Origin of the sequence: Cronobacter sp. JZ38 (assembly GCF_008932145.1) — a bacterium.
Classification (GTDB): Bacteria; Pseudomonadota; Gammaproteobacteria; order Enterobacterales; family Enterobacteriaceae; genus Cronobacter; species Cronobacter muytjensii.
In genome coordinates this window covers 4,012,110-4,123,885 of sequence record NZ_CP017662.1, presented here as the reverse complement: position 1 = coordinate 4,123,885, position 111,776 = coordinate 4,012,110, and the positions used below count along the sequence as shown (strand labels likewise).

At 57.7% G+C, this 111,776-nt stretch carries 117 protein-coding genes, 2 tRNA genes, 1 other RNA gene and 1 pseudogene (1 of these 121 only partly in view); 55 read left to right on the top strand and 66 right to left on the bottom strand.

Features of this window, described 5'->3' with window-relative positions:
* The first annotated feature begins 167 nt into the window (after positions 1-167).
* From elbB to BJP61_RS19470, 5 genes are all read left to right on the top strand, one after another.
* Positions 168-821: an isoprenoid biosynthesis glyoxalase ElbB gene (elbB, locus tag BJP61_RS19490; RefSeq protein ID WP_171999137.1), complete on the top strand. Its 654-nt coding sequence runs from the start codon at positions 168-170 to the stop codon at positions 819-821.
* Positions 818-1,546, top strand: coding sequence for a monofunctional biosynthetic peptidoglycan transglycosylase (mtgA, locus tag BJP61_RS19485; protein ID WP_171999135.1), 729 nt, complete (start codon positions 818-820; stop codon positions 1,544-1,546). The genes elbB and mtgA overlap by 4 nt, the downstream gene beginning before the upstream one ends.
* A gap of 142 nt (positions 1,547-1,688) precedes the next feature.
* Positions 1,689-2,255 carry a hypothetical protein gene (locus BJP61_RS19480; protein ID WP_038865550.1) on the top strand — a complete coding sequence of 189 codons (567 nt, stop codon included), beginning with the start codon at positions 1,689-1,691 and terminating at the stop codon, positions 2,253-2,255.
* Positions 2,256-2,281: 26 nt separating this feature from the next.
* Positions 2,282-2,719 carry a hypothetical protein gene (locus BJP61_RS19475; RefSeq protein WP_171999133.1) on the top strand — a complete coding sequence of 146 codons (438 nt, stop codon included), beginning with the start codon at positions 2,282-2,284 and terminating at the stop codon, positions 2,717-2,719.
* Between the two features lie 303 nt (positions 2,720-3,022).
* Positions 3,023-3,454, top strand: a complete 432-nt coding sequence (locus tag BJP61_RS19470) for a hypothetical protein (protein ID WP_171999131.1) — start codon at positions 3,023-3,025, stop codon at positions 3,452-3,454.
* 60 nt (positions 3,455-3,514) lie between these two features.
* On the opposite strand, the gene npr is transcribed toward BJP61_RS19470, so the two are convergent.
* From npr to BJP61_RS19415, 11 genes are all read right to left on the bottom strand, one after another.
* Positions 3,515-3,787 (bottom strand): PTS phosphocarrier protein NPr, encoded by a 273-nt coding sequence (npr, locus tag BJP61_RS19465; RefSeq protein ID WP_007704900.1) that lies wholly within the window; start codon positions 3,785-3,787, stop codon positions 3,515-3,517.
* Positions 3,784-4,638 carry an RNase adapter RapZ gene (gene rapZ / locus BJP61_RS19460; protein ID WP_004385096.1) on the bottom strand — a complete coding sequence of 285 codons (855 nt, stop codon included), beginning with the start codon at positions 4,636-4,638 and terminating at the stop codon, positions 3,784-3,786. Before rapZ ends, npr begins: the two co-directional genes overlap by 4 nt.
* Positions 4,639-4,702: 64 nt before the next feature.
* A complete protein-coding gene (ptsN, locus tag BJP61_RS19455) occupies positions 4,703-5,188 on the bottom strand; it encodes a PTS IIA-like nitrogen regulatory protein PtsN (RefSeq protein WP_007714766.1) in 486 nt (161 codons plus the stop codon).
* 80 nt (positions 5,189-5,268) lie between these two features.
* Complete coding sequence (hpf, locus tag BJP61_RS19450; RefSeq protein WP_007714769.1) at positions 5,269-5,556, bottom strand: ribosome hibernation promoting factor; 288 nt, start codon at positions 5,554-5,556, stop codon at positions 5,269-5,271.
* Positions 5,557-5,578: 22 nt separating this feature from the next.
* Positions 5,579-7,018 (bottom strand): RNA polymerase factor sigma-54, encoded by a 1,440-nt coding sequence (gene rpoN / locus BJP61_RS19445; protein WP_171999129.1) that lies wholly within the window; start codon positions 7,016-7,018, stop codon positions 5,579-5,581.
* A gap of 97 nt (positions 7,019-7,115) precedes the next feature.
* On the bottom strand, positions 7,116-7,841 hold the full coding sequence (gene lptB, locus BJP61_RS19440; protein ID WP_038865534.1) for an LPS export ABC transporter ATP-binding protein: 726 nt from the start codon (positions 7,839-7,841) through the stop codon (positions 7,116-7,118).
* Between the two features lie 6 nt (positions 7,842-7,847).
* Complete coding sequence (gene lptA, locus BJP61_RS19435) at positions 7,848-8,405, bottom strand: lipopolysaccharide ABC transporter substrate-binding protein LptA (RefSeq protein ID WP_038865533.1); 558 nt, start codon at positions 8,403-8,405, stop codon at positions 7,848-7,850.
* Entirely contained in the window at positions 8,374-8,949 is a 576-nt protein-coding gene (gene lptC, locus BJP61_RS19430; RefSeq protein WP_038865530.1) for an LPS export ABC transporter periplasmic protein LptC, read from the bottom strand. Before lptC ends, lptA begins: the two co-directional genes overlap by 32 nt.
* Positions 8,946-9,512 (bottom strand): 3-deoxy-manno-octulosonate-8-phosphatase KdsC, encoded by a 567-nt coding sequence (kdsC, locus tag BJP61_RS19425; RefSeq protein ID WP_038865528.1) that lies wholly within the window; start codon positions 9,510-9,512, stop codon positions 8,946-8,948. The genes lptC and kdsC overlap by 4 nt, the downstream gene beginning before the upstream one ends.
* Positions 9,513-9,527: 15 nt before the next feature.
* Positions 9,528-10,514, bottom strand: coding sequence for an arabinose-5-phosphate isomerase KdsD (kdsD, locus tag BJP61_RS19420; protein ID WP_171999127.1), 987 nt, complete (start codon positions 10,512-10,514; stop codon positions 9,528-9,530).
* Positions 10,515-10,529: 15 nt separating this feature from the next.
* Positions 10,530-11,507, bottom strand: a complete 978-nt coding sequence (locus tag BJP61_RS19415; protein WP_171999125.1) for a calcium/sodium antiporter — start codon at positions 11,505-11,507, stop codon at positions 10,530-10,532.
* A 233-nt stretch (positions 11,508-11,740) separates the two neighbouring features.
* Here BJP61_RS19415 and mlaF point away from each other — a divergent pair, with 233 nt between their 5' ends.
* From mlaF to murA, 7 genes are all read left to right on the top strand, one after another.
* The gene (gene mlaF, locus BJP61_RS19410) at positions 11,741-12,556 is read left to right on the top strand and encodes a phospholipid ABC transporter ATP-binding protein MlaF (RefSeq protein WP_038865524.1); all 816 of its coding nucleotides are present in this window, start codon (positions 11,741-11,743) and stop codon (positions 12,554-12,556) included.
* A 7-nt stretch (positions 12,557-12,563) separates the two neighbouring features.
* Positions 12,564-13,346, top strand: coding sequence for a lipid asymmetry maintenance ABC transporter permease subunit MlaE (gene mlaE, locus BJP61_RS19405; RefSeq protein WP_038865523.1), 783 nt, complete (start codon positions 12,564-12,566; stop codon positions 13,344-13,346).
* A gap of 3 nt (positions 13,347-13,349) precedes the next feature.
* Positions 13,350-13,901, top strand: a complete 552-nt coding sequence (gene mlaD / locus BJP61_RS19400) for an outer membrane lipid asymmetry maintenance protein MlaD (protein WP_171999123.1) — start codon at positions 13,350-13,352, stop codon at positions 13,899-13,901.
* Positions 13,902-13,916: 15 nt separating this feature from the next.
* Entirely contained in the window at positions 13,917-14,546 is a 630-nt protein-coding gene (mlaC, locus tag BJP61_RS19395) for a phospholipid-binding protein MlaC (RefSeq protein ID WP_038865521.1), read from the top strand.
* Complete coding sequence (gene mlaB, locus BJP61_RS19390; protein ID WP_171999121.1) at positions 14,546-14,848, top strand: lipid asymmetry maintenance protein MlaB; 303 nt, start codon at positions 14,546-14,548, stop codon at positions 14,846-14,848. Before mlaC ends, mlaB begins: the two co-directional genes overlap by 1 nt.
* A gap of 124 nt (positions 14,849-14,972) precedes the next feature.
* Positions 14,973-15,230: a BolA family iron metabolism protein IbaG gene (ibaG, locus tag BJP61_RS19385; RefSeq protein ID WP_038865517.1), complete on the top strand. Its 258-nt coding sequence runs from the start codon at positions 14,973-14,975 to the stop codon at positions 15,228-15,230.
* Between the two features lie 52 nt (positions 15,231-15,282).
* On the top strand, positions 15,283-16,542 hold the full coding sequence (murA, locus tag BJP61_RS19380) for a UDP-N-acetylglucosamine 1-carboxyvinyltransferase (RefSeq protein ID WP_038865515.1): 1,260 nt from the start codon (positions 15,283-15,285) through the stop codon (positions 16,540-16,542).
* Positions 16,543-16,695: 153 nt separating this feature from the next.
* Here the strand turns inward: murA and sfsB are convergent, their stop codons facing one another.
* Complete coding sequence (gene sfsB / locus BJP61_RS19375) at positions 16,696-16,959, bottom strand: DNA-binding transcriptional regulator SfsB (RefSeq protein ID WP_007673194.1); 264 nt, start codon at positions 16,957-16,959, stop codon at positions 16,696-16,698.
* A gap of 322 nt (positions 16,960-17,281) precedes the next feature.
* On the bottom strand, positions 17,282-18,253 hold the full coding sequence (gene ispB / locus BJP61_RS19370; protein ID WP_038865513.1) for an octaprenyl diphosphate synthase: 972 nt from the start codon (positions 18,251-18,253) through the stop codon (positions 17,282-17,284).
* Between the two features lie 257 nt (positions 18,254-18,510).
* Here ispB and rplU point away from each other — a divergent pair, with 257 nt between their 5' ends.
* The 4 genes from rplU to cgtA all read left to right on the top strand — a co-directional run bounded on the left by rplU (position 18,511) and on the right by cgtA (position 21,348).
* Positions 18,511-18,822 carry a 50S ribosomal protein L21 gene (gene rplU / locus BJP61_RS19365; protein WP_004385077.1) on the top strand — a complete coding sequence of 104 codons (312 nt, stop codon included), beginning with the start codon at positions 18,511-18,513 and terminating at the stop codon, positions 18,820-18,822.
* A 19-nt stretch (positions 18,823-18,841) separates the two neighbouring features.
* Positions 18,842-19,099 carry a 50S ribosomal protein L27 gene (gene rpmA / locus BJP61_RS19360; RefSeq protein ID WP_004385076.1) on the top strand — a complete coding sequence of 86 codons (258 nt, stop codon included), beginning with the start codon at positions 18,842-18,844 and terminating at the stop codon, positions 19,097-19,099.
* 94 nt (positions 19,100-19,193) lie between these two features.
* The gene (locus tag BJP61_RS19355; protein ID WP_038865511.1) at positions 19,194-20,159 is read left to right on the top strand and encodes a DMT family transporter; all 966 of its coding nucleotides are present in this window, start codon (positions 19,194-19,196) and stop codon (positions 20,157-20,159) included.
* 16 nt (positions 20,160-20,175) lie between these two features.
* Positions 20,176-21,348, top strand: coding sequence for an Obg family GTPase CgtA (cgtA, locus tag BJP61_RS19350; RefSeq protein ID WP_038865509.1), 1,173 nt, complete (start codon positions 20,176-20,178; stop codon positions 21,346-21,348).
* 60 nt (positions 21,349-21,408) lie between these two features.
* Here the strand turns inward: cgtA and pmrB are convergent, their stop codons facing one another.
* Genes pmrB through dacB form a run of 3 tightly spaced genes read right to left on the bottom strand, consistent with a single transcriptional unit; the run spans position 21,409 to position 24,565 of the window.
* A complete protein-coding gene (pmrB, locus tag BJP61_RS19345) occupies positions 21,409-22,470 on the bottom strand; it encodes a two-component system sensor histidine kinase PmrB (RefSeq protein WP_171999119.1) in 1,062 nt (353 codons plus the stop codon).
* The gene (gene pmrA / locus BJP61_RS19340) at positions 22,467-23,129 is read right to left on the bottom strand and encodes a two-component system response regulator PmrA (RefSeq protein WP_161579925.1); all 663 of its coding nucleotides are present in this window, start codon (positions 23,127-23,129) and stop codon (positions 22,467-22,469) included. Before pmrA ends, pmrB begins: the two co-directional genes overlap by 4 nt.
* Before the next feature lie 2 nt (positions 23,130-23,131).
* Positions 23,132-24,565 carry a serine-type D-Ala-D-Ala carboxypeptidase gene (dacB, locus tag BJP61_RS19335; RefSeq protein ID WP_038865503.1) on the bottom strand — a complete coding sequence of 478 codons (1,434 nt, stop codon included), beginning with the start codon at positions 24,563-24,565 and terminating at the stop codon, positions 23,132-23,134.
* Positions 24,566-24,812: 247 nt separating this feature from the next.
* Between dacB and greA the strand changes: the two genes are divergently transcribed.
* Positions 24,813-25,289, top strand: a complete 477-nt coding sequence (gene greA, locus BJP61_RS19330; RefSeq protein WP_038865501.1) for a transcription elongation factor GreA — start codon at positions 24,813-24,815, stop codon at positions 25,287-25,289.
* 220 nt (positions 25,290-25,509) lie between these two features.
* Here the strand turns inward: greA and yhbY are convergent, their stop codons facing one another.
* On the bottom strand, positions 25,510-25,803 hold the full coding sequence (yhbY, locus tag BJP61_RS19325; protein WP_004385067.1) for a ribosome assembly RNA-binding protein YhbY: 294 nt from the start codon (positions 25,801-25,803) through the stop codon (positions 25,510-25,512).
* A 124-nt stretch (positions 25,804-25,927) separates the two neighbouring features.
* On the opposite strand from yhbY, the gene rlmE reads away from it, so the two are divergent.
* The 20 genes and pseudogenes from rlmE to mtr all read left to right on the top strand — a co-directional run bounded on the left by rlmE (position 25,928) and on the right by mtr (position 47,156).
* Positions 25,928-26,557 carry a 23S rRNA (uridine(2552)-2'-O)-methyltransferase RlmE gene (gene rlmE / locus BJP61_RS19320; protein WP_171999117.1) on the top strand — a complete coding sequence of 210 codons (630 nt, stop codon included), beginning with the start codon at positions 25,928-25,930 and terminating at the stop codon, positions 26,555-26,557.
* A gap of 56 nt (positions 26,558-26,613) precedes the next feature.
* Positions 26,614-28,548: an ATP-dependent zinc metalloprotease FtsH gene (gene ftsH, locus BJP61_RS19315; protein ID WP_171999115.1), complete on the top strand. Its 1,935-nt coding sequence runs from the start codon at positions 26,614-26,616 to the stop codon at positions 28,546-28,548.
* Between the two features lie 90 nt (positions 28,549-28,638).
* Positions 28,639-29,487, top strand: a complete 849-nt coding sequence (gene folP, locus BJP61_RS19310) for a dihydropteroate synthase (RefSeq protein WP_038865497.1) — start codon at positions 28,639-28,641, stop codon at positions 29,485-29,487.
* Positions 29,480-30,817, top strand: coding sequence for a phosphoglucosamine mutase (glmM, locus tag BJP61_RS19305; protein WP_075192486.1), 1,338 nt, complete (start codon positions 29,480-29,482; stop codon positions 30,815-30,817). Before folP ends, glmM begins: the two co-directional genes overlap by 8 nt.
* A gap of 223 nt (positions 30,818-31,040) precedes the next feature.
* Positions 31,041-31,373, top strand: coding sequence for a preprotein translocase subunit SecG (secG, locus tag BJP61_RS19300; protein ID WP_004385062.1), 333 nt, complete (start codon positions 31,041-31,043; stop codon positions 31,371-31,373).
* A gap of 42 nt (positions 31,374-31,415) precedes the next feature.
* A tRNA-Leu gene (locus BJP61_RS19295) sits at positions 31,416-31,502 on the top strand.
* 59 nt (positions 31,503-31,561) lie between these two features.
* Positions 31,562-31,638: transfer RNA gene (locus BJP61_RS19290), tRNA-Met, on the top strand.
* Between the two features lie 212 nt (positions 31,639-31,850).
* Positions 31,851-32,303 (top strand): ribosome maturation factor RimP, encoded by a 453-nt coding sequence (gene rimP, locus BJP61_RS19285; RefSeq protein WP_007673151.1) that lies wholly within the window; start codon positions 31,851-31,853, stop codon positions 32,301-32,303.
* 27 nt (positions 32,304-32,330) lie between these two features.
* Entirely contained in the window at positions 32,331-33,818 is a 1,488-nt protein-coding gene (nusA, locus tag BJP61_RS19280; RefSeq protein ID WP_038865493.1) for a transcription termination factor NusA, read from the top strand.
* A 24-nt stretch (positions 33,819-33,842) separates the two neighbouring features.
* Entirely contained in the window at positions 33,843-36,557 is a 2,715-nt protein-coding gene (gene infB / locus BJP61_RS19275; RefSeq protein ID WP_038865491.1) for a translation initiation factor IF-2, read from the top strand.
* Between the two features lie 133 nt (positions 36,558-36,690).
* Positions 36,691-37,092, top strand: a complete 402-nt coding sequence (gene rbfA / locus BJP61_RS19270; RefSeq protein ID WP_075192488.1) for a 30S ribosome-binding factor RbfA — start codon at positions 36,691-36,693, stop codon at positions 37,090-37,092.
* Positions 37,092-38,036, top strand: a complete 945-nt coding sequence (truB, locus tag BJP61_RS19265) for a tRNA pseudouridine(55) synthase TruB (protein WP_171999112.1) — start codon at positions 37,092-37,094, stop codon at positions 38,034-38,036. The genes rbfA and truB overlap by 1 nt, the downstream gene beginning before the upstream one ends.
* 143 nt (positions 38,037-38,179) lie before the next feature.
* Positions 38,180-38,449: a 30S ribosomal protein S15 gene (rpsO, locus tag BJP61_RS19260; protein ID WP_004385056.1), complete on the top strand. Its 270-nt coding sequence runs from the start codon at positions 38,180-38,182 to the stop codon at positions 38,447-38,449.
* A 244-nt stretch (positions 38,450-38,693) separates the two neighbouring features.
* Positions 38,694-40,829: a polyribonucleotide nucleotidyltransferase gene (gene pnp / locus BJP61_RS19255; RefSeq protein WP_038865485.1), complete on the top strand. Its 2,136-nt coding sequence runs from the start codon at positions 38,694-38,696 to the stop codon at positions 40,827-40,829.
* A gap of 116 nt (positions 40,830-40,945) precedes the next feature.
* Positions 40,946-41,829, top strand: a pseudogene (gene nlpI, locus BJP61_RS19250) (lipoprotein NlpI).
* 107 nt (positions 41,830-41,936) lie between these two features.
* Positions 41,937-42,017, top strand: a complete 81-nt coding sequence (gene yrbN / locus BJP61_RS19245) for a protein YrbN (protein ID WP_097563900.1) — start codon at positions 41,937-41,939, stop codon at positions 42,015-42,017.
* Positions 42,010-43,920: a DEAD/DEAH family ATP-dependent RNA helicase gene (locus BJP61_RS19240; protein WP_171999110.1), complete on the top strand. Its 1,911-nt coding sequence runs from the start codon at positions 42,010-42,012 to the stop codon at positions 43,918-43,920. Before yrbN ends, BJP61_RS19240 begins: the two co-directional genes overlap by 8 nt.
* Before the next feature lie 180 nt (positions 43,921-44,100).
* Positions 44,101-44,199 (top strand): tryptophanase leader peptide, encoded by a 99-nt coding sequence (gene tnaC, locus BJP61_RS19235; protein WP_071603743.1) that lies wholly within the window; start codon positions 44,101-44,103, stop codon positions 44,197-44,199.
* Positions 44,200-44,313: 114 nt separating this feature from the next.
* Complete coding sequence (gene tnaA / locus BJP61_RS19230; protein WP_171999108.1) at positions 44,314-45,702, top strand: tryptophanase; 1,389 nt, start codon at positions 44,314-44,316, stop codon at positions 45,700-45,702.
* Between the two features lie 209 nt (positions 45,703-45,911).
* On the top strand, positions 45,912-47,156 hold the full coding sequence (gene mtr, locus BJP61_RS19225; protein WP_038865473.1) for a tryptophan permease: 1,245 nt from the start codon (positions 45,912-45,914) through the stop codon (positions 47,154-47,156).
* A gap of 43 nt (positions 47,157-47,199) precedes the next feature.
* On the opposite strand, the gene BJP61_RS19220 is transcribed toward mtr, so the two are convergent.
* From BJP61_RS19220 to BJP61_RS19210, 3 genes are all read right to left on the bottom strand, one after another.
* Positions 47,200-48,213 (bottom strand): LLM class flavin-dependent oxidoreductase, encoded by a 1,014-nt coding sequence (locus BJP61_RS19220; protein WP_038865470.1) that lies wholly within the window; start codon positions 48,211-48,213, stop codon positions 47,200-47,202.
* Positions 48,214-48,365: 152 nt separating this feature from the next.
* On the bottom strand, positions 48,366-49,244 hold the full coding sequence (locus BJP61_RS19215; RefSeq protein ID WP_171999106.1) for a U32 family peptidase: 879 nt from the start codon (positions 49,242-49,244) through the stop codon (positions 48,366-48,368).
* 10 nt (positions 49,245-49,254) lie between these two features.
* Positions 49,255-50,250: a peptidase U32 family protein gene (locus BJP61_RS19210; protein ID WP_171999104.1), complete on the bottom strand. Its 996-nt coding sequence runs from the start codon at positions 50,248-50,250 to the stop codon at positions 49,255-49,257.
* 246 nt (positions 50,251-50,496) lie between these two features.
* Here BJP61_RS19210 and BJP61_RS19205 point away from each other — a divergent pair, with 246 nt between their 5' ends.
* The gene (locus BJP61_RS19205) at positions 50,497-51,021 is read left to right on the top strand and encodes an SCP2 domain-containing protein (protein ID WP_171999102.1); all 525 of its coding nucleotides are present in this window, start codon (positions 50,497-50,499) and stop codon (positions 51,019-51,021) included.
* Entirely contained in the window at positions 51,015-51,518 is a 504-nt protein-coding gene (locus BJP61_RS19200) for an N-acetyltransferase (RefSeq protein ID WP_038865464.1), read from the top strand. Before BJP61_RS19205 ends, BJP61_RS19200 begins: the two co-directional genes overlap by 7 nt.
* A gap of 2 nt (positions 51,519-51,520) precedes the next feature.
* On the opposite strand, the gene BJP61_RS19195 is transcribed toward BJP61_RS19200, so the two are convergent.
* The gene (locus BJP61_RS19195) at positions 51,521-51,808 is read right to left on the bottom strand and encodes a GIY-YIG nuclease family protein (RefSeq protein WP_038865463.1); all 288 of its coding nucleotides are present in this window, start codon (positions 51,806-51,808) and stop codon (positions 51,521-51,523) included.
* A 65-nt stretch (positions 51,809-51,873) separates the two neighbouring features.
* Between BJP61_RS19195 and BJP61_RS19190 the strand changes: the two genes are divergently transcribed.
* Positions 51,874-52,308: a YhbP family protein gene (locus BJP61_RS19190; protein ID WP_038865462.1), complete on the top strand. Its 435-nt coding sequence runs from the start codon at positions 51,874-51,876 to the stop codon at positions 52,306-52,308.
* On the opposite strand, the gene BJP61_RS19185 is transcribed toward BJP61_RS19190, so the two are convergent.
* Entirely contained in the window at positions 52,288-52,806 is a 519-nt protein-coding gene (locus BJP61_RS19185) for a type 1 glutamine amidotransferase domain-containing protein (RefSeq protein WP_038865461.1), read from the bottom strand. The genes BJP61_RS19190 and BJP61_RS19185 overlap by 21 nt on opposite strands.
* A 144-nt stretch (positions 52,807-52,950) precedes the next feature.
* Between BJP61_RS19185 and BJP61_RS19180 the strand changes: the two genes are divergently transcribed.
* A complete protein-coding gene (locus BJP61_RS19180; protein ID WP_038865458.1) occupies positions 52,951-53,601 on the top strand; it encodes an NAD(P)H-binding protein in 651 nt (216 codons plus the stop codon).
* 76 nt (positions 53,602-53,677) lie between these two features.
* A complete protein-coding gene (locus BJP61_RS19175; protein ID WP_171999100.1) occupies positions 53,678-54,718 on the top strand; it encodes a permease in 1,041 nt (346 codons plus the stop codon).
* Between the two features lie 174 nt (positions 54,719-54,892).
* On the opposite strand, the gene dolP is transcribed toward BJP61_RS19175, so the two are convergent.
* Genes dolP through BJP61_RS19155 form a run of 4 tightly spaced genes read right to left on the bottom strand, consistent with a single transcriptional unit; the run spans position 54,893 to position 58,523 of the window.
* On the bottom strand, positions 54,893-55,468 hold the full coding sequence (gene dolP, locus BJP61_RS19170) for a division/outer membrane stress-associated lipid-binding lipoprotein (RefSeq protein ID WP_007673092.1): 576 nt from the start codon (positions 55,466-55,468) through the stop codon (positions 54,893-54,895).
* A gap of 9 nt (positions 55,469-55,477) precedes the next feature.
* A complete protein-coding gene (diaA, locus tag BJP61_RS19165) occupies positions 55,478-56,068 on the bottom strand; it encodes a DnaA initiator-associating protein DiaA (protein ID WP_007673089.1) in 591 nt (196 codons plus the stop codon).
* 26 nt (positions 56,069-56,094) lie between these two features.
* Positions 56,095-56,490, bottom strand: coding sequence for a YraN family protein (locus BJP61_RS19160; protein ID WP_032966702.1), 396 nt, complete (start codon positions 56,488-56,490; stop codon positions 56,095-56,097).
* Positions 56,448-58,523, bottom strand: a complete 2,076-nt coding sequence (locus BJP61_RS19155; protein WP_171999098.1) for a penicillin-binding protein activator — start codon at positions 58,521-58,523, stop codon at positions 56,448-56,450. The genes BJP61_RS19160 and BJP61_RS19155 overlap by 43 nt, the downstream gene beginning before the upstream one ends.
* Before the next feature lie 62 nt (positions 58,524-58,585).
* On the opposite strand from BJP61_RS19155, the gene rsmI reads away from it, so the two are divergent.
* Positions 58,586-59,446, top strand: a complete 861-nt coding sequence (gene rsmI, locus BJP61_RS19150; protein WP_038865453.1) for a 16S rRNA (cytidine(1402)-2'-O)-methyltransferase — start codon at positions 58,586-58,588, stop codon at positions 59,444-59,446.
* 60 nt (positions 59,447-59,506) lie between these two features.
* Here the strand turns inward: rsmI and BJP61_RS19145 are convergent, their stop codons facing one another.
* From BJP61_RS19145 to BJP61_RS19115, 7 genes are all read right to left on the bottom strand, one after another.
* Positions 59,507-60,280 (bottom strand): DeoR/GlpR family DNA-binding transcription regulator, encoded by a 774-nt coding sequence (locus BJP61_RS19145; RefSeq protein ID WP_038865451.1) that lies wholly within the window; start codon positions 60,278-60,280, stop codon positions 59,507-59,509.
* Positions 60,281-60,390: 110 nt separating this feature from the next.
* A complete protein-coding gene (gene gatD / locus BJP61_RS19140) occupies positions 60,391-61,434 on the bottom strand; it encodes a galactitol-1-phosphate 5-dehydrogenase (protein WP_075192496.1) in 1,044 nt (347 codons plus the stop codon).
* A 42-nt stretch (positions 61,435-61,476) separates the two neighbouring features.
* Positions 61,477-62,850: a PTS galactitol transporter subunit IIC gene (locus BJP61_RS19135; protein ID WP_171999096.1), complete on the bottom strand. Its 1,374-nt coding sequence runs from the start codon at positions 62,848-62,850 to the stop codon at positions 61,477-61,479.
* Positions 62,851-62,854: 4 nt separating this feature from the next.
* Positions 62,855-63,139, bottom strand: a complete 285-nt coding sequence (gene gatB, locus BJP61_RS19130; protein WP_038865445.1) for a PTS galactitol transporter subunit IIB — start codon at positions 63,137-63,139, stop codon at positions 62,855-62,857.
* Positions 63,140-63,165: 26 nt separating this feature from the next.
* On the bottom strand, positions 63,166-63,633 hold the full coding sequence (gatA, locus tag BJP61_RS19125; RefSeq protein ID WP_038865439.1) for a PTS galactitol transporter subunit IIA: 468 nt from the start codon (positions 63,631-63,633) through the stop codon (positions 63,166-63,168).
* A 13-nt stretch (positions 63,634-63,646) separates the two neighbouring features.
* Complete coding sequence (gatZ, locus tag BJP61_RS19120; protein WP_075192498.1) at positions 63,647-64,918, bottom strand: tagatose-bisphosphate aldolase subunit GatZ; 1,272 nt, start codon at positions 64,916-64,918, stop codon at positions 63,647-63,649.
* A gap of 155 nt (positions 64,919-65,073) precedes the next feature.
* Positions 65,074-65,928 (bottom strand): tagatose bisphosphate family class II aldolase, encoded by an 855-nt coding sequence (locus BJP61_RS19115; protein ID WP_171999094.1) that lies wholly within the window; start codon positions 65,926-65,928, stop codon positions 65,074-65,076.
* 193 nt (positions 65,929-66,121) lie between these two features.
* On the opposite strand from BJP61_RS19115, the gene rnpB reads away from it, so the two are divergent.
* An RNA gene (gene rnpB / locus BJP61_RS19110) (RNase P RNA component class A) lies at positions 66,122-66,498 on the top strand.
* A gap of 283 nt (positions 66,499-66,781) precedes the next feature.
* Here rnpB and BJP61_RS19105 read toward each other — a convergent pair.
* The 3 genes from BJP61_RS19105 to BJP61_RS19095 form a co-directional block, all read right to left on the bottom strand.
* Positions 66,782-67,318 carry a fimbrial protein gene (locus BJP61_RS19105; protein WP_255485405.1) on the bottom strand — a complete coding sequence of 179 codons (537 nt, stop codon included), beginning with the start codon at positions 67,316-67,318 and terminating at the stop codon, positions 66,782-66,784.
* A gap of 302 nt (positions 67,319-67,620) precedes the next feature.
* Entirely contained in the window at positions 67,621-67,797 is a 177-nt protein-coding gene (locus BJP61_RS19100) for a hypothetical protein (RefSeq protein WP_165688844.1), read from the bottom strand.
* A gap of 36 nt (positions 67,798-67,833) precedes the next feature.
* Positions 67,834-68,535, bottom strand: a complete 702-nt coding sequence (locus tag BJP61_RS19095) for a pirin family protein (RefSeq protein WP_075192500.1) — start codon at positions 68,533-68,535, stop codon at positions 67,834-67,836.
* Positions 68,536-68,637: 102 nt separating this feature from the next.
* Here BJP61_RS19095 and yhaJ point away from each other — a divergent pair, with 102 nt between their 5' ends.
* Entirely contained in the window at positions 68,638-69,537 is a 900-nt protein-coding gene (gene yhaJ, locus BJP61_RS19090; protein ID WP_004385839.1) for a DNA-binding transcriptional regulator YhaJ, read from the top strand.
* Here yhaJ and BJP61_RS19085 read toward each other — a convergent pair.
* The 16 genes from BJP61_RS19085 to BJP61_RS19010 all read right to left on the bottom strand — a co-directional run bounded on the left by BJP61_RS19085 (position 69,534) and on the right by BJP61_RS19010 (position 83,466).
* Positions 69,534-70,547 carry a LacI family DNA-binding transcriptional regulator gene (locus tag BJP61_RS19085; protein WP_171999374.1) on the bottom strand — a complete coding sequence of 338 codons (1,014 nt, stop codon included), beginning with the start codon at positions 70,545-70,547 and terminating at the stop codon, positions 69,534-69,536. The genes yhaJ and BJP61_RS19085 overlap by 4 nt on opposite strands.
* 28 nt (positions 70,548-70,575) lie before the next feature.
* The gene (locus BJP61_RS19080) at positions 70,576-71,985 is read right to left on the bottom strand and encodes a sucrose-6-phosphate hydrolase (RefSeq protein ID WP_171999092.1); all 1,410 of its coding nucleotides are present in this window, start codon (positions 71,983-71,985) and stop codon (positions 70,576-70,578) included.
* A complete protein-coding gene (locus BJP61_RS19075; RefSeq protein ID WP_038865425.1) occupies positions 71,985-73,355 on the bottom strand; it encodes a sucrose-specific PTS transporter subunit IIBC in 1,371 nt (456 codons plus the stop codon). Before BJP61_RS19075 ends, BJP61_RS19080 begins: the two co-directional genes overlap by 1 nt.
* A gap of 70 nt (positions 73,356-73,425) precedes the next feature.
* Positions 73,426-74,943, bottom strand: a complete 1,518-nt coding sequence (locus BJP61_RS19070) for a carbohydrate porin (RefSeq protein ID WP_038865421.1) — start codon at positions 74,941-74,943, stop codon at positions 73,426-73,428.
* A 166-nt stretch (positions 74,944-75,109) separates the two neighbouring features.
* Positions 75,110-76,033: an aminoimidazole riboside kinase gene (locus tag BJP61_RS19065; protein ID WP_171999090.1), complete on the bottom strand. Its 924-nt coding sequence runs from the start codon at positions 76,031-76,033 to the stop codon at positions 75,110-75,112.
* Positions 76,034-76,165: 132 nt separating this feature from the next.
* A complete protein-coding gene (locus BJP61_RS19060; RefSeq protein ID WP_038865413.1) occupies positions 76,166-76,531 on the bottom strand; it encodes a DUF805 domain-containing protein in 366 nt (121 codons plus the stop codon).
* A 156-nt stretch (positions 76,532-76,687) separates the two neighbouring features.
* Complete coding sequence (locus tag BJP61_RS19055) at positions 76,688-77,674, bottom strand: glutathione S-transferase family protein (RefSeq protein WP_038865408.1); 987 nt, start codon at positions 77,672-77,674, stop codon at positions 76,688-76,690.
* Between the two features lie 74 nt (positions 77,675-77,748).
* Entirely contained in the window at positions 77,749-78,141 is a 393-nt protein-coding gene (locus tag BJP61_RS19050; RefSeq protein ID WP_038865404.1) for a DoxX family protein, read from the bottom strand.
* Positions 78,142-78,353: 212 nt separating this feature from the next.
* The gene (locus tag BJP61_RS19045; RefSeq protein ID WP_038865398.1) at positions 78,354-78,650 is read right to left on the bottom strand and encodes a YqjK-like family protein; all 297 of its coding nucleotides are present in this window, start codon (positions 78,648-78,650) and stop codon (positions 78,354-78,356) included.
* Complete coding sequence (locus tag BJP61_RS19040) at positions 78,647-79,045, bottom strand: phage holin family protein (protein WP_038865394.1); 399 nt, start codon at positions 79,043-79,045, stop codon at positions 78,647-78,649. Before BJP61_RS19040 ends, BJP61_RS19045 begins: the two co-directional genes overlap by 4 nt.
* 2 nt (positions 79,046-79,047) lie before the next feature.
* Entirely contained in the window at positions 79,048-79,350 is a 303-nt protein-coding gene (locus BJP61_RS19035; protein ID WP_038865390.1) for a YqjD family protein, read from the bottom strand.
* 35 nt (positions 79,351-79,385) lie between these two features.
* Entirely contained in the window at positions 79,386-79,754 is a 369-nt protein-coding gene (locus tag BJP61_RS19030; protein ID WP_038865429.1) for a DUF1090 domain-containing protein, read from the bottom strand.
* Between the two features lie 152 nt (positions 79,755-79,906).
* Positions 79,907-80,290 (bottom strand): EnvZ/OmpR regulon moderator MzrA, encoded by a 384-nt coding sequence (gene mzrA, locus BJP61_RS19025; RefSeq protein ID WP_038865386.1) that lies wholly within the window; start codon positions 80,288-80,290, stop codon positions 79,907-79,909.
* A gap of 3 nt (positions 80,291-80,293) precedes the next feature.
* Positions 80,294-80,956 (bottom strand): DedA family general envelope maintenance protein YqjA, encoded by a 663-nt coding sequence (gene yqjA, locus BJP61_RS19020; protein ID WP_038865379.1) that lies wholly within the window; start codon positions 80,954-80,956, stop codon positions 80,294-80,296.
* Between the two features lie 315 nt (positions 80,957-81,271).
* Positions 81,272-82,051, bottom strand: coding sequence for a transcriptional regulator ExuR (gene exuR / locus BJP61_RS19015; RefSeq protein WP_161579906.1), 780 nt, complete (start codon positions 82,049-82,051; stop codon positions 81,272-81,274).
* A 113-nt stretch (positions 82,052-82,164) separates the two neighbouring features.
* Positions 82,165-83,466, bottom strand: coding sequence for an MFS transporter (locus BJP61_RS19010; protein WP_038865377.1), 1,302 nt, complete (start codon positions 83,464-83,466; stop codon positions 82,165-82,167).
* Positions 83,467-83,938: 472 nt separating this feature from the next.
* Between BJP61_RS19010 and uxaC the strand changes: the two genes are divergently transcribed.
* The 3 genes from uxaC to BJP61_RS18995 all read left to right on the top strand — a co-directional run bounded on the left by uxaC (position 83,939) and on the right by BJP61_RS18995 (position 87,475).
* A complete protein-coding gene (gene uxaC / locus BJP61_RS19005) occupies positions 83,939-85,351 on the top strand; it encodes a glucuronate isomerase (RefSeq protein WP_075192508.1) in 1,413 nt (470 codons plus the stop codon).
* 17 nt (positions 85,352-85,368) lie between these two features.
* On the top strand, positions 85,369-86,856 hold the full coding sequence (locus BJP61_RS19000; RefSeq protein WP_075192509.1) for an altronate dehydratase family protein: 1,488 nt from the start codon (positions 85,369-85,371) through the stop codon (positions 86,854-86,856).
* Between the two features lie 76 nt (positions 86,857-86,932).
* Entirely contained in the window at positions 86,933-87,475 is a 543-nt protein-coding gene (locus tag BJP61_RS18995) for a YgjV family protein (RefSeq protein WP_038865374.1), read from the top strand.
* Positions 87,476-87,508: 33 nt separating this feature from the next.
* On the opposite strand, the gene sstT is transcribed toward BJP61_RS18995, so the two are convergent.
* The 5 genes from sstT to BJP61_RS18970 all read right to left on the bottom strand — a co-directional run bounded on the left by sstT (position 87,509) and on the right by BJP61_RS18970 (position 92,623).
* On the bottom strand, positions 87,509-88,756 hold the full coding sequence (gene sstT / locus BJP61_RS18990) for a serine/threonine transporter SstT (protein ID WP_038865372.1): 1,248 nt from the start codon (positions 88,754-88,756) through the stop codon (positions 87,509-87,511).
* A gap of 293 nt (positions 88,757-89,049) precedes the next feature.
* The gene (locus tag BJP61_RS18985) at positions 89,050-90,018 is read right to left on the bottom strand and encodes a TerC family protein (protein WP_038865370.1); all 969 of its coding nucleotides are present in this window, start codon (positions 90,016-90,018) and stop codon (positions 89,050-89,052) included.
* 291 nt (positions 90,019-90,309) lie between these two features.
* A complete protein-coding gene (locus BJP61_RS18980) occupies positions 90,310-91,308 on the bottom strand; it encodes a Gfo/Idh/MocA family oxidoreductase (RefSeq protein ID WP_075192510.1) in 999 nt (332 codons plus the stop codon).
* 83 nt (positions 91,309-91,391) lie between these two features.
* Positions 91,392-91,982 (bottom strand): ElyC/SanA/YdcF family protein, encoded by a 591-nt coding sequence (locus BJP61_RS18975; RefSeq protein ID WP_255485537.1) that lies wholly within the window; start codon positions 91,980-91,982, stop codon positions 91,392-91,394.
* A 128-nt stretch (positions 91,983-92,110) separates the two neighbouring features.
* On the bottom strand, positions 92,111-92,623 hold the full coding sequence (locus tag BJP61_RS18970) for a M48 family metallopeptidase (RefSeq protein WP_038865365.1): 513 nt from the start codon (positions 92,621-92,623) through the stop codon (positions 92,111-92,113).
* A gap of 85 nt (positions 92,624-92,708) precedes the next feature.
* On the opposite strand from BJP61_RS18970, the gene rlmG reads away from it, so the two are divergent.
* A complete protein-coding gene (gene rlmG / locus BJP61_RS18965; protein WP_171999086.1) occupies positions 92,709-93,839 on the top strand; it encodes a 23S rRNA (guanine(1835)-N(2))-methyltransferase RlmG in 1,131 nt (376 codons plus the stop codon).
* A gap of 366 nt (positions 93,840-94,205) precedes the next feature.
* Here the strand turns inward: rlmG and BJP61_RS18960 are convergent, their stop codons facing one another.
* Together BJP61_RS18960 and ygjG are read right to left on the bottom strand one after the other, a co-directional pair.
* Complete coding sequence (locus BJP61_RS18960) at positions 94,206-96,224, bottom strand: NADPH-dependent 2,4-dienoyl-CoA reductase (RefSeq protein WP_171999084.1); 2,019 nt, start codon at positions 96,222-96,224, stop codon at positions 94,206-94,208.
* Positions 96,225-96,401: 177 nt separating this feature from the next.
* Positions 96,402-97,799, bottom strand: coding sequence for a putrescine aminotransferase (gene ygjG, locus BJP61_RS18955; protein WP_071603741.1), 1,398 nt, complete (start codon positions 97,797-97,799; stop codon positions 96,402-96,404).
* A gap of 99 nt (positions 97,800-97,898) precedes the next feature.
* Between ygjG and BJP61_RS18950 the strand changes: the two genes are divergently transcribed.
* The 4 genes from BJP61_RS18950 (at position 97,899) to BJP61_RS18935 (ending at position 102,805) form a co-directional block, all read left to right on the top strand.
* Positions 97,899-98,147, top strand: a complete 249-nt coding sequence (locus tag BJP61_RS18950) for a hypothetical protein (RefSeq protein ID WP_171999082.1) — start codon at positions 97,899-97,901, stop codon at positions 98,145-98,147.
* A gap of 63 nt (positions 98,148-98,210) precedes the next feature.
* The gene (locus tag BJP61_RS18945; protein ID WP_171999080.1) at positions 98,211-99,098 is read left to right on the top strand and encodes a diguanylate cyclase; all 888 of its coding nucleotides are present in this window, start codon (positions 98,211-98,213) and stop codon (positions 99,096-99,098) included.
* Between the two features lie 190 nt (positions 99,099-99,288).
* On the top strand, positions 99,289-100,812 hold the full coding sequence (locus tag BJP61_RS18940) for a PAS domain-containing methyl-accepting chemotaxis protein (RefSeq protein ID WP_161579897.1): 1,524 nt from the start codon (positions 99,289-99,291) through the stop codon (positions 100,810-100,812).
* Between the two features lie 445 nt (positions 100,813-101,257).
* Complete coding sequence (locus BJP61_RS18935) at positions 101,258-102,805, top strand: methyl-accepting chemotaxis protein (protein ID WP_038865350.1); 1,548 nt, start codon at positions 101,258-101,260, stop codon at positions 102,803-102,805.
* Positions 102,806-102,841: 36 nt separating this feature from the next.
* On the opposite strand, the gene BJP61_RS18930 is transcribed toward BJP61_RS18935, so the two are convergent.
* Positions 102,842-103,375, bottom strand: a complete 534-nt coding sequence (locus BJP61_RS18930; protein WP_171999078.1) for a PadR family transcriptional regulator — start codon at positions 103,373-103,375, stop codon at positions 102,842-102,844.
* 239 nt (positions 103,376-103,614) lie between these two features.
* Here BJP61_RS18930 and BJP61_RS18925 point away from each other — a divergent pair, with 239 nt between their 5' ends.
* Positions 103,615-104,379, top strand: a complete 765-nt coding sequence (locus BJP61_RS18925) for a siderophore-interacting protein (protein ID WP_275940622.1) — start codon at positions 103,615-103,617, stop codon at positions 104,377-104,379.
* A 122-nt stretch (positions 104,380-104,501) separates the two neighbouring features.
* Positions 104,502-106,655, top strand: coding sequence for a YgiQ family radical SAM protein (locus tag BJP61_RS18920; RefSeq protein WP_171999074.1), 2,154 nt, complete (start codon positions 104,502-104,504; stop codon positions 106,653-106,655).
* 53 nt (positions 106,656-106,708) lie between these two features.
* On the opposite strand, the gene ridA is transcribed toward BJP61_RS18920, so the two are convergent.
* From ridA to argF, 6 genes are all read right to left on the bottom strand, one after another.
* Positions 106,709-107,095, bottom strand: a complete 387-nt coding sequence (gene ridA / locus BJP61_RS18915; RefSeq protein WP_004388683.1) for a 2-iminobutanoate/2-iminopropanoate deaminase — start codon at positions 107,093-107,095, stop codon at positions 106,709-106,711.
* Positions 107,096-107,168: 73 nt separating this feature from the next.
* Positions 107,169-107,630, bottom strand: a complete 462-nt coding sequence (gene pyrI / locus BJP61_RS18910) for an aspartate carbamoyltransferase regulatory subunit (RefSeq protein WP_038865342.1) — start codon at positions 107,628-107,630, stop codon at positions 107,169-107,171.
* A 10-nt stretch (positions 107,631-107,640) separates the two neighbouring features.
* Entirely contained in the window at positions 107,641-108,576 is a 936-nt protein-coding gene (pyrB, locus tag BJP61_RS18905; RefSeq protein WP_038865340.1) for an aspartate carbamoyltransferase, read from the bottom strand.
* A gap of 254 nt (positions 108,577-108,830) precedes the next feature.
* Positions 108,831-109,310 (bottom strand): ArgR family transcriptional regulator, encoded by a 480-nt coding sequence (locus BJP61_RS18900; protein WP_038865338.1) that lies wholly within the window; start codon positions 109,308-109,310, stop codon positions 108,831-108,833.
* A gap of 169 nt (positions 109,311-109,479) precedes the next feature.
* The gene (locus BJP61_RS18895) at positions 109,480-110,883 is read right to left on the bottom strand and encodes a YfcC family protein (protein WP_171999070.1); all 1,404 of its coding nucleotides are present in this window, start codon (positions 110,881-110,883) and stop codon (positions 109,480-109,482) included.
* 47 nt (positions 110,884-110,930) lie between these two features.
* On the bottom strand, positions 110,931-111,776 hold the 3' portion of the coding sequence (gene argF / locus BJP61_RS18890) for an ornithine carbamoyltransferase (protein ID WP_171999068.1). 159 nt of this gene lie beyond the right edge of the window; 846 of the gene's 1,005 nt are visible here — the last part of the coding sequence; its start codon lies off the right edge, out of view; its stop codon occupies positions 110,931-110,933.

The following is a 111,776-nucleotide window of genomic DNA, read 5'->3' as shown; positions in this document are numbered from 1 at the left end:
TGATGTTGATCTTTTTAACTACGTGGCGCGGCCTGAGTAATCAATGCGCTCGTACATAAGATAGCAAATCTTAAATGATTTGTTATATGAATCAGTAAAATGTGTGAAGCATAGCGTTTAAATAACGTTTTAGTCACATTTTCAACGGTTTAACTTAAGGATAAATCATGAAAAAAATCGGCGTGGTGTTAAGTGGGTGCGGCGTTTATGACGGCTCGGAAATTCATGAGGCGGTAATTACCCTGCTGGCGCTGGCCCGCAACGGCGCGCAGGCGACCTGTTTCGCCCCTGATAAACCACAAGCAGACGTGATTAATCACTTAACGGGCGAACCGACGGGCGAGACGCGCAACGTGCTGGCGGAAGCGGCTCGTATCGCACGCGGCAAAATAGCGCCGCTTGAGCACGCGCGCGCGGAAGACCTCGACGCGCTGGTCGTGCCTGGCGGATTCGGCGCCGCGAAAAACCTGTGCGACTTCGCAACGCGTGGCAGTGAATGCGCGGTCGATCCGGCGCTGCACGCGCTGGCGACGGCCATGCATGCCGCGGGCAAGCCGCTCGGCTTTATCTGCATCGCGCCCGCCATGCTGCCGAAAATTATCGCTGCGCCGCTGCGCCTGACCATCGGCACTGATATCGACACGGCCGAGCTGGTGGAAGAGATGGGCGGCGAGCATGTGCCGTGCCCGGTGGACGATATTGTGGTCGATGAAGAGAACAAGGTTCTGACCACGCCCGCCTATATGCTGGCCGAAAGCATTGACGAGGCGGCGGCAGGGATTGAGAAGCTGGTGGCGCGTCTGGTGGCAATGTGCCCATGAGTAAAGCGCGTGGCTCGCTGTTTGCTCGCCTGCGGCGTCTGCTGCTGCGGGCGTTTCTTATCGTGGCGGGCGTCTGGCTTGCCGGTATTTTGCTGTTTAGCGTTATACCGGTGCCGTTTTCCGCGGTGATGGTCGAGCGGCAGCTCTCCGCCTGGTTTAGCGGCGACTTCAGCTATGTGGCACATTCCGACTGGGTGAGCATGGATGAGATTTCGCCGTGGATGGGGCTTGCGGTGATCGCCGCGGAGGATCAGAAATTCCCGGAGCACTGGGGTTTTGATATGGCCGCTATCCAGAAAGCCGTCTCTCATAACGAGCGCAGCAGCCGTATTCGCGGGGCTTCCACACTGTCGCAGCAAACGGCGAAGAACCTGTTTTTATGGGATGGGCGCAGCTGGCTGCGTAAAGGGCTGGAGGCGGGTTTAACGCTTGGCATCGAAACCGTCTGGAGCAAGCGCCGCATCCTGACGGTGTATCTGAATATCGCAGAGTTCGGCGAAGGCGTGTTTGGCGTGGAAGAGGCGTCGCAGCGCTATTTCAACAAGCCTGCCCGCCGCCTTAGCGCATCGGAAGCAGCATTGCTCGCGGCCGTTTTGCCTAACCCGATACGTTTTAAAGTGAGCGCGCCGTCAGGCTACGTACGTACGCGTCAGCAGTGGATTTTGCGCCAGATGCGCCAGCTTGGCGGGGAGTCCTTTAGTCCGATCCTCATGAACCGCCAGTAGAGACGCCGGATAAGCCGGGCGGAATTAGGGAACGGCCATGGCTATCACAAGCTGGAGCAAACACTTATCGACAATGCCCGCGCCCATCAAGAGGCGCTGGCTACCTGAAATTACCGACTCCAGCAACACCAGGATGCGACCTATGAAGAACATCGCCAATATCACCTTGCACGTCTCCGGCATCGTGCTGTTCGACCCTCTGACGCTGCAGGCTTTCCTGCAACGCGTCGGTTACCAGGGCAGCGATGTGTTCGACCTGTTCATCGACGATCAGGCGATAGGGGCTCAGGCCATCGGCGAAGGGGTAGTCTTCCCCATCTACCAGATACCCGACGACGACTACGCGGTATTTCTTGAGCAAGGCGCCCTGCCACCCGCCGGCGCACAGCGGCATTTCACCTACCAGGGCGCGCCACTGCATATGACCTCGGGTGTGCTCGTTGCGGCGGACCTCGGCGCGCTGATGGACTGGGACGCAGCGTTCTTCTGCAACTACCTGGAGAACTACCCGCTACGGCTGAAGAACAACGACTACCTGGAGGTGGCTCCGGGCCGGTATCTGGTTGCCATCAGCGGATACAGCGCACTGGCAGCGCCCCTGAATCCGTTCGGCTACGGCTTGCGATTGGAGGCGGTGCAGCAATTGCCCCCAGCCCTGCCAGACGAAGACTTCGACTTCTCGCTCGAGCGCGTGATGGGCAATCCGTGAACCGGCGATTGCACGAGGAAATGACCATGCACATCGATGAACTGATTACCCTGGCGCATTACCGCAGCTTTCTCGACAGGCTGGAGCAGCAACTGGGCCAGCCGGTCGGCAGGGTGCCGTTGGAAGAAGGTCTGAGCGACTTCTACGACCACTGCCTGGAACTGGCCGGACTCGACGCCAGTGCGCTGCTGGCCATCACCGAGCAGCAGCGCGAGGCGAGCCTGCGCTACATTGGCGCTAAGCTTGAGATGTTCGCCGAACCCGAAGGCGGCAAGGACAACATCGTCAACGAGCCTCTGCCGTTGACGCTCCCGCTCGGGCACTTGATCGAGTTTGCCCTGCTTGGGCAGGGCGATGGGATTGCCGCCTACCTCAAGCAGCTGCGCATCCCCAGGCCCCAGCAATACGGCAAGCAGATTAGCGCGCTGTTCGCCCAGTTACGCACACACGATCAGCCCACCTGACCCTGGCCAGGCATGGGGGCGTCGAACATGGAACGCTTGAAGTGGGTTGCCGAGAAGGCTTGTGAAGGCTGGCTGCTTGTTCTGCCATTGATATGGGTTTTGTACGAATTTTGAGGGCGGCTTGGGTGAGCTGCCTGTCACTGGAAAACGACCATGAACACTATCAACGGAAGGACGTAATTTATGGCCCTGATCATTGCTCACGAACCCCCCACTGAGTACGCCCCGACAGTCTCTTACAACTATTGCGGCCGCATGCCGTAGAGCGGCCGACACGTCTCGGAATTTTCAGGAAATGAAGTCGTGGAACTACTGCAGTTCTGCGAGCAAGAAGGCCACCGCCAGGGCTTGAATGATGCCCTCTGTGACCGTGTAAGGCAGCGTGAAGATTCACCATTTCACCTCGCGTTCATGGGAGGCTACCCCGAACAGGCCTGGCATGATGCCTGCTGGACAGGCGTTCAACAGAACGAAGACACAGGGCCCGAGGCAATTAACGCAGAGATTCAGGAGACGTTGGCCAACCCTGACACCAGCTTTGGGTTGCGCGATGCATTGACCAGTGTCCTTGAGCGCGACCGTGCAGATGCTGTCAGCGACGCTGACTTTCTCAACGACATTATGATGCGCCAATTCACGCGTACGCACTCAACAATCACTGACATGGACGGTATTCTCGCACGCGAGAATTACCGGCACTGCACCTTCCATAGATGCGGCCAGCTGGTCATATAGCTCGGGCTTAACAGAGCGCGGCGCAATGGCGCAGCACGCGCTGCGCTGAGGGCAGGGCGGTCAGTCTTCGTCAAAGCCGGCGTTGAACAGCGCGATGACGGCCGCCAGCGCTTCTTTTTCCTGCGGGCCGGTGGCTTCTATCTCAATATGGCCGCCCTGGGCGGAATCGAGCATCAGCAGGGCTATCACGCTGCTGGCTTCCGCTTCGGTGCCCGCTTCATTACGCAACAGCACTTCCGCGTCAAAGCTCTGCACCAGTTCAAACAGCTTCATCGCCGGGCGGGCATGCATCCCGAGCTTATTGGTGATTTCGACAGTCTGTTTTACGGTCATGATTTGCGTTTTTCCAGCGTGCGATGGCGGGACTGAACGTTTTTGCCGCGCGAGCGGAAGTAATCCGCCAGCTGTTCGGCGATGTAGACGGAGCGGTGTTTCCCACCGGTACAGCCGATGGCGACAGTCAGGTAGCTGCGGTTGTTGGTTTCCAGCATCGGCAACCAGAGTTCCAGATAGCTGCGCGTCTGGTAGATGAAGTTGTGCACTTCGGTGTGCCGGTCGAGAAACGCCGCGACGGGCTTATCGAGGCCGGTCATCGGGCGCAGTTTCGGGTCCCAGTGCGGGTTTGGCAGAAAACGCACGTCAAAGACGTAATCGGCATCGATCGGAATGCCGTGCTTGAAGCCGAAGGATTCAAACACCATCGTGAGTTCACGCTCGCGCTTGCCAAGCAAGCGGGTGCGCAGCATTTCCGCCAGTTCATGCACCGACATTTCCGAGGTGTCGACAATCAGATCCGCGCGCGATCGCAGCGGCTCCAGCAGATCGTTTTCTTCATCAATGGCGCTTTCGAGCGACAGGTTTTTGCTGGAGAGCGGATGCAGGCGGCGCGTGTCGCTGTAGCGGCGAATCAGCGTGTTGCGATCGGCGTCGAGGAACAGCAGTTGCGGAGAGAACGCGTCCGGCAGGTTATTCATCGCCTGCTCAAACACCTCCGGGGATTCCGGCATATTACGAACGTCGATGCTCACCGCGGCGGATATCTGCCTTTCTGAAAGCGTGCGCGCCAGTTCAGGCAGCAGCACGACAGGCAGGTTATCGACGCAGTAGAACCCCATATCTTCCAGCGCACGCAGGGCGACCGATTTCCCTGACCCTGAACGTCCACTGACGATCATCAGAACCATCTGCTGTTTCTCCACACTTCAGACCGGTTAACCGGCGCCTCCTGGATTGTGCCTTTCAGCACGGTCATTCACTCTCTTCACTGGTTTCAGTGATTATCTGGTAGAGCTCTTCATCGCTTTGCGCGGCACGCAGACGACGGCAAATCGTTTTGTCCGCCAGTCTTTTGGCCACCAGCGACAGCGTATGCAGATGCGTTTTGGTTTGATCCGCCGGCACCAGCAGCGCGAAGAGGAGATCGACAGGCTGGTTATCGATGGCGTCAAAAGCAATCGGCGTTTCGAGCTGGACGAAAACGCCTACGGCGCGCAGCGTATCTTCTTCAAGCTTGCCGTGCGGAATGGCGATGCCGTTGCCGATCCCGGTACTTCCCATCCGCTCACGGGTAAGGATCGCTTCAAACACTACCTGCGGCGGCAGGCTAAGCTGCTTTGCCGCCAGCTCGCTGATAATCTCCAGGGCGCGTTTTTTACTCTGGCAGTGTACGCCGCTGCGGGTGCATTCCTGGTTTAAAACATTGCTCAATGGCAGAGCGGAATCATTATTCATCATAATTTCACCTAAGCGTTCTCTGGTGCGACGACCCGCCAGACGGGCCGGGCCGTCGATGTCCCAGCGAAACGCCCGGACAATTAATGTTGTTTCAGTTTATCTTTGTGTTTAGTGAGCTGCCGCGCCAGTTTATCAATCAAACCGTCGATGGCGGCGTACATATCCTGGCCTTCCGAACTGGCATGCAGCTCCCCGCCGTTCACATGCAGGGTGGCGTCGGCGATTTGCGTCACCTTTTCCACCTTCAGCACAATATAGACCTGATTAATCCTTTCGAAATACTGCTCCAGCTTGGCGAATTTGGTGGTGACAAACTCGCGCAGCGCTTCGGTGATTTCGACGTTATGTCCTGTGATGTTGAGCTGCATAGTGTCTTCCTTATCGGTTGAGTCAGACCAGCTGTTTGCGCTGGTTTGACGGCGGTATGGATAAAGACTCTCGATACTTCGCAACGGTACGGCGGGCCACCATGATCCCCTGCTCTGACAGCATAGACGTCAGTTTGCTGTCGCTTAAGGGTTTCGCGGGGTTTTCCGCTGCAATCAACTTCTTCACCAGCGCGCGAATAGCCGTGGACGAGGCTTCGCCGCCGCCCTCGGTGTTCACGTGGCTTGAGAAGAAATACTTCAATTCGAAAATGCCGCGCGGGCTGTGCAGATATTTTTGGGTAGTAACGCGGGAGATAGTGGACTCATGCATCTCCACCGCCTGGGCGATATCCGCCAGCACCATCGGCTTCATATACTCTTCGCCCTGTTCGAAGAACGCCTGCTGCTGTTCAACGATGCAGCGGCTGACGCGCAGTAGCGTGTCGTTACGGCTTTCCAGGCTTTTAATCAGCCATTTCGCCTCTTGCAGGTTGCTGCGGATGAACTGGTTGTCAGATTCATTACGCCCGCTATTAGACATCGCGGCGTACTGCTGATTGATTTTGAGCCGGGGAATGCTGTCGGAATTGAGTTCCACTACCCAACGGCCATTATGCTTGCGCACCAGCACGTCCGGGATGACATATTCCGGCTCGCCAGTCTGAATCGACTGGCCGGGACGCGGATCGAGCGACTGGATCAGGTTCACCGCTTCTTTCAGCACATCCTCTTTCAGGCGCGTGACGCGCATCAGGCTGCGAAAGTCATGATTGGCTAACAGGTCGAGGTGATCGCTGACTATCTGCCGCGCCTGCGCCAGAAAGGGCGTGCCGGCGCTGAACTGCGAAAGTTGTATCAACAGGCAGTCGCGCAGATCGCGGGCGGCGACGCCGACCGGATCGAAACGCTGCACGCGCTTGAGCACGGCCTCAATCTCTTCGGGGCCGATATCGTCATCGTTGTCGCCCATGCCGTCGAGAATATCCTGCACCGTGACGGTGAGGTAGCCGGTGTCGTCCACCGCGTCGACGATCGCTGTGGCGATCGCGCGGTCGGTATCGGAAAAGGGCGTCAGTTGCACCTGCCACATCAGGTAATCCTGAAGGCTCTGGGTCGTTTCGCCCTGATAGACCGGCAGTTCGTCGTCGATATAGTCGGTGCCCGTTCCTGACGGCGTGCCGGCGGTGTAGATTTCGTCCCAGCTGGCGTCAAGTGGCAGCTCGTCCGGCATCTCTTTTTGCTCCAGCGCTTCGGCGGTATCCAGCCCTTCGCTGTCCTGCGTTTCCTGAGTGGCAATTTCGTCGTGAATGTCGGTTTGCTCAAGCAGGGGATTATTTTCCAGCGCCTGTTGCAACTCCTGCTGGAGCTCCAGCGTGGACAACTGCAACAAGCGAATGGCCTGCTGCAACTGCGGCGTCATGGCGAGCTGTTGGCTAAGCCTTAGTTGCAAACCTTGCTTCATATTCAGAGCAAAAATCCTCAGGTGTAAACGTCAAATAAGACCTGTCGCGGCGGGGCGCGCTGGGTGGCGCGCCGTTTCTGCCTGTTGCTCTACCCTATCAGAGTCTGAACTCTTCCCCAAGATATACGCGTTTAACCTGTTCATCCTGCAGAATATCGTCGGGGGTGCCGTGGGCGATAAGGTGCCCCTGGCTGACGATATAGGCGCGCTCGCACACCGCCAGCGTTTCACGCACGTTATGGTCGGTAATGAGAACGCCAAGGCCGCTGTCGCGCAGATGCTCAATGATACGTTTGATGTCGATAACCGAAATCGGGTCGACGCCCGCAAACGGTTCATCAAGCAGGATGAATTTCGGGTTCGCCGCCAGCGCGCGGGCTATCTCCACGCGACGACGTTCGCCGCCGGAGAGCGACTGACCGAGGCTGTCGCGCAGGTGGTCGATGTGAAACTCTTCCATCAGCTCTTTGGCACGATCTTCGCGCTGCTCGGCGCTGAGATCGTCGCGAATTTGCAGAACGGCCATCAGGTTGTCGTAGACGCTCAGACGGCGGAAAATGGACGCCTCCTGCGGCAGATAACCGATGCCGCGACGCGCGCGGGCGTGCAGCGGCAGCAGGCTGATGTCTTCGTCATCAATAATGATGTTGCCGGCGTCGCGCGGCACAATGCCCACGACCATGTAGAACGTGGTGGTTTTACCCGCGCCGTTCGGGCCCAGCAGGCCGACAATCTCGCCTGAGTTCACCGTCAGGCTGACATCTTCCACTACGCGGCGGCCCTTGTAGGCTTTTGCCAGGTGTTTCGCAATGAGTGTTGCCATAAGGGTTTAGTTGCTCTTGTTCTGATTCGGCGCCTGAGCGGCGTTGTCTTTATTCTGCAGCTGCGACGGCACCAGTACGGTGGTCACGCGTTTGCCTTTCTCGCTGAACGCCTGCATTTTCTGTTCTTTCACGAGATAGGTGATTTTGTCGCCTTTGATATTGCTGTCGAGCTGCTCAAGGTAGGCGTTGCCGGTCAGCACGACGAAATCGTTTTGCAGCTCGTAGTGCATCGTTGAGGCGTGGCCTTTAACCGGTTTGCCGTTGTCCTGCATCTGGTAGAAAGTGGCAGGATTACCGTAACCGTCAATCACCTCTTTGCCTTTCTCACCGCCAGGGCGCGTGACGACGACTTTGTCAGCGTTGATTTTAATTGTGCCCTGCGTCACCACGACATTGCCGGTAAACGTCACCACGTTGCCCTGCATGTCCAGCGACTGCTGGTCAGATTCTATATGGATAGGCTGTTCGGTATCGCCCGTCAGCGCGAACGCCGGGAAGCCTGCCGCCAGCAGCGTACTGGTCAGTACGACATTAAGGCTGAGTTTGTTTATTCTGGATTTCATAGGAGGTTCTAACCTTTTCAATCAGCTCGGCATTTTTGCTGCGAAGGTTCCCGCGCATTTTCAGGCCGCTGGAATTAAAGCTGGTGCCGTAAAGAGTGACAAGCGTATCAGAGGTAACGTCCTGGGTGACCAGGTTGATCTCTGCCTTGTCGGTCGTAATTTTGCGCAACTGCGAATCCGGCGTCAGCGCGTTCACTTCCACATGACCGGTCAGGTAGAGCATTCTGTCATTGGTCAGTTTGGCACGATCCGCTTTGACCGACCAGGTCGGCACTTTGTTGGTATCAAAGGTGGTCATCACCGGCTGTGTAAACCAGGAGACGCCGTCTTCTGAGAAATACTCGACGTGCTGTGCGACTAAGCGATAGTTCAGCGCGCCTTCCGGGCTGTAAACCACCGTGTTTGACTGCTCGCTCTGGTATGTCGGCTCATTGCTGTTTACTGTCAGCGGGCCGCCCTCATCCTGATCGGCGAGGTTAATGCCAATCAGCACCAGCGCGGCCAGCGCCAGCAGGATGATTATCCAGCGTCTGGTCTTACTCATATGGATTGCCCTATGGCCTCATCTAATTTTCCCTGCGCCAGCAGCAGAAGATCGCAGACTTCGCGCACCGCGCCGCGGCCGCCCGGGATATGGGTGACGTAATCGGCCTTCGGCGTCAGCAGCGGATGCGCATCCGCTACCGCCACGCTCAGCCCGACTTGCGCCATCACAGGCCAGTCAATTAAATCATCGCCGACATAAGCGACATTTTCCGGAGCAAGCGCTAGTTTTTCCAGCAGTTGGCGGTAAGCGATGAGCTTATCGGACTGGCCCTGGTAAAGATGCGTAATGCCAAGCGTTTCACAGCGGTCTTCAAGCAATTTCGCTTTGCGCCCGGTGATAATCGCGACCTCAATGCCGGACGTCAGCGCGCAGCGTACGCCGTAACCGTCGCGCACGTTAAAGGCTTTCAGCTCTTCGCCGCTGTTACCCATGTAAATGAGGCCGTCGGACATTACGCCGTCGACATCCAGGATCAGCAGGCGGATTTGCGCCGCCCGCTCAATGATCTGCGCGCTCACCGGCCCATAGCAGGTAGAGATGGCGCCATCAGGGTTACTCATTAAACCTTTCCTTTGTTACACCACGCCTGCGCGCAGCAAATCATGCATATGTATCACACCGCGCAACTGGTCGCCATCAGCCACCATGACGGAAGTAATGTGACGCGTCTGCATCAGGTTAAGCGCATCGACTGCGAGCGTGCCCGGACGCACGCGAATTCCGCCCGGCGTCATCACGTCGACAATCTTCATCTGATGCAGATCGCCGCCCATATCGAAGACGCGGCGCAGGTCGCCGTCGGTAAAAACACCCTCAATTTTCATCAGGTCGTCGCAAATCACCGTCATGCCGAGATTCTTGCGGGTGATTTCCAGCAGCGCATCACGCAGCGACGCCTCTTTGCTGACGTGCGGGATTTCATCGCCGGTGTGCATGATGTCATTGACGCGCAGCAGCAGCTTACGTCCAAGCGCGCCGCCCGGATGGGAGAGCGCAAAATCTTCAGGCGTAAAGCCGCGCGCTTTCAGCAGCGCGACCGCGAGCGCATCGCCCATCACCAGCGTCGCTGTGGTGCTGGTGGTCGGCGCGAGGCCGAGCGGGCAGGCCTCCTGCGGCACTTTCACACACAGGTGGATATCTGCCGCTTTCGCCATCGCGCTCTCCGGGCGGCCCGTCATGCAGATAAGTTGCACCTGCAGGCGTTTGAGCACCGGGATCAGCGCCAGAATTTCGTTGGATTCACCGGAATTGGAAATCGCTATCACGATATCCTGCGCGCTCACCATGCCTAAATCGCCGTGGCTCGCCTCCGCCGGGTGCACAAAGAACGAGGGCGTGCCGGTGCTGGCGAACGTCGCCGCCATTTTTTTACCGATATGGCCCGATTTGCCCATACCCATGACCACGACTTTGCCGCGGCAGTAGAACATGCTTTCGCAGGCGCGTGCAAAATCGGCGTTGATGTACTGATCCAACTGGGCCAGACCTTCGCGTTCAATGGTCAGGACATCCTTCCCTGCCTGTTCAAAGTCAAAACCCGGCGGTAAATCTAGTTGTGACATAAATGCGCTTCCGATTCATCCAACGAGACGCGGCGACGCCCAGAACAGCATCACCATCCAAACGATAAACCCACATAATAATCCGGCGCCGGTTTTTTTACCGAGATACTGCTCAGGGCGCCAGCACAGCACCACGAAAATGACGCTGACCAGCAGCATCACGCCATAATCGCGTGTAAACGCCAGCGAATCGAAACGTCCGGGGGCCAGCAGCGCGGGCAAGCCAGGCACGATCGCCAGATTGTAAACATTCGAGCCGATAATATTGCCGATGGCGATATCGTCTTCGCCCTTGCGCGCCCCGGCAATGGCGGTAGCCAGCTCCGGCAGACTGGTGCCGATAGCGATGGCGGTCATGCCGACGGTCAGTTCGCTGATGGCAAAACCGTGAGCGAGCACCGTGGCGTTATCGACCACCATGCGCGTCGCCATCGGCATAATGATTAGCGCAACGCCTAACCAGAGAAACGCCACCGAGCGACCGCCTTCTCGCGGCAGTTCGGCGAGCTGCTCGCGTGTCAGGCTGTCGTTGCCCTGACGTTCCGCCTGGCGCGCCATGCGGATGATAAACCATAAATACGCGGCGGCGATGAGCAACAGAAAGAGGCCTTCAGCGCGCGCGAGCACGCCATCCCACAGCACCAGCGCGGCCAGCGCGCTGACCAGCAACATGGCGGACAACTCGCGGCGCAGCATGGACGAGTGCGCCGCGAGCGGGCGGAGCAGCGCTGTTAATCCGGCTATCAGCAGAATATTGGTAATATTCGAGCCTATCGCCGTGCCGACAGCGAGACTGGTTTCGCCATGCAGCGCGGCGGCGACGGAGACGATGATTTCGGGCAGGGAGGTGCCAATACCGACCACGGTAATGCCAATCAACAGCGGCGGCACGCCAAGGCTACGGCAGAGAAGCGAGGCGGCGAAAACCAGACGATCGGCGCTGTATACCACCAAAAGCAAACCAATAATCAACAGCGCCGTAGCTAAAAGCATGCAAAGTCCTTTCTTCAGGTATAATCGCCGGTCCACTGTGCCTGAGTCGCTGGCCGCGCATACAGATCGTTAAAGAACGAAGTAAACTCTTAATTTTGACCAGATGCGCGCCAAAAGTAAAACAAATGCCAGCTTTCGCTAACCTCATCCGGGGATATTCTGTAAAAATAGCCCCTTTGCGGTGTCGACTGGCGCCATTATGAACAACTCTGCGAACGATAAAGGATGCGTTGATGAGCCAGATCGGTGACACATTGATTGACGTGCGTGGCGTGAGCTTTACGCGCGGCAACCGATCTATTTTTGACAATATCTCGCTTACCGTTCCGCGCGGTAAAGTGACCGCCATTATGGGGCCGTCGGGGATTGGTAAAACCACGCTGCTGCGCCTGATTGGCGGGCAAATCGCGCCGGACTGCGGCGAAATCCTCTTCGATGGTGAAAACATTCCCGCCATGTCTCGCTCGCGCCTCTATGAAGTGCGCAAACGCATGAGCATGCTGTTTCAGTCCGGTGCGCTGTTTACCGATCTGAACGTATTCGAGAACGTCGCCTATCCGCTGCGTGAACATACCCGTCTGCCGGAACCGCTGCTGCACAGTACCGTGATGATGAAGCTCGAAGCGGTGGGGTTGCGCGGGGCGGCAAAACTCATGCCGTCTGAACTCTCTGGCGGTATGGCCCGCCGCGCGGCGCTGGCGCGCGCGATTGCGCTGGAGCCGGAGCTGATTATGTTTGACGAGCCGTTCGTCGGTCAGGACCCGATTACCATGGGCGTGCTGGTGAAGCTGATTTCCGAGCTGAACAGCGCGCTTGGCGTCACCTGCGTGGTGGTGTCGCATGACGTGCCGGAAGTCCTGAGCATTGCGGATTATGCTTACATCGTCGCCGACAAACGGATTGTCGCGCAGGGCAGCGCGCAGGCGCTGCAAGAGAATACCGATCCGCGCGTGCGTCAGTTCCTCGACGGTATCGCCGACGGGCCGGTGCCTTTCCGCTATCCCGCCGGGGATTATCACCACGATCTGATTTCGCCAACAGGGAGTTAGTCTGCTCATGCTGTTAAATTTACTGGCGTCGATGGGGCAACGCGGACTGAAATTCAGCGCCTCCTTCGGTCGCGCCGGGCTGATGTTATTCAATGCCATCGTCGGCAAGCCGGAGTTTCGCAAACACGGCCCGCTGCTGATGCGCCAGCTCTATCATGTGGGCGTTCTGTCGATGATTATTATCATCGTCTCGGGGCTGTTTATCGGCATGGTGTTAGGGCTGCAGGGCTATCTGGTGTTAACCACCTACAGCGCGGAAACGAGCCTCGGGATGCTGGTGGCGCTGTCGCTGCTGCGCGAACTCGGGCCGGTAGTGGCCGCACTGCTGTTCGCAGGCCGCGCCGGATCGGCCCTGACCGCGGAAATCGGGCTGATGAAAGCGACCGAACAGCTCTCCAGTATGGAGATGATGGCGGTCGACCCGCTGCGCCGCGTGATTTCGCCGCGCTTCTGGGCGGGCGTGATATCGCTGCCGCTGCTGACCATTATTTTCGTGGCGGTGGGCGTCTGGGGCGGTTCGCTGGTGGGCGTCAACTGGAAAGGCATCGATGCTGGCTTCTTCTGGTCCGCCATGCAGGACGCCGTCGACTGGCGTATGGATCTGATTAACTGTTTGATAAAAAGCGTGGTGTTTGCCATTACGGTGACCTGGATTGCGTTGTTTAACGGTTACGACGCGATCCCGACATCGGCGGGAATTAGCCGGGCAACTACACGTACCGTTGTGCACGCTTCGCTGGCCGTGCTCGGCCTTGATTTTGTGCTTACCGCATTGATGTTTGGAAACTAACGCATGCAAACGAAGAAATTTGAGATTTGGGTTGGCGCTTTTATGCTGGTGGCGCTGCTGGCCGCGCTGTTCATCTGTCTGAAAGTGGCGGATGTCACCTCGCTGCGGGCCGAGCCGACATACCGGCTCTATGCCACCTTTGATAATATCGGCGGCCTGAAACCGCGCTCGCCGGTACGCATTGGTGGTGTGGTGATCGGCCGCGTTTCCGACATTACGCTGGATCCGAAAACTTACCTGCCGCGTGTCGCGATGGATATCGAACAGCGCTACGATCATATCCCGGATACCAGCTCGCTGGCGATTCGCACGTCTGGCCTGCTGGGGGAGCAATATCTGGCGCTGAACGTCGGTTTTGAAGATCCTGAGCTGGGAACCACTATCCTTAAGGATGGCGGCACGATTCAGGACACGAAATCCGCCATGGTGCTTGAAGATCTGATTGGCCAGTTCCTCTATAAGAGCAACAGCGGCGACAACCAGAAAGAGGGTGGTGAGCAGGGCTCTGCCGCCGAACCGGATAACGCGACGCCGCCTGCCGGCGCGACGAACTAATCAGGAGAAACGGATATGTTTAAACGTCTTTTAATGGTCGCCATGCTGGTGATTGCGCCGCTCGCTACGGCGGCGGATCAGTCTAACCCGTATAAACTGATGAATGAGGCAGCGAAAAAAACGTTTGATCGCCTGAAAAACGAACAGCCGAAAATCCGCCAGAACCCTAACTACCTGCGCGATATCGTCGATCAGGAACTGTTGCCGTATGTGCAGGTGAAATACGCCGGTGCGCTGGTGCTGGGCCGCTACTATAAAGAAGCGACGCCGGCGCAGCGCGAAGCCTACTTCGCCGCGTTTCGTGAATACCTGAAACAGGCGTACGGCCAGGCGCTGGCGATGTATCACGGGCAGACATACCAGATAGCACCGGAGCAGCCGCTCGGCGATGCGAATATTCTGCCGATTCGCGTGACCATCGTCGACCCGAATGGCCGCCCGCCTGTGCGTCTGGATTTCCAGTGGCGTAAAAACAGCCAGACCGGCAACTGGCAGGCGTATGACATGATCGCCGAAGGCGTGAGCATGATTACGACCAAACAGAACGAGTGGAGCGATCTCCTGCGCCAGAAAGGCATTGATGGCCTGACCGAGCAGCTGAAATCTATCTCTCGTCAGCCGATAACGCTGGATCAGAAGCAGTAATGTCTGCGGAACTGCACTGGGAACGTCATGAGGCGCAGTTGCGCTTACGCGGTACGCTGGATCGCGAAACGCTGACGCCTCTGTGGGAGCAACGGCATCACGCGACCGATGGGCTGCAATGCATCGATCTTAGCGGTCTTATGCGCGTCGATACCGCCGGGCTGGCGCTGCTGGTGCAACTGGTCGCGCTGGCGCAGACCCGCGGGTGTCGTGTGACGCTTGAAGGCATGAGCGATAATCTGACGACGCTTGCGAAACTTTACAACCTGCCGGAAAGCCTTCTGCCGACTCCGACAGACTAATATTTTCAGCACGTTACTGATAAAGCCCCGTCCGGCTACACGGCGGGGCTTTTTTGCTTGTTTAAGACAGCGCCACTTTGCTCTAAGATGTTGGGCTGTTTTCACTGAATAATGAATAAAGCCCATGGAAAATCATGAAATTCAGACGGTGCTGATGAACGCACTGCCTCTCCAGGAAGTCCACGTCTCCTCCGGCGATGGCAGCCACTTTCAGGTCATTGCTGTGGGTGAGCTGTTTGCCGAGATGAGCCGCGTGAAAAAACAGCAGGCGGTCTATGGCCCGCTGATGGAGTTCATCGCCGATAACCGCATTCACGCGGTCTCCATCAAGACGTTTACGCCCCAGGAATGGGAACGCGAGCGCAAACTCAACGGTTTTTGAGCTGTGGGCGCTACGCCGGCAGCAAGTGATTGAATAACAGAGAACAGTTCTGATGGATAAATTTCGTGTGCAGGGGCCGAGCCGCCTTTCTGGCGAAGTAACGATCTCAGGGGCGAAAAACGCCGCCCTGCCGATCCTTTTTGCCGCCCTGTTGGCTGAAGAGCCTGTAGAAATTCAAAACGTACCGAAGCTGAAAGATATCGATACCACCATGAAGCTGCTGAGCCAGCTCGGGATGAAAGTGGAGCGTAACGGCTCCGTCTGGATCGATGCAAGCCAGGTGAATATCTTCTGTGCGCCATATGAGCTGGTGAAAACCATGCGCGCCTCTATTTGGGCGCTGGGCCCGCTGGTGGCGCGTTTCGGCCAGGGCCAGGTGTCCCTGCCGGGCGGCTGTGCCATCGGCGCGCGTCCGGTCGATTTACACATTACCGGTCTTGAGCAACTGGGCGCGGAAATCAAACTGGAAGAAGGCTATGTCAAAGCTTCTGTCCAGGGCCGTCTGAAAGGCGCGCATATCGTGATGGATAAAGTGAGCGTTGGCGCGACCGTGACCATCATGTCCGCCGCGACGCTTGCTGAAGGCACCACCGTTATCGAAAACGCCGCGCGCGAGCCGGAAATTGTCGATACCGCGAACTTCCTGAATACCCTCGGTGCGAAAATTACCGGTCAGGGTACCGACAAAATCACCATCGAAGGCGTTGAGCGTCTCGGCGGCGGCGTTTATCGCGTGCTGCCTGACCGCATCGAGACCGGGACTTTCCTGGTGGCCGCAGCGATTTCCGGCGGTAAAGTGATGTGCCGCAATACCCGTCCTGATACGCTGGACGCCGTGCTGGCGAAACTACGCGAAGCGGGCGCTGATATCGAAACCGGCGAAGACTGGATAAGCCTTGATATGCATGGCAAACGCCCGAAAGGCGTTAACGTGCGTACCGCGCCGCACCCGGCGTTCCCGACGGATATGCAGGCGCAGTTCACGCTGCTGAACCTGGTGGCTGAAGGAACCGGCGTTATCACCGAGACCATTTTTGAAAACCGTTTCATGCACGTGCCGGAGCTTATCCGTATGGGCGCGCATGCGGAAATCGAAAGCAATACCGTTATCTGCCACGGCGTTGAGAAACTCTCCGGCGCTCAGGTGATGGCGACCGATCTGCGCGCTTCCGCAAGCCTGGTGCTGGCGGGCTGCATCGCGGAAGGCACTACGGTCGTGGATCGTATTTATCATATCGATCGCGGTTATGAAGGCATCGAAGATAAGCTGCGTGCGCTGGGCGCCAACATTGAGCGTGTAAAAGGCGAATAATCTTTTCTCCGCATCGCGGAGCAGAGCGTTAAGCCTGCCGGAAATCGCTGAGAGTCAGCGGCTTCCTGCAGGCTTTTTTGCTTTTTTATTGGCTGGCACATGAACGTCGTACTGTGACGAGCGCAGAACAACCGGGGCGAGACCCCGGCGCTGTCAGCGATGACGGATCAGACGTGAGCGATCGATAAATTCATGCGTGACCGGATCGTGATAGCGCGACGGCCAGATGATCCAGGGTTCGGTACCGAGCGCTTCGGCAATGATCTTCTCGCCTCTCGGCCAGGGGCGCGTTAGCGCATTGGCGAGCGTTGAAGAGCTAAGACCCGCTTTGCGGGATTCCGCTGCCAGCGATGACCCCTTTTTGCGTAGCGCGGCGACGATATCGGCGGGGTGCCAGTCGATAAACTTACGTTCCATGCTTCCTCCCTGTTACGGCATTGAGACCCCCTGAACAGCTCCTACAGGAGCTGATTGATCATTTATAGCACAAAATTTTCTAAAACGTTCCAGTTACTTTTGGTTGTATCCAGAAGTGTGGCAGTAACCACAAAGCGAATGTAAGTGCTGTAACCGCCTGCGTCAGAGGCGATCCCTGACCGATCGTGTCGTGACACAGGGATCGAGGCATTAAAAGAAGGCCAGAAAGAATAAGGTTATCTGGAAAGCAAACGGGCTACAGACATGCAAAACGCGCGAATAAGCGCAGAAACTTTCCGCGCCCGACGGGCGCGGAGAAGGATTAATGGTCGCGCTGGACCGACATATGCGCAAGCGCGATCAGCGCGTCGCGCCAGGGGGAAGGGGGAATAATTTCAAGCGCGGCGATAGCTTTATCGGCCTCTTCTTCAGCACGGGTGCGTGTCCACGCGAGCGAGCCGCAGGCTGCCATCGTTTCGAGCACGGGATCCAGCAGGTGTCGCCCGTTGCCCTGTTCAATCGCTTCGCGGATCATCTGCGCCTGCGCAGGCGTACCGTTATGCATCGCATGCAGCAGCGGGAGCGTCGGTTTGCCTTCGTTGAGATCGTCGCCCACATTTTTGCCCAGACGTTCGCCGTCAGCGCTGTAGTCCAGGAGATCGTCGATCAACTGGAAAGCGGTGCCGAGATAGCGCCCGTAGTCCTGCAATGCGCGCTCCTGCGCCTCGCTGGCGCCTGCCAGGATGCCGGAACACTGCGCCGCCGCTTCGAAAAGCCGCGCGGTTTTGCTGTAAATCACGCGCATGTAGCTCTCTTCGGTGATATCGGGATCGTTGACGTTCATCAGCTGAAGGACTTCGCCTTCCGCGATGACGTTAACGGCCTCGGACATCACTTCAAGCACCTTAAGCGACCCCAGGCTTGTCATCATCTGAAACGCACGGGTGTAAATAAAATCTCCCACCAGAACGCTGGCGGCGTTGCCAAATGCGGCATTCGCCGTCGCTTTGCCACGACGCATGTCGGATTCATCCACAACGTCGTCATGCAGCAGCGTGGCGGTGTGAATGAACTCAATAAGCGCGGCGATAGTGATATGCGCTTTTCCCTCGTAACCGAGCGCGCGCGCAGCGAGCACCGCAATCATCGGGCGAATGCGTTTACCGCCGCCGCTGACAATGTAATAGCCCAGCTGATTGATAAGCTGCACGTCGGAATTGAGCTGTTCAAGGATGGTCGCGTTGACACCGGCCATATCTTGCGCGGTTAACTCATTAATTTTTTCTAAATTCATCGCAAAAGTCTGGCTATCGTCCTGTTTACCACAGTCTGTAAGGGAGAAGGTAAGGATAGTGGATTCTAAATGTAGTACAGATTGTACCGGAAAAACGCGGCAGATAAACGCCGCCGTCACGGTTGTGTTTTTTTTCCGCACTGAACAACAAACGGGCTTGTCAAAGGCTCGCAATTTGCGTAATATTCGCGCCCTATTGTGAATATTTATAGCGCACTCTGATCATGCAAAAGGCGTGCGCGGAAGCGGAGTTCTATATGTACGCGGTTTTCCAAAGTGGTGGTAAACAACACCGAGTAAGCGAAGGTCAGACCGTTCGCCTGGAAAAGCTGGACATCGCAACTGGCGAAACTGTTGAGTTCGCTGAAGTTCTGATGATCGCAAACGGTGAAGATGTCAAAATCGGCGTTCCTTTCGTTGATGGCGGCGTAATCAAAGCTGAAGTTGTTGCTCACGGTCGTGGCGAGAAAGTTAAAATCGTTAAGTTTCGTCGCCGTAAACACTACCGTAAGCAGCAGGGCCACCGTCAGTGGTTCACTGATGTGAAAATTACTGGCATCAGCGCCTAAGACCTGAGGAGAGATTTAAATGGCACATAAAAAGGCTGGCGGCTCCACACGTAACGGTCGCGATTCAGAAGCTAAACGCCTGGGCGTTAAGCGTTTCGGTGGCGAATCCGTTCTGGCGGGTAGCATCATTGTTCGTCAACGTGGTACCAAATTCCACGCTGGCAACAACGTAGGTTGCGGTCGTGACCACACTCTGTTTGCTAAAGCAGACGGTAAAGTGAAATTTGAAGTTAAAGGCCCGAACAACCGTAAATACATCAGCATCGTTGCTGAGTAAGGTTTTCTCGGTCCGGTAACGGATTAAAGCCCCGCAACCTGTTGCGGGGCTTTTTACATTGGAAACCCGGTAATTTTTCTGTAGGGAAACGGGCATGAAGCAGCAGGCCGGCATTGGTATTCTTTTGGCGCTCACGACCGCAATGTGCTGGGGTGCGCTGCCAATTGCAATGAAGCAGGTACTGGAAGTGATGGAGCCGCCTACAGTGGTGTTTTATCGTTTCCTGATGGCAGGCATTGGGCTTGGGCTGATCCTTGCTATCAAAGGCCGGCTGCCGCCGATGGGCTTATTTCGTAAACCGCGCTGGCTGGTGTTACTGGCGATAGCGACGGGGGGCCTGTTCGGCAACTTCATCCTGTTCAGCTCTTCCCTGCAATATCTCAGTCCGACGGCTTCCCAAGTGATAGGGCAGCTCTCGCCGGTCGGCATGATGGTGGCGAGCGTTCTGATCCTTAAAGAAAAGATGCGCGGTACGCAGATCATCGGGGCATTGATGCTGCTTTGCGGGCTGGTAATGTTTTTCAACACCAGCCTGATAGAGATCTTTACACGTCTGACCGATTACACCTGGGGTGTGATTTTCGGGGTGGGCGCGGCGACGGTCTGGGTCAGTTATGGCGTCGCGCAGAAGGTGCTGCTGCGCCGTCTGGCCTCGCAACAGATCCTCTTTTTGCTGTACACTTTATGTACTATCGCGTTGTTGCCGCTGGCGAAGCCGGGCGTGCTGTTCCAGCTCAGCTCATGGCAACTCGCCTGCCTTATTTTCTGCGGCCTGAATACCCTGGTGGGGTATGGTGCGCTGGCAGAAGCGATGGCGAGATGGCAGGCGGCGCAGGTTAGCGCCATTATTACGCTTACCCCACTGTTTACGTTACTGTTTTCAGATTTGTTATCTGTTGCCTGGCCCGATTTCTTCGCCAGACCGATGCTGAACCTGTTGGCTTATCTCGGTGCGTTTGTCGTGGTTGCGGGTGCGATGTATTCCGCCATTGGTCACCGTCTTTGGGGACGGTGGCGCAAAAGCGAAGCGGCAGGAGTACTCCCCCGCTCGGGCGAATGAATTACGGAGAAGTAAAATGAAGTTTGTTGATGAAGCTACGATCCTTGTCGTGGCAGGTGATGGCGGTAACGGCTGCGTAAGCTTCCGTCGTGAAAAATATATTCCGAAAGGCGGCCCGGACGGCGGTGACGGCGGCGACGGCGGCGACGTCTGGCTTGAGGCCGATGAAAACCTCAACACCCTTATCGATTACCGTTTTGAGAAATCCTTCCGCGCCGAGCGTGGTCAGAACGGCCAGAGCCGCGACTGCACCGGTAAACGCGGCAAAGATGTGACAGTCAAAGTGCCGGTCGGAACGCGCGTTATCGATCAGGGTACGGGCGAGACGATGGGCGACATGACCAAACACGGTCAGCGCCTGATGGTCGCCAAAGGCGGCTGGCATGGCCTCGGCAATACCCGCTTCAAATCTTCTGTTAACCGCACTCCGCGCCAGAAAACTATGGGCACGCCGGGCGAGAAACGCGATCTGCAGCTGGAGCTAATGCTGCTGGCGGATGTCGGCATGCTCGGTATGCCGAACGCCGGTAAATCCACCTTCATTCGCGCAGTCTCCGCTGCGAAGCCGAAAGTGGCGGATTATCCGTTTACCACGCTGGTGCCAAGCCTTGGCGTTGTGCGTATGGATAACGAAAAAAGCTTTGTGGTCGCGGACATTCCGGGTCTTATTGAAGGCGCAGCGGAAGGCGCGGGCCTCGGTATTCGCTTCCTGAAGCATCTTGAGCGTTGCCGCGTACTGCTGCACCTGATCGATCTTGATCCGATCGATGGCTCCGATCCGGCGGAAAACGCCCGTATCATCGTGGGCGAACTGGAGAAATACAGCGAGAAGCTGGCCTCTAAGCCGCGCTGGCTGGTCTTCAATAAAATCGACCTGCTTGATCGCGATGTCGCTGAAGAGAAAGCGAAAGCCATCGCTGAAGCGCTGGGCTGGGACGATAAATATTATCTGATCTCTGCCGCAAGCCAGATGGGCGTGAAAGATCTCTGCTGGGACGTGATGCACTTCATCATTGAAAACCCGGTGGTTCACGAAGACGAAGCGAAGCAGCCTGAAAAAGTCGAGTTCATGTGGGATGACTATCATCGCCAGCAACTCGAAGAGATGGAAGCGGAAGCGGAAGAAGAGTGGGATGACGACTGGGACGAAGATGACGACGAAGGCGTCGAAATCGTGTATCAGCGTTAACAAAAAGGGCCGGGAAACCGGCCTTTTTTATTTCTGTTCTGAATATTTGAGATGTATTTATTACTGATTCATTACCTCTGGCAGCCAGCATGATGCCGCCAGCCCTCCGTCAGGGGCATCTTCCAGCATTAACCTGCCGCGGTGCAAATGCACGATACGCTGCACGATACTAAGCCCCAGACCACTGCCACCGTATCGCTGATCCAGCCGCCGGAATGGTTCGGTGATGGCCTGACGCTGCGCCTGCGGAATGCCTGGCCCTTCATCAATCACGTTCAGGCGACTACCACTGGAATCAGGCACAAGCTCCACTACGATGCGGCTGTTCTCCGGGCTGTAACGCGAGGCGTTTTCCAGCAGGTTGCGCAGCATGAGGCGCAGCAGTACTGCATCTCCCTGAACATCCAGCGCCATCTCATCAGCGGGCCAAATGATATTCTGTCCGCGTTGTTCCGCCAGTTCGTCCAGCTCGCTGCGCAGCGGGGCAAGAATATCCTTGCACCAGCGTAGCGTTTCATAATGCCCACTGGCGAGCGCCTGGCCTGCGCGCGACAGCATCAGCAGCTGCTCAACGGTATGCATCAGCCGATCGATGCGGGTGAGCAGCGGCGTCGCCTGCGCGATACCTGACTGTTCCATTAGCTCCAGATGTAGCCGGATACCCGCCAGCGGTGTGCGCAACTCGTGCGCGGCATCGGCGGTGAACAGGCGTTCCTGCTGAATGGTGTGGTCGAGGCGTGAAAAGAGCTGATTAAGCGACAGCGTGACCGCGCTTATCTCTTCCATGGCAGAATCGACCGGGACAGGGGAGAGATTATCCGCTGAACGGTTAGCAAGCGTGCGGCTGAGCTGGCTGAGCGGACGTGTGATCCACGTTACCGCCCAGAAAGAGAAGAAGAGCGTAAACCCGACCATCACCAGCGAAGGCACCAGCAAAGAGGCGATAGCCTCGCGGATTTCTTTTTCGACATGAACGGTACGGGATTTTGCCGACAGCGTTTCATTTACCAGAAAACTGATTTGCTCGCGGCTTTCATGCCAGAGCCAGATAACGCTCACTAACTGACAGAAGAGAAGGATTAGCGCCAGCATCAGCATCAGCCGACGGCGCATACTGTTCATAACTGACGCTCCAGCCGGTAGCCTACGCCGCGAACGGTGCGGATGCGAGTTTTGCCGAGCTTGCGGCGCAAATTATGGATATGCACTTCGAGCGTGTTGGAACTGGGGTCGTCCTGCCAGCTATAAATATCCTGTTGTAAGGTTTCGCGGTGCACCGTCTGGTCGATACGCATCATCAGACGCGTTAATAGCGCGAACTCTTTCGGCGTCACTTCCACAGGCTGACCCCGCAGCAGTACCTGCTGGGTTTGCAGATTAAGCGTAATGTCGTCGTGTTGCAGCAGGTTATCGCTATGACCCTGATAGCGGCGGATCAGCGCCCGTACGCGGGCGTGAAGTTCCGCCAGCGCGAAGGGTTTAACCAGATAGTCGTCGGCGCCCGCATCAAGGCCGCTCACGCGATCCTCAAGCGCATCGCGCGCCGTGAGGATAAGCACCGGCGTGCTGATGCCGCTGCGGCGCCACTGGCGTAACAGCGTCGCGCCGTCTTTATCTGGCAGGCCTAAGTCGAGGATAATCAGGCTGTATTCGCCACTTTGTAGCAGCGCATCGCCCTGCGCCGCGCTACCGGCGCAATCCAGCGCATAGCCCTCGTTGCCGAGCGCCATCGCCAGCCCTTCCTGTAACAGCAGATCATCTTCGACTATCAGCAGCTTCATCGTTAGTTATTCTGATATAGATCGCGGTAGAGCCGGCTTTCGAAACGCACCAGCGGAATACGGCGGTTGCGCTGGTCGGCAGGCTCCACGGCGTAGCCGGAAAGATACTGAACGAACGCCATCCGTTGTCCGCTGGCCGTGGTAATAAAGCCTGCCAGGTTATAGACCCCCTGCAGCGAGCCGGTTTTTGCGGATACTTTGCCATCGACGCCCGCCTCGTGCAGGCCTGCGCGATAAAGCAGCGAACCGTCGTGCCCTGCCAGCGGCAGCATGGAGATAAAATTCAGCTGACTGTCGTTGCGAGCGATGTACTGCAGCACCTGCATCATTGTCGCGGGCGCTATCAGATTATGGCGCGACAGGCCGGAACCATCCACCACGATAGTATTGCCTAACTCCACGCCCGCTTTCTGGCGAAGGATCTGACGGACCGCATCGGCACCCGCGCGCCAGGTGCCCGGCACGCCGTAAAAGTTACGTCCAATGGTACGAAACACCGTGTCGGCGATCATATTGTCGGATTTTTTTAACATGACGCGCAAAAGATCGTGCAGCGGCGGCGACTGTCGGCTGGCGATGACTGTACCCGGGTCGTTGGTTTGCGTCTGGCGCAGCAGCGTGCCGGTATAAGCGATGCCCGCTTGTTTAAGCTCCGCTTTGAGTATCGCGCCAGCATAGCCCGCGCCATCCTGGATTGCGAAAGCCAGCGGTAAAGGATCGGCGCGCTGCGTCATACAGCCCGTGAGCGTATAGCGGTTAAGATCGCCCGTCACGACGTCAAGCTCGCAATACTGGGCTTCCGAGGAGCCGCGCGGCAGAGTTTTTACCTGGCTGTAGACGTTAACAGGGTAATAAGACGCAATGCGCACAAATGCCGGTTCGCCCGCCTGCTGAGCGCTATAGAGCGACACGGAAAAACAGTTGCGGTCGACGATAGCGGCGGAGGGCGGCGCGCTGAAGCACTGGGTCATATCATTCCACGGCCAGCCCGGCGCTTTGTCGTGGCTGGCGAACGCAGAGGTGTCGATCAGCACGTTTCCTTTTATTTGCTGAACGCCTGCTTTTTTTAGCGTCGTCACCATATTGCGCATATCCTGGCGCTTAAAGGTGGGGTCGCCCGTGAAACGCGCGATCAGATCGCCATCAAGCACGCCATTCCGCACCTCGCCGCGGCTTTCCAGCGTCGTGGTGAAGCGATAGTCCGGGCCAAGCTGCAACAGCGCGGCCAGTGCCGTGATCACTTTTTGCGTACTGGCGGGCAACGCCATCTGCTGGCTGTGAAAATCAATCTCAGGGGAGCTGGCTCCGACTTTTTGCACCATCAGGGCGAGATTCGCGCCGGCGGGTAACTGATTGATATACTCTTCGACATTGGCGGCACTGGCATTCAGGGCTACACTGGTGGTCAATCCGACAGCAAATCTGGAAAATCGCATAATCTCGCGGTAACAGCTGGAAACGTGCCGTCATACTAAGGCGCATCACCCTGCAAAGTAAACGATGACCCTTCGGGAACTTCAGGGTAAAATACGTATCAAATTGCAAAATCGTTCCTGACCTGGGGCTTCGTCTCCGGGTCAGTTTTCTTTTGTTTGCCGTCCGGGGCTGGAAGGTTTTCCGGACTGGCGTGCAGCCGGAGCGGGCTGTGAACCGTTCTTAACAGGACAGTGAGAGGTATAACAAATGCAACCTATTCCGATGACCTTACGTGGCGCTGATAAACTTCGCGAAGAACTGGAGTTCCTTAAATCCGTTCGTCGCCCGGAGATCATTGCCGCTATCGCCGAAGCCCGCGAGCACGGCGATTTGAAAGAGAATGCGGAATACCATGCCGCTCGCGAGCAGCAGGGGTTCTGCGAAGGGCGTATTAAGGATATTGAAGCTAAGCTTTCGAATGCCCAGGTGATTGATATCACCAAAATGCCCAACAATGGTCGCGTGATCTTTGGCTCCACCGTGACGGTGTTAAATCTGGATACCGAGGAAGAGCTGACGTACCGTATCGTTGGCGACGACGAGGCGGATTTCAAACAGAATCTTATTTCTGTGAATTCGCCTATCGCACGCGGTCTGGTGGGCAAAGAGCTGGACGACGTGGTGACCATAAACACCCCGGGCGGTCAGGTCGAGTTTGAAATTATCAAAGTCGATTATCTGTAAAGCCTGCCGCTGAACGGCCGTTTTTGCGTTATGAGGCGCGTCTGACAGACAGATCCGCTCTGCAACGCGTTAAGCCTCAATCTGCATGACAGCCATGTCGTTCAGTTTGTAAAGAAAGGAAAAAGGCCGCTAAGCGGCCTTTTATCAACAAACGGAGCGTGGCATTTTGCTCCCTTGCCTGTAGTTTGCGACTTCTGCGATGGTTCGCAGAACCCACAGCTTAGCGGGGCAGCGAAATTTTACGTTCCTTTGACGGGCGGTAGAGCACCAGCGTTTTCCCGATGACCTGTACGTTACAGGCGCCGGTTTCACGCACGATGGCATCCACAATCAGGGTCTTGGTTTCGCGGTCTTCAGTGGCGATCTTCACCTTGATTAACTCATGGTGCTCAAGCGCTTGTTCAATCTCGGCCAGTACCCCTTCGGTCAAACCATTGTTGCCAAGCATAACCACTGGCTTGAGCGGATGGGCGAGACCTTTCAGGTGCTGTTTTTGTTTAGTACTCAGATTCATCGTATTTTTTGCTTACGTTGGGATTGAAAACGGGTCATTCTACCGCCATCTCTCAATTATCGCCAAATGGCAATACGTGGGTTTTTGAGCCTGCGGCTCACGATGAACCCGGATGGAATGTGAAATGACAGGTAAAAAGCGTTCTGCCAGCTCCAGTCGCTGGCTACAGGAACACTTTAGCGATAAATATGTTAAACAGGCGCAGAAAAAAGGGTTACGTTCCCGTGCCTGGTTTAAACTTGATGAAATACAGCAAAGTGACAAAATTTTTAAACCGGGAATGACTGTCGTCGATCTTGGCGCGGCACCCGGCGGTTGGTCACAGTATGTGGTCACGCAAATCGGAGGGGCAGGCCGTATTATCGCTTGCGATCTTTTACCAATGGATCCTATCGTTGGTGTGGACTTCCTTCAGGGCGACTTTCGTGATGAATTAGTTATGAAAGCGTTACTGGAACGCGTAGGCGACAGTAAAGTACAGGTTGTCATGTCAGATATGGCACCGAACATGAGCGGGACTCCGGCTGTAGATATTCCCCGCGCCATGTATCTGGTGGAACTGGCGCTCGAGATGTGTCGAGACGTGCTGGCACCGGGCGGTAGTTTTGTAGTTAAGGTGTTTCAGGGCGAAGGTTTCGATGAGTACCTGCGGGAAATTCGCTCCCTGTTTACGAAGGTGAAAGTTCGTAAACCGGACTCTTCTCGTGCCCGTTCACGTGAAGTGTACATTGTAGCGACCGGGCGCAAACTATAGTACCCTGACGCTGTTTGTTAACACAGTTGTAATATGAGGTTAATCCCTTGAGTGACATGGCGAAAAACCTAATACTCTGGCTGGTCATCGCGGTTGTGCTGATGTCAGTATTCCAGAGCTTTGGGCCCAGCGAGTCGAGTGGCCGTAGGGTGGATTACTCTACCTTCCTGCAAGAAGTTAACCAGGACCAGGTTCGCGAAGCGCGTATCAACGGACGTGAAATCAACGTTACCAAGAAAGATAGTAACCGATACACGACTTACATTCCCGTAAACGATCCCAAACTCCTTGATAACCTGCTGACCAAAAACGTAAAAGTGGTTGGTGAACCACCTGAAGAGCAGAGCCTGCTGGCCACTATCTTCATCTCCTGGTTCCCGATGCTGCTGTTAATTGGGGTCTGGATCTTCTTTATGCGCCAGATGCAGGGCGGCGGTGGCAAAGGCGCCATGTCGTTCGGTAAAAGCAAAGCGCGCATGCTGACCGAAGATCAGATTAAAACCACTTTCGCTGACGTAGCCGGTTGCGACGAAGCGAAAGAGGAAGTCGGCGAGCTGGTGGAATACCTGCGCGAGCCGAGCCGTTTCCAGAAACTGGGCGGTAAAATTCCGAAGGGCGTCCTGATGGTTGGCCCTCCGGGGACCGGTAAAACCCTGCTGGCGAAAGCCATCGCGGGCGAGGCGAAAGTGCCGTTCTTTACAATTTCCGGTTCTGACTTCGTTGAAATGTTCGTGGGTGTGGGCGCGTCCCGTGTTCGCGACATGTTCGAACAAGCTAAAAAAGCGGCGCCGTGCATTATCTTTATTGATGAGATTGATGCCGTGGGCCGTCAGCGTGGCGCCGGTCTTGGCGGTGGTCACGATGAACGTGAGCAGACGCTGAACCAAATGCTGGTTGAGATGGATGGCTTCGAAGGTAATGAAGGCATTATCGTTATCGCGGCGACTAACCGTCCTGACGTACTTGACCCAGCGTTGCTGCGTCCTGGCCGTTTTGACCGACAGGTCGTGGTTGGGCTGCCGGATGTGCGTGGCCGTGAGCAGATCCTGAAAGTGCATATGCGTCGCGTACCGCTGGCGCCGGATATCGACGCGGCAATCATCGCGCGCGGTACGCCAGGCTTCTCTGGTGCGGATCTGGCGAACCTCGTCAACGAAGCGGCGCTGTTTGCCGCGCGCGGCAACAAACGTGTCGTTTCGATGGTGGAGTTCGAGAAAGCGAAAGATAAAATCATGATGGGCGCGGAACGTCGCTCCATGGTAATGACCGAAGCGCAGAAAGAATCCACCGCATATCACGAAGCGGGCCATGCGATTATCGGTCGTCTGGTGCCTGAGCACGATCCGGTCCATAAAGTAACGATTATCCCACGTGGTCGTGCGCTGGGTGTGACCTTCTTCCTGCCTGAAGGCGACGCAATCAGCGCCAGCCGTCAGAAGCTGGAAAGCCAGATTTCGACGCTGTACGGCGGTCGTCTGGCGGAAGAAATTATCTACGGTCCGGAGCATGTCTCCACCGGGGCGTCCAACGACATTAAAGTCGCGACTAACCTGGCTCGTAACATGGTGACCCAGTGGGGCTTCTCCGACAAACTCGGTCCGCTGCTGTATGCGGAAGAAGAGGGCGAAGTATTCCTGGGCCGTAGCGTGGCAAAAGCCAAGCATATGTCAGATGAAACGGCGCGTATTATCGATCAGGAAGTGAAGTCCCTGATTGAGCGTAATTACAATCGTGCTCGTCAGATCCTGAACGATAACATGGACATCCTGCATGCCATGAAAGATGCGCTGATGAAGTATGAAACTATCGACGCGCCGCAAATCGATGATCTGATGGCTCGCCGTGATGTTCGCCCGCCTGCGGGCTGGGAAGATCCGGGTGCTAACAATAACTCTGACAGCAACGGTACGCCGCGCGCGCCGCGTCCGGTTGATGAACCGCGTACGCCGACCCCGGGCAACACCATGTCTGAGCAGTTTGGCGATAAATAATTGCCTGCTGTAGTATCGCTGCATTAATTAAAACCCCGGCCTGTCCGGGGTTTTCTGTTTTCGTTCATTCAAGTTTATAAGGGAATGGCAATGAAACTTTTCGCTCAGGGCTCAACGCTCGAACTTTCTCACCCGCATGTGATGGGGATCCTGAATGTCACGCCTGATTCCTTCTCCGATGGCGGCCAGCACAATACGCTGGTTGAGGCGGTGAAACACGCGAATGCGATGATTAACGCTGGCGCGACAATCATCGATGTGGGCGGCGAATCGACTCGTCCGGGTGCGGCGGAAGTGAGCGTGGAAGAAGAGCTTTCCCGCGTGGTACCGGTTGTGGAAGCGCTGGCGCAGCGGTTTGAAGTCTGGGTATCGGTAGACACGTCCAAACCGGAAGTTATCCGCGAGGCGGCGCGGGCAGGTGCGCACATCATTAACGATATCCGCTCCCTGACAGAGCCCGGCGCGCTGGAGGCGGCGGCGCAGACCGGTTTACCTGTTTGTCTTATGCATATGCAGGGCGAGCCGAAAACGATGCAGCAGGCACCGCATTATGACGATGTGTTCAACGACGTCGCGCAGTTTTTTGAACAGCAGATCGCGCGCTGCGAGGCGGCCGGGATTGCAAAAGAAAAAATCATACTCGACCCGGGATTCGGTTTCGGTAAAAATCTGACCCACAATTATCAGCTTCTCGCCCGGCTTTCAGCGTTTCACCGCTTCGGAATGCCTTTGCTGGTGGGAATGTCGCGTAAATCGATGATTGGACAACTTCTTAACGTCGGACCCGACCAACGACTGCCCGGTAGTCTTGCTTGTGCGGTGATGGCAGCCATGCAGGGCGCGCAGATCGTGCGGGTTCATGATGTGAAAGAAACCGTCGAAGCGATGCGTGTGGTGGAAGCAACTCTTTCAGCGAAGGATAAAAAATACTATGAGTAACCGTAAATATTTTGGGACAGATGGCATTCGCGGCCGCGTAGGCGATGCGCCAATTACCCCTGATTTCGTCCTGAAGTTAGGCTGGGCGGCAGGCAAAGTGCTGGCGCGCCACGGTTCGCGTAAGGTCATCATTGGTAAGGACACCCGTATTTCCGGTTATATGCTGGAATCCGCGCTGGAGGCCGGCCTCGCCGCCGCCGGGCTTTCCGCGCTCTTTACCGGGCCAATGCCGACTCCTGCAGTGGCGTATCTGACGCGTACTTTCCGTGCTGAGGCCGGGATTGTTATCTCTGCGTCCCATAACCCGTTTTATGATAATGGCATTAAATTCTTTTCCATCGACGGCACCAAACTGCCGGACGACGTGGAAGAGGCTATCGAGGCGGAGCTGGAAAAAGAGATCAGCTGCGTCGATTCCGCCGAGCTCGGTAAAGCGAGCCGTATCGTTGACGCCGCCGGGCGCTATATCGAATTCTGTAAAGGCACGTTTCCTAACGAACTGAGCCTGAACGGCCTGAAAATTGTGGTGGACTGCGCGAATGGCGCGACGTATCACATTGCGCCTAATGTGCTGCGTGAGCTGGGCGCGCGGGTTATTACCATCGGTTGCGAGCCTGACGGGCTTAACATCAACGAGAAATGCGGAGCAACCGATGTGCGCCTGTTGCAGGAGCGCGTGGTGGCCGAGAAAGCCGATCTGGGCATCGCGTTTGACGGCGACGGCGACCGCGTCATTATGGTTGACCATGAAGGCAACAAAGTCGACGGCGACCAGATCCTGTATATCATCGCACGTGAAGGGCTGCGTCAGGGCCAACTGCGCGGCGGCGCTGTCGGTACGCTGATGAGCAATATGGGCCTTGAGGTCGCGCTGAAACAGCTTGGTATCCCATTTGCGCGTGCGAAAGTGGGCGACCGCTACGTGCTCGAAAAAATGCAGGAAAAAGGCTGGCGCATCGGTGCTGAAAACTCTGGCCACGTCATTCTGCTTGATAAAACGACAACCGGCGACGGCATCGTGGCTGCATTGCAGGTGTTAACGGCGATTGCCCGTAATCACATGAGCCTGCACGACCTCTGTAGCGGAATGAAGCTGTTCCCGCAGATTCTGGTCAACGTGCGATTCACTCCGGGCAGCGGCGATCCGCTGGAGCATGCGTCTGTCAAAGCTGTTACCGAAGAAGTCGAGCAGGCGTTGGGTAAACGCGGACGCGTGCTGTTGCGTAAATCGGGCACTGAGCCGCTGATTCGCGTGATGGTAGAAGGCGAAGACGAAGCGCAGGTGACAGATTTTGCACATCGCATCGCAGATGCGGTGAAAGCGGTTTAATGACTCTGGCGCTTAAAAAGGCGACGAAAGTCGCCTTTAAAATCGCCATTTTAGCGCGATTTGCCGTTTTTTTCCGCAGTCAGCATTCGCCGTTAAAATTGCGCTTGCGCACCCAGAACACTTTCGTTAGTATTCACACCCGCTTCAGTAGGGAATGACAAATACCCTGCTTTATTGGTTTGAAGCAATTGGCTGCGGTAGCCCCGCAAGGAACAGGTTGATTATGTACGAAGCTCTTTTAGTAGTTTTCCTTATTGTAGCGCTGGGCCTTGTTGGTCTTATTATGCTGCAGCAAGGTAAAGGCGCTGATATGGGAGCCTCTTTTGGCGCAGGCGCTTCTGCCACGCTGTTCGGTTCAAGTGGTTCTGGTAACTTCATGACCCGTATGACAGCTGTGCTGGCAACCCTGTTCTTCATTATCAGCCTGGTGCTGGGTAACATTAACAGCAACAAAACCAATAAAGGAAGCGAGTGGGAAAATCTGACTGCGCCAGCAAAAACTGAGCAGACCCAGCCCGCAGCGCCGGCTAAGCCGACCAGCGATATCCCGCGTTAATTTGTCAGCTTCGCGCAGTAAACAGAAACTGCGCACTATAGTGCCGAGGTGGTGGAATTGGTAGACACGCTACCTTGAGGTGGTAGTGCCCGATTGGGCTTACGGGTTCAAGTCCCGTCCTCGGTACCAAATCCCAGCAGAACTTGCAATTTAGACGTTTAAGGCGTAGTATTTGCCACGTTTTCGGACGCGGGGTGGAGCAGCCTGGTAGCTCGTCGGGCTCATAACCCGAAGGTCGTCGGTTCAAATCCGGCCCCCGCAACCACTTTCCCTGAGAGTTGTTTTTCAAATATACTGTGAAGTGCAGTGAATGCCTTCCTCTCCGTTTTGAAAGAAAATTCCCTGGAAGGTGTTCCGGACCGCGCATCGCGGTTTACAGGGTTCAGTTATTAAAAGCCCCGATTTATCGGGGTTTTTTGTTATCTGGCTAAAGAATAACTGGGCTTTATGCCCTTTTTTTATGTCCTGGGGGTGGGCTTGTCCACATTAGAGCAAAAATTAACAGAGATGATTACGGCACCGGTGGAAGCGCTGGGCTACGAACTCGTCGGCATCGAATTCATTCGCGGTCGCACATCGACGCTGCGCATCTATATTGATAGTGAAGATGGCATCACTGTTGACGATTGTGCTGATGTCAGCCACCAGGTTAGCGCCGTTCTTGATGTCGAAGACCCGGTTACGGTGGCTTACAACCTGGAAGTCTCCTCGCCTGGCCTCGACCGTCCTCTCTTCACTGCCGAACATTACGCCCGTTACACTGGCGAAGAGGTGACGCTGGTACTGCGTATGGCGGTACAGAATCGTCGTAAGTGGCAGGGGATCATTAAAGCCGTTGATGGTGAAATGATTACCGTTGCAGTTGACGGCAAAGATGAAGTGTTCGCGCTGAGCAACATCCAGAAAGCGAACCTGGTACCCCAATTTTAACAGTCTGGATTGAGGCGAAGGCCCCTGATGAATAAAGAAATTTTGGCTGTTGTCGAAGCAGTTTCCAACGAAAAAGCGGTTCCGCGCGAGAAAATCTTTGAAGCGCTGGAAAGCGCCCTGGCTACGGCAACCAAGAAAAAATATGAACAAGAGATCGATGTTCGCGTGAGCATCGACCGTAAAAGCGGTGATTTCGATACGTTCCGCCGCTGGGTAATTGTTGAAGAAGTCACCCAGCCTACTCGCGAAATCACGCTGGAAGCGGCGCGTTATGAAGATCCGAGCCTGAATGTCGGCGAATACGTGGAAGATCAGATCGAATCCGTAACGTTTGACCGCATCACGACGCAGACCGCCAAACAGGTCATCGTACAGAAAGTCCGTGAAGCTGAACGCGCGATGGTCGTTGACCAGTTCCGCGAGCATGAAGGTGAAATCATCACTGGTGTGGTGAAGAAAGTTAACCGCGAAAACATCACGCTGGACCTCGGTAGCAACGCCGAAGCGGTCATCCTGCGTGAAGACATGCTGCCGCGTGAAAACTTCCGTCCGGGCGACCGCATTCGCGGCGTGCTGTACGCTGTCCGTCCTGAGGCGCGCGGCGCTCAGCTGTTCGTCACTCGCGCCAAGCCGGAGATGCTGATCGAGCTGTTCCGCATCGAAGTACCGGAAATCGGCGAAGAAGTGATTGAAATTAAAGCGGCGGCTCGCGATCCGGGTTCACGCGCTAAAATCGCGGTGAAAACCAACGACAAGCGTATCGACCCGGTCGGCGCATGCGTAGGTATGCGCGGCGCACGTGTTCAGGCGGTATCGACCGAGCTTGGCGGCGAGCGTATTGATATCGTGCTGTGGGATGACAATCCGGCACAGTTCGTTATCAACGCTATGGCGCCGGCAGACGTCGCGTCTATCGTGGTGGATGAAGATAAGCACACCATGGATATCGCCGTCGAGGCGGGTAATCTGGCGCAGGCTATCGGCCGTAACGGACAGAACGTGCGCCTTGCTTCACAGCTGAGCGGCTGGGAACTCAACGTGATGACCGTTGAAGACCTCCAGGCCAAGCATCAGGCTGAAGCGCATGCCGCCATTGATACTTTCACGAAGTATCTCGACATTGATGAAGAGTTCGCCACGGTTCTGGTGGAAGAAGGCTTCTCCACGCTCGAAGAACTGGCCTATGTGCCGATGAAAGAGCTGCTGGAAATCGACGGCCTGGATGAGCCGACCGTGGAAGCATTACGCGAACGCGCTAAAAACGCGCTCACCACCCTGGCGCTGGCTCAGGAAGAGAGCCTCGGCGATAACAAGCCGGCTGACGATCTGCTTAACCTAGAAGGTATGGATCGCTCGCTGGCTTACAAACTCGCTGCTCGCGGTGTGTGTACGCTTGATGACCTCGCCGATCAAGGCGTGGACGACCTCGCGGATATCGAAGAGTTGACCGATGAGAAAGCCGGTGAGCTTATCATGGCCGCTCGTAACATCCGCTGGTTTAGCGACGAAGCGTAATAAACTGTAGCAGGAAGGAACAGCATGACTGATGTAACCGTAAAAGCGCTGGCCGCAGAGATTCAGACCTCCGTGGACCGCCTGGTACAGCAATTCGCTGATGCAGGGATCCCGAAGTCCGCTGAAGACTCTGTGACGGCACAAGAGAAACAAGCCTTACTGGCGCACCTGAACCGCGAACATGGTTCAGGGCCGGATAAGTTGACTTTACAGCGCAAAACGCGCAGTACTTTAAATATTCAGGGTACCGGCGGGAAAAGTAAGTCGGTACAGATCGAAGTCCGCAAAAAACGCACCTTTGTAAAACGTGATCCGCAAGAGGCAGAGCGTCTCGCCGCGGAAGAACAGGCGAAGCGTGAGGCGGAAGAGCAGGCCCGTCGTGAAGCAGAGGAAGCTGCCAAACGCGAGGCAGAGGAAAAAGCCAAACGTGAAGCTGGCGATAAGGCTAAACGTGAAGCTGAAGAACAGGCTAAACGCGATGCCGCTGATAAAGCGAAACGTGAAGCTGCGGAAACGAGCAAAGTGAGCAATCAACAAACTGACGAAGTGAGCAAAGCTGCTCAGGCGGAAAAAGCCCGCCGCGAAGCCGAAGCCCTTGAACTTAAGCGCAAGGCCGAAGAAGAAGCGCGTCGCAAGCTGGAAGAAAATGCCCGTCGCGTAGCGGAAGAAGCCCGTCGTATGGCTGAAGAGAACGCGACAAAATGGGAAAGCGGCAGCGAAGAAGAATCTGAAGACAGCAGCGACTATCACGTCACTACTTCTCAGCACGCGCGTCAGGCAGAAGATGACAGCGATCGCGAAGTAGAAGGCGGCCGTGGTCGCGCGCGTCCGGCGAAAGTCGCACGCCAGAAGAAGAGCAACAAGCATTCCGAATCCAAAGCGGATCGTGAAGAAGCCCGTGCAGCCGTTCGCGGCGGCAAAGGCGGCAAACAGCGCAAAGGCAGCTCCCTGCAGCAGGGCTTCAACAAGCCGGCTCAGGCAGTTAACCGCGATGTCGTTATCGGCGAAACCATCACCGTCGCTGAGCTGGCTAACAAGATGGCCGTAAAAGGCTCTCAGGTTATCAAGGCGATGATGAAGCTGGGCGCGATGGCGACCATCAACCAGGTTATCGATCAGGAAACTGCGCAGCTGGTTGCTGAAGAGATGGGCCACAAGGTTATCCTGCGTCGTGAAAACGAGCTGGAAGAAGCGGTAATGAGCGACCGTGATATGGGCGCTCAGGCTGAGCCGCGCGCGCCGGTCGTGACCATCATGGGTCACGTTGACCACGGTAAAACCTCACTGCTCGACTACATCCGTTCTACGAAAGTGGCTTCGGGCGAAGCGGGTGGCATTACCCAGCACATCGGCGCGTACCACGTACAGACCGATAACGGCATGATCACCTTCCTGGATACCCCGGGCCACGCCGCGTTTACCGCAATGCGTGCTCGTGGTGCGCAGGCTACGGATATCGTGGTTCTGGTTGTCGCGGCGGACGACGGCGTGATGCCGCAGACCATCGAAGCAATCCAGCACGCCAAAGCGGCGAAAGTGCCGGTTGTTGTGGCAGTGAACAAAATCGATAAGCCAGACGCCGATCCGGATCGTGTTAAAAACGAACTGTCTCAGCATGGCATCATCCCGGAAGAGTGGGGCGGCGATTGCCAGTTCGTCCACGTTTCGGCGAAAGCAGGCACCGGTATCGATGAGCTGCTGGACGCCATCCTGCTGCAATCCGAAGTACTGGAACTGAACGCTGTGCGTAAAGGTATGGCGAGCGGCGTGGTTATCGAATCCTTCCTGGATAAAGGTCGTGGGCCGGTCGCTACCGTTCTGGTTCGCGAAGGTACGCTGAACAAAGGCGATATCGTGCTGTGTGGCTTTGAATATGGCCGCGTGCGTGCGATGCGTAACGAACTGAACCAGGAAGTCCAGGAAGCGGGTCCGTCCATTCCTGTCGAGATTCTGGGTCTGTCCGGCGTGCCTGCCGCAGGTGATGAAGTGACTGTCGTCCGTGATGAGAAGAAAGCGCGTGAAGTGGCTCTCTATCGTCAGGGCAAGTTCCGCGAAGTGAAACTGGCGCGTCAGCAGAAATCCAAACTCGAGAACATGTTTGCGAACATGACCGAGGGCGAAGTTCACGAAGTCAACATCGTGCTGAAAGCCGACGTTCAGGGCTCCGTAGAAGCGATCTCCGACTCCCTGCTGAAGCTCTCCACCGACGAAGTGAAGGTGAAGATTGTGGGTTCGGGCGTGGGTGGCATCACCGAAACCGACGCGACGCTGGCTGCCGCATCCAACGCGATTCTGGTTGGCTTCAACGTTCGTGCCGACGCCTCTGCGCGCCGCGTGATCGAAGCGGAAAGTCTGGATCTGCGTTACTACTCCGTCATCTATAATCTGATCGACGAAGTAAAAGCGGCTATGAGCGGCATGCTGTCGCCTGAGCTGAAACAGCAGATTATCGGTCTGGCCGAAGTTCGTGACGTATTCAAATCGCCGAAATTCGGCGCTATCGCGGGCTGTATGGTTACCGAAGGTACAATTAAACGTCACAACCCGATCCGCGTTCTGCGCGACAACGTGGTTATCTATGAAGGCGAGCTGGAATCCCTGCGTCGCTTCAAAGATGACGTTAACGAAGTCCGTAACGGCATGGAATGTGGTATCGGCGTGAAGAACTACAACGACGTTCGCGTTGGCGATATGATCGAAGTGTTCGAAATCATCGAGATCCAGCGCAGCATCGACTAATCCTCTCACGCCCTGCGCATGGCGTCGCAGGGCTGGGGGCAGGTGCACATTTGTAGGCCGGGTTAGCGAAGCGCCACCCGGTATGAATATTCAAAAGGGGCTAATAGCCCCTTTTTTGTCTGGAGAATTTATTATGGCGAAAGAATTTGGTCGCCCTCAGCGTGTCGCGCAGGAGATGCAAAAAGAGATTGCCATCATCCTGCAGCGCGAAATCAAAGATCCGCGCGTAGGTCTGATGACCACCGTATCGGGCGTAGAAGTCTCCCGCGATCTGGCGTATGCCAAAGTGTTCGTAACGTTCCTGAACGATAAAGACGAAGCGGCTGTAAAAGCGGGCATCAAAGCGCTTCAGGACGCGTCTGGCTTCATCCGCTCTCTGCTGGGCAAAGCGATGCGCCTGCGCATCGTGCCGGAACTGACCTTCTTCTACGATAACTCGCTGGTGGAAGGGATGCGCATGTCCAACCTGGTCAGCAGCGTAGTAAAACACGACGAAGAGCGTCGCGTGAATCCGGACGACGACAAGGAGGAATAATGAGTCGTCCTCGTCGTCGCGGTCGCGATGTGCATGGCGTATTGCTGTTGGATAAGCCGCAGGGGCTCTCCTCCAACGACGCACTGCAAAAAGTAAAACGTCTCTATAACGCCAATCGCGCCGGACATACTGGCGCGCTGGATCCGCTGGCGACCGGCATGCTGCCTGTCTGCCTCGGCGAAGCGACCAAATTTTCCCAATACCTGCTTGATTCAGATAAGCGTTACCGGGTGGTTGCGCGGCTTGGGCAGCGCACCGACACCTCTGATGCTGACGGCACCGTAGTGGAAGAGCGTCCGGTCACGTTTAGCGAGCAGGCGCTGCAGGATGCGCTGGAAAGCTTTCGCGGCGACACCCTGCAGGTGCCGACGATGTTCTCGGCGTTGAAGTATCAGGGTAAACCGCTCTACGAATATGCGCGTCAGGGCATCGAGGTGCCGCGTGAAGCGCGCCCGATAACCGTCTATGAACTGCTGTTTATTCGCCATGAGGGCAATGAGCTGGAGCTTGAGGTGCACTGCTCAAAGGGCACGTACATTCGCACCATTATTGACGATTTGGGCGAAAAGCTCGGCTGCGGCGCGCATGTAACCTATCTGCGCCGTCTGACGGTCAGTAAGTATCCGGTTGAGCGCATGGTAACGCTGGAGCAGCTTAACGCGCTGCTTGAAGAGGCGCAGCAGCAGGATATCGCGCCCTCTGAGCTGCTTGATCCGCTGTTGATGCCGATGGACAGTCCCGCTTCGGACTATCCGGTCGTGAATCTTCCGCTTACGTCATCCGTTTACTTTAAAAACGGCAACCCGGTGCGTGCCAGCGACGCCCCTTCGGAAGGCCTGGTGCGAGTGACGGAAGGCGAAGCGCAGAAGTTTCTCGGCATGGGGGAAATCGACAGCGAAGGCCGCGTAGCGCCCCGCCGCCTGGTGGTGGAATATCCGGCTTAACCCTCGTCGCTACCTTGCGATAACAGGCCGTGACAGGTAGAATATTGCGGCTTAACACTACGCCCGTCATCTCTATGCAGGCGTAGCCCCGGGTGGCTGAATTAGAGATCGGCACCCTTATTTTTTATAAACTGGAGTTGAAAATGTCTCTAAGCGTTGAAGCTAAAGCTAAAATCGTTTCTGAGTTTGGTCGTGGTGAGAACGACAGCGGTTCTACCGAAGTTCAGGTTGCTCTGCTGACTGCGCAGATTAACCACCTGCAGGGCCACTTCGCAGAGCACAAAAAAGATCACCACAGCCGTCGTGGTCTGCTGCGTATGGTTTCTCAGCGTCGTAAACTGCTCGACTACCTGAAACGTAAAGATGTAGCACGCTACACTGCGCTGATCGAGCGCCTGGGTCTGCGTCGCTAATCATTGCGAGTTTCAGAAAAGGGGGCCTTTACGGCCCCTTTTTTCGACCAGACGGCAGCAATTGCGAGTAAACTCATGTATTGTTGCTGGGTATGATCTTCGTTGCAGAGGTTCGCGCGGCTAATGAGAGGCTTTATCCGCATAAGCGGGTCAGGGTTGTCATTAGTCGCGAGGATGCAAAGAGGATCGGGTACTGTCAGCACGGCTTTGGGCGTGCTGTTCTTCATTTAGAAAGGGTATAATTTTGCTTAATCCGATCGTCCGCAAATTTCAGTATGGTCAACATACTGTCACTCTTGAAACCGGTATGATGGCTCGTCAGGCCACGGCTGCCGTTATGGTAAGCATGGATGACACCGCCGTATTCGTGACCGTGGTAGGCGCTAAAAAAGCGAAACCGGGTCAGGACTTTTTCCCACTGACCATTAACTATCAGGAGCGTACCTACGCTGCTGGCCGTATCCCTGGCGGTTTCTTCCGTCGTGAAGGTCGTCCGAGCGAAGGCGAAACGCTGATCGCGCGTCTGATTGACCGCCCGCTGCGTCCGCTGTTCCCGGAAGGCTTCGTTAACGAAGTTCAGGTTATTGCGACCGTCGTTTCCGTTAACCCGCAGGTTAACCCGGATATCGTGGCGATGATTGGCGCTTCCGCTGCGCTGTCTCTGTCTGGTATCCCGTTCAACGGCCCGATTGGCGCCGCGCGTGTGGGTTACATCAACGATCAGTACGTACTGAACCCGACTCAGGATGAACTGAAATCCAGCAAACTGGATCTGGTCGTTGCCGGTACCGAAAGCGCCGTGTTGATGGTGGAATCCGAAGCTGAACTGCTGAGCGAAGATCAGATGCTGGGCGCCGTAGTGTTCGGCCACGAGCAGCAGCAGGTTGTTATCCAGAATATCAACGACCTCGTGAAAGAAGCGGGCAAACCGCGCTGGGACTGGCAGCCAGAAGCCGCTAACGAAGCGCTGAATGCGCGCGTTAAAGCGCTGGCAGAGTCTCGCCTGAGCGACGCTTATCGCATCACTGACAAACAAGAACGTTACAGCCAGATCGACGCTATCAAAGCGGACGTTATCGCGGCACTGCAGGCTGAGCAGGCAGAAGGCGATCAGCTTGACGAAAATGAGCTGGGCGACATCCTGCACGCTATCGAGAAAAACGTTGTACGTTCTCGCGTGCTGGCGGGCGAACCGCGTATCGACGGTCGTGAAAAAGACATGATTCGTGGTCTGGACGTGCGCACTGGCGTACTGCCGCGTACTCACGGCTCCGCGCTGTTCACCCGTGGTGAAACCCAGGCGCTGGTTACCGCGACCCTCGGCACCGAGCGCGACGCGCAGAACATCGACGAGCTGATGGGCGAGCGTACTGACCGCTTCCTGTTCCACTACAACTTCCCTCCGTACTCTGTCGGCGAAACCGGCATGGTCGGTTCTCCGAAGCGTCGTGAAATCGGTCACGGTCGTCTGGCGAAGCGTGGCGTACTGGCAGTTATGCCGGCAGCCGATCGCTTCCCGTACACCGTACGTGTCGTGTCTGAAATCACCGAATCCAATGGTTCTTCTTCCATGGCTTCCGTGTGTGGCGCTTCTCTGGCGCTGATGGACGCAGGCGTGCCGATTAAAGCCGCAGTCGCGGGCATCGCGATGGGTCTGGTGAAAGAAGGCGAAAACTTTGTCGTACTGTCCGACATTCTGGGTGACGAAGACCACCTGGGCGACATGGACTTCAAAGTGGCAGGCTCTCGTGAAGGTATCACTGCGCTGCAGATGGATATCAAAATCGAAGGCATCACCAAAGAGATCATGCAGGTTGCACTGAACCAGGCTAAAGGTGCGCGTCTGCACATCCTTGGCGTAATGGAACAGGCTATCAACGCGCCGCGTGGCGATATCTCCCAGTTCGCACCGCGTATTCACACCATCAAGATCAGCCCGGACAAGATCAAAGACGTGATCGGTAAAGGCGGTTCTGTGATTCGTGCGCTGACCGAAGAAACCGGCACTACCATCGAAATCGAAGATGACGGTACCGTGAAGATCGCAGCGACCGACGGCGAGAAAGCGAAACATGCTATTCGTCGTATCGAAGAGATCACCGCAGAAATCGAAGTGGGCCGTATCTACAACGGTAAAGTGACCCGCATCGTTGACTTCGGCGCCTTCGTCGCTATCGGCGGCGGTAAAGAAGGTCTGGTGCACATCTCTCAGATCGCTGACAAACGCGTTGAGAAAGTGACCGACTATCTGCAGATGGGTCAGGAAGTACCGGTTAAGGTACTGGAAGTTGACCGCCAGGGTCGCGTCCGTCTGAGCATCAAAGAAGCGACCGAGCAGACTCAGGAAGCAGCAACCCCTGCTGCGCCGGAAGCCGAGTAAGGTTTGCCATTTAGCTCTCCGTGGTGACACGGAGAGCCATTTGATACGGGGCAGGATGTCCCGTTTGCAGCCGGGGGACAGGACGTTCATCCAATTGTTGTCTTCGGGAGTGGGAAATGAAGCCTTTATTGCGCTGGTGTTTCGTTGCGACAGCACTCACGCTGGCAGGATGCAGCAACTCTGCCTGGCGTAAGAGTGAAGTCCTGGCGGTGCCATTGCAACCGGCCTTGCAGCAAGAAGTGATCCTCGCACGCATGGAGCAGATCCTCGCAAGTCGGGCTTTAACCGATGATGAACGCGCGCAGCTTTTATATGAGCGCGGAGTGTTGTATGATAGTCTTGGTTTGCGGGCACTGGCGCGGAATGATTTTTCACAAGCGCTGGCTATCCGCCCCGATATGCCTGAAGTATTCAACTACTTAGGCATTTATTTAACGCAGGCAGGCAATTTTGATGCTGCCTATGAAGCGTTTGATTCTGTACTAGAGCTTGATCCAACTTACAACTACGCGCATTTAAATCGCGGTATCGCCCTCTACTACGGCGGACGTTACCGATTAGCGCAAGATGATCTGCTGGCGTTTTATCACGACGATCCCAATGATCCTTTCCGTAGTCTGTGGCTCTTCCTTGCTGAAAGCAAACTGGATGAGAAACAGGCCAAAGCGGCCTTGCAAGAACGCTTTGAGAAATCGGACAAAGAACAGTGGGGATGGAACATTGTCGAATTCTGGCTCGGCGACATTAGCGAAAAAACGTTAATGGAACGCCTGAAGGCAGACGCAACGGATAACACCTCGCTCGCTGAGCATCTCAGTGAAACCAACTTCTATTTAGGTAAGTACTACCTAAGTCTGGGGATAAGGACAGCGCCACGGCACTGTTCAAATTAGCGGTCGCTAACAACGTACACAACTTCGTTGAGCACCGTTATGCATTGTTGGAATTAGCGCTCTTGGGCCAGGAGCAAGATGACCTGGCAGAATCGGACCAGCAATAGCTGACGAACATTTCAGCCCACGGATTTTTACTAAAAAGTCATCACCTTAGCCGGTGAGGGCTTGTTTGTTCGTTAATACACCTACTTTGAGCCGGTTCACACTTTTAATGAAAATTGCAGAAAATTTTCACGATGAGTTATGTAGACTGGCCGCCATTAATTCTGAGGCACTCGTACTACATGGCTGAATTCGAAACCACTTTTACTGATCTGGGCCTGAAGGCTCCTATCCTTGAAGCCCTTAACGATCTGGGTTACGAAAAACCATCTCCCATCCAGGCAGAATGTATTCCGCATCTGCTGGGTGGTCGCGACGTTCTGGGTATGGCCCAGACCGGTAGCGGCAAAACCGCGGCGTTCTCTCTGCCGCTGCTTAACAACATTGACGAAACTCTGCGCGCGCCGCAGATCCTCGTGCTGGCACCGACCCGCGAACTGGCGGTTCAGGTTGCCGAAGCGATGACGGATTTTTCTAAACATATGCATGGCGTAAACGTCGTGGCCCTGTATGGCGGCCAGCGTTATGACGTGCAGCTGCGCGCACTGCGCCAGGGCCCGCAGATTGTGGTCGGTACGCCGGGCCGTCTGCTGGATCACCTCAAGCGCGGTACGCTGGATCTTTCTAACCTGAAAGGTCTGGTACTGGACGAAGCCGATGAAATGCTGCGTATGGGCTTCATCGAAGACGTCGAAACTATCATGGCGCAGATCCCGGCTGAACATCAGACTGCGCTGTTCTCCGCGACCATGCCGGAAGCGATTCGCCGCATCACCCGCCGCTTTATGAAAGAGCCGCAGGAAGTGCGCATCCAGTCCAGCGTTACCACGCGCCCGGACATCAGCCAGAGCTACTGGTCTGTATACGGTATGCGTAAAAACGAAGCGCTGGTGCGTTTCCTCGAAGCGGAAGATTTTGACGCGGCGATCATTTTCGTGCGCACCAAAAACGCGACCCTGGAAGTGGCTGAAGCGCTGGAGCGCAGCGGTTACAACAGCGCCGCGCTGAACGGTGACATGAACCAGGCGCTGCGTGAGCAGACGCTGGAGCGTCTGAAAGACGGTCGTCTGGATATCCTGATTGCAACCGACGTTGCGGCACGTGGTCTGGACGTTGAGCGTATCAGCCTCGTGGTGAACTACGACATCCCGATGGATTCCGAGTCTTACGTTCACCGTATCGGCCGTACCGGCCGTGCAGGTCGTGCTGGCCGCGCGCTGCTGTTCGTTGAGAACCGCGAGCGTCGTCTGCTGCGCAACATCGAGCGCACCATGAAGCTCACCATTCCGGAAGTTGAGCTGCCGAACGCAGAGCTGCTGGGCAAACGCCGTCTGGAAAAATTCGCCGCGAAAGTACAGCAGCAGCTGGAAAGCAGCGATCTGGATCTGTACCGCGCGCTGCTGACCAAGCTTCAGCCGGAAGGCGAGCTGGATGTGGAAACGCTGGCTGCCGCGCTGCTGAAAATGGCGCAGGGCGAACGTCCGCTGATCCTGCCGCCGGATGCGCCGATGCGTCCGAAGCGCGAATTCCGCGATCGCGACGATCGTTTCGAGCGCCGTGGCGACCGCAACGACCGTGGCCCGCGCAGCGATCGTAACGGTGAAGACCGTCCGCGTCGCGAGCGTCGTGACGCAGGCGATATGGAACTGTACCGCATCGAAGTGGGCCGTGATGATGGCGTTGAAGTACGTCACATCGTGGGCGCAATCGCCAACGAAGGTGATATCAGCAGCCGTTACATTGGTAACATCAAGCTGTTTGCGTCGCACTCTACGATCGAACTGCCGAAAGGCATGCCGACCGAAGTGCTGCAGCACTTCACCCGCACGCGTATTCTGAACAAGCCGATGAATATGCAGCTGATGGGCGATGCACAGCCGCGTGGCGATCGTCGTCCTGCTGGCGGCGGCCGTGGTTTCGGCGGTGAACGTCGTGAAGGCGGCGAGCGTCGTGAAGGTGGTCGTGGCGAAGGCCGTCGTTTCAGCGGCGAACGTCGCGAAGGCGGTCGTAGCTTCGGCGGCGAGCGTCGTGAAGGTGGCCGTGGCCCGCGTCGTGATGACGCAACCGGCCGTCGTCGCTTCAGCGATGCATAAGCACCGTTAATCTGATAAAAAGCCCCGACACGTTCGGGGCTTTTTTTATGGGTGCGATTTTATAAAATGCATTTTACTGAACGATTTTAAGCTGACATTGTTCTTTTGTGGAATCAGTCACGGATAAATATCCATTAACGGATATTTTTAACAGACCTGTAACCCGCAGAGGACGATGTAATGAATGTGTTGTCTCTGTCGTATCGCCTCATTCAGCGAGGCGGTTTGAACGCCTGGTATAATCTCGATCACCGCATTTCTGACGACTTCCCGCGTTAATTCTTCTCCGCATTTTTTATACCTCTCTTTTTTAAAATTATTGCCCTTGCGGGTAAGGTCTTTCTGACGCTGTTATTCAGACCACCTGCGGGCGACGTATGCCGGAGAATTAACATGAAACGTATTCCTGAGCCTTTTCGTATTAAAATGGTCGAAACCATCCGCATGACCACCTGGCAGGATCGCGTAAACGCGCTGGAAGAGGCGGGTTACAATCCCTTTTTATTAAACAGCCAGGATGTCTATATTGATCTGCTGACTGATTCCGGTACCGGCGCCATGAGCGACCGCCAGTGGGCCGGGTTGATGATGGGCGACGAAGCCTACGCCGGGTCGCGAAACTATCAGCATCTGTGCGAAAAAGTAAAAGAAATCATCGGTTATCCATACACTATCCCCACCCACCAGGGGCGCGGCGCAGAGCAGATCCTTTTCCCGAGCCTGATAGCCAGAACGCAGTCCCGCCGCCCGGTATTTATTTCTAATTTCCATTTTGATACTACCGCCGCGCATGTGGAATTAAACGGCGCACGCGCCATTAATGTCGTGACACCGAAAGCCTTTGATACCGTCTCCTGGTACGACTGGAAAGGCAATTTCGATATCGACCAGCTTAAAGCCACCATACAGGAGCACGGCGCGGAAAACGTGGCGGCCATTATTACCACGGTTACCTGTAATAGCAGCGGCGGGCAGCCGGTCTCGATGCAGAATATGCGCGAAGTCTATGAGATTTCGCGCAAGCATAATATTCCGGTGGTCATCGATTCGGCGCGGTTTTGTGAAAATGCCTGGTTTATTAAGCAGCGCGAGCCGGGCTATGAAAATAAAAGCGTGAAGGAAATTATTCGCGAGATGTACCAGTATGGCGACATGCTGACGATGTCCGCCAAAAAAGATCCGATGGTGAATATCGGCGGCCTGTGCTGCTTCCGGGAAGATGAAGCACTGTTTAACGATGTGCGTATTCGCTGCGTGCCGATGGAGGGCTTTGTCACCTACGGCGGGCTGGCCGGCCGTGATATGGAAGCGCTGGCGATTGGGCTGGAAGAGGGCACCAACGAAGATTTCCTCGCCTACCGCATTAATCAGGTGGAGTATCTCGGCGAGCGGCTGCGCGCGGGCGATATTCCGATCCAGTACCCCACCGGTGGACACGCGGTGTTCGTCGACGCGAAGCTCCTGCTGCCGCACATTCCACCCGAGCAATTCCCGGCGCACGCGCTTAATAACGAACTCTATCTGGAAGCGGGAATACGCAGCGTGGAAATCGGCTCGCTACTGCTGGGGCGCGACCCGCAAACCGGTCTTCAGAAGTCATCGCCGATGGAATTGCTGCGCCTGACCATTCCCCGCCGTGTTTACACCAATGATCACATGGACTATATCGCTGATGCGTTGATAAGCGTGAAGCAACGGGCGAGCAAAATCAAAGGACTGACCTTCACTTATGAGCCGCCCGTGTTGCGCCACTTCGTCGCGCGGCTCAAACCGGTCGCCTGACTCTCACCGGGCGCGCGTCGCGCGCCCTCTGTACCGTCGCGACAATCAACGTGCTGCGCCAGGAAATACTGGCTGATTAATACGCTGTTGTACTGCGACAACCCAGCGAAATACATCACGATTCGTGTGAGGCGTAATTTTTTCTCCTCTGCGTACTATTGTACTGGTACAATGAGTCGTCCGGGTAACATTTTTCACAGGAAAACATTATGGCCACACTTATTGCCCGCAGCGCCTCGCCTTCTCTGGTCAGCGGCGTTGTGATTATCGCCGGTACAATCATCGGCGCGGGAATGTTCTCCCTGCCCGTGGTGATGTCCGGTGCGTGGTTTTTCTGGTCGTTGCTCGCATTGCTGTTTACCTGGTTTTGCATGCTCCATTCCGGGCTCATGCTGCTGGAAGCCAATCTCAACTACCACATCGGCGCCAGCTTCGACACCATGACCCGCGACCTGCTCGGCAAAGGCTGGAACGTGGTTAACGGCGCGGCGGTCGCCTTTGTGCTCTATATCCTGACGTACGCCTATATCTCGGCGAGCGGCTCGGTGATCCACCACACGCTTGCCGGCATGGCGCTCGACGTACCGGCGCGTCTGGCAGGGTTTGGCTTCGCGCTCGTCGTCGCGTTTATCGTCTGGCTCTCTACCCACGCGGTCAGCCGGATGACGGCGATTGTGCTCGGCGGCAAAGTCATTACCTTTTTCCTGACGTTCGGCGGCCTGCTGGGCCATGTCGAACCCGCTACGCTAATGAACACGCTGGAGGCGAGCCCGAGCTACACGCCGTACGTCCTGATGACGCTGCCATTTTGTCTGGCGTCGTTCGGCTACCACGGTAACGTGCCGAGCCTGATGAAATACTACGGCAAAGAACCCGGCACAATTATTCGCTGTCTGGTCTGGGGAACGCTGATCGCGCTGGCGCTGTACGCCGTCTGGCTACTGGCCACCATGGGCAATATTCCGCGTCCGGAATTTATCGGCATCGCAAAAGCGGGCGGCAATATTGACGTGCTGGTGAGCGCGCTGAGCGACGTGCTGAACAGCCGGACGCTCGACGTACTGCTGATCGTGTTTTCTAACTTTGCAGTGGCGAGCTCGTTTCTTGGCGTGACGCTGGGGCTGTTTGACTATCTGGCCGATCTTTTCGGGTTTGACGATTCACCGCGCGGACGGCTGAAGACGGCGCTGCTGACATTTTTGCCGCCGATGGCGGGCGGCCTGCTTTGGCCAAACGGGTTTCTGTATGCGATTGGTTATGCGGGGCTCGCCGCGACAATCTGGGCGGCCATCGTACCGGCGTTGCTGGCGCGCGCGTCACGTCAGCGCTTCGGCAGCCCGCGTTTTCGCGTCTGGGGCGGCAACGGCATGATTGCGCTGATCCTGCTCTTCGGGCTGGGCAACGCGCTGGTGCATTTGCTTTCAAGCTTCGACCTGCTGCCGGTCTATCAGTAACTCGCGTTTTTCGCCCTCTCCTGCGGGAGAGGGCGGGGTAAGGCTATGAGTTTAGTAAATCCTCTCTCACCTGCATGGCGAGATCGAACGAATGCAGACGCGCGTCGTGGTCGAAAATCTGACCGTTAACCATGATTTCGTCCGCATCGGTTTCACGCAGCACCGACATCAACCCGTGGCGGATTTTCGCTTTATCGCCTACCAGCGACATGCTGAGCGCCTGCTGAACCCCGTACTGCTCCGCCGGGCTCCAGAAGCTCTCCATCGAGTCAATCGGCGGCGGCAGTTGACCGGTTTCGCCACGGCGCAGCTTCACAAACGCCTGTTGCATCGAGGTAAAGAGAAACTCCGCGTCGCGGTTGCTGTCGGCGGCGACGATATTGATGCATACCATCGCGTACGGTTTCTCCAGCCGTTCAGAAGGCTGAAAATGCGTACGGTAGAGATGCAGCGCCTGGAACAGCATATCCGGCGCGAAATGCGAGGCGAATGCGAACGGCAGCCCCATCTGCGCGGCGAGTTGCGCGCTGTAGAGGCTGGAGCCCAGCAGCCATACCGGCAGTTTCGCGCCGTAGCCTGGCACCGGGCGCACCGCCGGGTGCGGATCGCGGGCGTCGAACCAGTCTGTCAGCTCTTTCACATCGCGCGGGAAGTTGTCGATGTCATTATTCATATGGCGGCGCAGCGCCATCATGGTGCGCTGATCGCTGCCCGGCGCGCGGCCCAGGCCCAGTTCGATACGGCCCGGATAGAGCGCGTCAAGCGTGCCGAACTGCTCGGCTATCACCAGCGGGGCATGGTTCGGCAGCATCACGCCGCCAGAGCCCAGGCGCAGCGTCGTGGTATTGGCGGCCAGATAACCAATCAACACCGACGTCGCCGCGCTGGCGATGCCGGTCATATTGTGGTGCTCCGCCAGCCAGTAGCGATCATAGCCGCGCTTCTCTGCGAGGCGCGCTAAATCGAGCGAGTGATGGAACGCCTCACGGGCGGAGGCGCCTTGCGGGATCGGCGCGAGATCGAGCACCGAGAAAGGCACAACAGATTTATCAGACATAACGGCTCACTTAATCACAGCATAGCTATCAGATTGAAGGTCTTCTTCCAGCCTGGCGCATTTGGGGAATTTTGCCCGCGGGCCAGCCGGAAAGCTGTCCATTCATACTGCATGAACCCGCGCGAAATGCTGTTAACAAAGTGAGCCTTTTCTTACGCCTGAAGCGCCATCCCGGCGAGCCTGCGCCAGTAGCCGTTGCAGTCGCTGTGCGCGGCCAGCGGCAGCGGGGCGGTGCCGTTTTCATTGGCCCGGAACGTGTCGAGCATCGTGAGCGTCTCCATGCCCATCGGCGAGAGGCGCACCATATCCACCAGCCCCGCCATTGAGGCGAGTTCATTGCCGAGGTTATAGACATAGCCGCTCATGGTCTGGATGCCGTTTAGCACAAACACCTGGCTATTCTCCTGCGAGCGCATGCTGCGTCCGGTGGGGTATTTAATGCAGCAGGTTTCGCACTCGTCTTTCGGGCGGTCTTCCGAACGTGCGGTAAAACAGCGCGCGGAGTAAGCGAGCGGCAGATGGCCATAGCTCAACACTTCCACTTCGAACGCATTGCGGATACCCAGCGTGTCGCACTGATCGAGCAGGTTTACCAGCCAGTCGCGCGACAGCTCCACCGGCATACACCAGCGCGTCATGCCCTCTTTTAGCAGCAGGTGCAGCGTGACGGCGTTGTAGCAGTTCAGCGCATGGCCGGCCACGAACGGCAACCCACGCTCCGCCGCCAGCCCGACGGCGCCAAAATCGTTAGCTTCAATCAGAAACTCGCCATTGTCGATATACCGCTTCAGTTCGTTCAGTTCAGACGGCGCCTGTACCAGCGCCAGCGTTGAGAGCACCACCTGTTTGCCGCTGGCGGCGAGCGTTCTGGCGAGCGCCAGCCAGTCGGCGGCTTTGGTTTCGCGTCGTTTGCTGCACACCGCTTCGCCGAGATAAATCACATCGGCGCTGCTCTTCGCCGCCGCCTCATAAAAGCTCTCCAGCGTGGCTTTCGGCCAGTAGTACAACACTGGTCCTAACGAATATTTCACTCTGCTCTCCTTACTGCCATTTGCGGTGATACGCGCCAAGCGTCGTCTGTGTGCCTTCGGCCATCGCGCCGAGCGCATCCATCCAGGCCGGTTGCGGCGCAAAATGTTGCGGATCGGCTTTGCAGCGGTCGATGGCCTGACGCCAGACCTTCGCCACCTGGCTTACATAAGCCGGGCTGCGCTGGCGCCCTTCGATTTTCACCGAGGCGATATTGGCCGCCAGCAGCTCCGGCAGCAGTTCCAGCGTATTCAGGCTGGTGGGCTCTTCAAGCGCGTGATAGCGCTGCCCGTCCACCACATACCGGCCTTTGCACAGCGTCGGATAACCGGCGTTTTCGCCTTCCTGATAACGGTCGATCAACACGTCGTTAAGGCGCGATTCCAGCCCGTTGTTCGTCTGCTGCCAGCGCACGAAGCGGGCAGGCGAACAGGCGCCCACGGTATTGGGCGATTCGCCGGTCAGGTAAGACGAGAGATAGCAGCGGCCCTCCGCCATAATGCACAGGCTGCCGAAGGCGAATACTTCCAGCGGCACCGGCGTGACGCGCGCTAACTGTTTCACCTGATGAATGGATAACACACGGGGCAGCACCACGCGGGCCACGTCGAAATGACGCTGATAAAAGCGGATGGCGGCTTCGTTAGTGGCGGATGCCTGCACCGACACATGGCGCTCCACATGCGGGTAGCGCGTCGCGGCGTATTCCAGCATCGCGATATCGGCGAGGATCAGAGCATCGGCGCCGAGCTGCGCGGCCATATCCACCGCGCGCTCCCAGCGGTCATAACCGTCCGGGTGGGCGAAGGTATTGATGGCGATATGCAGTTTGCGGCCATGCTGATGCACATAGCTCACCGCATCCTGTAGTTTTTTCTCGGTAAAATTCAGGCCGGCGAAGTGGCGGGCGTTGGTATCGTCTTTCAGACCGATATAGACCGCATCCGCGCCATTATCGATGGCCGCCTTCAGAGCCGGAAGGTTACCGGCGGGGCAAAGCAACTCCATAGCGTGTCCTGAAAATAAAGCAGGCCATGTCTGGCCTGCACGCTGCGCAAAGGCAGCGGAATTGTTAACGAACGGCGATTTTAGTTAACCCGTCCGCGACAATTTTTGATTTAAGGCAGCTAATGTCGTATTGATGGCATCTATAAAGGGGTACCTGCGAAGGCGCAAAGCTTGATTTGAGCCGCTATCTCATCTGGTTGATATGGCACAATAACGGCCACTGTGATTTGGCAAGGAGAAAAGCCCGTGTTGAAGAATCTGTGTTCCTGTCTGGTACATCTTGGCCCTTCGCTTCTCAGAGCGCCGGTTGCGCTGACGCCGTTCGCGCTCAAGCGTCAGGCGCTGGAGCAACTGCTCGGCTGGCAATTCCGTCAGGCGCTGGCGGACGACGAGCTGGCATTTCTCGAAGGCCGCTGGCTCGGCATTGAAGTGCGCGACATCGGCCTGCGCTGGTTCACGTCAGTGGAAAACGACGCGCTTATCGTGCGCGAACAGGCCGAAGCAGATGTCATGTTCCGCGCCGACGCCGCCGATCTGCTGATGATAGCCGCGCGTAAGCAGGATCCCGACACGCTTTTCTTCCAGCGTCGTCTGGTGATTGAAGGCGATACTGAATTAGGGTTATATGTGAAGAATCTGATGGACGCCATTGAGCTCGACGCCATGCCAAAACCGCTGCGCGTGCTGCTGCTGCAACTGGCGGACTTCGTTGAAGCCGGGCTTAATGTCTCGCCGCTAACCAAAGCAACTTCCATAGGTGAACCATGCTGATTCGTGTAGAAATCCCCATTGATGCGCCGGGCATCGACGCTTTACTTCGCCGCGCGTTCGGCCGCGACGGCGAGGCGGAGCTGGTGCACGCGCTGCGTGAAGACGGGCTGCTGACTCTGGGGTTAGTCGCGACAGACGATGAAGGTCAGGTCGTCGGTTACGTCGCCTTCAGCCCCGTCACCGTGGCGGGCGAAGAGCGTCAATGGCTGGGCCTTGCGCCGCTGGCGGTCGACGACGGCTGGCGCGGGCAGGGAATTGGCCGACAGTTAGTTTACGAAGGGCTCGATTCGCTGAATGAATTCGGCTACGCGGCAGTGGTGACGCTGGGCTCGCCGGAGTTTTACAACCGTCTGGGCTTTGAGCCCGCCGCACGCTACGATCTCCATTGCCGCTGGCCGGGCGCCGAAGCGGCATTCCAGGTGCATCGTCTCGCGGATGACGCGCTCGACGGCGTGCATGGCCGCGTGGAATACCACGACCACTTTAACCGCTTCTGATTTCACGGCGTTTGCGGCGCGTCAGTCATCGCTTCAAACGCCAGCTCCCCCGCGACCAGTTGCTCTTTCTGCCGTTTTGTCAGCTGCTTGATGCGGTATTCGGCGCGCAGCGCCGCGGAGCGAGTGCCCGCAGGCGCGCTGAACACCAGCGTCAGCTCGCCTTTGCCGCGCAACGCTTTAGCCCCCTTACCGCGTTGATGCTGGGCGAAGCGGCGCGCCACATCGGTGGTAATGCCGGTATAGAGCCGGTTATCGGGGCTGCGGATCAGATAAAGAAACCATTCTTCCATAATGAATATCAGCGACAGTCACAACTGGGCGCACCTTAGCACGATTATTCCTGACAGGAGAACCAATGGACGCTCTCGACGCCATCAGCAAATGGCTGGCTAAGCAACATGTCGTCACCTACTGTGTTGGCCGTGAAGACGCGCTCTGGTGCGCGAACGCGTTTTATATCTACGATCGCGAGCGGGTAGCCTTTTATCTGTTAAGCGATACCAAAAGCCGACATGGTGAAATGGCCGGGCGGCTGGCGCGCGTGGCGGGCACGGTCAACGGACAAACCAAAACCGTGGCGCTGATACGCGGCGTGCAATTTGCAGGTGAGTTACGGCTGGTGGAAGAGCCGGAAAGCGAGGCTTTGCGCGAGCGCTACAACCGCCGCTTTCCGGTCGCCAGGGTGATGTCCTCCCCGCTGTGGGAGATCCGTCTTGATGAAATCAAGTTCACTGACAACACCCTGGGCTTCGGTAAAAAGCTCGTCTGGCTACGCGCCGAGCAGGCGTAACGCCTCACGGTTAAACGCGGGCAGGTCTTCCGGCGTGCGGCTGGTCACCAGCTGATCTTTATCCACTACCACTTCCTGATCGTGGAACTCCGCCCCGGCGTTTTTCACGTCGATAACAATCGGCTTCACGGCGGTGAGCTTACGCCCGCGGATCACATCAGCGCTGATCAGCAGTTGCGGCCCGTGGCAGATGGCGAATACCGGTTTACCGCTGTTAACAAAATCACGGGTGAAGGTGACGAAACGATCGTCGCCGCGCAGGCTGTCCGGCGAATGGCCGCCAGGCAGCAGCAGGGCATCAAAGTCTGCCGGGCTCACCTCATCGATTGCCTTATCTATGGTGACTTTCGCCTCGCCCTGTTTGCCGGTGACGGTTTTACCGGCCTCTTTCTCGATGGTTATCACTTCATGACCGGCCTTGCGGTACTCGGCTGCGGGGGATGTGAATTCTGAATCCTCAAATTCATCAGTAATTAAGACTGCGATCTTCTTGCTCATTACGCCTCCCTTGGTGTCTTTGCAGAACGGTGATGTGCAGTAATGGCTTTTGCCAGAAATGGTAAATACTTAAACCACACAGACTATTAAGCCTGGTTCAGGGCGCTGACATTGCAAGGCAGAAGATTCTGCAAAGGAGCGATCATGAGTCGAGTACTGATAACCGGCGCCAGCGGGCTGGTAGGCAGCCATCTGCTGCGTATGCTGGTTGACGAGCCGCGCGTCTCGTCGATTATTGCGGCGACCCGCCGCCCGTTACAGGTGCCGCTGCGCAAAGTGGAAAACCCTCACGATCCGCAGCTGTCCGATGTGCTGACGCAGCTCAATACGCCGCTGGACCTGGTGTTTTGCTGTCTGGGCACTACGCGGCGCGAGGCGGGCACCAAAGAGGCGTTTATCCTGGCCGATTACACGCTGGTGGTGGATACCTCGCTTGCCGGGCTGCGGCTCGGCGCAAAGCATATGCTGGTGGTCAGCGCCCTCGGGGCAAACCCCAATTCGCCCTTTTTCTACAACCGGGTGAAAGGCGAAATGGAGGCGGCGTTAAAGGCGCAGGGTTGGCCGCGGCTTACCATCGCTCGCCCGTCGCTGCTGACCGGCGAGCGTGAAAAGCGCCGCGCCGGGGAATCTTTCATGGCGCCGCTCTTTCGCCTGCTGCCGGGTAAATGGAAGGCCATTGAGGCGCAGACCGTGGCGCAGGCGCTGGTAAATGCGGCGCTGTCGCCCGCGAAAGAGGACATCGCGGTGCTCGACTCCGCGCAATTACGTGAAATAGCCGCACAAAGGGTGCGCTGAACGCCGTTTCAAAAAACGTATCGCGGGCGTAGTATTGACCGGCAAAAATTTACCCCTTGTTTCCCAGAGGAATGTTATGACTGGTCAGTCTTCATCTCTGGCGCCGAAATCCCCCGCATGGTGGAAGCCCGCGCTGTTCTTTCTCGTTCTGTTTATCGGCTTATGGTATGTCAAATGGCAGCCTTATTACGGCAAAGCCTTTAGCGCCGCGCAAACACATAGCATCGGCAATTCGATTCTCGCTAACGCCCAGGATAACCCGCTGCGCGCGGCGCTTGATTACGCCGCCGTCTATTTTCTTGCCGTCTGGAAAGCCGCCGTGCTCGGCGTGCTGCTGGGCTCGCTTATTCAGGTGCTGATCCCGCGCGACTGGCTGCTGCGCACGCTGGGTCAGCCGCGCTTTCGCGGCACGCTCCTGGGCACGCTGTTTTCGCTCCCCGGCATGATGTGTACCTGCTGTGCCGCGCCGGTGGCCGCGGGCATGCGTCGTCAGTCGGTGTCGATGGGCGGCGCGCTGGCGTTCTGGCTCGGCAATCCGTTGCTGAATCCGGCAACGCTTATGTTTATGGGCTTTGTGCTGGGCTGGGAGTTTACGCTTATCCGCGTCGCTGCGGGGCTGGTGATGGTGGTCGGTATCGCGTCGCTGGTGCAGCGCTTTGTGGCAGATACGCCAGCGCCTGCGCTCCCGGAGGCCGCACAGCCTGCCGAAGCCCCGCAGGGGAGCTTTATGGCGCGCTGGGGACAGGCGCTCTGGGCGCTGTTCTGGAGCACGATCCCGGTCTATCTGCTGGCGGTACTGGCGCTGGGTGCCGCGCGCGTCTGGCTGTTCCCGCACGCTGACGGCGCGGTGAGCAATACGCTGTTCTGGGTGCTGGCGATGGCGATTGCCGGTTGCCTGTTCGTTATCCCGACCGCCGCGGAAATCCCGATTGTGCAGACCATGATGCTGGCGGGCATGGGCCTTGCCCCGGGGCTGGCGCTGCTGGTGACGCTCCCTGCGGTGAGCCTGCCGTCGCTTATCATGTTGCGTAAAGCGTTTCCGGCCAAAGCGTTATGGATGACCGGCGGCATGGTGATGCTCGCAGGTACCGTGACGGGCGCGCTGGCGCTGTTGTAATTTTTGGCCCGAATGTGACGGGGCGGGTGCGGTGCGCTGATCCGCCCGACACGGTCTGTTTTGCCTTGACGCACGTATACGCAGGGTGCGTAAACGCCGCGCCAGTCGCCCTGAGAAAAGTGTGAAGGTGTGCCAGAAACCCTCTCCCCGTGGGGAGAGGGTCAGTGTGAGGAATTACTTGATGTAGGTAAACGCGGTGGTGACGTGCTTCACCCCGCTCACGCGGCTCGCGGTATCTGCCGCCGCGCGGCCTTCACGCTCCGTGACCAGACCGAGCAGGAACACTTCGCCGTTCTCGGTCGTCACCTTCACGTTAGACGATTTCACCTGATCGCTGCCGAGCAGCTGCGAGCGCACTTTGGTGGTTATCCAGGTGTCCGACGACGCAGTACCCAGCCCAATCGGCTGGCCGTTGCGGATCTCGTTAAACACTTCCGTCGCGCCTTCCACGCCCATCGCTATCTGTTTCGCGCGGGATGCCAGCTCCGGGTTCGGCGACTGGCCGGTCAGCAGCACTTTGCCCTGATACGCGGTCACATTGATGCGCGCCTCTTTCTTCAGCTGCTCATCTTTGCCAAGCGCGGTATTTACGCGCAGCTCCAGCGTACCGTCATCAACCTGAGTACCCACGCTGCGCGGATCGGTTGCGGCTTTGGTGCCGACCGCCGCCGTTCCGACGACCGCCGCCGCGACGCAGCCCTGTAGCACAAGCGCGGTCATCACCACCGCGAGGGGTTTAATGGCCTTCATGAGCACTCCTTAGTCATCCTGGTGTGGAAACAATGTGTTATCGATTAAATCGCACAGGCAGTTTACCGTCAGCATATGCATTTCCTGAATGCGCGCGCTGCGATGGGAAGGTATACGGATCTCCACATCCTGCGGGCCCAGAAGCCCGGCCAGCTCGCCGCCGTCGTAACCCGTCAGGGCCACGATAGTCATATCGCGAGTCACCGCGGCTTCCACGGCTTTGACGATATCCCGGCTGTTGCCGCGAGTGGAAATCGCCAGCAGCACATCGCCGGCATGGCCCAGCGCACGCACCTGTTTGGCATACACTTCGTCATGCAGCCTGTCGTTGCTTATCGCCGTTAAGACCACATTATCGGTATTAAGTGCAATGGCAGGTAAACTGGGCCGCTCGGTTTCAAAACGATTAATCATGCTGGCCGCGAAATGCTGCGCGTTGGCGCCGGACGTGCCGTTGCCGCAGCAGAGGATTTTGTTGCCGTTAAGGAGAGACTGAACCAGGGTCATGGCCGCACGAGAAATCGCATCCGGGAGTGCTTCCGCCGCCGCAATCTGGGTTTGAATGCTTTCCGTAAAGCAGACTTTGATTCTTTCTAGCACAATTATCCTTTGAGCGTTACGTCAGTTCAGGCGTGGAGCGAAAAGGCGTTCGCAATCCACTCGATTTCATTGCCGGTGAAGGCTAACACATCGAACCGGCAATCCACAGTATCAAAGCTCCCATTATGGCGCGCGAGCCACAACCGGGCGGCATGTAATAATTTCTGCTGTTTGCTGCGGGTAACGCTGGCGGCCGCGCCGCCGTAGAGACTGGCACGCCGGTAGCGGACCTCGACGAAAACCGTCACGCCGCGGTCATCCATGATGAGATCGATTTCGCCGCCGCGCTCATGCGCGTTGGCGGCGATAAAACGCAATCCCTTGCGCTCCAGAAAGGCGCGCGCCTGTGCTTCAAAGGCGGCGCCGGTCTGTCTGCGACTCAGTTGGCCGGAACCAACTGTCCCTGCTGGTATTTGAGCCACGTTAACTTCCTGTTAATCACGCAGTCCTGCGTCGCGCTGAGCGCGCCGGTGTTGCCGCTGAGCTGGAAGCCGGGCACCTGACGCATCTGGGAGAAATGATTCGCCAGCGACCAGGCATCCACGCCCATCGCATACAAGCGCGCCAGCGAGTAGTCATTATTCACTGCCGAAAGCGCCTGCTGCATCAGCGCCGGGTTGCTGCCCGCGAGCATCGGGATATCGCTGAACTCCAGGCCTTCCATCTCCAGACGGAAATCCGGGCCCGCGCCGCCCTGGGCGCTGCGGGAGCTGGCGTACAGCGCCGCGCCGCTATGGCTGCCCGCACGCATGGCGATCATCGGCTTGATCAGCGCGATTTCCGATGGCGTGGCGACGATGTAGACCGCGTCCACGTTGCCGCTCGTTCCTGAGGTTATCTGTGCGTCGGTCGGCGGTGCCGGAATAGTGAGACCGCCAATCGTCACCGGCTGCTGCTGAGGCAGGCTGGCGGCGACAGGCGTGCCGGTCAGCGCGATGCCGGTGCCGCCGTTGATGTTCATTTTCAGCTCATTAACCGAGCCGAATTTCTGCTGCAACACTGTACCGCCGCCAAGCTGCGCCCAGCGGTCGGCGAAGGCTTTTGTGACGCGCTCGCCGAGCGCGCTGTACGGCACCAGCAGCAGCGGCGCGCGTTTGCCTTCCTGCCAGATATGCGCCGCGGCGTCGGCGGCTTCATCTTCCGGCGACAGGGCGAAATAACAGACGTTCGGGCGGTTTTGCACGGTTTCCGGCTGGTTAAGCGCCAGCACGTTCAGCGGCGTGCCGCTCTTAAGCAGACCGTCGACGCTCTCTTTCAACAGCGGGCCGACCACCAGGCTTGCGCCGTCCTGCTGGGCCTGCGCGAGGATCTGCGTAATGGACTGCTCGCTGGTGTCATAGACCTTAATTTCGGCGGACGGATTCGCAGGCGCGGCAGCCACAGGCGTCGCGTCGACAGGCGGCTGCGCCGGGGGGGCGGTTTCCTGGGCGGCAGGCTGTGCGGCAGGCTGTGCGGCCAGATCGTCGACCGGCGCGGCTGCCGGGCTTGCGACGCCATCGGCGGCGGTGGTCTGCGTTTCCGGTGCGGCCTCACTGTTCTGCGCGGCGTTACCTGCCGGTGTCTGGGCCAGCGTCTGCATTGCAACCGGGCTGGTGCCCGCGTTTTTCGCCGCTTCGAACCCCTGCTGAATGGCGCGGCTGAAAACGGCCGCCTGGCCGTTCAGCGGCAGCAGCAGCGCGATTTTATCGGCGGAGGCAGGCTTGTAGTTTTGCAGGTTGGCGAGCTGGGTTGGCAGCATTTTCGCGCCCGGGTTTTGCGGGTAGCGGGTCTGCCAGTCTTTCACGCCGGCCTGGAGCATTTTCGGATCGTTGCGGTTATCGAACCAGACTCGCTGGAGATCAAGCCAGCCTTGCAGCGTATTTTCATCGGCGTTGATAACCAGCGCCTTCGCCTGATCCTGCGACATCTGCGACAGCGCCTGCCAGGTGGCGTCGATGTTTTTCTGCTTCGACGTCCCCTGCAGCAGCGGCTCCTGGGCTATCAGCGCGCGCAGCAGTTCCAGCGACGGGCGGCCCTGGCTGGCGTCGATTTTCGCCTGCCAGTATCGGGCTTTCTGCTCGTCATTGAGATCCGCCGCGTTGATTTTCTCAAGCAGCCCCGCAGCCCCCTGATAATCCTGCTGCGCCAGTTTGATCTGCGCTTCAAGCAGCGACGCTTCACGGCGTTGCGTATCCGTCAGATTCTGCGGCAGCTCGCCGTAGAGCGTAATAGCGCGCTCGCGTTTGCCTTCGCCGAGCAGTGCACGTATGGCGAGTAATTGCCAGTTGGTCTTGCTATCATCACTGCTTTGTTCCATCTGGTGCAGATAAAAGCCGGAATCCGCTTTGGCTTCGCCCTGCATATGCGCAGTGCTCTGGTCATGCGTCTGCGTGCCGCAGCCTGCGAAAAACAAGGCTGCCAGCAGGACAGGCAGACAACGCGCGGCTTTAGAGCCGGAAAATTTAGAAGGTACCATGCTGTATCCAGTGGTTTTTTCTGGTGAATGTTCAATTTTAAATCGGCAATACGGACGAAACAATGAAACATAACGATTCGGCGCAGAATTCTCAGGGCCAGCTCTATATCGTCCCGACGCCTATCGGCAATCTCGGCGACATTACGCAACGCGCCCTGACAGTATTGCAGTCCGTCGATCTTATCGCCGCTGAGGATACCCGTCATACCGGTCTGCTGCTGCAACATTTTGCTATCAGCGCCCGGCTTTTTGCGCTGCACGACCATAATGAACAGCAAAAAGCGGAAACCCTGATAGCCAAACTGCGCGAAGGGCAAAATATCGCGCTGGTCTCTGACGCCGGCACGCCGCTGATTAATGATCCTGGCTACCATCTGGTGCGCGCCTGCCGCGAAGCCGGGCTGCGCGTGGTGCCGCTGCCGGGGCCATGCGCCGCTATCGCCGCGCTGTCGGCCGCCGGTCTGCCTTCCGACCGCTTCTGTTATGAAGGCTTTCTGCCTGCGAAATCCAAAGGCCGCCGCGACGCGCTGAAAGCCCTCGAGCAAGAGCCGCGCACGCTGATTTTCTATGAGTCTACTCATCGCCTGCTGGAAAGCCTGGAAGATATGGTCGCGGTCTGGGGCGAGTCCCGTTATGTAGTGCTGGCGCGCGAACTCACCAAGACCTGGGAGACTATCTACGGCGCGCCGGTAGGCGAATTGCTCGCCTGGGTGAAGGACGATGAAAACCGCCGCAAGGGCGAGATGGTGCTGATCGTCGAAGGGCATAAAGCGCAGGAAGACGCGTTGCCGCCGGACGCGCTGCGCACGCTCGCGCTGTTGCAGGCCGAGTTGCCGCTGAAAAAAGCCGCAGCGCTGGCGGCGGAAATCCACGGCGTGAAAAAGAACGCGCTGTATAAATATGCGCTGGAGCAGCAGGGGTGAGGCCGTAACGGACTCGCTTGCCGTCGCGCCCGTCAGCGCGACGGCGTTACCTGCCCGACATCACACGATCTTTAGTTCCACGCCGGTTTTCCTCAGTGAGGCTTTGTCTTTTTCGCCGATACCTTCATCGGTGATGACACAGTCTATTTCGGACATCGGCAGAACCTGGTTAAACCCGCGACGGTTAAATTTCGTCGCGTCCAGAACGGCGATCACCTTATGGGCCGCCGCTGCCATCGCACCGCTGACTGAATAGCCTTCGTTAAAGGTGGTTATGCCGTTAGTGGCGTCAATGCCGTCAGCGCCAACAAACATCAGATCCGCGCTGATGCCCTGCAGTGAATGCTGCGCAATCACGCCATGCATGGAGAGCGTCTTATGTCGCACCGTGCCGCCGCAGACCACCAGCGTAATATCTTTATTATTCGCAAGGGCGGAAGCTGCCGGCAGGCTGTTAGTGATGACCGTAATGTTCGCCATCTTCACCAGTTCGTGCGCGATGAGCAGGGTAGTGCTGCCGCTATCAAGAATGATGGTCATCCCTTCGTTGATCATCGCGGCGGCGGCCTGTGCGATGCGTTTTTTAGGATCGCTCGCCAGCTGGTAGCGTTCCTCCAGCCTGACCTCCTGATTGTCGTTTTCTGCAAGATTGCTGCCCGGCTTGCCGGCCCCGCCGTGAAAGCGCGTCACCAGCCCTTTTTCTTCCAGAAAGCGCAGATCGGCGCGGATGGTGACTTCAGAAATGCCAAAAGTATTCGAAAGATCCAGTACCATCACGCTACCTTGCGTATTAACCAGATCGAGAATTCTGTTCCTTCGCTCAAAAGAGTTCATATCGATTTGCCTGATAATTAACTGCCGTCAGTGTAAACGAAGGAATGTGAAAGATGAACGTCGGATTTCGAAAGCAAATGTGAGCCAGCTCAGGTTGCTGGCTCATTGTTTCAGGCGAATCGCAGCAGGATTTTGCCCTGCATCGGTGCGCCGTTCAGCGCCTGGACTGCGCCGACGAAGCTTTCAGCATCTCCCTGATGCGCAATCAGCGGCTTGAGCGACAGCCGCTTTTCGGTAAGCAGCCGCGCGGCGGTTTCCCATTCTTCACCTGGCCAGGGCGCAGAATAGTTCATCCAGCTACCGAGTAACGTCAGTTCATTGCGCAAAATTTTGCCAAAAACCGTGGCGGAGAGTGCAAGGTCATGATGCAGCGTGCCGACCAGAGCGACCTGCGCGCGTGGCCCGGCGATTTCTATCGCCAGTGATACCGTCTGCGGAGTACCCGCGGTTTCCAGCACCAGTTGATCGAAGCGCTGCGTCTCCAGCGCAGCGGAGATGGCCTGCGAAGACAGCTCCCGGCTGTTCAATACCCGATCCGCCCCGAGCGCGTGCGCCAGGCGGAGCTTTTCCGGGTTGATATCAATGGCCGTCACGCTGTTCGCGCCCAGCGCCTGCGCGCACTGCATCGCCAGCAGACCAATCGTGCCGGCGCCAACGATCACAACGTTTTTGCCTTCACATCCCTGGGCCTGATGAAAGGCGTGTAGCCCGACGGTGACAGGTTCGATAAACGCGCCGTCTTCAACCGGCATCTCTGGCGGCAGAAGAAACAGGCTGGCGCGCCTGACCACAATATATTCGGCGTGGCCGCCCTCGCTGCGGGAGCCTACAAACTGATAGTGCCGACACAGTGAATAGTAACCGCGGGCGCAGGCTTCACATTCAAAGCAGGGCTGTAGCGGAACGCAGGCCACCGCATCGCCAGGCGACAGATCGCTCACGCCCTTGCCGCAGCGCTCCACATAGCCGCTAAACTCATGGCCCAGCGTGATGGGATAGTAGTGCGCGCCGCGGGCGAAAATGCGGGGAATGTCCGAGCCGCATAAACCTGAGCTAACGACTCTTACCAGCACCTCGTCGTCCGCATTGACAGTGGGCACAGGGCGTTCTTCAACGCGCACGCTGCCCTCAGCATCAATTACCACTGATTTCATTTTTCCTCCAGAAAATGAAGGGAGAGCCACGCTCTCCCGTTGTCATGAAATGGTCGGGCCTACCTCGCTGACAGCGGCTTTTTCCACCGCGACAAACGCCCGCGCCCGACGCCAGGTGAGTAACACGCCGGTAAAATAAATGACGCCGATAACGGCAAACCCCGCCACGTTCTGCCAGGTGCAGAGCTGAATGAGCAGCCACGTCACCGGCGAGCCGCCCTGATCCATTGAGGCCACCTGACCGCCAGCTTTAAGCGCGCCCGCGTTGGCGGCAAGCTGCGTGTGCAGGCCGATGGTTTGTGTCGCTATCCAGAGCGTAATGCTCATGATGATGACGCCGGAAATCAGTGTGCGGAACAGGTTCCCCTGGTGCACCGCGACGGCCATCGCCACAAAGAACCCGATGGTGGCCAGATCGCCAAACGGCAATACCTGATTCCCCGGTACGACAACCGCAATAAGGATCGTTAAAGGAATAAAGATCAGGCTCGCGGAAACGACCGAGGTATGACCCAACAGCAGGGCCGGATCGAGGCCAATCAGAAACTCCTGGCTGCCGAATTTCGCCTGTAGCCGTTTACGCGCCTGCTTCGCGATGGGCGTCAGGCCATCCATGATAGGTTTAATGACACGCGGCATCAGGAGCATCACCGCTGCGGTTTTAACCGCCAGTTGCAGTACACCTTTGACGTCATAACCGGCCAGCAGCCCGATGGCGAGCCCCATGACAAACCCCACGGTGACCGGCTCGCCAAAAGGCCCGAACCGCTTCTGCACATCGTCGGCGCTGAAATGAATGCGGTTAAGCCCCGGAATTTTATCAATAACGGTATCCACCAGTACCGCGATGGGACCAAGATAAGCGGACGTGCCGTGAGGGATAGCCATCCCTTCCAGGCCAAAATAGTCGCGGGTATCTTTGGCAAACCAGTCGCCAAGTTTGTAGACAAAGGCGGCATGGGCTACCACGCCCAGAATGCCAATCCAGTAGGAACCCGTGGCGAGATGCAACAGGGCGCCGGTAAATGTCATATGCCAAATATTCCAGATATCGACATTCACCACGCGCGTCATACGCGTCAACAGCATGGCGATATTGACGACAATAGCGACAGGGATCGCCACCAGCGCGATTTGCGACGCCCAGGTCATAGGCGAAGAGCCCGGCCAGCCGACATCCACCACATGAAGATTAATTTCAAACTGCTCCGCCATTGCCTTGGCCGCCGGCCCAATCGAATCCAGCATCAGGCCAATGACGAGCCCGATCCCCACGAACCCGATGCCAATATGCAGGCCAGACCGGAAGCATTCGCCTGCTTTCATTCCCAGCAGCTTTGAGAAGATGATAATGACCACCGGCAGCATGACCGTTGGGCCGAGATCGAGAATGTAACGCATGATTTCGCTAAACATGGCGTCACCCCATCAGTACAGTCAGGATTTTCTGCTGGAGCGCCTCAATGCCGACGCCGGAAACGAAGGGCATGCCGTGCACCACAGGAATATCGCCAAACGCGCGTTCGACTTTTGCCGTGGTGCAGATAAGATCGGCGCCATCCATATAGGTTTCAATCTCGTTGACCCTGCACTGCACCAGATCCAGCTCAATGTGGTGAGCTTCGCACAGCTCTTTGATCTCTTCTGCCGCCATTGTCGACGTGGCGACCGCGCCGCCGCAGGCCACGATGATTTTTCGTTTCATAGGGTATTCCTTTTATTATCAGTGGATCATGAAGCCTGGTCGCAGTGTTCAGGCTCAAGGATGGTCTGCTGAAACCGCGTGGCCAGCTCCGCTTCGGAGGCCTGTAACAGCTCGTCCAGCACGTCAGGGTCTTGCAACTTGCCAAAGAGACGGCGCAGCAGAGTCAGTTGCGCCGTCGGGTTGTCGACAATCAGCGCGATAATGAGGGAGACCGCTATTTCTCCCTCGTCGTCTGCGCGCTGGAACCGTACCGGAGAGTCAGGACGGATAAGGTAAATCGCTGGCGACACGGCATGTATCGCCTCGCAGTGCGGGATAGCGACCGCATGACGCTCAAGCGCAATGCCTGTCGGGAATGCCGCCTCTCGCGCCAGTAGCGCGGCGGGATAGGTGTCACGCACCACCCCTTTAGCCAGCATGGTTTCGCCAATATGCGCCAGCGCATGCTGACAGTCGGAAAAGGCGATGCCGGTACGTACGAATAATTGGCTCATGGGTTCCTCTGTGTTATTCGGCGCAGGGGGAGCAGCCGTAACGGTAGGCGCGCAGCACATCCTGAATTTTGTCGATAATCAGGTTGTACGGCGTGGCTGCCAGCGTCCCGGTGTTGACCCGCTCAAACTGCCCCGGCAGAAACTGGCTGATCAGACCGGGCGGAAGCGGTGTCTCTTCCAGATTGGCGATAAGTTTGCCGACGCTCTGGCTGATGCGCGGGTGCGGCCAGTAGTAACGGATGCGATCGGAGAGGCTGAAATGAATATCGACCATCGCCTGGCTCCAGGTGGGGCGGTAATACTTTTTCCAGTACTCCGGCTCGTTCAGCATCACTTCGTCAATGACGTCCCGTACGTGGCTGCGACGTTCCGGCGGCATCAGCGCGTCTTCCATATAGGCCAGCCCGAAAAGGGCTTCGCGCAGCGCGAAGGTGAGCGCAGGGCCTACTTTGAGAATGGCAAAATGGTCATGAACCAGCGCCCGGTATGCCTGACGGGACTGGTAGTCAGTTGAGTGGGCCTCATACACCAGCGGCGTCTGGTTAATCCATGCCGAAAGCGCCTGTGCTTGTTGCGGCTGATAGTGAACGATCTGGGTATGGTCAAACTCCACGCCGGGCTGCACCACCATAGCGATGACTCTGGCGAATGCTTCCTCCAGCCCCAGCCGGTAAAACGCCTCGCGGTGGGTTTCAAGCGTCAGCGAGGCGTCTTCCACGCGCGTGACATGAACACTGCCGATAGTCGTGGCCTCGCCGCCCGGCACGGGCACTTCCGTACCGATGACATACGTTAACCGTTGCCGTTGCTCTGCGGTGGCAGCGCGCTCCGCCGCCTCACACAGCCGGGCTGCACGCTCGGCCACCGTATGCGGCGCAAGCGGCACAGGATCGCCTTCGCAGGACATCGATGCGTCGAGATGAATTTTGCTGAAACCCGCCTTCACATACGCGGCGACCAGCACGACGGCTTTTTCCATTGCCGCTTCTGCGCTTTCGTTTTGCCAGCAGTTAGGCCCCAGGTGATCGCCGCCCAGAATGAGGCGCTGGTGAGGAAAGCCAAGCCGATCCGCTATCTCATGGACAAAATCGCGAAACTGGTGAGGCTGCATACCGGTGTAGCCGCCAGTTTGATTCACCTGGTTTGAGGTGGCTTCGATCAGCACCTTTCTGTCAGTGTGAAGATCAAAACGCAGCGCCGCTTCTATTACCAGCGGATGGGCGGAGCAGACGGAACATATCCCATAATGTTCGCCAGCTTTGTGTCGGGCTATCAGATCCTGCATATTCCCTCCATTTTCATTTAATTTCATAAAGTGTTGTTTGCGTGACAAAGGCCATGCTTCGCTTTCGCGAGCTGCCTCGTGAATATTTCGAAAATTGTCAAAAAGCGCTTATGGCAGGGCGCGCCGGATGTAGCCCGAAACGCCTGCGCGTGTTGTCAAAGCTTCCCTTCGCAGCCGCAACGATGAATCACCTGACGCACGACCTCTTTCATCGCGGCTTTAGCGGGTTTCATGTAATGGCGGGGATCGCTCGCGTCGGGGTTGTCGTGAAAATAGCGCTTAAGCCCGGCGGAGAAGGCTGCCTTAAGCTCCGTCGCAACATTGACTTTGCAAACGCCCAGAGAGATCGCTTTTTGAATATCGCCTGCGGGTAACCCGGAGGCGCCATGCAGCACCAACGGGATGTCAACCACAGCGCGGATATCAGCGAGCCTTGCGAAATCGAGCCGGGGCTCCGCGTGATAGAAACCGTGCGCGGTGCCTATGGCGACGGCAAGGGAGTCGATACCGGTCTGCTCAACGAAATCGCGGGCCTGCGCCGGATCGGTGTACAACGCGTCGTTATCGCCGACGACCAGATCGTCCTCCTGGCCGCCGAGCCGCCCCAACTCTGCCTCGACGCTGGCGTCATAGCGGTGACAAAACGCGGTAACGCTTTTCACCAGCGCGACGTTTTCTTTGAAGGGGAGATGTGAACCGTCAATCATGACGGAGCGCGCGCCTGCTACTACCTTATTCTCGATATCCGGCAGCGTTTCGTGGTGGTCGAGATGCACCGCCAGCGGATGGTTATAGTGCCGCGCCATCGCGGCGGCGAGCGCGAGCAGATTACCCGTTCCGGCACTGGAGAATGTGCCCGGCGTACCTGCGACAATCAGGGGAGCGCGCATGTCGCAGGCGGTTTCCACCACTACTTGCAGGGTTTCGAGGTTATGAATGTTAAAAGCCGGCACCGCATAGCCTTCCCGCTGCGCCTTAAGAAGCTGGTTTTTACTGGAAATAATAAACATCTTTTACGCCTTTCTTTCGGAATGTTTTGTTTGAAAGGAATGTATATATTATCGAAAGTTTCGGTTGTGATTTCGATCGCAAAAGGGATATTTCGAAGGCTATCGAAAGGAATCGAAGGAAAGATTGCGAGGAAGGTTCTAAGAATGCGGGCTACGCGTGACAGGCGAGCATAAACCCTCTATACTCCGCGCCGAAGCTGACCAGACAGTCGCCGCTTCGTCGTCGTCCTTTCGGGGAGACGGACGGAGGGGAGGAAAGTCCGGGCTCCATAGGGCAGGGTGCCAGGTAACGCCTGGGGGGCGCAAGCCTACGACCAGTGCAACAGAGAGCAAACCGCCGATGGCCCGCGCAAGCGGGATCAGGTAAGGGTGAAAGGGTGCGGTAAGAGCGCACCGCGCGTCTGGCAACAGTTCGCGGCACGGTAAACTCCACCCGGAGCAAGGCCAAATAGGGGTTCACAAGGTACGGCCCGTACTGAACCCGGGTAGGCTGCTTGAGCCAGTGAGCGATTGCTGGCCTAGATGAATGACTGTCCACGACAGAACCCGGCTTACCGGTCAGCTTCACACATTAGAAAACCCCGCTCCGGCGGGGTTTTTGCTTTTTGGGCATAGCCCAAATGTATGACTCTCCACGACGCTCTCTGTGAAAAGAACCCGGCTTACCGGTCAGCTTCACACATTAAAAAACCCCGCTCCGGCGGGGTTTTTGCTTTTTGGGCAAAGCCCAAATGTATGACTGTCCACGACGCTCTCTGTGAAAAGCACGCGGCTTACCGGTCAGCTTCAACATCGTTAAGTAAAAACCCCGCTTTATGCGGGGTTTTTACTTTGAGAGCAGAAGGTCGATTGCTTAAAGGTGCTCTACGGAAACGGTCAGGGACGACTGCACCTTACCGGTAGTGGGGGTATCATTGACTTTGACCATTCCGATAAAGAAGGGGAACTGGCCATCACTTAAGGGGATATTTCTGTTGATTTTAAACCGAACGCCCTCGATCGTATACAGACCAACGGCGATACCTTTTGCGGCGGTGTCATCACTGGCTGTATTGGCAAGAACGGTGCTGTCATTGCTGTCTGCAACGCCGCTAAACTGGATCGCCGTACGCGCGTAGTAATTCTTGATATTGGTGTAATCTTTACAGCCTGCGCCAGTAATGGAGGCTACCACCAGGACGGACGACGTCGTGTTTATTGGGCTGGTTGCGACTTTAGGTATCCTTCCAATTGCCTGGGTCTTTAAATCGACCGCAGGGCGGCTCAGGGAAACGGTACAACTAAAGGGCCGATGCACTAATCCGTTGACAGACAGGGTAGCTGCTTGATCCTCCGCCGCGAGGCAGGTTGTGCTCAACAGCGTTAACCCCAGGAGTACGATTTTTTTCATATTTTACCTCTGATAATCCTCATCATCTTTTCCATAATCCAGATCGTGTCCGGCATGAGAGGCTATTTTCATGCGCGGCGCAAAGGACGTTATGCTTTTGATGCGAAGAGCCGGTAAACGAGGGGAAAATCGGAAACTGACAGGGTAAAGATACTTTTGTGGACGCGAATCTGCTGGCGTGGATGGCGCCCGGTATGTTAGCAGACGGCAGGATAATTTTCGTCAGACCGGGAGAATTAAGCTGCGGCAAATAAGGGGGGGCTGGAGCAGGCGAGCCATAAGGCCCGCCCGGAGAGCGTACGTCAGGCGGCTTCTTCCTCGGCCAGACGGACTTCGGCTTCAGCGATAATGGCTTCCAGCTCGCTGAGCATACAATCGTAGGTAAACTCTGAATGCGCTCCGGCGCGTGTAGACGCTTCCTGCGGGGCGGGTGAAACAGTCAACTTCGTGACTTTATTTTGCTGTGTGATAGTACTCATTTTATGACTCCTGGTGCAGCGATCCGCACCTTCTTGTTACACCGGCAAATCTACCAGTAAAGCGCGCAGCGGCGAATCGGCGATGAGGGTTATGTTAGCCTCGTCACGAATAAAAGCGCCGTCTCCGCAGGTTAATGCCTCTTTGCCTTCCGTTTCGGTCTTCGCGTGCACCGTGCCGTGGATCGACTGCAGATACGCGCGCGGCCCGTTCAGCGCCATGCTCACGGATTCTCCTTCGTTGAGGGCTATATGCCATAACCAGACCTGCTGACGCAACTGCAGGCTGCCCTCGGCGCCGTCCGGGGAGGCGAGGAGCTGGCGCGCCTGCGGGCCGACCGCGATTTTCTGCACCGCCGGGTTTTCGCGCTCAGGGCAGGCGTCGAGCCAGAGCTGCATCCGCGTCAGCGAATGGTCTTTGCTCAGGTTGTGTTCGCTGTAGCTCACGCCCGGCTGAGTGGACAGCAGCAGCGCCTCGCCCGCTTTCGCGCGCAGGTGGTTGCCCTCGCTGTCGCGGTATTCCGCTTCGCCATCGAGGATCAGATTGAGGATATCCACTTTGGGATAGGTACGCGGCTGGAACGCGGCGCCGGGCGCCAGCACTTCCTGGTTCAGCACGCGCAGCGAGGCGTAGCCCAGCAGTTTCGGGTCGAAGTAGTGTCCAAAGGAAAAGGTATAGCGAGCCTGCAGCCATCCATAGTCAGCTTGCCCACACTGTTTGGCTGTTCTCGTAATAATCATAATTTTACCTCTCTTGACAGGCTTTTATGTTAAGGGTGTGGACGCTGCATTGTTAGCCAGTTAATCTGCTTGGTATATTCAAATTTACTGAACGAGAACCTGATGGCTAAAGAAAGGGCATTGACGCTGGAGGCGTTGCGCGTCATGGACGCTATCGACCGACGCGGCAGTTTCGCCGCCGCCGCTGACGAACTCGGCCGCGTGCCGTCGGCGCTGAGCTACACCATGCAGAAGCTGGAAGAGGAGCTGGATGTAGTGCTGTTCGACCGCTCCGGCCACCGCACCAAATTCACCAATGTGGGCCGAATGCTGCTGGAGCGCGGGCGCGTGCTGCTGGAGGCGGCGGATAAACTCACGACGGACGCCGAGGCGCTGGCGCGCGGCTGGGAAACGCACCTGACGATTGTCGCTGAGGCGCTGGTGCCCACGCCGTGCCTGTTCCCGCTGGTGGATAAACTTGCCGCGAAAGCCAACACGCAGCTCTCGTTCATCACCGAAGTGCTGGCGGGCGCCTGGGAGCGGCTTGAGCAAGGGCGCGCCGATATCGTCATCGCGCCGGATATGCATTTTCGCTCGTCTTCAGAGATAAACTCCCGCAAGCTCTATACGCTGATGAACGTCTATGTCGCGGCGCCGGATCACCCCATCCATGACGAGCCGGAACCGCTTTCCGAGGTGACGCGCGTGAAATATCGCGGCGTGGCGGTGGCGGATACCGCGCGTGAGCGGCCGGTGCTGACGGTGCAGTTGCTCGATAAACAGCCGAGGCTGACGGTGACGTCCATTGAAGACAAGCGCCAGGCTTTGCTCGCCGGGCTTGGCGTGGCGACGATGCCGTATCCGCTGGTGGAAAAAGATATTGCCGAAGGGCGTCTGCGCGTGGTGAGCCCGGAGTCCACCAGCGAGGTGGACATCATCATGGCCTGGCGGCGCGACAGCATGGGCGAGGCGAAAGCCTGGTGCCTGCGCGAAATACCGAAACTCTTTAACGTGAAGCGTTAATCCGCCGGATGACGCCATTGCAGCGTGGCCGGGAGGTAGCGCTGCAGCGGCGTCGGTTCATTGTCATCCACCAGTTGAGTGATCATCTCAAAGCAGTCGAGCGCCAGCTGGCGGCAATCCTGCTGCACGGTATCGATGCGTACCGACAGCGAATCATACAGATAGTGATCGTCAAAGCTCGCCAGATGGATGTCGCTTTCCAGCAGGCGATGCTGGCTCATATAGCGCAGCACCCCTTCCAGCAGGCCGCAGGCGGCGGTAAATAACGCCTTCGGCGGACGGCCCAGACGGGCGCAGAGCGCGGCGAACATCTCATAGCCGCTGCTCGGATGATAATTCCCGTGAATGATCCACTCGGGGCGCAGCGCAACGCCCGCCCGCGCCAGCCCTTGTTTAAAGCCTTCCAGCCGGTCGCGTGTGGGAGAGAGGCGTGGCTGCCCGCCAAGAAAATAGAATTCGTCCGGGTGCTGGCGCGCGATGCGCTCGACCAGTTCCGCCGTTGGCGTGATGGAATCGGTGATCACCAGCGGCAGCGCGGTGTCGTTCATATGACGGTCGAACAGCACCACCGGGAGCTGTTCGCTGAGCTTCACATAGTCGCTGTCGCTCAGCATGCTGGAAGCGACAATAAGCCCGTCCACCTGGCGTGATACCAGGTTATTGACCACGACGGTCTCCTGGCCGGGGTTTTCATCGGTACAGGAGATAAGTAGCTGAAGCCCCGCCTCGCGGCACAGCGTCTCCAGCTCATACGAAAACACGGCGAAACCGTAGTTGGTAATCTCCGGCACCACCAGCCCCAGCGTATGGCTGCGGTTATCGCGCAGCAGGCGGGCGTGAATGCTCGGCTGATAATGATGCTGCGACGCGATAGCCAGAACGCGCTCGCGCGTCTCCTGCGCCACGCGCAGCTCTTTGCCTCGTCCATTAAGTACCAGACTGGCGGTGGCCTTCGAGACCCCCGCCAGGGCGGCGATATCACTGATGGTAACGCGTTTGGTTTTTCGCACGGCTTCGGTTCGGTTAGTGGTCAAACCCTCATTCTACCATGCAAGGGCGCAACGACCAGTAGCGCAGCCGGAGTTGCGCGCCGCCGTCAAAGGCGAGCATCGCGCTGGCCGCCGGGAAATAGCGGCTGCTCATGACGCCTTCGCCGTCGTTGATGAAGATCTCGACGCTGGAGCTGTCGCACAGAATGTGCAGGCGTTTCGCCTCGCCCTGCCAGTAGCGGTAGAGCCACTCGCCGCTTTTCAGGCTGCGGCGCGCCAGGCGCAGGCCGTCCCGTGTCCATTCAAGGCGCAGGGTTCCGGCGAAATCAAGCGTGACGTCGCCCTGGGCCTCCAGCATCAGCTCCAGGCTTTGCGCCGCAATGGGCGCAAGCGCCGATGCCACGCCCTCGACGCGCTGTTCATCGCCGCGCAGCGCGGCCAGTTCGCGCGCTGGCTGCTGGCAGAGCAAGCCGTCGCGAAGCGTCAGTTCGCGCGGGCAGGTCATCTGATGGATCCAGCCCTGCGCCACGGTCGGTTGCAGCATCTCCTCGCCGTCCGGCACGCCCATCCAGCCGATAAGCAACCGGCGGCCATCTTCTGCAAGCGTCGTTTGCGGCGCGTAAAACTCAAAACCCGCGTCCAGCTCCACCAGCGGGCCGTGGCGGTATTCCGGCTGTTCGTAATCGAGTTCGCCGCACAGATACGCGCTCGGGTACGTATTAAGAAAGCGTTTCTCTTCGCGCGCCACGCCCTGCGGGCAGCAGAGCAGAATCGCTTTGTCGCCCAGTATAAAGAGGTCAGGGCACTCCCACATGTAACCCGCATCGCCGAGTCCGCCGAGCGTGCTGCCCGCTATCTCGCCGAGATTTTCCCAGTTCCACAGGTTTTCGGAGCGTAGCAGCAACACTTTGCCTTGCAGCTCCAGGTCCTGCGCGCCCAGCACCATGTACCAGTATTCTCCGTGACGCCAGACTTTCGGGTCGCGCACGTGGCCGGTGTAGCCGCCGGGCAGCGGCATCACCGGGCCGAGCTTGTCAAAGCCGCCATCGGCGTTCTGTACCGCCAGACACTGCCACGCGGTGCGGGTACCGTCGTCAAACTTCACGTTGCCGGTGTAGCAGAGCGTCAGTTTGCCGGCATCATCCACCGCGCTGCCGGAATAGCAGCCGCTGCGGTCATACTCTTCATCCGGCATCAGGGCCATCGGCTCGTGACGCCAGTGCGTCAGATCCGCCGAGCTCCAGTGCCCCCAGCACTTATGCTGATGCTGACAGCCCAGCGCATTCCACTGATAAAACAGGTGATAACGCCCCTGAAAATGGATAAAACCGTTCGGGTCGTTCATCAGGCCCGTAACGGGCGCCAGATGCCAGCGCGGGTAGTGGCGATCGCCAAGCGCGACCGGCTGGCCTTTCATCACGGCCTGTAAAATGGCGGGCAGCAGCGTACGGGTAGTCATTATTCAGCGTCCGTTTTGTATTTCCACAGGTAAGAAACCGCAAAAGCGATGCAGAAAGCGATAGCCATGCCGATGGCGTAGTTCAACAGAGAGCTGGCCTGAACAATCGCCATGCCAGGAATGCCGGTCAGGCCGACCGCGGTCATGCCCACATGCGTGGAGACAACCCATGCGCCGCCTGCCGCGCCGCCAATAAGCCCGGAGATAAACGGCTTCACGAAGCGCAGGTTTACCCCGAAAATCGCCGCCTCGGTAATGCCGAGCAGCGCCGAAAAGCCTGATGGCAGCGTAATCGCTTTCACTTTCGGATCTTTGGTTTTAAACCACACCGCGAGGCATGCGCCGCCCTGCGCTACGTTCGCCATCGCCCAGATGGGCAGCAGGAAATTCACGCCGATAGACGGGTTGCCGAGCAGCCCGGCTTCAATCGCATGGAAACTGTGGTGCACGCCGGTAATCACAATCACCGAGTAAAGCCCGCCGAACAGCAGCCCCGCCAGCCAGCCGGCGTGCGCGATAAGCGTGCTTAACACCAGTGAAATTCCGTCACCGAGCGCGCGGCCCGCCGGGCCAATCACCAGCAGCGCCACGAAACCAGAAATGATCACGGTAAAGAACGGCGTCAGGATCAGATCCAGCGCGTCCGGGATAATCCGGCGCAGCTGTTTTTCAAGAAGGCTCATGAACCACACCGCCAGCAGCACCGGGAATACGGTGCCCTGATAGCCAATCATTGCGACTTCGATCCCGAAGAAATTCATCGTGTGGAAGCCTGCCGCCACGCCCCAGGCGTTGGTCAGCGCCGGGTGGGTGAGGATGCCGCCAAGCGTCGCGCCCAGGTACGGGTTACCGCCGAACTCACGCGCGGCGGTAAAGCCTATCAGGATAGGCAGAATGATAAACGCCGCCGAGCTGCACATATCCAGCATGATATAGAGCGCGTTATCCGGGCTTACCCAGCCGTAGGTCTTCACCATGCCGAGCAAGCCCATCAGCAGGCCGGACGCCACAATCGCCGGAATAATCGGCACGAAAATGTTGGAGAGCAGGCGGGCGATGCGCTGGAACGGGTTCAGCTTGCGGGCGGCGACGCTTGCCGCTTCCGATTTGCTGGATTCGCTGATCCCGGCGACCGCGATAAACGCGGCATACACTTTGTTGACCACGCCGGTGCCGAAAATTATCTGTAGCTGTCCGGCGTTGCGAAAGCAGCCTTTGACGCCTTCGACATTGCCGATGGCGGCGGTGTCGGCTTTGGCGTCCTCCACCAGCACCAGCCGCAGACGCGTGGCGCAGTGGGCGGCGCTGGCGATATTCTCTTTGCCGCCAAGCAGCGGCAGGAGCGAGCGGGCAATCTGTTCAAAATCCATAACAACCTCAGTCTTGTGGTTTTTGTGTTGTCAGCAAAGCGCAGGCCCCGCGCGGCGGGGGCCGTTATCATCAGAACCAGGTTTCCATCTGGACGCCGAAGTTCCACTCGCCGCCAGCGGTGAAACCGCTGCTGCCGAAGGAATCGCTGCTGGCGTAGTTATCCAGACGGTGATCCCAGTCCATCCAGGTGGCGAACAGACGCAGCTCAGGACGCTTGAGGAATTCGCCGACGTCGCCCGCTTTCAGCGTGGGCGCGAAGGTCAGCTTATAGAAGTTACCGCTGACCGCGTTGCGGTTGTTATAGCCTTCCGGGCGCAGGTCCATGTACTGATAACTGCCTTCATACTGCAATTCGAAGTTCTGGTTAATCTCCTGGATAAGGCGCAGGTTAGCGGTCGCCCACTGGTAGCTGTCGCCTTTCACGTAGCGATCCTTACTGCTTTGGGCCAGCAGCGCCGGCGCGATATGCCAGCCGCCGCCAAGCGGGGTCATGCCGTAGCTCGCAAAACGCCAGGTGTCCGCCTGCGACAACAGCGCGCCGTCGGAGCCGATAGATTTCACTTCCGCGCCAAGACCGTGACCATACAGCAGCGCGGTTTTCGACGAGCCTTCGCGCAGGCCGTAGAAGCTGTCGTTATGCAGGCCGAGCAGCGCGTGCACGCCATCTTCCGCCGCGTCTTTCTTCACGCGGTTGCCCTCGATATCCACGCGGTCTTCGTTATCTTTGGCGCGCATCCCGCTCACCATCAGCTGCACCGGCCCGACATAGTTGTTCAGGGTCAGCACATAGTTCTGCGCCGTGTTTTCGCTGTTTTCGATATCGCCGAACGTGCGGCCATAGAGCGAGAAGTTGCTGCGCGCGTTATCGCTCCAGCGCATGTCATAAATCCCCGCGCCGGTGCCCGCCAGGAATACGACGTCGGAGTCTATCCAGTGGATATCGAAGTTATCACGATCGAAGCGTTTACCGGCCCAGACGGTGGCATCTTTAAACGCGCCGGTGAAGGTCGGCAGGTGACCAAGCTCAGTAAACGCCTGGCGCACGTTGAGATCGCTGGTGTCGGCAGTCCAGTCGTTATAGCTGCGCTGCCCGTCGGCCACCATCACTTTAAAGCGCGTAGTGGCGCCGTTGGCCAGCGTCTGTTTGTGCTCCAGGTTCATCTCAAGGTAGGTGTCCGGCTCATTGCCAAGACGGCCCACATGGCCGCCGGTTTCACCGGCAGGCGTAAAGGACGGGCCACCCTGGGTTTTGGCGGCGGAGTCGCTCATCAGCAGGCCGGAACGGGCGTAGCCGTGGAATTCAAACCCGTCGGTGCTCGCTGCCTGCGGGGCGGGCTTTGCGGCGCTTGCTGCGACCGGCTGCGCCGCTGCCTGCATTTTTTGCTGTGAGGCGGCCAGGTCGCGGGCCTGACGCTCGGCGGCTTCTGCGCGCGTCTCAGCGGCGCTGGCGCGCTGCTCTGCGGCTTGCAGACGCTGTTCAAGCGCCGCCAGACGCGCTTCGATGCTGGTCATATTGCTGTCGGCAAAGGCGGCGGGCGCACCGGCCAGTAAGCCAATGGTGAGGGCAAGAGTGCTTTTTCTAATCATGGTATGGCATCCCTGAGAAGGCGTTATCATCATTTTGCTAACTTGCTAAACCGGTTTAGTGCGCAATCATAATCACGGCCCATTTTTACTCGCAATAAAATTAGCTAAACCGGTTTAGTGATTGTGATGAGGTTCGCAAAACGGGCCGCGGGCGCGGCCCGCAGGATCAGGCGAGGCGTTGCTGAAGATCGTTCAGGCGAGGCAGGGCGGTCATGGCGCCTTTGGCGGTTGTGGCGAGCGCGCCGCAGGTCTGGGCGTCCGCCAGCCGCGGCGCGAGCGCGGCGGCGTTATCCGGCAGGCCATGCGCGGCAAGGCCCCACAGCAGTCCGGCGACAAAGGCGTCGCCCGCGCCGGTCGTGTCGACGCATTCAACCGGCACCGCCGGGTAATGATGCAGCTCCCCGTTAAAGCAGGCGTCGACGCCTTCTGCGCCTCGGGTGATCAGCAGCAGCGGGATCCCGTGGCGGCGCGCCAGCGCCAGGGCATCTTCTTTATCATCGCCGCCGGTCATAAACGCCAGCTCTTCCAGCGAGAGCTTCACCACATCGGCCTGCGCCAGCGCGCGCGCCACGCATTCACGCAGTAGCGCGGCGTCCGGCCAGAGATCTTCACGGATGTTCGGATCGAAGCTGACAAAGCCGCCCGCGCGTTTTATCCGTGCCATCGCTTCAAACGCGGTATCGCGCGACGGTTGGGCGCAGAGCGCAATCGAGCAGACGTGCAGCCATTCTCCCGCAGCGAATGCCGGGAGATCGTCCTCGGTGAGAAAAAGATCTGACGACGGGCGCACCATAAAGGTAAACGAGCGTTCGCCGCGATCGTCGAGCGCGACGACCACCGTCGAAGTGCGATGCGCGGGATCCTGATGCATCGCGCCCGTATCCACGCCTTCCTGGCGTAGCGTCTGGGTCATAAATTCCCCGAACGGATCGCGCCCGACGCGGCCAATAAACCCGCTCACGCCGCCGAGCCGCGCCACGCCCACCGCCACGTTGGCCGGCGCGCCGCCTGGGCATTGCAATAACCGGCCCTGGCCGTCGGGCAGCAGATCGACGACCGCGTCCCCCAGAGCCCATACTTTTGCTGACATGCATATCTCCTTCGATTCATCCTGCGCTAAACAATAATTAAACCGGTTTAGCTAATCAACAGACTTTGTGCGCTTATGGTGTTTGCGACGGGAAAAGGAAAGGGCGACGCCGCGCCGGAGCGCGGCGAAAGATCAGTGATGGTGCTTTGAATCCGGGCCGAAGCGGTTTTCGCCGTGGGTGCCTTCCTGGCAGTTGAAAATCAGAATGACCAGCCAGCCGATAACCGGCACCAGGAGTAACAGCAGCCACCAGGCGGTGCGATCGGTGTCATGCAGACGGCGAAACTGCACCGCCCAGGTGGGCAGCAGCACTATCAGCCCATAAAGCGCACTAAGGAGGCCGCGTTCATCGGTGATGCGCAGCCCGAGCATTTTATCAAGCGCCACCATCACGCCCGCCAGGATGAAATTCACCAGCGCGAACATCCAGTACTCTTTACGACGCGCCCGGCCAGTGAAACCGAGGTAATTTTTGAACGCTTTGATGTACCAGTACATACGTGTTCGCCTCCCTTGCCATCAATCACTTGTTTTTAAAGCGATCTGCTTGTGTAAATGCTAGCTGTCGGCGGGCGAAACGACCTGGGGGAAAACAGAAAATGTGAGCGCCGTCGGAACGGCGCATTTTTCAGAAGAGGCTTAGGGCGAAGCGGATTAGCGGAAGCGCTCGTCGCGCCCGTGCGGCTCATCAAGATCCTGCCACGGGCCGATAGAGATTATCCCGGTGGGGTTGATGGTTTTGTGGCTGCAATAATAGTGGTGGCGGATGTGCCCGAAATCGACCGTCTCCGCGATGCCCGGCATCTGGTAGATCTCGCGCATAAAGCCATGCAGGTTCAGGTAATCGCTGATGCGGTGCTTATCGCACTTAAAGTGCGTGACATAGACCGGATCGAAACGCACCAGCGTCGTCCAGAGACGAATATCGGCTTCAGTAAGCTTATCGCCAGCCAGATAGCGCTGCTGGCCGAGGATCTGCTCCAGCCGTGACAGCGAGGCGAACACCTGTTCCACCGCTTCATCATACGCCTGCTGGCTGGTGGCAAAGCCTGCCTTATAGACGCCGTTATTGACGGTGTCATAAATCCAGCCGTTCAGCTCGTCGATCTCCGCGCGCAGCGCCTGCGGGTAGTAATCGCCGGCACGCGCGCCCAGGGCGTCAAACGCGGTGTTAAACATGCGGATGATATCTGCGGATTCATTGCTCACGATGGTCTGGCGCTCTTTATCCCAGAGCACCGGCACGGTCACGCGCCCGGAGTAGTGCGGATCGGCCTGGAGGTAGAGCTGATAGAGGAAATCGTGCTGATACAGCGTGTCGCCGGTCGCCGCCGGGAAATCGTCGCCAAACGTCCAGCCATTTTCCAGCATCAGCGGATGCACGACCGAAACGGAGATAAACGGCTCAAGACCTTTGAGCTTGCGCATAATGAGCGTGCGGTGCGCCCAGGGGCAGGCGAGTGATACATAGAGATGGTAGCGATCTTTTTGCGCGGCAAAGCCGCCTTCGCCCGTCGGGCCCGGCTCGCCGTCAGCGGTTACCCAGTTACGGTAGGCCGCTGAGGTGCGCTTAAAGCGCCCGCCGGTAGATTTGGTGTCATACCAGGTGTCGTGCCAGACGCCGTCGATCAATTGTCCCATGATGTTCTCCTGTTAAATAACTTCCCTGAGTATGGCAAAAAGCAGGCGGTGAGGGCCGCCTGCCGGGTCATCAATTACCAGTTCTTTTTCAGAAGGCGATCCAGGCTGTATGCGCCAGGCCCCATCAGCGCCAGCAGCAGATAACCGCCTGCGATGGAGAAGTTCTTCATGAACATAATGGAGTTAGCGCCTTCCGCAAAGTTGCTGTGGAACAGGAACGCCGTCAGCAGGGTAAAGACCGCAGTGATGAGCGCCGTAGTGCGGGTCAGGAAGCCGAAGATAATCGCCAGGCCGCCGCCGAACTCAAGCAGGATAACCAGCGGCAGCATAAAGCCCGGTACGCCCATTGCTTCCATATACTGCTGCGTGCCCGCATAGCTGGTAATTTTGCCAAAGCCCGCCACGATAAACAGAATCGGCATCAGAATACGTGCCACCAGTACGCCAGCATCTTCGAATTTTTTCATTTTACTCTCCAGGAAAACCCGCTTCATGACGAAACGCTATCAGTGTTTAAAGGGTTGCTTTGCGCGGGGTTATCCGCGTTCCGCTGTTGATGGAGAGAATCATAGGGCGACTGTGATGGGAATGTAAGCAAGGAAAACTGGCAAACTTATTCAAAAATAATGAATGATATAGAAGGGATAAAAAAACGCCTCTCCGGGGAGAGGCGTGAGCGTCAGGGAAGCTGTTGTCGCATTGTGGTCTTCACCAGCCGCCAGGCGCTCCAGGCGGCGAAGGCGCGCTTGCCCCAGCGCATCAGGAAGTTCGGGTTACGAACGGTCCAGATGGCCATGATGCTACTGCCGACCACGGCCCATGAACGCAGGCTAATTAACGTATTCCAGCTGCGGTCGTAGGAGCCGGTGACAGCCAGCCAGTCGCGACGACTGGCGGCCATATCCAGCCGCTGCTGCTGGATTTGACTGAGCAGCAGCGCTTTGCGCCTTTCGCGCTCGGCTTTGCTCATGCTCATGACTTGTCATCCTCCAGCAACTGGCGGTCGTTAGAGAGCTCATGTCGCGTATGGCGCAGAAGCGTCGACTGACGCGATTTCTTAAGCGTCCAGATACCGCCAATCAGCGCCAGTACGAACAGCGTGACGGTGGTGCCTATCATGACGTTAAGGCGATACTGCGGATCCACTGCCCAGATGAGCAGCACCATCAGACTCATCAGTCCAAAGGCGGCAAACAGCATCGTCAGGCCAGTCATCAGCAGCAACTGAAAGAGATTCGCTTTCTCCTCTTCCAGCTCCACCACGGCGAGCCGTAAACGGGTTTCCACCATCTCAACAAGCACGGTGACGATACGTTGTCCGATGCCGAGAACGCTTTTACCCGGCCCTTGCGCGTGACGAGGCTCCGTCATAATCAGCGCCGCGTCAGCAGTACGCCCAGCACGACGCCGATGGCCGCACCGATACCTACGCCGGTCCACGGGTTTTCACGCACGTAATCTTCCGCACGCGCCGCGGCTTCACGGGTCTGTTTGGCAATCACATCGCCGGTTTCGGTTAAGTGATAGCGAGTGTCTTTCAGCGCGCGCTCTGCTTTATTGCGCAGTTTGCTCATCTCTTCCTTCGATTTATCCCCGGAGGCGGTCAGCACTTCTTCCAGCGTATCGGCAAGCGATTTCAACTCAGCGCGCAGGTGATCGGAATTTTCTTTTGACATAATGCTCTCCTGATAAGTGAGGGTTATCCATAAGCTCAGTAATCTTGAGCTTTCAGCGCCTTAAGCTCTTGCTCAGCTTCCGCAAGCTTGTGGCGACGTTTGGCAATTTTATCGGCATCGCCTTTTTGCGTTGCCTCATGCAATTCGGCGCGGCGCTCGGCCACTTCCGCTTCCTTCTCTGCCACTTTCTGTCGATGCGCGGCGATAACGTCGCCGTCGCGGCAGTTGTTGCGTACCTGACTTAGCGCTTTTTTCAGCCCGTCAATGCGGCCCTGGTTCTGATGCTGCTCCGCGTAGCGGATCTCTTTTTCAATCTCCTGCGCTTTTTCTTCGCAGGGAGAGGCGGCCAGTGCCGCGGCGTTCCAGGAAAAAAGGGCTAAGGCCAGTACTGTGCGGTAATTCATGGTCATACCTTCCATTGTGTTGCGTCAGACGCAGGCCAGACGCGGTTCCGGTGTTAATAGCGCGGACAAGACAATGGGTTGCGCTTACTCAAGCATAGTAAGTAATGACGCAAACCCCAAAGTCTGTGAAAAGATTCAGATTCCTGGAAGGGTTATCCCAGGCGCTGAAAATCGTGGCGCAGGCGTGAGAGCCAGGCGGGGGTGAGGCTTTTTTCTTCCTGCTGGGCGATAACAAAGCCGCGCGGCAGCGAGCGGTAGAGCACTTTGCGCGCGGCTTCGCTCTGATCGCTGGAGTCAAACTTAATCAGCAGGATGTTATCCTGGGGCGTAATGCTTTTAAAACGAATGCCATTGGCGTCGAGATGGTGCCAGACGGAAAAGCCGTCCGGGATCATGGCGCCCTGCGACACCGCGCGGATCTCAAGCGTGGTTTCATGCTTTTGCAGCGCAGCCCAGCAAAGCAGCGCTGCCGCCAGCAGCGTACCTGCCGCAAGCGTCAGCGTAAGACGACGGGAAAGTGGGGGGGTGAACGCCATCCTTTAGCTCCGGTTTCCGTGTTTTTTCTTCCATAGCACAACAAGCGAGCCGACCAGGCCAATCACCAGCAATACTACCGGCAGCAGCATCAGGCAGGACATCAGGGCGTCTTCATATTTCAGGAATACCGGCGTTTTGCCGAGCAGATAACCGAGCGTGGTAAGAATCAGCACCCACAGCAGGCCGCTCATCCAGTTGAAGAACTGGAAACGGGCGTTATTGAGGCCGGAGAGACCCGCGATGGTGGGCAACAGCGTGCGCACAAACGCGATAAAGCGGCCAATCAGCAGCGCCGACAGCCCGTGTTTATGGAACAGATGATGCGCCCGCTGGTGATAATGCGCGGGCAGATGCGACAGCCAGTTCTGTACAATGCGCGTGTTGCCAAGCCAGCGCCCCTGGATGTAGCTCACCCAGCAGCCGAGGCTTGCGGCGGCCGTCAACAGCAGCACCGTTTGCGGATACCCCAGCGCGCCTTTGGCGATAAGCACGCCCACCAGCACAAGCAGGCTGTCGCCCGGCAGAAAGGCGGCGGGCAGCAGACCGTTTTCCAGGAACAGGATCATAAACAGCACAAAGTAGAGCATGCCGATCATGCCAGGGTTGGCCAGCGTTTCGAAGTCCTGGCTCCAGAGCGCGGTGAGTAATTGTGTCAAAAGTTCCATTCAGTAATCCTGGCACATCGGTTAAAGCCAATGGGGTAGAACAGATAGCATTGCGACATTTCTGAGGTATGAAGGACGTCAACAGCGCTCTGTGCATTCCTGGTACCAGCACGGCTCCATGTGCGATGAGTGAAGTTAGCAAGTGCTAACTTTTTAACCGGGAAATGCGTCTAATTGTAACAAAGCTCTGCCTGATGCGTCACAGAAATCATGCTTTGTTGAAGAATGATTTTGCTTTCCGACAGTAACGCTGGCGAGGGTATTTACACACGCTGACACTATATATGGTTTGCTTACCCTCGCGCCAGGAAGGGATTACTTTTCGCTGTTTGCCGCCGCGTCGAGGTGAACCACCGGATTTTCCGCAAAAAGGTAGCGGTCGGCGTTGAATTCAAAGTCGTCGCTGGTTTCGTTAAACAGCATCTGTTTGGTGTTCTCAAGATGTTGCCACATGGCGAGTTTGGCGCCGTGCGGGTCTTTACGAATCAGCGCCTTAAGGATGTTATCGTGATCGTCGCACCAGTTATCGACGGTGCGCAAATCGATATGTTCGTGCAGTTTTTTCCAGTACGGGTTATGAACGCGCTGCGTCCACATTTTTTCGACAATCGCTGCGAGCGCGCTGTTCTGTGTCGCGAGCGCCACCTGAACGTGAAACTGCAAATCCCATTCGGAGTCGCGGAAGAATTTTTCATTACGCGCTTTCTCCTGGATCTCCATCAGTTTGATAATGTCCTGCTTGGTGACCTGCGTGGCGGCGAATTCGGCGATATTGCTCTCGATAAGCTGGCGGGCCTGTAACAGTTCAAACGGGCCATAGCTTGCGAATTCAAACTCCTGCTCGGGGGCGGGCGCATGGTGTTTGGCCTGGTTTGCAATCACATGAATACCGGAGCCTTTACGCACCTCAACGTAGCCTTCGACTTCCAGCATGATGATGGCTTCACGCACCACGGTGCGGCTGACGTTTTTCTCATCGGCGATAACGCGCTCGGCAGGCAGTTTTTCGCCCACCTGATAAACGCCGTTTTCAATGCGTTGCTTAAGCTCGGCGGCGAGTTGTTGATACAGACGACGCGGTTCTGCGATTTCCATGTGCGACTCCAGTGAACACAATACTGCTTAGATTTGTTATACCACTTTTCCGGTGTACCCTCCACTCGACGCCCATGAAAAAGCCGCCCGCAGGCGGCTTTCAGAAAGATTAATCAGTGTTGTGTGACGGGGGTGCCACTTCGCGCTTCTTGTTCAAGCTCGCTGGCGGGTTTGTTTTTCAGTACCGTCCAGATAACCAGCGCGCCCAGCAGGTCGAACACCGCCAGAACGGCGAACAGCGGGCTGAAGCCAAGCGTATCGGCAAGCGCGCCGACCACCAGAGCGAACAGGGTGCTTGCCGTCCAGGCGGCCATGCCGGTCAGGCCGTTGGCGGTCGCTACTTCGTTACGGCCAAATACGTCGGAAGAGAGCGTAATCAGCGCGCCGGAGAGCGACTGGTGCGCGAAACCGCCGACGCACAGCAGCGCAATCGCGACATACGGGCTGGTAAACAGGCCAATCATGCCAGGGCCAATCATCAGCACCGCGCCCATGGTGACGACCAGTTTACGGGAGACAATCAGGTTCACGCCAAACCAGCGCTGGAACAGCGGAGGCAGGTAGCCGCCGACGATACAGCCGAGATCCGCGAACAGCATTGGCATCCAGGCGAACATGGCGATCTCTTTCAGGTTGAAGCCGTACACTTTAAACATAAACAGCGGGATCCAGGCGTTGAACGTGCCCCAGGCCGGTTCCGCCAGGAAGCGCGGCAGCGCGATGCCCCAGAACTGCCGGGTGCGGACTATCTGCCACGGCGACATTTTTTTGGAATTGTTGGTCTGATGCTGCGCTTCCTGACCGCCAATGATGTATTCGCGCTCTTCTTCCGTCAGTTTTTTCTGATCGCGCGGATGTTTGTAGAAAATCAGCCAGGCCATCGCCCAGGCGAAGCTCAGCACGCCGGAGATAATAAAGGCCATTTCCCAGCTGTGCATGACGATGGCCCACACCACCAGCGGCGGCGCGATCATGGCGCCAATAGAAGAGCCCACGTTGAAATAACCCACCGCGATGGAGCGCTCTTTCGCCGGGAACCACTCAGAACTGGCTTTCAGGCCTGCCGGGATCATCGCCGCTTCGGCCGCGCCTACTGCGCCGCGCGCCAGCGCCAGGCCGCCCCAGCTGCCTGCCAGCGCGGTTGCGCCGCAGAACACCGCCCAGGTGACAGCGAAGAAGGCGTAGCCGATTTTGGTGCCGAGGATATCCAGCACGTAACCTGCCACCGGTTGCATGACGGTGTACGCTGCGGAATAGGCCGCAATGATATAAGAGTATTGTTGCGTGGAGATGTGCAGCTCTTCCATCAGGGTTGGCGCTGCGGCCGCCACGGTGTTACGGGTCAGGTAGCCCAGCACGGTGCCCAGCGTCACCAGTGCAATCATGTACCATCGTAACCCTTTAATTTTACGCATTGGAAACCTCATCGTTTAATCGTTCGCCCCGCAGGCCAGCGTGTCGCCAGGCTTACGGGCTACTCATTCAGTAACGGGAGGCGCGCCGGAGGTGTTATCGGTGCCGCCCACGCCTTGCCATTCAGTATTCATGGGATCAATCCGGTGTCCGTTCCGGCTAATGGGATGAATGCTCATCCCTCAATACATTCCGTGGGTTTATATGTTGCGACGGCAGAAAGATAACTTGTCATACAGCTTTAAAAGTTGAGAGCCATCACAAAAGCATCTTTCTTTGTAAGGTTACGTCAGGGGCGGTGCGAAGCCAGATGTGGCGCGGGCTGGGGCGGTGTTTACTCCGAAAAGGGTACTTTATTTGTGTGCTTTTATTGATCTGACTCACGAAAATAGCTTCGGTCACTGGAAATTGGTGTGATAACTTTGTCAGCATCATGCTAACGCATCTGAAATACTGGCTCAGAGGAAGCATAAAATGACCCCGTTTATGACCGAAGATTTCCTGCTTGATACCGAATTTGCCCGCCGCCTGTACCACGACTACGCTAAAGACCAGCCGATTTTCGACTATCACTGCCACCTGCCGCCGCAGCAGATTGCCGAAAATTACCGTTTTAAAAACCTGTATGACATCTGGCTGAAAGGCGACCACTACAAATGGCGCGCGATGCGCACCAACGGCGTGCCGGAGCGTCTGTGTACCGGCGATGCGAGCGACCGCGAGAAGTTCGACGCGTGGGCCGCCACCGTGCCGCATACCATCGGCAACCCGCTCTATCACTGGACCCATCTGGAGCTGCGCCGTCCGTTTGGTATCACCGGCAAACTGTTGTCGCCGAAAACCGCGGATGAAATCTGGGAGCAGTGCAATGACCTGCTGGCGCAGGACGCGTTCAGCGCGCGCGGCATCATGCAGCAGATGAAGGTGAAAATGGTTGGCACCACCGACGATCCGGTGGATTCGCTGGCGCATCACGCGACCATCGCGCAGGACGGTAGCTTCAGCGTCAAAGTGCTGCCGAGCTGGCGTCCGGATAAAGCGTTCAACATTGAGCAGCCGACCTTTAACGATTACATGGCGAAGCTCGCTGAAGTCTCCGATACCGAGATTCGCCGCTTCACCGACCTGCAAACCGCGCTGACGAAGCGTCTCGATCACTTCGCCGCCCACGGCTGTAAAGTGTCGGACCACGCGCTGGATGTGGTGCTGTTTGCCGAGGCGAACGAAGCTGAACTCGACAGCATTCTGGCGCGCCGTCTGGCGGGCGAGACGTTAAGCGAGCATGAAGTGGCGCAGTTTAAAACTGCCGTGCTGGTCTGGCTGGGCGCGGAATATGCCCGTCGCGGCTGGGTGCAGCAGTACCACATCGGTGCGCTGCGCAATAACAACCAGCGCCAGTTCCAACTGCTGGGGCCGGACGTCGGTTTTGACTCCATTAACGACCGTCCGCTGGCGGAAGCGCTGTCAAAACTGTTGAGCAAACAGAACGAAGACAACCTCCTGCCGAAAACCATTCTTTACTGCCTGAACCCGCGCGATAACGAAGTGCTCGGCACCATGATCGGCAACTTCCAGGGCGAAGGGATGCCAGGCAAGATGCAGTTCGGCTCCGGCTGGTGGTTTAACGATCAGAAAGACGGCATGGAGCGTCAGATGACCCAGCTCGCGCAGCTTGGCCTGCTGAGCCGCTTCGTCGGCATGCTGACTGACAGCCGCAGCTTCCTGTCCTATACCCGTCATGAATACTTCCGCCGCATTCTGTGCCAGATGATCGGCCGTTGGGTGGAAGCCGGCGAAGCGCCTGCGGATATCGACCTGTTGGGCGAGATGGTGAAAAACATCTGCTTCAACAACGCCCGCGACTACTTCGCCATTGAACTCAACTAAGGCCCTTTGAGGTTGATATGCAATACATCAGGATCCATTCGCAGGATAACGTTGCGGTAGCGCTGGCGGATCTGGCCGAAGGCACGGTCATCGTCATTGACGGGATCTCCGTCATGCTGCTCCAGCCGGTGACGCGCGGGCATAAGTTTGCGCTGCTGCCCATCGCGCAGGGAGAGAACGTCATTAAATATGGCCTGCCGATAGGCCATGCGCTGGCGGATATCGCGCCAGGCGAACATATTCACTCCCATAATACCCGCACCAATCTCAGCGATCTGGACGAGTATAGCTATCAACCCGAAGCGCCCCACACCAGCCAGCAAATGGGCGACCGCGAGGTGCAAATCTACCGCCGCGCAAGTGGCGAAGTGGGCATTCGCAACGAACTCTGGATCCTGCCGACCGTGGGCTGCGTCAACGGCATCGCGCGGCAGATCCAGAACCGTTTCCTTAAAGAAACAAACGACGCCGAAGACATCGACGGCGTATTTCTCTTCAGCCATACCTATGGCTGTTCGCAGCTTGGCGACGACCACATCAATACCCGCACCATGCTGCAAAACATGGTGCGTCACCCGAACGCCGGGGCGGTGCTGGTGATTGGTCTGGGCTGTGAGAACAATCAGGTGGACGCGTTTCGCGACACGCTGGGCGCTTTCGACCCGGCGCGCGTGCATTTTATGGTTTGCCAGCACCAGGACGATGAAGTGGAGGCGGGCCTTGAGCATCTCCACGCGCTGTATGAGGCGATGCGTCATGACCGACGCGAGCCAGGTAAACTCAGCGAGCTGAAGTTTGGGCTGGAGTGCGGCGGCTCGGACGGCCTGTCCGGCATCACTGCCAACCCGATGCTGGGGCGTTTCTCCGACTACGTGATTGCCAACGGCGGCACCACGGTGCTGACCGAAGTACCGGAGATGTTCGGCGCGGAGCGTATTCTGATGAGCCACTGCCGCGATGAAGCGACGTTTGAGAAAACCGTCACCATGGTGAACGACTTCAAACAGTACTTTATCGCCCACAACCAGCCGATTTACGAAAACCCGTCGCCGGGCAACAAAGCCGGGGGCATCACCACGCTTGAAGAGAAATCGCTCGGCTGCACCCAGAAGGCCGGGGCAAGCCAGGTGGTGGACGTGCTGCGCTACGGCGAGCGTCTGCATACCCCGGGGCTTAATCTGCTGAGCGCGCCGGGCAATGACGCCGTCGCCACCAGCGCGCTGGCGGGCGCAGGCTGCCATATGGTGCTGTTCAGCACCGGACGCGGCACGCCTTATGGCGGTTTTGTGCCGACGGTGAAAATCGCCACTAACAGCGAGCTGGCGGCGAAAAAACCGCACTGGATAGACTTCGATGCGGGTCAGTTGCTGCACGGCACCGCGATGCCGCAACTGCTGGAGAAATTTGTCGACAGCATTGTGGAGATTGCCTCCGGCAAGCCGACCTGTAACGAGAAAAATGACTTCCGCGAGCTGGCTATTTTTAAAAGCGGCGTCACTTTGTAGCATGCCTTCGCTCTGCTAAGATAAAACGGCGTTTCATTATTTGAAGCGCCGTTTCTTTTTTCGACAAGGATCCTTCATGACCGCGTATTGGCTTGCCCAGGGCGTTGGGGTCATCGCCTTTCTTATCGGCATCACCACCTTTTTCAACCGCGACGAGCGGCGCTTCAAGCTGCAACTGGCGCTCTATAGCGCTGTTATCGGCGGTCACTTTTTTCTGATGGGCGCAACGCCTGCCGGAATGAGCGCGGAGCTGAACGCGCTGCGAACGGTGATTTCGCTGCGTACCCGCAGCCTGTGGGTGATGACGCTGTTTATCGTCCTCACCCTGACGCTCGGCCTCGTAAAGCTGCATCATGTCATCGAACTGCTGCCTGTCATCGGCACCGTCGCCAGCACCTGGGCGCTGTTTCGCTGTACGGGGCTGACCACCCGCTGCGTGATGTGGTGCTCCACCGCCTGCTGGGTCACGCACAACTTCTGGATTGGCTCCATCGGCGGCACGCTGATTGAAGGCAGTTTTCTTATCATTAATGGCCTGAACATCATTCGTTTCTGGCGGATGAAAAAACGCGGCATCGATCCGTTTAAGGTCGAAAAAGAGGTAGTGGAGAAGGGGTAAAACACCGGCGGCCCGCAGACCGCCGGCGAGGCGTCAGTTACGCAGCGCGTTGCTTGCGAGACGCGCATCTTCCGCCTGGCACGCGGCCGCGGTGAAGATGACGTCGGTGGAGGAGTTCAGCGCGGTTTCGCAGGAATCCTGCAGCACGCCGATGATAAAGCCCACCGCCACTACCTGCATGGCGACGTCGTTCGGGATGCCGAACATATTGCACGCCAGCGGGATCAGCAGCAGCGAACCGCCCGCCACGCCCGACGCGCCACAGGCGCACAGCGACGCCACCACGCTCAGCAGCAGCGCGGTCGGTACATCCACTGCAATACCGAGCGTATGCACCGCCGCGAGCGTCAGCACCGTAATGGTGATCGCCGCGCCTGCCATGTTGATGGTCGCGCCAAGCGGGATCGACACCGAGTACGTATCGCGATCCAGATTGAGCTTCTCGCACAGCGCCATATTAACCGGAATATTCGCCGCCGAGCTGCGGGTGAAGAACGCCGTCACGCCGCTCTCACGCAGGCAGGCGAACACCAGCGGATACGGGTTGCGGCGAATTTTCGCAAACACGATCAGCGGGTTTATCACCAGCGCCACCAGCAGCATACAGCCGACCAGCACCACCAGCAGCTGCGCGTAGCCCCACAGCGTGTCGAAACCGGTGGTGGCGAGCGTGGACGCGACCAGGCCGAAAATACCGATGGGAGCGAAGCGGATCACCAGCTTCACCATAAAGGTGACCGCGTCGGACATATCGTTGACCAGGTTTTTGGTCGTCTCATTGCCGTGGCGCAGCGCGAAGCCGAGACCCACCGCCCAGACCAGAATGCCGATGTAATTGCCCTTCAGCAGCGCGTCTACCGGGTTTGCCACCATGCTGAGCAGCAAGTCACGCAACACGCCCACGATGCCTGTCGGCGGCGTGATTTCCGTCGCGCCCGCCACCAGATGCAGCGTCGAGGGGAAGAGGAAGCTGAACAGCACGGCGGTCAGGGCCGCGGAGAATGTGCCCAGCAGATAGAGCCAGAGGATCGGGCGGATATTGGTTTTCTGCCCGTGCTTGTGGTTGGCGATGGACGCCATCACCAGCATCAGCACCAGCACCGGAGCCACGGCCTTCAGCGCGCCGACAAACAGCGTGCCGAGCAGCCCGACGGCGACGGCGGCGGGTTTAGAAACCCAGGCGAGCAGAATACCGAGCACCAGGCCCACCAGGATCTGTTTTACCAGACTGCCCTGCGCCAGGCGGCGCAGCAGACCGCCGCCCTGAGATTGCGTCGTCATACCTATTTCCTTCAGAAGTGATGTGGTTGCATCCACGTCGTGTTCTTAAGCCACGTTTATTCAGGATGTAACAAAAGTTTGCACGGACGAGTATAGGGATTTGTCGGCCCGGAGGAAGGGGATAGTGCTGGATTTTCTGAAGTGCTCCCGTTTTTTAACTATCTATTAACGGTATTGTGACAAAATCAACAATTCCATCATGGAGCGCATTGCAAAAGCGCGGGCAGTACTCACTGATAAAAAAACGCCGCCCGCGTCATCACGGGCGGCGTCGTTAGCCTCAGCGCAGCGAATTACTCCGCCAGTTTTTTCCTGTCATTGCGATGGTTCACCCAGGCGTTAATCAGCAGCGTCACGACCAGAATGCCGCCCACCACGCTAAGCGAAATCGCGATCGGGATGTGGTAGAAGTCAACAATCAGCATCTTGATACCGATAAACACCAGGATGACCGACAAACCATATTTCAGCATTGAGAAGCGCTCCGCCACGCCCGCCAGCAGGAAGTACATGGCGCGCAGACCGAGGATGGCGAACAGGTTAGAGGTCAGCACGATAAACGGGTCGGTCGTGACGGCAAAGATAGCCGGGATGCTGTCCACCGCGAAAATCACGTCGCTCAGTTCGACCATTATCAGCACCAGCAGCAGCGGCGTGGCGTAGAGCAGGCCGTTTTTACGCACAAAAAAGTGCTCGCTTTCGATGCTGTCCGTCATGCGCAGATGCCCGCGCAGCCAGCGCACCAGCGGCTTATCGCCGATTCCGCCTTCATCTTCTTTCGCCAGCGCCATTTTCACGCCGGTAAAGAGCAGGAACGCGCCGAAGACGTAGAGCAGCCATTCAAACTGCGTGATAAGCCAGCTGCCGGCGAAAATCATAATGGTACGCAGCACGATAGCGCCCAGTACGCCGTAAATCAGCACCCGGCGCTGCAATGCAGGCGGCACGGCGAAATAGCTGAACAGCATCAGCCAGACGAAGACGTTATCCACCGCGAGGGCTTTTTCGATGAGATAACCGGTCAGGAAGGCAAGGGCCTGCGTATCCGCAACCTCACGTCCGGCGGTGCCGGTGAGATACCACCAGAACGCGGCGTTAAACAGCAGAGAAAGCGATACCCAGACGATAGACCAGGCGGCCGCCTGCTTCATGGTCATAGCGTGCGCGCCGCGACGCCCCTGAAGCAGAAGGTCGATAGCCAGCATAATCACCACGACGACGGCGAAACCGCCCCACAGCAAGGGAGTGCCGACAGTATTCATAAGCTAAATCCTCAAAAACAAAAAAGGCTAACGTCAGAAGACGTCAGCCGCTTTGCTTAAGAGCACCGCACAGACCTCGCCTTCCGGCAAGGTCTCACTTACAGCCGCCGCGTTATTCGCGCGTCGCAAGCATTGCTGCCAACGTGCTGATAACGGGCTCGCTGCCCGACGACCGGATGCATGGCATCGTAATGACGACCGTCGGCAATGAAGTTACTCCCCTTTGCAAGTAACAAAATATTACAGGACATTTATGCGGTCAATGTCTTGCCGGGGCGCTTTTACAAAGCTTTACGCCGGGAGCGGCGCGCTGACGTCATCGGCCGGGAATCTCACGCCGGTCTGGGCGCGAATTTCCGTGAGCAGTTTGGCTGTCGTACGGCTGACCGCAAGGCCCGGATGATTGACTTCGTGCTCTTCCACCAGGCGGGCGAACGTTTCTGCTTCATACAGCATAGTATTAATATGCTGCGGCAGGGTCAGTTCCTGCGGTTTTCCGCCGCGCGGAATAAAGGTAATGCGTTGGCATTCTGAGAGTTTTTCAATGACCAGCGCGCCCGCTTCGCCCTGAATTTCGCTCGGCAGCGTCGAGTCGCTCACTTTGGAGTGCAGCAGCGTGACGCCGAAATCGCCGTAGTTCATCTGGACGGTGCCGTGCGCGTCTACGCCGCTCTCCAGCAGGCTGGCGGTGGCTTTCACGTCATGCGGTTCACCCCACAGCGCGACGGCGCTGGCGAGCGTATAAAAACCGATATCCATGACAGAGCCATTTGAAAACGCCGGGTTAAACGTATTCGGGTTTTCGCCATCAAGATAGCGCTGGTAGCGCGAGGAATACTGGCAGTAGTTAAACAGCGCCTTGCGCAGTTTGCCCACTTTCGGCAGCGCCTGTTGCAGCGCGATAAAATTCGGCAGGCTGGCGGTTTTGAACGCCTCGAACAGCACCACCTGATTTTCACGCGCGCAGGCGATAGCCGCTTCCACTTCCCGCAGGTTAGAGGCCAGCGGCTTTTCGCAAATCACATGCTTTTTATGGTTCAGAAACAGGCACGACTGCGAAAAGTGCAGCGCGTTGGGGCTGGCGAGGTAGACCGCGTCGACGGCGTCGCTCTGCGCCAGGGCCTCAAGCGAGGTGAAGAGATGCTCCACCGGGTAATCGCTGGCGAACGCCTGCGCCTGTTCGAGGCTTCGGGAGTAGATCGCGGTCAGCGTGAATTTGCCCGTCTCGTGGGCGGCATCAACAAACTGGCGGGTGATCCAGTTCGTTCCAACAACGGCGAAACGTATCATAAAGGCGTGTCTTCTCCGGCAGTGAATATCTTTTCAGAGTAACACGCGTAAATGACAAAACCAGTGCGCGCGAGCGCAGAACGCTACGGCGTGGCGGCGTAAATATTGCACCCGCGCGGCGCGTCGTTGGGGCCTATGGCCACCTTCGGGCCGAGAAAATGCGGCTCGCGGCGAAGCCAGCGCGCATCCAGCACCGCACGCACGCGGGCGAACCGTTCGCGCAGCAGCGTGTACTGAGTATGCCGGAGTGCCGGATCTTCGGCGTTAAAGCCGATGGCGTCGATGCCGTAATGTTGCGCCAGGTAAACCGCGCGCGCGTTATGAAACGCCTGCGAGATGATCGTGATGCGGTTCTCCTGAAACACCTCGCGGGCGCGCACCACCGAGTCGAGCGTCGAAAAACCGGCGTAGTCGCAGAAAATCGCCGCGGCAGGCACGCCGCGACGGTTCAGCGCTTTGGCCATTGCCGTCGGTTCGTCGTAATCGGCGCGGCTGTTGTCGCCGCTTACCAGCAGCCAGGAGACTTTTCCCGCATGGTAGAGCGCCGCCGCAGCCTCGATGCGTCGGTTGAAAAAACGGTTGTCGGGGCGGGCGCCCAGCACCAGCCCGACCTTGCGGGCCGGCGTGTTCGCGACCGCTTCATACAGCCTGCCGTCAGCGGCGCGCGTGACCATGCGGTCGGCGGCGATAATCGCGATAACCGACAGCAGCGCGCCGGTGAACGCCAGCAGGGCGGCCACGGCGAAAAAGCGTTTCCAGCGGGAAGGGATTGTCATGATGCATCCTTGCAAAAAAGTTCGCGCTACGGCGTCTGGCCGCCGCTTTGCGCAAGCGTCAGTTGGGTCAGCCACAGGCGGGTGTCGAATTCGAGCTGATGATACTGCGGCTCCATATGGCAGCAAAGCTGATAAAAGGCTTTGTTATGCGCTTTCTCTTTAATATGCGCCAGCTCATGCACCACGATCATCCGCAGAAAATCCTCCGGCGCCTGGCGAAACACCGTAGCGACGCGAATTTCCGCCTTCGCTTTCAGCTTCCCGCCCTGCACGCGCGAGATGGCGGTATGCAGCCCGAGCGCGTGTTTCATCACGTGGATTTTGTTGTCATAGGCCACTTTATTCAGCGGCGGAGCGCTGCGCAGATAGCGATTTTTCAGCCCCTGCGCGTAGTCGTACAGCGCTTTATCGGTGGTAATCAGATGCTTGTGCGGATAACGCTTTTCCAGCACCTCGCCGAGGCGATTCTGGTCTATCAGCGTGCGCACCTGGGCAAGCAGCGATTCCGGGTAGCCCTGGAGATACGTCAGTGTGGTCATCACGGCCTCAGCGGGTGAAAAAAAGGTTTACTCAGGGGTGTAATTAAGGGATAAAACGCGCGGATTTTACCATTCGGGAGGGCCGATGAGCCAGGTGGAGTTACTTAATCAAACACTGACGCTGCAGCGTTTTCCGCCAATGCCGGAAGAGACGCCGCTGCAGGCCTGGGAAGCGGCGGATGAATACCTGCTGCAACAGGTTGAACAGCCCACCGGCCCGGTGCTGATTTTCAACGACAGCTTCGGCGCGCTCGCCTGCGCGCTTGCGCACACCCGCCCGGTCAGCATCAACGACTCCTTTATCGCGCATCAGGCCACGCGCCATAACCTGCGCCTGAATGATATCGACGAATCACGGGTGACGATGCAGGACAGCCTGAGCCCGCTGCCCGCCGCGCCGGCGCTGGTGTTAATAAAAATCCCCAAACAGCTCGCGCTGCTGGAGCAACAGTTGCGTGCGCTGCGCAAGGTTGCGACGCCGCAAACGCGCATTATCGCGGGCGCCAAAGCGCGCGATATTCATAACTCTACGCTTGCGCTGTTTGAGAGCATTTTAGGGTCGACGACCACGACGCTCGCCTGGAAAAAGGCGCGTCTGATCCATTGCGCGTTCACTGCCCCGGCGCTTGACGACGCGCCCGAGACCTTAAGCTGGAAACTCGACGGCACCCCGTGGACGATTCATAACCACGCCAGCGTGTTTTCCCGCGCATCCCTGGATATTGGCGCGCGCTTCTTTATGCAGCATCTGCCGGAAGCGGTGGAAGGGGAGATGGTGGATCTCGGCTGCGGCAACGGCGTTATCGGTATGACGCTCCTGGCGCAGAACCCGCAGGCGCGGGTGCGGTTTGTCGACGAGTCGTATATGGCGGTCGCCTCAAGCCGACTGAATGTTGAAAGCAACCAGCCGGACGCGCTCGCGCGCTGCGATTTCCAGGTCAATAACGCGCTGACGGGCGTTGAGCCGGAAAGCTTTCAAGCGGTGCTCTGCAACCCGCCGTTTCATCAGCAGCACGCCATTACCGATCATATCGCCTGGCAGATGTTTCAGGATGCCCGCCGCTGCCTGAAATGGGGCGGCGAGCTGCGCATCGTCGGCAACCGCCATCTCGATTATTTCCGCAAGCTGAAGAAGATTTTCGGCAATTGCACGACCATCGCGACCAACAATAAGTTTGTGGTCTTGAAAGCGGTGAAGCTGCGTAAGAGCCGGTAAGGGCACGCCCGCCGTTGTGGCTCTGTAGGCGGGTAAGCGAAGGCGCATCCGCCGTGTCGGAGTGAAGGAAATATGTGCGCGCGGTGAACACGTTCCGTTCGCCATCACGCCGCGTTTCTATGCGCGCTTCTCTCACGCGAACGTGCAAAGGGGGCTCGCCGCCGCCCCCTTTGCAATCCCGGCTCCCGGCGGAAATCGGCCCTCATGGGCCGATTTTTTTAGCCGGAGTAAAACCATCCCCCGGGCGTCCGCTTTGTGGCGGGTGGAAAAAACGGTGGGTGCGCTTCGCTTACCCACCCTACATCCTATGAGGGAGCCTCAATCGTAGGGCGGGTAAGCGCAGCGCACCCGCCGTCAGGTTTTCCCTTAAATCGCCAGCGCCAGCTGCGTGCCCTGGGCGATGGCGCGGCGGGCGTCAAGCTCCAGCGCCACATCGCAACCGCCAATCAGATGCACCGGTTTCCCTGCCGCGCGTAGCGGCGCCGCCAGCGCCTGCTGCGGCTCCTGACCGGCGCAGATAATGACATTATCCACTTCCAGCAACTGCGGCTCGCCGTTGACCAGAATATGCAACCCGCGCTCGTCGATACGCTCATAGCTCACCGCCGCGACCATCTTCACGCCGCGCGCCAGCAGCGTCGCGCGATGGATCCAGCCGGTGGTTTTACCGAGGCCGTCACCGGGTTTGCCCGCCCGGCGCTGCAACATCACTATCTGTCGTGGGCTTTTCGGCAATACCGGCCCTTCCGGGCGCAGGCCGCCAGGCGCGTTCAGGCTGGTGTCGATGCCCCATTCCACGCAAAACTCGGCGATATTCTGGCTGGTGGCTTCCCCCGGCTGGCTCAGGTACATCGCGGTATCAAAGCCGATACCGCCGCAGCCGATAATCGCCACCCGCTGGCCTACCGGGGTTTTATCGCGCAGCACATCGAGATACGTCAGCACCTTCGGGTGAGTGATGCCCTCTATCTGCGGCACGCGCGGCACAATACCCGTCGCCAGCACGATTTCATCAAACCCCGCCAGCGTCTCAGGCGTGGCCCATTCATTCAGGCGCAGCGTCACGCCGGTCACCTCCAGCATCCGCCGAAAATAGCGCAGCGTCTCGTAAAACTCCTCTTTGCCGGGGATCTGCTTCGCGATATTAAACTGCCCGCCTACCTCCGCACTCGCGTCAAACAGCGTCACCTGATGGCCGCGCTGCGCGGCATTCACCGCGAACGCGAGCCCGGCGGGGCCGGCACCCACCACCGCCAGCCGTTTCGGGGCGCGGGCAGGAGCGGCTATCATTTGCGTCTCATGGCAGGCGCGCGGATTCACCAGGCACGAGGTCACTTTGCCGGCGAAAATCTGGTCGAGGCACGCCTGGTTGCAGCCGATGCACGTGTTGATCTCCGTCTCGCGCCCGCTGGCGGCTTTGGAGAGCAGTTCGGCATCGGCGAGAAACGGACGCGCCATCGACACCATATCGGCATCGCCCGCCGCGAGGATCGCCTCCGCGACGTGCGGATCGTTAATGCGGTTGGTTGTCACCAGCGGCAGACTAGTCTGCCCGCGCAGTTTACGCGTCACCCACGTGAAGGCGCCGCGTGGCACCGGCGTGGCGATGGTGGGAATACGCGCCTCGTGCCAGCCGATACCGGTATTGAGCAGCGTCGCGCCTGCCGCCTCGACGGCTTTTGCAAGCTGTACGGTTTCGGCGAACGTCGACCCGCCTTCGACCAGATCCAGCATCGACAGGCGGTAAATAATGATGAAATCCTGGCCCACGCGCTCGCGCACCGCGCGCACGACCTCGACGGCAAAACGCATCCGGCGCGCGTAATCGCCGCCCCATTCATCCTCGCGCTGATTGGTGCGCGCCGCCAGAAACTGGTTTATCAGATAGCCTTCCGAGCCCATGATCTCCACGCCGTCGTAACCGGCCTCACGGGCCAGAGACGCACACTGCGCGAAATCCTCGATTAAGCCGAGGATCCCGTCATGAGAGAGTTCATGGGGCGTAAAACGGTTAATCGGCGCCTGAAGGGGCGAGGGGGCGACGGGATGCGGCTGATAGCTGTAACGCCCGGTGTGCAGGATTTGCAGCGCGATCTTGCCGCCCTCGCGGTGTACCGCGTCGGTAATGATACGGTGATGGGGGAGAAGGCTTGCGTCGTTAAGCACCGCGCCGCCCTGTATCGCCACACCGGAAGGCGAGGGTGCCACGCCGCCGGTGACAATCAGCGCCACGCCGTGACGGGCGCGCTCGGCATAGAACGCCGCCAGCCGCTGTGCGCCGTCCGGATGCTCCTCAAGCCCCGTATGCATGGAGCCCATCAGGACGCGGTTTTTAAGCGTGGTGAAGCCCAGATCGAGCGGGGCGAACAGCGACGGGTAGCTCATAATTGCACTCATCCAGTGTAAAATAATTGTTATGTGGTCGGATGAGTTAATGATTAAGCGATCGCCGGGCAAAAGGGAAAAAGACAATCTGCTGATTGTGATGGCAATCAAATTTCCGGGGCGCGGGAAAGGCGTCGCGTCGTCGGCCCTTGTGGGTGACGACGCGCTGCCTGCGGGTTAGCTTTCGACGGCGATGGCCGCGTCGCTTGGCGTGGTGCTGAGGGTTTTCAGCGCCGTGCGGGCGGCGGCGAGCACCTGTTCACACTGCTCGATAGTGAGCGTCAGCGGCGGCTCAATGCGAATGGTTTTGGCATTATTGAGCGTGCCTGCCACCAGCACGCGCTGGCGGAACATCTCGCTCGCGAAACGGTAGCCGGTTTCGTTATCGACAAATTCAATCGCCATCAGCATGCCTTTACCGCGCGCTTCCTGTACCAGCTGCGGGTATTCACGTCCGAGCTGGCGGAAGCCGTCCAGCAGCATGTCGCCTTTCTGCTCCGCCTGGGCGGGCAGGTTCTCTTCCAGCAGCACGTGAATGGTGGCGAGCGCCGCCGCGCAGGCGAGCGGGTTGCCGCCAAACGTGGTGGTGTGCAGAAACGGGTTATCGAACAGTACCGAGAACACCTCTTCCGTCGCGACCGTCGCGCCAATCGGCATCACGCCGCCGCCCAGCGCTTTGGCGAGACACAGAATGTCCGGCTGCACATTTTCATGCTCGCAGGCGAACATCTTGCCGGTGCGGCCCATACCGGTCTGCACTTCATCAAGGATCAGCAGCGCGCCATACTCATCGCACAGTTTACGCACCGCAGGCAGGTAGCCCGGCGGCGGCAGGATCACCCCGCCTTCGCCCTGAATCGGCTCCAGGATCACGGCCGCCACGTCATCGCCGGTTTTTTTGCATTCACTCAGCAGCTCGCGCAGCGCGTCGATATTGCCGAAGGGCACATGGCGAAAGCCTGGCAGCAGCGGCATAAACGGTTTGCGAAATGCCGCTTTCGCGGTGGCGGAGAGCGCGCCGAGCGATTTACCGTGAAAGGCACCGCTGGCCGCTACAAAGGTGAATTTACCGCGCGGCGACTGATACGCTTTGGCGAGTTTGATCGCCGCCTCGACCGATTCCGTACCGCTGTTGCAGAAGAAACTGTATTTGAGTTTGCCGGGCGTCAGCGCGGCGAGGGTTTTGGCGAGCATGGCTCTTAGCGGATCGAGCAGTTCCTGGCTGTGCAGAGGCTGCTTGGCGAGCTGATTCTCTACGGCGGATACGACAACTGGATTACGGTGCCCCACGTTAAAAATGCCAAACCCACCCAGACAATCGAGGAACTCCTGTCCCTGGGTGTCGACAAGCGTATTAAGACCTCCCGCCTGCCACTCTACGGCTCCGTAATCCCCGCCAGCGGTGACTGATTTTCGATACTCTAAGAACCCTGGATTCACATGCTGCTGGAAGTAGTCGTGCACCTCCCGGTTAAGTGCTTTCATCTCCTCATGCGTCAGCGTGCGCTTTTCGATGAGATTCAGTGCGTGCGCGGTACAGGCAAGAGCCGAGGCGCTGTTAGGTAACCTGTTCAAAATGAGCCCCTTTGGATCGCGTATCACATGATACCGATGATAAGTATTGCAGCCTTTGCGCCACCCCGGCATAAAGCGCGAAAATCGGGATAAACCGCTGTGAAGCCTCAGGGGGCGCGGCATGAAATCATTCTTAAAAATGCTTTGCGGCGCTTCATGCTGCCGCTGACGCAGGCGTCGCAGGCGGGTTCGAGCCGCATTGCACCAGAATGGGGCGACGGCGCGCTGTCATCGCGCATCCGCGTGGGCGGATATTTCACCCGATGCGTTTCTTTATATAATTCCTTGAAATCAGGTCGCCCCGGAACTATCGCGCTATTTACTGATTTATCGCCAGGCGGTTTTTAACGTCATTTATTATGCTCTGACGCTTTTGGATAACGCCGGCGATTTTGGATTGACGAGGTCAGCATGGATTTAGAACAGATCGATTTATCATTAAAAGAATTAAACCAGGCCGTTCAATTACATTATGCGTGGACGGGTAAATTCCTGGAGCTGGCATTATTAGGCAGCGAGCCGGATGATGCTTTTATTCATCCGCAGTCTCATCACTATTGTCGCTTTTGTCAGTGGTTAACCTCACGGGATAATATTGCGGCCCGGCACACCCGATTTATCGATACCATTAACGACACGCATAAAAACATGCACGGCAAAGCGCGTGTGTTAATACAGGCTATCGCCGATAAACAGGTCGATTCCGCTTCTTTGTATGCTTATCACGCGGCGCAGCAGCAGTTCGTGGCGAGCGTGGATGACTACCGCCAGCAGCTGATCTCGCTGCGTAACCTGCATGACGCGCTGACCGGCCTTCCGTTGCGCCACCTGTTGTATGACGATTTCGCGTTTCTCCATGTCCGCGCGCGTGAAGAGACGCTGTGGCTGCTGATTATTGATATCGACCGCTTCAAAAAGGTGAATGACACACTCGGGCATAACGCCGGTGACGATGTGTTGCGCCAGGTAGCCCAGCGCCTGAAAAGCGCCGCGCGCCCTGGCGAACGGGTGTATCGCTTCGGCGGCGAAGAGTTTATCGCGCTGCTGGAGGCTGAAACCCCACACGCCGCAGCCCGTGCGGGTGTCCGTTTTTGCGACAGCCTGCGTTGCCAGCCGCTCGCCGTTAACGGCGACACGCTATGCGTTACGGCGACCGGCGGCCTTACCCGCGTCCTGGCGCAAGAGACATTGCATGAGGCGATAGGTCGTGCAGATAAAGCCATGTATTTCGGAAAAAATAGTGGTCGCAACCGCTGTATCCTGGCACATAACGATATTGCGCTGGAAACGCTGGAATAATAAAAACGCACTATTCACTTAAGTAAATTATCGCGATGGTAAATTATCGACGGAGGACATAAAAAATAACGGGCAAACGCGCAAATTGCGAGCTGAATCGAATTTAACAGCTAAAGATAATTTATATATCGCCGACATAACAAAGCAGAAAAAAGAGTAACAATTGGATAACCTGCCTAAGGACGCCGTTATGTCTTCTCAGCCGTTCGTTACGCAGCGCGATGTTGCGCTCGCTAACGACACCACGCTCATGTCCACCACCGATCTGCAAAGCTATATCACGCACGCTAACGACGATTTCGTTGACGTCAGCGGCTATACGATTCAGGAGCTCACCGGCAGCCCACACAATATGGTGCGCCACCCGGATATGCCGAAAGCCGCGTTCGCCGATATGTGGTTCACGCTGAAACAGGGCGAGCCCTGGACCGGGATCGTGAAAAACCGCTGCAAAAACGGCGATCACTACTGGGTGCGCGCCAACGTCGCCCCGATGGTGCGCGGCGGCAAAACGACGGGCTATATGTCGATTCGCACCAAAGCCAGCGCGCAGGAGATAGCGGCAGTGGAGCCGCTTTATAAAGCCCTGCGTGAAGGCCGCAAGCCGCGTCGCCTGTTTAAAGGACTGGTGCTGCGTAACGGCTGGTGGGGCAAACTGCCTGCGCTGCCGCTGCGCTGGCGTCTTCGCGGCGTGATGGCCGCGCTGTTTATCGCCTGGACGGCGGTGATGGCGTGCACCGGCACGCCGCTGCTGGCACCGGTACTGACGGCGGCGGTAATGCTGCTTATCGGCGGCGCGGCGCTGGAGTGGCAGATTGTCCGCCCGGTGGAGGATGTCGCGCGACAGGCGCTGCGCATCGCCACCGGGGAGTCGCAAAGCATTGAGCATCGTCACCGCATCGATGAAGTTGGCGTGACGCTGCGCGCTATCGGCCAGCTTGGATTAATGTGCCGCTGGCTGATGAATGACGTGTCAGGGCAGGTGAACAACGTACGCAGCGGCAGTGAAACGCTGGCGCGCGGCAATGACGATCTTAACGAGCGCACCCGTCAGACGGTGGTCAATGTGCAGCAGACCGTCACCACCATGAACCAGATGGCGGCGTCGGTGCAGAACAACTCCGCCACCGCGGCGGCGGCGGATAAGCTCTCCAGCGAGGCGAGCGACGCGGCGCGTCTCGGCGGACAGACGATGGAAACCGTGGTGAACACGATGGATGAGATTGCCGACAGTACACAGCGCATCGGCTCCATCACCGCGCTGATTAACGATATCGCGTTTCAGACCAATATCCTGGCGCTCAATGCCGCCGTGGAAGCGGCGCGCGCGGGCGAGCAGGGCAAGGGCTTTGCCGTGGTGGCAGGCGAGGTGCGTCATCTGGCGAACCGCAGCGCCAATGCCGCCAATGATATCCGCAAGCTTATCGATGCCAGCGCCAGCAAGGTGGAATCCGGTACGGTGCAGGTGCATGAGGCGGGCCGCACGATGCAGGATATCGTCAACCAGGTGGAGAACGTCACGCGCTTAATCGGCCAGATAAGCCAGGCGACCACTGAACAGGCCGACGGGCTTTCCGATCTCACTCGCGCCGTCGCGGAGCTGGATGCCATTACCCGCAAAAACGCGGCGCTGGTGGAAGAGAGCGCGCAGGTGTCGTCGATGGTGAAACATCGCGCCGGCCGTTTGCAGGACGCGGTGACGGTATTGCATTAATGTCGCGGTAAAAGGCGGCGCAGAGCCGCCTTTTTTCTGCATGTCCCTCGCTTTAAATTTGTCTTTTTGTGCGCTTTTGGCTGCTGGCAATAATGTTGATTTTTTGTTAATAATTAATTAAGTAAATGTTTTTAAATTAACCCTTATTTTTCAATAACTTTTCCCATCTTCCTGAACCCCTTCAAAAAACCGCGGCAGGCACCCTGTAGTTAATTGCGCGATTAAGTGATCTGGCGCACATTTGGCCGATCAATCCCTGCTTATTAATAGTTAATGGCTATTGTTTATTAGGTTTATCAAAGAGAAAAACGATCAAACTCATAAAGTTACAAAACGGGCGGACGATAACGACTTTTGTCGATCCACGGAGGTTCGGTGGGTCACGTTATCCATTGCTGCGATTTCCGTTTCGCCAGCGTTAAATAACCCGTTCAACGGAGTGAATATGTCCATCCGCGATATAAAAATCCGCACCAAGCTTATTTTCGCTTTTGCTTTCTTTATTGTTCTTCTACTCATCAGCGCCAGTTTATCGCTCGGTAGTCTTAGCCAGGCGAATAATAATATTCAGCAGATTGTGGTTAAGGATTATCCCACTACCGTCAAAGCCAATCAGCTTATTGAGAATTTCCAGAGCTTCGTCAGCACGCAGCAATTAATGCTGATGGACGAGAATCAGCGCTGGACGCAGCAGTCGCAGGCGCAACTGAGCGCGATTAGCGGTCGTATCAGCGCGCTGCTGACGGATCTGAATAACACGCTGACCGATGACGCCTCGCGTCAGGCGCTGGCGCAGATTGCCGATGTGCGTAAGCAATATCTGGCCTCGCGCTTTCGCATTCTCGATGCGGTGAAGCGTAACGACCGCAATGCGGCGATGGAGGAGATGATGTCCACTACGCTGCAACTCCAGGAAGAGTACAAATCGCGGGTGCAGGCGCTGATTAAGATTCAGGACAGCCATATGCGTGAGGCGGGCGTGACGGTCGCGAAAGATTTCCGCAGCAACCGCGCCATGCTGGTTGGGCTGACGCTGCTGTGCGTCGTGCTGGGCTCGCTGATGGGCTGGCTTATCGTGCGCGCGATTACGCGCCCGCTCGGTCAGGCGGTGCGCTTTGCCGGCGCGATTGCCGAAGGCGATCTGACCCATTCGGTTGAGGTGAAGAGTCGCGACGAAACGGGCGTGCTGCTGCACGCGCTGATGGACATGAAGCAGCGTCTGCAGGCGATTGTGCAGGAGGTGCAGTACAGCGCTGAAAGCATCTCCAGCGCCGCGTCGCAGATTGTTGCGGGCAACCAGGATCTGGCGGCGCGTACCGAAGAGCAGGCAAGCTCCGTAGAGCAGACCGCCGCCTCGATGGAGCAGATCACCTCGACCGTTAAAAACACCGCTGATAACACCAGCGAAGCGACGCGGCTCTCATCCGACGCGGCGAGCGTGGTGAAACGCAACGGCGAAATGATGCAGCAGGTGACGGATAAAATGCGCGTCATTCGCGGCACCTCGGATCGGATGTCTGACATTATCAATCTGATTGACGCCATTGCGTTCCAGACCAACATTCTGGCGCTGAACGCTGCGGTGGAAGCGGCGCGAGCAGGCGAACACGGGCGCGGTTTTGCCGTGGTGGCGGGGGAAGTGCGCCAGCTTGCGCAGAAGAGCGCGTCATCGGCGAGCGAAATTCGCGCGCTGATTGAAGACTCTACCGGCCAGACGCGTGAGGGGATGGAACTCGTCGAGAAGGCGAGCGGCCTGCTAAACGGCATGGTGACGAACGTTGACGAAATGGACGCCATCCTGCGCGAAATCGCTCAGGCGAGCCGCGAACAGACCGACGGCATTTCGCAGATCAACAGCGCCATCGGCATGATTGACACCACCACGCAGCAGAACTCCGCGCTGGTGGAAGAATCCGTAGCGGCGGCATCCTCCCTGAATGACCAGGCGCATAACTTAAAAGAGATGGTTAAAGTGTTCCGTCTCAGCGCCTGATGACCCGACGGCGGTGGCCTGTCACCGCCGTTTTCCTTAATCGAGCTGCGAAATCTCCAGCGCCGCGCGGTCGATAATCCCGATAATCTGCTTTAACGTCTCCGGGCTGATTTGCGCCTGGTTCACTTTTAAATCCAGCACCGCTTTCATATTGTCGAGCGCCCGTTTCATCTGCGGATCTTTACGCAACTGATGACCAATGGCGCGCGCCCGCATGCGCGTCTGAATATGGGTAAGCGCCTCGCGGTTTTCTGCAAGCCACGCGCGGCCCGCATCGGTGATCGCTATCTTCCTGCGGCCATTTTCCTCTTCATGCAGCACGATAAACCCCTGCGCCTCCAGCGCATCGAGCGTCGGGTAGACCACGCCAGGGCTTGGCGCGTAGTGACCGGCGGTGAGCGTTTCGATGGCTTTGATCAGCTCATAGCCGTGGCTTGCGCCGCCGCACAGGATATCCAGCATCACCAGGCGCAGCTCGCCATTGCCAAAAAAACGGGGGCGGCGGTGACCATCCGAGCCGTGCCGGCCTTCGCGGCGGGCGTGTGAAGCGGGGCGATCGTCTGAGCGCATGGCAGGTTCTCCGGTAATAACAGATATATCTTAACTATATCTTTTTTAGCGACAGGAGTCTCAAAAAGAAAATATGATTTTTTAATTATTTGATTATTAATGGTTAAAAAGGTTTTTTTGCGCGCTGTGCGCTTTTTGCACGGAGTATCTAAAAATCACTTGCCATTTCCGTTGTTGGCAATCATTATCATTTACGAAAATTTAGATATATCGAATTTACCGTTTACGTTGGCAGGTTGATGATGAATCAGAGAACTCAATTTCCGCAGCGCGTCCGTAACGAGCTGCGTTTTCGTGAACTTACCGTGCTTGAGAGCGAACGCGTCAGTGGTTTTCAGCGTGTCGTGTTCGGCGGCGAATCGCTCGCGGGCTTCAGCTCTCGCGGTTTCGACGATCATGTCAAAGTGTTCTTCCCGCAGGACGGCGTGCCGTTTGTGCCGCCAGAGGTAACGGATGAGGGCATCGTCTGGGCAGGCGACGTGCGTCCGCCGTCACGCGACTACACGCCGCTCTTTGACGAGGCGCGCCAGCAGCTGACGCTCGATTTTTATGTGCACGAATCCGGCGTGGCGAGCGACTGGGCCGTGGCCGCAAAGCCTGGCGACACGCTGTTCATCGGCGGGCCGCGCGGCTCGCTGGTGGTGCCGGAAGATTACGCCTGGCAGCTTTATGTGTGCGATGAATCCGGCATGCCGGCGCTGCGCCGCCGTCTGGAAGCGCTCCGCGCGCAGCCCAAACCGGTACATGTCGAAGCGATGGTGACAGTGTCTGACGAATCGCTGAAGGGCTACCTGGCGCACCTCGACGAATTTAATATTCAGTGGGTTATCGGCCATGACACCCAGGCGGTCGCAACAAAACTCGCCGCGCTGACCGTGCCGCAGGAGGATTATTACCTGTGGATAACCGGCGAAGGCAGAGCCGTTAAGCAGTTAAGCGAGACGTTTGAAGGGCGCGTCAACGCCCAGCTGATGCGCGCGGCAGCCTACTGGCACAGTAAATAAGCGAGCCCCACTGCGGGAACGGGCGCGATGCTTTTTTCCGCAGAATAACCCTTCTTTTTTTGTTGCTTTCGGACGTATAATCGCCGCCCTTTGTCGATTTTTTGCCATTTTCCGGAAGCACTATGAGTTCCCTGAGCCTGATCCAGCCGGATCGCGATCTGTTCTCCTGGCCCCAGTATTGGGCGGCCTGCTTTGGGCCTGCGCCCTTTTTACCGATGTCGCGCGAGGAGATGGACCTGCTCGGCTGGGACAGTTGCGACATTATTCTTGTCACCGGCGACGCCTATGTTGACCACCCCAGTTTCGGCATGGCCATTTGCGGCCGTATGCTGGAGGCGCAGGGCTTTCGCGTCGGGATCATTGCGCAGCCGGACTGGAACACCAAAGACGACTTCATGCGGCTTGGCAAACCGAACCTGTTTTTCGGCGTGACCGCCGGGAATATGGATTCGATGATCAATCGTTACACAGCGGATCGCAAACTGCGCCACGACGACGCTTACACGCCGGATAACGAGGCGGGGAAGCGCCCGGATCGCGCCACGCTGGTCTATACCCAGCGCTGCAAAGAGGCCTGGCGCGATGTGCCGGTTATCCTGGGCGGTATTGAAGCGAGCCTGCGCCGCACCGCGCATTACGATTACTGGTCTGATACGGTGCGCCGCTCGGTGCTGGTGGATTCCAAAGCCGACATGCTGATTTTCGGCAACGGCGAGCGCCCGCTGGTGGAAGTGGCGCACCGTCTGGCGATGGGCGAGCCGATCAGCGCGATCCGCGAGGTGCGCAATACGGCGATTATGCTCAAAGAAGCGCTGCCGGGCTGGGCGGGAGTGGACTCAACCCGCCTCGACACGCCGGGGCGAATCGATCCGATCCCGCATCCTTACGGCGACGATCTGCCCTGCGCCGACGGCAACAAACCAGAGAAACCGGCGGCGAAAAGCGTCACCGTACAGCCGCCGCGCCCGAAGCCGTGGGAGAAAACCTACGTGCTGCTGCCGTCTTATGAAAAAGTGAAAAGCGACAAAGTGCTGTACGCGCACGCCTCGCGCATTCTGCACCACGAAACCAACCCCGGCTGCGCGCGTGCGCTGATGCAAAAGCACGGCGACCGCTATATCTGGATCAACCCGCCCGCGATTCCGCTCTCGACCGAAGAGATGGACAGCGTGTTCGCGCTGCCGTACCAGCGTGTGCCGCATCCGGCTTACGGCAATAAGCGCATTCCGGCGTATGAGATGATCCGTTTTTCGGTGAATATCATGCGCGGCTGCTTCGGCGGCTGTTCGTTCTGCTCCATTACCGAGCATGAAGGGCGCATTATCCAGAGTCGCTCGGAAGACTCCATCATTCATGAGATCGAGGCGATCCGCGATGCGGTGCCCGGTTTTACCGGCGTGATTTCCGATCTCGGCGGGCCGACGGCCAACATGTATATGCTGCGCTGCACCTCGCCGCGCGCTGAGCAGACCTGCCGCCGCCTGTCGTGTGTCTACCCGGATATTTGCCCGCATATGGATACCGATCATACCCCGACGATCAACCTGTACCGCCGCGCGCGCGATCTGAAAGGCATCAAGAAGATCCTGATCGCCTCCGGCGTGCGTTACGATCTGGCGGTGGAGGATCCGCGCTATATCAAAGAGCTGGCGACGCACCACGTCGGCGGTTATCTGAAGATAGCGCCGGAGCACACCGAAGCGGGGCCGCTGTCGAAAATGATGAAGCCAGGTATGGGGAGCTATGATCGCTTTAAACAACTCTTCGACACCTACTCGAAACAGGCGGGAAAAGAGCAGTATCTGATCCCGTACTTTATCTCCGCACACCCCGGCACACGCGACGAAGACATGGTCAATCTGGCGCTGTGGCTCAAACAGCGCCGCTTCCGGCTCGATCAGGTGCAGAACTTTTATCCGTCGCCGCTCGCCAACTCGACCACCATGTATTACACCGGTAAAAACCCGCTCGGGAAAATCGGCTACAAGAGCGAAGAGGTGGTAGTACCGAAAGGCGACCGCCAGCGCCGCCTGCATAAAGCGCTGTTGCGCTATCACGATCCGGCCAACTGGCCGCTTATCCGCGAGGCGCTGGAAGCGATGGGCAAAAAGCATTTGATAGGCGGGCGTCGCGACTGCCTGGTGCCTGCGCCGACGATAGAGGAGATGCGCGCGGCGAAGCGTCAGTACCGCAAAACCCAGCCGGCATTAACCACACACACGCCGGTCAGCCATCAGCGTCAGGCGCTGGCGAAAACGAAAAAAGCGGCGCGCTAAGGCCATAAAAAAAGCACCGCTCGCGGTGCTTTTTCTTTTCACGGCAGCGGCGCTTAGCGACGAACGGCGATCGCTTCGATTTCGATTTTCACATCTTTCGGCAGACGGGCCACTTCCACGCAGGAACGCGCCGGGAAGGTGGCGTTATGCTCGGTGAAAAACGCTTCATAAGTCGCGTTAACCGTGGCGAAATCGTTCAGATCTTTCACGAATACCGTGGTTTTCACGATATCGCCCACCTTCAGGCCCGCGGCTTCGATAATCGCTTTCACGTTATCGAGCGACTGGCGCGCCTGAGCGGCGATGTCGTCCGGCACGCTGCCGGATTTCGGATCAACCGGGATCTGCCCGGAGGTGATAACCATGTTGCCCAAATCGACAGCCTGAACGTAAGGGCCGATAGCGGCGGGTGCATTTTCCGTGGCGATAGTGCGGGACATAATTTCTCCTGAAGTTAACAGCGGTAAGGCTCCCGCTCATTATAGGGAGCCGTAAGGCCTTTGCCAGCCACAATTAATCCGCCAGCACGACGTGGCGGGCGAACTCTTTCTCGCAATATTTGCACTTCAGCTGCACCGCCTCGCCGCGGGTTTTTACCGCGAAGCTCGACGACACTGGCTCGATGCGGCTGATGCAGTTGCCGTTCGGGCAGACCAGCACATTTTCGATGCGATCCGGCAGGCTCGGTTTGCTCTTGCCCACCACCTCGTAATCGTCAATGCGGTTCACCGTCGCCTGCGGCGCGTAGAGCGCGAGCTGGTTGACTTGCTCCTCGGTCAGGAAGGTGTTTTCAATCTTAATCAGATCTTTACGCCCCATCTCGCCGGAGGGCAGGTTCAGACCGATGGTGATGCGCTGATCCGTTTCGGTAAGCTTAAACAGGGAAAGCAGCTTGAAGCCGACCTGCGCCGGGATATGGTCAATCACCGTACCGCGGCGAATGGCTTCTACCTGAAGTTTGTTGTCATGGGTCATGGGCTTCTCCTTACAGATCTAAATCGCGATTCAGTACCAGCGCCAGCAGCGCCTGACGGGCGAAAATGCCGTTGCCCGCCTGCTGGAAATACCAGGCGTGCGGCGTTTTATCCACGTCGGTTGTAATTTCATCGATGCGCGGCAGCGGGTGCAGCACTTTCATGTTGGCGCGCGCCCCCTGAAGATCGGCGGCGCGCAGCACAAACTGCGCCTTCACGTTGGCGTATTCGGACGGGTCGAGGCGCTCTTTCTGTACGCGAGTCATGTAGAGGATATCCACCTCCTGCACCACATCCTCAATGGCGCCGTGCTGGCTCCAGGCGATGCCTTTTTCATCCAGCATATCGAGGATGTATTGCGGCATCGCCAGCGCGTCCGGCGCGATAAAGCAGAAGCGGTTGCCGTTGAATTTCGCCAGCGCCTGGGCCAGTGAATGGACCGTGCGGCCATATTTCAGATCGCCGACCATCGCGATGGTAAGGTTTTCCAGCCGCCCCTGAGTCTCCTGAATGGTAAAGAGATCAAGCAGCGTCTGCGTCGGGTGCTGATTGGCGCCGTCGCCCGCGTTCAGCACCGGCACGCCGCCGGAAAACTCAGTGGCGAGACGCGCCGCGCCCTCCTGCGGGTGACGCATCACGATGGCATCCACATAGGTGCTGATAACCGAAATCGTGTCCGCCAGGGTTTCGCCCTTTTTGCCAAGCGACGTGTTGCTGCTGTCGGAGAAACCGACCACCGCCGCGCCCAGGCGGTGCATGGAGGTTTCAAACGACAGGCGGGTGCGGGTGGAGGCTTCGAAGAAGCAGCTGGCGATCACTTTATGCTTCAAAAGTTCCGGCTGCGGGTTCGCCTTGAGCTTCGCCGCCGTCTCCAGCACCAGCTCAAGCTCGGCGCGGCTGAGATCGTTGATGGAAATAATGTGTTTTTGATAAAGCGGATTAGCCATTTCTGTCTCCTCTTCAGGCCGGCGGACAAACGCTGGACAAAAAAAAGCCCCTCATTGAGGGGCTTTTATCAGCAATTCTGGAACGGAAAGAGCAACGGCCTGGCCGTCAGCTTTCTGACGACGCGGTAAGACAAATTGTCGAACACACTGGACCATGCTTCCCTCCGGCAAATTGCCCGGCATTATACGCAAGTGCGATTGGCTGACAAGCAGGAAATGCACGCTTTGTCGCCAGGAATCGATTGCTGTGAATATTAATGCATTCCAAGTAAGTAATTAATGCGCTTGTGTATCAGCGCCGTGCGCTTCACGTCGCGCGGCGCTATCCAGACGATACTGCTGCCCGCCACCACGCCCAGGATCTCCGGCAGCGCATGATAATCCAGCACTTTCGCTACCGCGCGACCGTAGCCCGCCACCGTATGGACAAGGATAAACTCGCTGTTATGTTCCACGCTCACCACCATTTCCGAGATAGCGCGCGCCGCGTCAGGCGCGGGCTGCAACAGGGGGTTCAGGGAATAAATTTTTTGTCCTTTGGCGTTGCGGATTTTAATCACACCCAGCAGTTTCAGCAGGCGTGAGACCGAGGACTGGCTGATATTGTTAAACCCCTGGCGCTGCATATCGCGCCGGATCTCCTCCTGAGAGCAGTAGGTTTTATTGCTGATAAGCCGCTGGCACACCGCCATCTGCTGCTGCTCTTTCCCGGAATAATCACCGTAATCCTTCATGGACCATCACTCCTTACCTTGTTGAAAGCTGAAGAAAAACGATATTGTTTTCCCGGCCCGTCGCCGGGGGAACCATAACAGACGGATAAACAACGGGCTTTTACAAAAATGGGAGGCGTTTCATGCGGCGCAACGCCCGCGATTGACACCGCCGCGACGCCATGAATCGCTAAAACAGCGCGCCGAGGCTGAGCGCGGCCATGTTCAACACCGTCAGGATGAGAATGAGCGGGGCGACCCAGTTCAGATAACGCACATACGGCACGCGGGCGATAGCGAGGCCGCCCATCACGACCGCTGACGTCGGCGTAATGAGATTGACGATGCCGGAAGCCGACTGATAGGCGGTAACCACCAGGTCGCGGCCCACGTGGGCGAAATCGGCGAGCGGGGCCATGATGGGCATCGTCAGCACCGCGAGGCCCGATGACGACGGCACCAGGAACGAGAGCAGCACTTCGAGCCAGTACGTGACATTGATAAAAACCGTGGTGGAGAGCCCGGTCACCAGGTTTTCGGCGCTGTGCAGAATGGTGTGCGTGATCATGCCGTTATCCATCACCACCACGATGCCGCGCGCAATCCCGATAATCAGCGCCACGCCGAGCAAGTCCCGCGCGCCATCGATAAAGGTGCTGGTAAAAGCCTCTTCGCTCATGCGCGCCACGACGCCGGTAATAATGGCCGCGGCGAGGAACACGCCGGAAATTTCGCCCATCCACCAGCCGCGCACCGCTACGCCGTAAATCATCACGGCAAACGAGGCGGCGAAGATCACCAGAATAACTTTGCGTGTGGCGGTGAACGGGATCCTGTCGCCGGATTGGTTACCCAGAAAATGCGCGCGGTTGGTCTCAATCAGATCCGCCACGACAGACGAAGACGGCTCCTGGCGCACGCGCCGCGCGTAGCGCATCACCCACACCACGCAGATAACCCAGCCGATAACCAGCAGCGCCACGCGCAGCCCGATTCCGCTGGTGAACGGAATGCCTGCGGCGTTGGCGGCGATCACCGTCGCGAAGGGGTTAATGGTGGAGCCGAGCGTGCCGATGCCTGCGCCAAGCAGCACGGTGGCGGCGGCGACCAGCGGATCAAAACGCGCGGCCATCATTACCGGCACCAGCAGCGTATAAAACGGCAGCGACTCCTCCGCCATACCATAGATGGTGCCGCCTGCGGCGAACAGCGCCATCAGAATGGGGATCATCCACTCTTCTTTGCCGTGCAGGCGCTCGGTGACGCGCTCGATCCCGGCATCAATGGCGCCGGTTTTATTCACCACGCCCAGAAAGCCGCCGATGATCAGCACAAACAGCGCCACGTCGATGGCGCCTGCGGCGTAGGTGACATGGTTGTAAAGGCCATCCACTGGCGCCAGCAGAACGGCGTTAATGCCCTGCGGATGCGCCTCGACAGGGGCGTACGTGCCCGCGACCGGCACCTCTTTGCCGAGCGTGTCGTTCATTGCCATCTGATATTTTCCGGCGGGCACTACCCAGGTCAGCGCCGCCACCAGCGCGATAAGCACAAATAAAATCGTGTAAGCGGAAGGGAATTTAAATCTGTGCATGAGATCTCTCCGAAGCAACGGGCGCGCGGGCGGCGCGCCCGCAGGGGTTATTCGCCAAGCGTCGCCACCATCACGGCTTTGATGGTGTGCATGCGGTTTTCCGCCTCGTCAAACACGATGGAGCAGGGCGACTCGAACACCTCTTCCGTCACCTCCAGCCCTTTCAGGCCGTAGGCGGCTTCAATCTCGCGGCCCACGGTGGTGTGCTCGTTATGAAACGCCGGCAGGCAGTGCATAAATTTGACGTTCGGGTTGCCGGTCGCTTTTATGACCGCCTGATTGATCTGGTAGGGCTTCATCAGCGCGACACGCTCGGCCCAGGCCTCTTTCGGCTCGCCCATCGATACCCAGACGTCGGTATAAAGAAAATCGACGCCGTCCACGCCTTCATCGACATGTTCCGTGAGGATGATGCGCGCGCCGGTTTGCGCGGCGATGGCGCGGCACTGTTCGACTAACTCCTCTTCCGGCCAGAAGGCTTTTGGGGCCACGAGGCGGATCTCCATGCCCATTTTCGCGGCGCCCACCATCAGCGAGTTGCCCATGTTGTTGCGCGCGTCGCCGAGATAGGCGAAGCGGATCTGCGGGAGCGTTTTGCCTGGCGAATGTTCCAGCATGGTCATTAGATCCGCCAGAATTTGCGTCGGGTGAAATTCGTTGGTAAGGCCATTCCACACCGGCACGCCCGCGAATTCGCCCAGCTCCTCGACAATCGCCTGACCGTAGCCGCGATACTCGATACCGTCATACATGCGGCCCAGGACGCGCGCGGTATCTTTCATCGACTCTTTATGGCCTATCTGCGAGCCGCTCGGCCCGATGTAGGTGACCTGCGCGCCCTGGTCGAACGCGCCGACTTCAAACGCGCAGCGGGTGCGGGTGGAGGTTTTTTC

Bases quoted from the DNA above. Each gene is read 5' to 3' on its own strand.
- elbB (WP_171999137.1), top strand. From the start codon at position 168: ATGAAAAAAATCGGCGTGGTGTTAAGTGGGTGCGGCGTTTATGACGGC.
- mtgA (WP_171999135.1), top strand. From the start codon at position 818: ATGAGTAAAGCGCGTGGCTCGCTGTTTGCTCGCCTGCGGCGTCTGCTG.
- BJP61_RS19480 (WP_038865550.1), top strand. From the start codon at position 1,689: ATGAAGAACATCGCCAATATCACCTTGCACGTCTCCGGCATCGTGCTG.
- BJP61_RS19475 (WP_171999133.1), top strand. From the start codon at position 2,282: ATGCACATCGATGAACTGATTACCCTGGCGCATTACCGCAGCTTTCTC.
- npr (WP_007704900.1), bottom strand. From the start codon at position 3,787: ATGACCGTAAAACAGACTGTCGAAATCACCAATAAGCTCGGGATGCAT.
- rapZ (WP_004385096.1), bottom strand. From the start codon at position 4,638: ATGGTTCTGATGATCGTCAGTGGACGTTCAGGGTCAGGGAAATCGGTC.
- ptsN (WP_007714766.1), bottom strand. From the start codon at position 5,188: ATGATGAATAATGATTCCGCTCTGCCATTGAGCAATGTTTTAAACCAG.
- hpf (WP_007714769.1), bottom strand. From the start codon at position 5,556: ATGCAGCTCAACATCACAGGACATAACGTCGAAATCACCGAAGCGCTG.
- rpoN (WP_171999129.1), bottom strand. From the start codon at position 7,018: ATGAAGCAAGGTTTGCAACTAAGGCTTAGCCAACAGCTCGCCATGACG.
- lptB (WP_038865534.1), bottom strand. From the start codon at position 7,841: ATGGCAACACTCATTGCGAAACACCTGGCAAAAGCCTACAAGGGCCGC.
- lptA (WP_038865533.1), bottom strand. From the start codon at position 8,405: ATGAAATCCAGAATAAACAAACTCAGCCTTAATGTCGTACTGACCAGT.
- lptC (WP_038865530.1), bottom strand. From the start codon at position 8,949: ATGAGTAAGACCAGACGCTGGATAATCATCCTGCTGGCGCTGGCCGCG.
- kdsC (WP_038865528.1), bottom strand. From the start codon at position 9,512: ATGAGTAACCCTGATGGCGCCATCTCTACCTGCTATGGGCCGGTGAGC.
- kdsD (WP_171999127.1), bottom strand. From the start codon at position 10,514: ATGTCACAACTAGATTTACCGCCGGGTTTTGACTTTGAACAGGCAGGG.
- BJP61_RS19415 (WP_171999125.1), bottom strand. From the start codon at position 11,507: ATGCTTTTAGCTACGGCGCTGTTGATTATTGGTTTGCTTTTGGTGGTA.
- mlaF (WP_038865524.1), top strand. From the start codon at position 11,741: ATGAGCCAGATCGGTGACACATTGATTGACGTGCGTGGCGTGAGCTTT.
- mlaE (WP_038865523.1), top strand. From the start codon at position 12,564: ATGCTGTTAAATTTACTGGCGTCGATGGGGCAACGCGGACTGAAATTC.
- mlaD (WP_171999123.1), top strand. From the start codon at position 13,350: ATGCAAACGAAGAAATTTGAGATTTGGGTTGGCGCTTTTATGCTGGTG.
- mlaC (WP_038865521.1), top strand. From the start codon at position 13,917: ATGTTTAAACGTCTTTTAATGGTCGCCATGCTGGTGATTGCGCCGCTC.
- mlaB (WP_171999121.1), top strand. From the start codon at position 14,546: ATGTCTGCGGAACTGCACTGGGAACGTCATGAGGCGCAGTTGCGCTTA.
- ibaG (WP_038865517.1), top strand. From the start codon at position 14,973: ATGGAAAATCATGAAATTCAGACGGTGCTGATGAACGCACTGCCTCTC.
- murA (WP_038865515.1), top strand. From the start codon at position 15,283: ATGGATAAATTTCGTGTGCAGGGGCCGAGCCGCCTTTCTGGCGAAGTA.
- sfsB (WP_007673194.1), bottom strand. From the start codon at position 16,959: ATGGAACGTAAGTTTATCGACTGGCACCCCGCCGATATCGTCGCCGCG.
- ispB (WP_038865513.1), bottom strand. From the start codon at position 18,253: ATGAATTTAGAAAAAATTAATGAGTTAACCGCGCAAGATATGGCCGGT.
- rplU (WP_004385077.1), top strand. From the start codon at position 18,511: ATGTACGCGGTTTTCCAAAGTGGTGGTAAACAACACCGAGTAAGCGAA.
- rpmA (WP_004385076.1), top strand. From the start codon at position 18,842: ATGGCACATAAAAAGGCTGGCGGCTCCACACGTAACGGTCGCGATTCA.
- BJP61_RS19355 (WP_038865511.1), top strand. From the start codon at position 19,194: ATGAAGCAGCAGGCCGGCATTGGTATTCTTTTGGCGCTCACGACCGCA.
- cgtA (WP_038865509.1), top strand. From the start codon at position 20,176: ATGAAGTTTGTTGATGAAGCTACGATCCTTGTCGTGGCAGGTGATGGC.
- pmrB (WP_171999119.1), bottom strand. From the start codon at position 22,470: ATGAACAGTATGCGCCGTCGGCTGATGCTGATGCTGGCGCTAATCCTT.
- pmrA (WP_161579925.1), bottom strand. From the start codon at position 23,129: ATGAAGCTGCTGATAGTCGAAGATGATCTGCTGTTACAGGAAGGGCTG.
- dacB (WP_038865503.1), bottom strand. From the start codon at position 24,565: ATGCGATTTTCCAGATTTGCTGTCGGATTGACCACCAGTGTAGCCCTG.
- greA (WP_038865501.1), top strand. From the start codon at position 24,813: ATGCAACCTATTCCGATGACCTTACGTGGCGCTGATAAACTTCGCGAA.
- yhbY (WP_004385067.1), bottom strand. From the start codon at position 25,803: ATGAATCTGAGTACTAAACAAAAACAGCACCTGAAAGGTCTCGCCCAT.
- rlmE (WP_171999117.1), top strand. From the start codon at position 25,928: ATGACAGGTAAAAAGCGTTCTGCCAGCTCCAGTCGCTGGCTACAGGAA.
- ftsH (WP_171999115.1), top strand. From the start codon at position 26,614: ATGGCGAAAAACCTAATACTCTGGCTGGTCATCGCGGTTGTGCTGATG.
- folP (WP_038865497.1), top strand. From the start codon at position 28,639: ATGAAACTTTTCGCTCAGGGCTCAACGCTCGAACTTTCTCACCCGCAT.
- glmM (WP_075192486.1), top strand. From the start codon at position 29,480: ATGAGTAACCGTAAATATTTTGGGACAGATGGCATTCGCGGCCGCGTA.
- secG (WP_004385062.1), top strand. From the start codon at position 31,041: ATGTACGAAGCTCTTTTAGTAGTTTTCCTTATTGTAGCGCTGGGCCTT.
- nusA (WP_038865493.1), top strand. From the start codon at position 32,331: ATGAATAAAGAAATTTTGGCTGTTGTCGAAGCAGTTTCCAACGAAAAA.
- infB (WP_038865491.1), top strand. From the start codon at position 33,843: ATGACTGATGTAACCGTAAAAGCGCTGGCCGCAGAGATTCAGACCTCC.
- rbfA (WP_075192488.1), top strand. From the start codon at position 36,691: ATGGCGAAAGAATTTGGTCGCCCTCAGCGTGTCGCGCAGGAGATGCAA.
- truB (WP_171999112.1), top strand. From the start codon at position 37,092: ATGAGTCGTCCTCGTCGTCGCGGTCGCGATGTGCATGGCGTATTGCTG.
- rpsO (WP_004385056.1), top strand. From the start codon at position 38,180: ATGTCTCTAAGCGTTGAAGCTAAAGCTAAAATCGTTTCTGAGTTTGGT.
- yrbN (WP_097563900.1), top strand. From the start codon at position 41,937: ATGAAAATTGCAGAAAATTTTCACGATGAGTTATGTAGACTGGCCGCC.
- BJP61_RS19240 (WP_171999110.1), top strand. From the start codon at position 42,010: ATGGCTGAATTCGAAACCACTTTTACTGATCTGGGCCTGAAGGCTCCT.
- tnaC (WP_071603743.1), top strand. From the start codon at position 44,101: ATGAATGTGTTGTCTCTGTCGTATCGCCTCATTCAGCGAGGCGGTTTG.
- tnaA (WP_171999108.1), top strand. From the start codon at position 44,314: ATGAAACGTATTCCTGAGCCTTTTCGTATTAAAATGGTCGAAACCATC.
- mtr (WP_038865473.1), top strand. From the start codon at position 45,912: ATGGCCACACTTATTGCCCGCAGCGCCTCGCCTTCTCTGGTCAGCGGC.
- BJP61_RS19220 (WP_038865470.1), bottom strand. From the start codon at position 48,213: ATGTCTGATAAATCTGTTGTGCCTTTCTCGGTGCTCGATCTCGCGCCG.
- BJP61_RS19210 (WP_171999104.1), bottom strand. From the start codon at position 50,250: ATGGAGTTGCTTTGCCCCGCCGGTAACCTTCCGGCTCTGAAGGCGGCC.
- BJP61_RS19200 (WP_038865464.1), top strand. From the start codon at position 51,015: ATGCTGATTCGTGTAGAAATCCCCATTGATGCGCCGGGCATCGACGCT.
- BJP61_RS19195 (WP_038865463.1), bottom strand. From the start codon at position 51,808: ATGGAAGAATGGTTTCTTTATCTGATCCGCAGCCCCGATAACCGGCTC.
- BJP61_RS19190 (WP_038865462.1), top strand. From the start codon at position 51,874: ATGGACGCTCTCGACGCCATCAGCAAATGGCTGGCTAAGCAACATGTC.
- BJP61_RS19185 (WP_038865461.1), bottom strand. From the start codon at position 52,806: ATGAGCAAGAAGATCGCAGTCTTAATTACTGATGAATTTGAGGATTCA.
- BJP61_RS19180 (WP_038865458.1), top strand. From the start codon at position 52,951: ATGAGTCGAGTACTGATAACCGGCGCCAGCGGGCTGGTAGGCAGCCAT.
- BJP61_RS19175 (WP_171999100.1), top strand. From the start codon at position 53,678: ATGACTGGTCAGTCTTCATCTCTGGCGCCGAAATCCCCCGCATGGTGG.
- dolP (WP_007673092.1), bottom strand. From the start codon at position 55,468: ATGAAGGCCATTAAACCCCTCGCGGTGGTGATGACCGCGCTTGTGCTA.
- BJP61_RS19155 (WP_171999098.1), bottom strand. From the start codon at position 58,523: ATGGTACCTTCTAAATTTTCCGGCTCTAAAGCCGCGCGTTGTCTGCCT.
- rsmI (WP_038865453.1), top strand. From the start codon at position 58,586: ATGAAACATAACGATTCGGCGCAGAATTCTCAGGGCCAGCTCTATATC.
- BJP61_RS19145 (WP_038865451.1), bottom strand. From the start codon at position 60,280: ATGAACTCTTTTGAGCGAAGGAACAGAATTCTCGATCTGGTTAATACG.
- gatD (WP_075192496.1), bottom strand. From the start codon at position 61,434: ATGAAATCAGTGGTAATTGATGCTGAGGGCAGCGTGCGCGTTGAAGAA.
- BJP61_RS19135 (WP_171999096.1), bottom strand. From the start codon at position 62,850: ATGTTTAGCGAAATCATGCGTTACATTCTCGATCTCGGCCCAACGGTC.
- gatB (WP_038865445.1), bottom strand. From the start codon at position 63,139: ATGAAACGAAAAATCATCGTGGCCTGCGGCGGCGCGGTCGCCACGTCG.
- gatA (WP_038865439.1), bottom strand. From the start codon at position 63,633: ATGAGCCAATTATTCGTACGTACCGGCATCGCCTTTTCCGACTGTCAG.
- gatZ (WP_075192498.1), bottom strand. From the start codon at position 64,918: ATGCAGGATCTGATAGCCCGACACAAAGCTGGCGAACATTATGGGATA.
- BJP61_RS19115 (WP_171999094.1), bottom strand. From the start codon at position 65,928: ATGTTTATTATTTCCAGTAAAAACCAGCTTCTTAAGGCGCAGCGGGAA.
- BJP61_RS19105 (WP_255485405.1), bottom strand. From the start codon at position 67,318: ATGAAAAAAATCGTACTCCTGGGGTTAACGCTGTTGAGCACAACCTGC.
- BJP61_RS19100 (WP_165688844.1), bottom strand. From the start codon at position 67,797: ATGAGTACTATCACACAGCAAAATAAAGTCACGAAGTTGACTGTTTCA.
- BJP61_RS19095 (WP_075192500.1), bottom strand. From the start codon at position 68,535: ATGATTATTACGAGAACAGCCAAACAGTGTGGGCAAGCTGACTATGGA.
- yhaJ (WP_004385839.1), top strand. From the start codon at position 68,638: ATGGCTAAAGAAAGGGCATTGACGCTGGAGGCGTTGCGCGTCATGGAC.
- BJP61_RS19080 (WP_171999092.1), bottom strand. From the start codon at position 71,985: ATGACTACCCGTACGCTGCTGCCCGCCATTTTACAGGCCGTGATGAAA.
- BJP61_RS19075 (WP_038865425.1), bottom strand. From the start codon at position 73,355: ATGGATTTTGAACAGATTGCCCGCTCGCTCCTGCCGCTGCTTGGCGGC.
- BJP61_RS19070 (WP_038865421.1), bottom strand. From the start codon at position 74,943: ATGATTAGAAAAAGCACTCTTGCCCTCACCATTGGCTTACTGGCCGGT.
- BJP61_RS19065 (WP_171999090.1), bottom strand. From the start codon at position 76,033: ATGTCAGCAAAAGTATGGGCTCTGGGGGACGCGGTCGTCGATCTGCTG.
- BJP61_RS19060 (WP_038865413.1), bottom strand. From the start codon at position 76,531: ATGTACTGGTACATCAAAGCGTTCAAAAATTACCTCGGTTTCACTGGC.
- BJP61_RS19055 (WP_038865408.1), bottom strand. From the start codon at position 77,674: ATGGGACAATTGATCGACGGCGTCTGGCACGACACCTGGTATGACACC.
- BJP61_RS19050 (WP_038865404.1), bottom strand. From the start codon at position 78,141: ATGAAAAAATTCGAAGATGCTGGCGTACTGGTGGCACGTATTCTGATG.
- BJP61_RS19045 (WP_038865398.1), bottom strand. From the start codon at position 78,650: ATGAGCATGAGCAAAGCCGAGCGCGAAAGGCGCAAAGCGCTGCTGCTC.
- BJP61_RS19040 (WP_038865394.1), bottom strand. From the start codon at position 79,045: ATGACGGAGCCTCGTCACGCGCAAGGGCCGGGTAAAAGCGTTCTCGGC.
- BJP61_RS19035 (WP_038865390.1), bottom strand. From the start codon at position 79,350: ATGTCAAAAGAAAATTCCGATCACCTGCGCGCTGAGTTGAAATCGCTT.
- BJP61_RS19030 (WP_038865429.1), bottom strand. From the start codon at position 79,754: ATGAATTACCGCACAGTACTGGCCTTAGCCCTTTTTTCCTGGAACGCC.
- mzrA (WP_038865386.1), bottom strand. From the start codon at position 80,290: ATGGCGTTCACCCCCCCACTTTCCCGTCGTCTTACGCTGACGCTTGCG.
- yqjA (WP_038865379.1), bottom strand. From the start codon at position 80,956: ATGGAACTTTTGACACAATTACTCACCGCGCTCTGGAGCCAGGACTTC.
- exuR (WP_161579906.1), bottom strand. From the start codon at position 82,051: ATGGAAATCGCAGAACCGCGTCGTCTGTATCAACAACTCGCCGCCGAG.
- BJP61_RS19010 (WP_038865377.1), bottom strand. From the start codon at position 83,466: ATGCGTAAAATTAAAGGGTTACGATGGTACATGATTGCACTGGTGACG.
- uxaC (WP_075192508.1), top strand. From the start codon at position 83,939: ATGACCCCGTTTATGACCGAAGATTTCCTGCTTGATACCGAATTTGCC.
- BJP61_RS19000 (WP_075192509.1), top strand. From the start codon at position 85,369: ATGCAATACATCAGGATCCATTCGCAGGATAACGTTGCGGTAGCGCTG.
- BJP61_RS18995 (WP_038865374.1), top strand. From the start codon at position 86,933: ATGACCGCGTATTGGCTTGCCCAGGGCGTTGGGGTCATCGCCTTTCTT.
- sstT (WP_038865372.1), bottom strand. From the start codon at position 88,756: ATGACGACGCAATCTCAGGGCGGCGGTCTGCTGCGCCGCCTGGCGCAG.
- BJP61_RS18985 (WP_038865370.1), bottom strand. From the start codon at position 90,018: ATGAATACTGTCGGCACTCCCTTGCTGTGGGGCGGTTTCGCCGTCGTC.
- BJP61_RS18980 (WP_075192510.1), bottom strand. From the start codon at position 91,308: ATGATACGTTTCGCCGTTGTTGGAACGAACTGGATCACCCGCCAGTTT.
- BJP61_RS18975 (WP_255485537.1), bottom strand. From the start codon at position 91,982: ATGGTCACGCGCGCCGCTGACGGCAGGCTGTATGAAGCGGTCGCGAAC.
- BJP61_RS18970 (WP_038865365.1), bottom strand. From the start codon at position 92,623: ATGACCACACTGACGTATCTCCAGGGCTACCCGGAATCGCTGCTTGCC.
- rlmG (WP_171999086.1), top strand. From the start codon at position 92,709: ATGAGCCAGGTGGAGTTACTTAATCAAACACTGACGCTGCAGCGTTTT.
- BJP61_RS18960 (WP_171999084.1), bottom strand. From the start codon at position 96,224: ATGAGCTACCCGTCGCTGTTCGCCCCGCTCGATCTGGGCTTCACCACG.
- BJP61_RS18945 (WP_171999080.1), top strand. From the start codon at position 98,211: ATGGATTTAGAACAGATCGATTTATCATTAAAAGAATTAAACCAGGCC.
- BJP61_RS18940 (WP_161579897.1), top strand. From the start codon at position 99,289: ATGTCTTCTCAGCCGTTCGTTACGCAGCGCGATGTTGCGCTCGCTAAC.
- BJP61_RS18935 (WP_038865350.1), top strand. From the start codon at position 101,258: ATGTCCATCCGCGATATAAAAATCCGCACCAAGCTTATTTTCGCTTTT.
- BJP61_RS18930 (WP_171999078.1), bottom strand. From the start codon at position 103,375: ATGCGCTCAGACGATCGCCCCGCTTCACACGCCCGCCGCGAAGGCCGG.
- BJP61_RS18925 (WP_275940622.1), top strand. From the start codon at position 103,615: ATGATGAATCAGAGAACTCAATTTCCGCAGCGCGTCCGTAACGAGCTG.
- BJP61_RS18920 (WP_171999074.1), top strand. From the start codon at position 104,502: ATGAGTTCCCTGAGCCTGATCCAGCCGGATCGCGATCTGTTCTCCTGG.
- ridA (WP_004388683.1), bottom strand. From the start codon at position 107,095: ATGTCCCGCACTATCGCCACGGAAAATGCACCCGCCGCTATCGGCCCT.
- pyrI (WP_038865342.1), bottom strand. From the start codon at position 107,630: ATGACCCATGACAACAAACTTCAGGTAGAAGCCATTCGCCGCGGTACG.
- pyrB (WP_038865340.1), bottom strand. From the start codon at position 108,576: ATGGCTAATCCGCTTTATCAAAAACACATTATTTCCATCAACGATCTC.
- BJP61_RS18900 (WP_038865338.1), bottom strand. From the start codon at position 109,310: ATGAAGGATTACGGTGATTATTCCGGGAAAGAGCAGCAGCAGATGGCG.
- BJP61_RS18895 (WP_171999070.1), bottom strand. From the start codon at position 110,883: ATGCACAGATTTAAATTCCCTTCCGCTTACACGATTTTATTTGTGCTT.